This is a genomic window from Phycicoccus sp., assembly GCF_035325325.1.
GTDB lineage: Bacteria > Actinomycetota > Actinomycetes > Actinomycetales > Dermatophilaceae > Phycicoccus.
This window is the reverse complement of record NZ_DAOLAC010000001.1, coordinates 56,681-169,730: the sequence shown is the minus strand read 5'-3', so window position 1 is coordinate 169,730 and position 113,050 is coordinate 56,681. Positions and strand designations below refer to the sequence as shown.

105 protein-coding genes and 1 tRNA gene (2 of these 106 cut by a window edge) are annotated in these 113,050 nt (G+C 74.3%); 34 read left to right on the top strand and 72 right to left on the bottom strand.

Translation table 11 applies throughout. The annotated features are described in order from the left end of the window. Positions 1-688, top strand: partial view of a PIG-L family deacetylase gene (locus PKA89_RS00790; protein WP_324415608.1) — the 3' portion only. The gene continues 158 nt to the left of window position 1, outside the view; the window shows 688 of its 846 coding nt (coding positions 159-846); its start codon lies off the left edge, out of view; it ends in the stop codon at positions 686-688. Continuing rightward, positions 685-1,854, top strand: a complete 1,170-nt coding sequence (locus PKA89_RS00785; protein ID WP_324415606.1) for a lysylphosphatidylglycerol synthase transmembrane domain-containing protein — start codon at positions 685-687, stop codon at positions 1,852-1,854. The genes PKA89_RS00790 and PKA89_RS00785 overlap by 4 nt, the downstream gene beginning before the upstream one ends. Before the next feature lie 21 nt (positions 1,855-1,875). Here PKA89_RS00785 and PKA89_RS00780 read toward each other — a convergent pair whose 3' ends face one another. From PKA89_RS00780 to PKA89_RS00765, 4 genes are all read right to left on the bottom strand, one after another. Continuing rightward, on the bottom strand, positions 1,876-3,153 hold the full coding sequence (locus PKA89_RS00780) for a M18 family aminopeptidase (RefSeq protein ID WP_324415604.1): 1,278 nt from the start codon (positions 3,151-3,153) through the stop codon (positions 1,876-1,878). A gap of 115 nt (positions 3,154-3,268) precedes the next feature. After that, positions 3,269-4,033 (bottom strand): cobalamin biosynthesis protein CobB, encoded by a 765-nt coding sequence (locus tag PKA89_RS00775; RefSeq protein WP_324415602.1) that lies wholly within the window; start codon positions 4,031-4,033, stop codon positions 3,269-3,271. Beyond that, on the bottom strand, positions 4,030-5,328 hold the full coding sequence (locus PKA89_RS00770) for a MurT ligase domain-containing protein (protein WP_324415600.1): 1,299 nt from the start codon (positions 5,326-5,328) through the stop codon (positions 4,030-4,032). The genes PKA89_RS00775 and PKA89_RS00770 overlap by 4 nt, the downstream gene beginning before the upstream one ends. A gap of 190 nt (positions 5,329-5,518) precedes the next feature. Then, a complete protein-coding gene (locus PKA89_RS00765; protein ID WP_324415598.1) occupies positions 5,519-6,445 on the bottom strand; it encodes an alpha/beta hydrolase in 927 nt (308 codons plus the stop codon). 86 nt (positions 6,446-6,531) lie between these two features. On the opposite strand from PKA89_RS00765, the gene PKA89_RS00760 reads away from it, so the two are divergent. Next, positions 6,532-6,939 carry a hypothetical protein gene (locus PKA89_RS00760; RefSeq protein WP_324415596.1) on the top strand — a complete coding sequence of 136 codons (408 nt, stop codon included), beginning with the start codon at positions 6,532-6,534 and terminating at the stop codon, positions 6,937-6,939. Between the two features lie 24 nt (positions 6,940-6,963). Here the strand turns inward: PKA89_RS00760 and guaA are convergent, their stop codons facing one another. The 3 genes from guaA to PKA89_RS00745 all read right to left on the bottom strand — a co-directional run bounded on the left by guaA (position 6,964) and on the right by PKA89_RS00745 (position 9,764). Beyond that, complete coding sequence (gene guaA / locus PKA89_RS00755; RefSeq protein ID WP_324415937.1) at positions 6,964-8,538, bottom strand: glutamine-hydrolyzing GMP synthase; 1,575 nt, start codon at positions 8,536-8,538, stop codon at positions 6,964-6,966. Positions 8,539-8,626: 88 nt separating this feature from the next. Then, positions 8,627-8,986, bottom strand: a complete 360-nt coding sequence (locus tag PKA89_RS00750) for a DUF3817 domain-containing protein (RefSeq protein ID WP_324415935.1) — start codon at positions 8,984-8,986, stop codon at positions 8,627-8,629. A 19-nt stretch (positions 8,987-9,005) separates the two neighbouring features. Continuing rightward, positions 9,006-9,764, bottom strand: coding sequence for an SURF1 family protein (locus tag PKA89_RS00745; RefSeq protein WP_324415594.1), 759 nt, complete (start codon positions 9,762-9,764; stop codon positions 9,006-9,008). A 184-nt stretch (positions 9,765-9,948) separates the two neighbouring features. Here PKA89_RS00745 and PKA89_RS00740 point away from each other — a divergent pair, with 184 nt between their 5' ends. Both PKA89_RS00740 and PKA89_RS00735 read left to right on the top strand, forming a co-directional pair. Next, the gene (locus tag PKA89_RS00740) at positions 9,949-10,491 is read left to right on the top strand and encodes an MOSC domain-containing protein (RefSeq protein ID WP_324415592.1); all 543 of its coding nucleotides are present in this window, start codon (positions 9,949-9,951) and stop codon (positions 10,489-10,491) included. Between the two features lie 298 nt (positions 10,492-10,789). Beyond that, positions 10,790-12,097 (top strand): DUF222 domain-containing protein, encoded by a 1,308-nt coding sequence (locus PKA89_RS00735; protein ID WP_324415590.1) that lies wholly within the window; start codon positions 10,790-10,792, stop codon positions 12,095-12,097. Positions 12,098-12,102: 5 nt separating this feature from the next. Here the strand turns inward: PKA89_RS00735 and PKA89_RS00730 are convergent, their stop codons facing one another. Then, complete coding sequence (locus tag PKA89_RS00730) at positions 12,103-12,630, bottom strand: hypothetical protein (protein WP_324415588.1); 528 nt, start codon at positions 12,628-12,630, stop codon at positions 12,103-12,105. 156 nt (positions 12,631-12,786) lie between these two features. On the opposite strand from PKA89_RS00730, the gene PKA89_RS00725 reads away from it, so the two are divergent. Together PKA89_RS00725 and PKA89_RS00720 are read left to right on the top strand one after the other, a co-directional pair. After that, positions 12,787-14,502 (top strand): ABC transporter ATP-binding protein, encoded by a 1,716-nt coding sequence (locus PKA89_RS00725; RefSeq protein WP_324415586.1) that lies wholly within the window; start codon positions 12,787-12,789, stop codon positions 14,500-14,502. Further along, positions 14,502-16,277 carry an ABC transporter ATP-binding protein gene (locus tag PKA89_RS00720; RefSeq protein ID WP_324415584.1) on the top strand — a complete coding sequence of 592 codons (1,776 nt, stop codon included), beginning with the start codon at positions 14,502-14,504 and terminating at the stop codon, positions 16,275-16,277. Before PKA89_RS00725 ends, PKA89_RS00720 begins: the two co-directional genes overlap by 1 nt. 24 nt (positions 16,278-16,301) lie before the next feature. On the opposite strand, the gene PKA89_RS00715 is transcribed toward PKA89_RS00720, so the two are convergent. Then, on the bottom strand, positions 16,302-16,943 hold the full coding sequence (locus PKA89_RS00715; protein ID WP_324415582.1) for a DedA family protein: 642 nt from the start codon (positions 16,941-16,943) through the stop codon (positions 16,302-16,304). A gap of 68 nt (positions 16,944-17,011) precedes the next feature. Here PKA89_RS00715 and PKA89_RS00710 point away from each other — a divergent pair, with 68 nt between their 5' ends. Beyond that, positions 17,012-17,431, top strand: a complete 420-nt coding sequence (locus PKA89_RS00710; RefSeq protein ID WP_324415581.1) for a glutaredoxin domain-containing protein — start codon at positions 17,012-17,014, stop codon at positions 17,429-17,431. Here PKA89_RS00710 and PKA89_RS00705 read toward each other — a convergent pair. The 5 genes from PKA89_RS00705 to PKA89_RS00685 form a co-directional block, all read right to left on the bottom strand. Continuing rightward, complete coding sequence (locus PKA89_RS00705; RefSeq protein ID WP_324415579.1) at positions 17,421-17,732, bottom strand: DUF1905 domain-containing protein; 312 nt, start codon at positions 17,730-17,732, stop codon at positions 17,421-17,423. The genes PKA89_RS00710 and PKA89_RS00705 overlap by 11 nt on opposite strands. A 123-nt stretch (positions 17,733-17,855) precedes the next feature. Continuing rightward, complete coding sequence (locus PKA89_RS00700; protein ID WP_324415577.1) at positions 17,856-21,260, bottom strand: S8 family serine peptidase; 3,405 nt, start codon at positions 21,258-21,260, stop codon at positions 17,856-17,858. A 108-nt stretch (positions 21,261-21,368) separates the two neighbouring features. Further along, on the bottom strand, positions 21,369-23,096 hold the full coding sequence (locus PKA89_RS00695) for a GMC family oxidoreductase (protein ID WP_324415575.1): 1,728 nt from the start codon (positions 23,094-23,096) through the stop codon (positions 21,369-21,371). Then, positions 23,093-24,673 (bottom strand): succinic semialdehyde dehydrogenase, encoded by a 1,581-nt coding sequence (locus PKA89_RS00690; protein ID WP_324415574.1) that lies wholly within the window; start codon positions 24,671-24,673, stop codon positions 23,093-23,095. The genes PKA89_RS00695 and PKA89_RS00690 overlap by 4 nt, the downstream gene beginning before the upstream one ends. A gap of 196 nt (positions 24,674-24,869) precedes the next feature. After that, positions 24,870-25,991, bottom strand: coding sequence for a GuaB3 family IMP dehydrogenase-related protein (locus PKA89_RS00685; RefSeq protein WP_324415573.1), 1,122 nt, complete (start codon positions 25,989-25,991; stop codon positions 24,870-24,872). Positions 25,992-26,196: 205 nt separating this feature from the next. Here PKA89_RS00685 and PKA89_RS00680 point away from each other — a divergent pair, with 205 nt between their 5' ends. After that, positions 26,197-27,849: a DHA2 family efflux MFS transporter permease subunit gene (locus PKA89_RS00680; protein WP_324415571.1), complete on the top strand. Its 1,653-nt coding sequence runs from the start codon at positions 26,197-26,199 to the stop codon at positions 27,847-27,849. Positions 27,850-27,940: 91 nt separating this feature from the next. Beyond that, positions 27,941-28,975: a P1 family peptidase gene (locus PKA89_RS00675; protein WP_324415569.1), complete on the top strand. Its 1,035-nt coding sequence runs from the start codon at positions 27,941-27,943 to the stop codon at positions 28,973-28,975. A gap of 64 nt (positions 28,976-29,039) precedes the next feature. On the opposite strand, the gene PKA89_RS00670 is transcribed toward PKA89_RS00675, so the two are convergent. Next, positions 29,040-29,951, bottom strand: coding sequence for a serine hydrolase (locus PKA89_RS00670; protein WP_324415568.1), 912 nt, complete (start codon positions 29,949-29,951; stop codon positions 29,040-29,042). Between the two features lie 46 nt (positions 29,952-29,997). Beyond that, a complete protein-coding gene (gene guaB, locus PKA89_RS00665; RefSeq protein ID WP_324415566.1) occupies positions 29,998-31,608 on the bottom strand; it encodes an IMP dehydrogenase in 1,611 nt (536 codons plus the stop codon). A 248-nt stretch (positions 31,609-31,856) separates the two neighbouring features. On the opposite strand from guaB, the gene PKA89_RS00660 reads away from it, so the two are divergent. Both PKA89_RS00660 and PKA89_RS00655 read left to right on the top strand, forming a co-directional pair. Further along, on the top strand, positions 31,857-32,147 hold the full coding sequence (locus PKA89_RS00660) for a WhiB family transcriptional regulator (RefSeq protein WP_324415564.1): 291 nt from the start codon (positions 31,857-31,859) through the stop codon (positions 32,145-32,147). Positions 32,148-32,352: 205 nt separating this feature from the next. Continuing rightward, complete coding sequence (locus PKA89_RS00655) at positions 32,353-32,580, top strand: RNA-binding S4 domain-containing protein (protein WP_324415562.1); 228 nt, start codon at positions 32,353-32,355, stop codon at positions 32,578-32,580. Positions 32,581-32,670: 90 nt separating this feature from the next. Here PKA89_RS00655 and PKA89_RS00650 read toward each other — a convergent pair whose 3' ends face one another. The 3 genes from PKA89_RS00650 to groES form a co-directional block, all read right to left on the bottom strand. Beyond that, complete coding sequence (locus PKA89_RS00650; RefSeq protein WP_324415560.1) at positions 32,671-33,372, bottom strand: aspartate/glutamate racemase family protein; 702 nt, start codon at positions 33,370-33,372, stop codon at positions 32,671-32,673. Positions 33,373-33,550: 178 nt separating this feature from the next. Then, positions 33,551-35,170: a chaperonin GroEL gene (gene groL, locus PKA89_RS00645; protein WP_324415558.1), complete on the bottom strand. Its 1,620-nt coding sequence runs from the start codon at positions 35,168-35,170 to the stop codon at positions 33,551-33,553. Positions 35,171-35,299: 129 nt separating this feature from the next. Then, positions 35,300-35,593, bottom strand: a complete 294-nt coding sequence (gene groES, locus PKA89_RS00640) for a co-chaperone GroES (RefSeq protein ID WP_030528819.1) — start codon at positions 35,591-35,593, stop codon at positions 35,300-35,302. A 257-nt stretch (positions 35,594-35,850) separates the two neighbouring features. On the opposite strand from groES, the gene PKA89_RS00635 reads away from it, so the two are divergent. Beyond that, a complete protein-coding gene (locus tag PKA89_RS00635; protein ID WP_324415554.1) occupies positions 35,851-37,116 on the top strand; it encodes a class I SAM-dependent methyltransferase in 1,266 nt (421 codons plus the stop codon). A 135-nt stretch (positions 37,117-37,251) separates the two neighbouring features. On the opposite strand, the gene PKA89_RS00630 is transcribed toward PKA89_RS00635, so the two are convergent. The 3 genes from PKA89_RS00630 to PKA89_RS00620 are packed head-to-tail and all read right to left on the bottom strand — an operon-like array spanning position 37,252 to position 41,111. Continuing rightward, entirely contained in the window at positions 37,252-39,237 is a 1,986-nt protein-coding gene (locus PKA89_RS00630; RefSeq protein ID WP_324415552.1) for an acyl-CoA dehydrogenase, read from the bottom strand. Between the two features lie 57 nt (positions 39,238-39,294). Beyond that, positions 39,295-40,131, bottom strand: coding sequence for a PfkB family carbohydrate kinase (locus tag PKA89_RS00625; RefSeq protein WP_324415550.1), 837 nt, complete (start codon positions 40,129-40,131; stop codon positions 39,295-39,297). Further along, positions 40,125-41,111 carry a nucleoside hydrolase gene (locus PKA89_RS00620; RefSeq protein WP_324415548.1) on the bottom strand — a complete coding sequence of 329 codons (987 nt, stop codon included), beginning with the start codon at positions 41,109-41,111 and terminating at the stop codon, positions 40,125-40,127. Before PKA89_RS00620 ends, PKA89_RS00625 begins: the two co-directional genes overlap by 7 nt. A 94-nt stretch (positions 41,112-41,205) precedes the next feature. Here PKA89_RS00620 and PKA89_RS00615 point away from each other — a divergent pair, with 94 nt between their 5' ends. After that, positions 41,206-42,453 carry a glycoside hydrolase family 3 N-terminal domain-containing protein gene (locus tag PKA89_RS00615; RefSeq protein WP_324415546.1) on the top strand — a complete coding sequence of 416 codons (1,248 nt, stop codon included), beginning with the start codon at positions 41,206-41,208 and terminating at the stop codon, positions 42,451-42,453. 23 nt (positions 42,454-42,476) lie between these two features. After that, positions 42,477-44,186: an FAD-dependent oxidoreductase gene (locus PKA89_RS00610; protein ID WP_324415544.1), complete on the top strand. Its 1,710-nt coding sequence runs from the start codon at positions 42,477-42,479 to the stop codon at positions 44,184-44,186. Positions 44,187-44,207: 21 nt separating this feature from the next. Here the strand turns inward: PKA89_RS00610 and tsaD are convergent, their stop codons facing one another. The 9 genes from tsaD to glmS all read right to left on the bottom strand — a co-directional run bounded on the left by tsaD (position 44,208) and on the right by glmS (position 53,139). Beyond that, positions 44,208-45,251, bottom strand: a complete 1,044-nt coding sequence (gene tsaD / locus PKA89_RS00605; RefSeq protein WP_324415542.1) for a tRNA (adenosine(37)-N6)-threonylcarbamoyltransferase complex transferase subunit TsaD — start codon at positions 45,249-45,251, stop codon at positions 44,208-44,210. Further along, positions 45,244-45,711 carry a ribosomal protein S18-alanine N-acetyltransferase gene (gene rimI / locus PKA89_RS00600; protein ID WP_324415540.1) on the bottom strand — a complete coding sequence of 156 codons (468 nt, stop codon included), beginning with the start codon at positions 45,709-45,711 and terminating at the stop codon, positions 45,244-45,246. The genes tsaD and rimI overlap by 8 nt, the downstream gene beginning before the upstream one ends. Positions 45,712-45,731: 20 nt before the next feature. Then, positions 45,732-46,397 (bottom strand): tRNA (adenosine(37)-N6)-threonylcarbamoyltransferase complex dimerization subunit type 1 TsaB, encoded by a 666-nt coding sequence (gene tsaB, locus PKA89_RS00595; RefSeq protein WP_324415537.1) that lies wholly within the window; start codon positions 46,395-46,397, stop codon positions 45,732-45,734. Continuing rightward, positions 46,391-46,891, bottom strand: a complete 501-nt coding sequence (gene tsaE, locus PKA89_RS00590; protein WP_324415535.1) for a tRNA (adenosine(37)-N6)-threonylcarbamoyltransferase complex ATPase subunit type 1 TsaE — start codon at positions 46,889-46,891, stop codon at positions 46,391-46,393. Before tsaE ends, tsaB begins: the two co-directional genes overlap by 7 nt. Next, positions 46,888-48,039, bottom strand: a complete 1,152-nt coding sequence (locus tag PKA89_RS00585) for an alpha/beta hydrolase (RefSeq protein ID WP_324415533.1) — start codon at positions 48,037-48,039, stop codon at positions 46,888-46,890. The genes tsaE and PKA89_RS00585 overlap by 4 nt, the downstream gene beginning before the upstream one ends. After that, the gene (gene alr / locus PKA89_RS00580) at positions 48,039-49,208 is read right to left on the bottom strand and encodes an alanine racemase (RefSeq protein ID WP_324415530.1); all 1,170 of its coding nucleotides are present in this window, start codon (positions 49,206-49,208) and stop codon (positions 48,039-48,041) included. Before alr ends, PKA89_RS00585 begins: the two co-directional genes overlap by 1 nt. Before the next feature lie 229 nt (positions 49,209-49,437). Beyond that, the gene (locus tag PKA89_RS00575) at positions 49,438-50,895 is read right to left on the bottom strand and encodes an NAD(P)H-hydrate dehydratase (protein WP_324415528.1); all 1,458 of its coding nucleotides are present in this window, start codon (positions 50,893-50,895) and stop codon (positions 49,438-49,440) included. Then, positions 50,892-51,257 (bottom strand): holo-ACP synthase, encoded by a 366-nt coding sequence (locus PKA89_RS00570; RefSeq protein WP_324415526.1) that lies wholly within the window; start codon positions 51,255-51,257, stop codon positions 50,892-50,894. The genes PKA89_RS00575 and PKA89_RS00570 overlap by 4 nt, the downstream gene beginning before the upstream one ends. Positions 51,258-51,279: 22 nt before the next feature. Continuing rightward, positions 51,280-53,139, bottom strand: a complete 1,860-nt coding sequence (gene glmS, locus PKA89_RS00565) for a glutamine--fructose-6-phosphate transaminase (isomerizing) (RefSeq protein WP_324415524.1) — start codon at positions 53,137-53,139, stop codon at positions 51,280-51,282. A 54-nt stretch (positions 53,140-53,193) separates the two neighbouring features. Between glmS and coaA the strand changes: the two genes are divergently transcribed. Next, positions 53,194-54,177: a type I pantothenate kinase gene (coaA, locus tag PKA89_RS00560; RefSeq protein ID WP_324415522.1), complete on the top strand. Its 984-nt coding sequence runs from the start codon at positions 53,194-53,196 to the stop codon at positions 54,175-54,177. Positions 54,178-54,235: 58 nt separating this feature from the next. Here the strand turns inward: coaA and PKA89_RS00555 are convergent, their stop codons facing one another. The 3 genes from PKA89_RS00555 to PKA89_RS00545 all read right to left on the bottom strand — a co-directional run bounded on the left by PKA89_RS00555 (position 54,236) and on the right by PKA89_RS00545 (position 57,451). Then, positions 54,236-54,961 carry a hypothetical protein gene (locus PKA89_RS00555; RefSeq protein ID WP_324415520.1) on the bottom strand — a complete coding sequence of 242 codons (726 nt, stop codon included), beginning with the start codon at positions 54,959-54,961 and terminating at the stop codon, positions 54,236-54,238. A 158-nt stretch (positions 54,962-55,119) separates the two neighbouring features. Then, a complete protein-coding gene (locus PKA89_RS00550) occupies positions 55,120-56,457 on the bottom strand; it encodes a PhoH family protein (protein WP_324415518.1) in 1,338 nt (445 codons plus the stop codon). 229 nt (positions 56,458-56,686) lie between these two features. Then, positions 56,687-57,451, bottom strand: coding sequence for an isoprenyl transferase (locus PKA89_RS00545; protein WP_324415516.1), 765 nt, complete (start codon positions 57,449-57,451; stop codon positions 56,687-56,689). Positions 57,452-57,613: 162 nt separating this feature from the next. Between PKA89_RS00545 and PKA89_RS00540 the strand changes: the two genes are divergently transcribed. Continuing rightward, complete coding sequence (locus PKA89_RS00540; RefSeq protein ID WP_324415514.1) at positions 57,614-58,330, top strand: hemolysin III family protein; 717 nt, start codon at positions 57,614-57,616, stop codon at positions 58,328-58,330. Between the two features lie 22 nt (positions 58,331-58,352). On the opposite strand, the gene PKA89_RS00535 is transcribed toward PKA89_RS00540, so the two are convergent. Together PKA89_RS00535 and mca are read right to left on the bottom strand one after the other, a co-directional pair. Continuing rightward, positions 58,353-58,682: a hypothetical protein gene (locus tag PKA89_RS00535; RefSeq protein WP_324415512.1), complete on the bottom strand. Its 330-nt coding sequence runs from the start codon at positions 58,680-58,682 to the stop codon at positions 58,353-58,355. After that, positions 58,679-59,617, bottom strand: coding sequence for a mycothiol conjugate amidase Mca (gene mca / locus PKA89_RS00530; RefSeq protein ID WP_324415510.1), 939 nt, complete (start codon positions 59,615-59,617; stop codon positions 58,679-58,681). Before mca ends, PKA89_RS00535 begins: the two co-directional genes overlap by 4 nt. A 90-nt stretch (positions 59,618-59,707) precedes the next feature. Between mca and PKA89_RS00525 the strand changes: the two genes are divergently transcribed. Both PKA89_RS00525 and greA read left to right on the top strand, forming a co-directional pair. Continuing rightward, positions 59,708-60,082 (top strand): DUF4307 domain-containing protein, encoded by a 375-nt coding sequence (locus PKA89_RS00525; protein WP_324415508.1) that lies wholly within the window; start codon positions 59,708-59,710, stop codon positions 60,080-60,082. Positions 60,083-60,257: 175 nt separating this feature from the next. Next, positions 60,258-60,743 carry a transcription elongation factor GreA gene (gene greA, locus PKA89_RS00520; protein WP_324415506.1) on the top strand — a complete coding sequence of 162 codons (486 nt, stop codon included), beginning with the start codon at positions 60,258-60,260 and terminating at the stop codon, positions 60,741-60,743. Positions 60,744-61,155: 412 nt separating this feature from the next. Here greA and PKA89_RS00515 read toward each other — a convergent pair whose 3' ends face one another. From PKA89_RS00515 to PKA89_RS00490, 6 genes are read right to left on the bottom strand one after another with little or no spacing between them, the layout of a single operon-like run. Next, positions 61,156-61,998: a PhzF family phenazine biosynthesis protein gene (locus PKA89_RS00515; protein ID WP_324415504.1), complete on the bottom strand. Its 843-nt coding sequence runs from the start codon at positions 61,996-61,998 to the stop codon at positions 61,156-61,158. 4 nt (positions 61,999-62,002) lie between these two features. Beyond that, positions 62,003-62,848: an ABC transporter permease gene (locus tag PKA89_RS00510; protein WP_324415502.1), complete on the bottom strand. Its 846-nt coding sequence runs from the start codon at positions 62,846-62,848 to the stop codon at positions 62,003-62,005. Then, positions 62,845-63,840, bottom strand: a complete 996-nt coding sequence (locus PKA89_RS00505) for an ATP-binding cassette domain-containing protein (protein WP_324415500.1) — start codon at positions 63,838-63,840, stop codon at positions 62,845-62,847. The genes PKA89_RS00510 and PKA89_RS00505 overlap by 4 nt, the downstream gene beginning before the upstream one ends. 32 nt (positions 63,841-63,872) lie before the next feature. Beyond that, positions 63,873-65,189, bottom strand: a complete 1,317-nt coding sequence (locus PKA89_RS00500) for a glutamate mutase L (RefSeq protein WP_324415498.1) — start codon at positions 65,187-65,189, stop codon at positions 63,873-63,875. A gap of 35 nt (positions 65,190-65,224) precedes the next feature. Beyond that, positions 65,225-66,403 (bottom strand): cystathionine gamma-synthase, encoded by a 1,179-nt coding sequence (locus PKA89_RS00495; protein ID WP_324415496.1) that lies wholly within the window; start codon positions 66,401-66,403, stop codon positions 65,225-65,227. A 54-nt stretch (positions 66,404-66,457) separates the two neighbouring features. Next, a complete protein-coding gene (locus tag PKA89_RS00490) occupies positions 66,458-67,465 on the bottom strand; it encodes a GNAT family N-acetyltransferase (RefSeq protein ID WP_324415494.1) in 1,008 nt (335 codons plus the stop codon). A 37-nt stretch (positions 67,466-67,502) separates the two neighbouring features. Between PKA89_RS00490 and msrA the strand changes: the two genes are divergently transcribed. Together msrA and arr are read left to right on the top strand one after the other, a co-directional pair. Next, positions 67,503-68,198, top strand: coding sequence for a peptide-methionine (S)-S-oxide reductase MsrA (gene msrA / locus PKA89_RS00485; RefSeq protein WP_324415492.1), 696 nt, complete (start codon positions 67,503-67,505; stop codon positions 68,196-68,198). Between the two features lie 60 nt (positions 68,199-68,258). After that, positions 68,259-68,669, top strand: a complete 411-nt coding sequence (gene arr, locus PKA89_RS00480) for an NAD(+)--rifampin ADP-ribosyltransferase (protein ID WP_324415490.1) — start codon at positions 68,259-68,261, stop codon at positions 68,667-68,669. A gap of 82 nt (positions 68,670-68,751) precedes the next feature. Here arr and PKA89_RS00475 read toward each other — a convergent pair whose 3' ends face one another. Together PKA89_RS00475 and PKA89_RS00470 are read right to left on the bottom strand one after the other, a co-directional pair. Continuing rightward, complete coding sequence (locus tag PKA89_RS00475; RefSeq protein ID WP_324415487.1) at positions 68,752-70,431, bottom strand: MDR family MFS transporter; 1,680 nt, start codon at positions 70,429-70,431, stop codon at positions 68,752-68,754. After that, the gene (locus PKA89_RS00470; protein WP_324415485.1) at positions 70,428-70,937 is read right to left on the bottom strand and encodes a MarR family winged helix-turn-helix transcriptional regulator; all 510 of its coding nucleotides are present in this window, start codon (positions 70,935-70,937) and stop codon (positions 70,428-70,430) included. Before PKA89_RS00470 ends, PKA89_RS00475 begins: the two co-directional genes overlap by 4 nt. Before the next feature lie 61 nt (positions 70,938-70,998). Between PKA89_RS00470 and PKA89_RS00465 the strand changes: the two genes are divergently transcribed. Beyond that, complete coding sequence (locus tag PKA89_RS00465) at positions 70,999-71,634, top strand: TetR family transcriptional regulator (protein WP_324415483.1); 636 nt, start codon at positions 70,999-71,001, stop codon at positions 71,632-71,634. Between the two features lie 34 nt (positions 71,635-71,668). Here PKA89_RS00465 and PKA89_RS00460 read toward each other — a convergent pair whose 3' ends face one another. The 5 genes from PKA89_RS00460 to PKA89_RS00440 form a co-directional block, all read right to left on the bottom strand. After that, the gene (locus tag PKA89_RS00460; protein WP_324415481.1) at positions 71,669-73,696 is read right to left on the bottom strand and encodes an NADPH-dependent 2,4-dienoyl-CoA reductase; all 2,028 of its coding nucleotides are present in this window, start codon (positions 73,694-73,696) and stop codon (positions 71,669-71,671) included. Positions 73,697-73,740: 44 nt separating this feature from the next. Beyond that, a complete protein-coding gene (locus PKA89_RS00455; protein WP_324415479.1) occupies positions 73,741-74,220 on the bottom strand; it encodes a DUF1992 domain-containing protein in 480 nt (159 codons plus the stop codon). Between the two features lie 43 nt (positions 74,221-74,263). After that, a complete protein-coding gene (locus PKA89_RS00450; RefSeq protein WP_324415477.1) occupies positions 74,264-74,998 on the bottom strand; it encodes a CAP domain-containing protein in 735 nt (244 codons plus the stop codon). Positions 74,999-75,008: 10 nt separating this feature from the next. After that, positions 75,009-76,385, bottom strand: coding sequence for a cystathionine beta-synthase (locus PKA89_RS00445; RefSeq protein ID WP_324415475.1), 1,377 nt, complete (start codon positions 76,383-76,385; stop codon positions 75,009-75,011). Positions 76,386-76,451: 66 nt separating this feature from the next. Continuing rightward, a complete protein-coding gene (locus PKA89_RS00440) occupies positions 76,452-76,835 on the bottom strand; it encodes a hotdog domain-containing protein (protein WP_324415473.1) in 384 nt (127 codons plus the stop codon). Positions 76,836-76,929: 94 nt separating this feature from the next. Here PKA89_RS00440 and PKA89_RS00435 point away from each other — a divergent pair, with 94 nt between their 5' ends. Further along, entirely contained in the window at positions 76,930-77,985 is a 1,056-nt protein-coding gene (locus PKA89_RS00435; RefSeq protein ID WP_324415471.1) for an SGNH/GDSL hydrolase family protein, read from the top strand. 31 nt (positions 77,986-78,016) lie between these two features. On the opposite strand, the gene PKA89_RS00430 is transcribed toward PKA89_RS00435, so the two are convergent. Beyond that, positions 78,017-78,409: a RidA family protein gene (locus PKA89_RS00430; RefSeq protein WP_324415468.1), complete on the bottom strand. Its 393-nt coding sequence runs from the start codon at positions 78,407-78,409 to the stop codon at positions 78,017-78,019. Positions 78,410-78,604: 195 nt separating this feature from the next. Between PKA89_RS00430 and PKA89_RS00425 the strand changes: the two genes are divergently transcribed. Further along, positions 78,605-79,828 (top strand): acetyl-CoA C-acetyltransferase, encoded by a 1,224-nt coding sequence (locus PKA89_RS00425; protein ID WP_324415466.1) that lies wholly within the window; start codon positions 78,605-78,607, stop codon positions 79,826-79,828. A 15-nt stretch (positions 79,829-79,843) separates the two neighbouring features. Here PKA89_RS00425 and PKA89_RS00420 read toward each other — a convergent pair whose 3' ends face one another. The 5 genes from PKA89_RS00420 to PKA89_RS00400 all read right to left on the bottom strand — a co-directional run bounded on the left by PKA89_RS00420 (position 79,844) and on the right by PKA89_RS00400 (position 82,785). Beyond that, complete coding sequence (locus PKA89_RS00420; protein ID WP_324415464.1) at positions 79,844-80,149, bottom strand: hypothetical protein; 306 nt, start codon at positions 80,147-80,149, stop codon at positions 79,844-79,846. 26 nt (positions 80,150-80,175) lie between these two features. Beyond that, positions 80,176-81,030 carry a Bax inhibitor-1/YccA family protein gene (locus tag PKA89_RS00415; protein ID WP_324415462.1) on the bottom strand — a complete coding sequence of 285 codons (855 nt, stop codon included), beginning with the start codon at positions 81,028-81,030 and terminating at the stop codon, positions 80,176-80,178. A 303-nt stretch (positions 81,031-81,333) separates the two neighbouring features. Next, positions 81,334-81,408 (bottom strand) — tRNA-Leu (locus PKA89_RS00410). 34 nt (positions 81,409-81,442) lie between these two features. After that, entirely contained in the window at positions 81,443-82,456 is a 1,014-nt protein-coding gene (locus PKA89_RS00405) for a hypothetical protein (protein WP_324415460.1), read from the bottom strand. Then, positions 82,453-82,785 carry a PadR family transcriptional regulator gene (locus PKA89_RS00400; protein WP_324415458.1) on the bottom strand — a complete coding sequence of 111 codons (333 nt, stop codon included), beginning with the start codon at positions 82,783-82,785 and terminating at the stop codon, positions 82,453-82,455. Before PKA89_RS00400 ends, PKA89_RS00405 begins: the two co-directional genes overlap by 4 nt. A 100-nt stretch (positions 82,786-82,885) precedes the next feature. Here PKA89_RS00400 and PKA89_RS00395 point away from each other — a divergent pair, with 100 nt between their 5' ends. Then, positions 82,886-83,278: a VOC family protein gene (locus tag PKA89_RS00395; protein WP_324415456.1), complete on the top strand. Its 393-nt coding sequence runs from the start codon at positions 82,886-82,888 to the stop codon at positions 83,276-83,278. A gap of 4 nt (positions 83,279-83,282) precedes the next feature. On the opposite strand, the gene PKA89_RS00390 is transcribed toward PKA89_RS00395, so the two are convergent. The 4 genes from PKA89_RS00390 to PKA89_RS00375 are packed head-to-tail and all read right to left on the bottom strand — an operon-like array spanning position 83,283 to position 86,021. Next, positions 83,283-84,155: a class I SAM-dependent methyltransferase gene (locus PKA89_RS00390; RefSeq protein WP_324415454.1), complete on the bottom strand. Its 873-nt coding sequence runs from the start codon at positions 84,153-84,155 to the stop codon at positions 83,283-83,285. After that, positions 84,152-85,105: a Ppx/GppA phosphatase family protein gene (locus PKA89_RS00385; RefSeq protein ID WP_324415453.1), complete on the bottom strand. Its 954-nt coding sequence runs from the start codon at positions 85,103-85,105 to the stop codon at positions 84,152-84,154. The genes PKA89_RS00390 and PKA89_RS00385 overlap by 4 nt, the downstream gene beginning before the upstream one ends. Beyond that, the gene (locus PKA89_RS00380; RefSeq protein WP_324415451.1) at positions 85,102-85,638 is read right to left on the bottom strand and encodes a DUF501 domain-containing protein; all 537 of its coding nucleotides are present in this window, start codon (positions 85,636-85,638) and stop codon (positions 85,102-85,104) included. Before PKA89_RS00380 ends, PKA89_RS00385 begins: the two co-directional genes overlap by 4 nt. Continuing rightward, positions 85,635-86,021, bottom strand: a complete 387-nt coding sequence (locus PKA89_RS00375) for a septum formation initiator family protein (RefSeq protein WP_324415449.1) — start codon at positions 86,019-86,021, stop codon at positions 85,635-85,637. Before PKA89_RS00375 ends, PKA89_RS00380 begins: the two co-directional genes overlap by 4 nt. On the opposite strand from PKA89_RS00375, the gene PKA89_RS00370 reads away from it, so the two are divergent. Beyond that, positions 85,990-86,334: a hypothetical protein gene (locus PKA89_RS00370; protein ID WP_324415447.1), complete on the top strand. Its 345-nt coding sequence runs from the start codon at positions 85,990-85,992 to the stop codon at positions 86,332-86,334. The genes PKA89_RS00375 and PKA89_RS00370 overlap by 32 nt on opposite strands. Here the strand turns inward: PKA89_RS00370 and eno are convergent. Together eno and PKA89_RS00360 are read right to left on the bottom strand one after the other, a co-directional pair. Continuing rightward, entirely contained in the window at positions 86,315-87,604 is a 1,290-nt protein-coding gene (eno, locus tag PKA89_RS00365) for a phosphopyruvate hydratase (RefSeq protein WP_324415445.1), read from the bottom strand. The two genes, PKA89_RS00370 and eno, sit on opposite strands and share 20 nt — an antisense overlap. A 106-nt stretch (positions 87,605-87,710) precedes the next feature. Continuing rightward, positions 87,711-88,655 (bottom strand): NmrA family NAD(P)-binding protein, encoded by a 945-nt coding sequence (locus PKA89_RS00360; protein WP_324415443.1) that lies wholly within the window; start codon positions 88,653-88,655, stop codon positions 87,711-87,713. Positions 88,656-88,805: 150 nt separating this feature from the next. Between PKA89_RS00360 and PKA89_RS00355 the strand changes: the two genes are divergently transcribed. Beyond that, positions 88,806-89,537: a hemerythrin domain-containing protein gene (locus tag PKA89_RS00355; RefSeq protein WP_324415441.1), complete on the top strand. Its 732-nt coding sequence runs from the start codon at positions 88,806-88,808 to the stop codon at positions 89,535-89,537. Positions 89,538-89,552: 15 nt separating this feature from the next. Here the strand turns inward: PKA89_RS00355 and PKA89_RS00350 are convergent, their stop codons facing one another. From PKA89_RS00350 to mfd, 6 genes are all read right to left on the bottom strand, one after another. Continuing rightward, a complete protein-coding gene (locus PKA89_RS00350) occupies positions 89,553-92,939 on the bottom strand; it encodes a BTAD domain-containing putative transcriptional regulator (RefSeq protein WP_324415439.1) in 3,387 nt (1,128 codons plus the stop codon). A 78-nt stretch (positions 92,940-93,017) separates the two neighbouring features. After that, positions 93,018-93,953: a pseudouridine-5'-phosphate glycosidase gene (locus tag PKA89_RS00345; protein ID WP_324415437.1), complete on the bottom strand. Its 936-nt coding sequence runs from the start codon at positions 93,951-93,953 to the stop codon at positions 93,018-93,020. After that, positions 93,950-95,119 (bottom strand): PfkB family carbohydrate kinase, encoded by a 1,170-nt coding sequence (locus PKA89_RS00340; protein WP_324415435.1) that lies wholly within the window; start codon positions 95,117-95,119, stop codon positions 93,950-93,952. Before PKA89_RS00340 ends, PKA89_RS00345 begins: the two co-directional genes overlap by 4 nt. Positions 95,120-95,547: 428 nt before the next feature. Next, the gene (locus tag PKA89_RS00335) at positions 95,548-96,504 is read right to left on the bottom strand and encodes a MazG family protein (RefSeq protein ID WP_324415433.1); all 957 of its coding nucleotides are present in this window, start codon (positions 96,502-96,504) and stop codon (positions 95,548-95,550) included. Beyond that, positions 96,501-97,016: a hypothetical protein gene (locus PKA89_RS00330; protein ID WP_324415431.1), complete on the bottom strand. Its 516-nt coding sequence runs from the start codon at positions 97,014-97,016 to the stop codon at positions 96,501-96,503. The genes PKA89_RS00335 and PKA89_RS00330 overlap by 4 nt, the downstream gene beginning before the upstream one ends. 19 nt (positions 97,017-97,035) lie before the next feature. Continuing rightward, positions 97,036-100,614, bottom strand: a complete 3,579-nt coding sequence (gene mfd / locus PKA89_RS00325) for a transcription-repair coupling factor (RefSeq protein ID WP_324415429.1) — start codon at positions 100,612-100,614, stop codon at positions 97,036-97,038. Positions 100,615-100,764: 150 nt separating this feature from the next. Here mfd and PKA89_RS00320 point away from each other — a divergent pair, with 150 nt between their 5' ends. Beyond that, positions 100,765-101,811 (top strand): endonuclease/exonuclease/phosphatase family protein, encoded by a 1,047-nt coding sequence (locus PKA89_RS00320; protein ID WP_324415426.1) that lies wholly within the window; start codon positions 100,765-100,767, stop codon positions 101,809-101,811. Between the two features lie 10 nt (positions 101,812-101,821). Here the strand turns inward: PKA89_RS00320 and PKA89_RS00315 are convergent, their stop codons facing one another. From PKA89_RS00315 to PKA89_RS00305, 3 genes are read right to left on the bottom strand one after another with little or no spacing between them, the layout of a single operon-like run. Further along, positions 101,822-102,988 carry a glycosyltransferase gene (locus PKA89_RS00315; protein WP_324415423.1) on the bottom strand — a complete coding sequence of 389 codons (1,167 nt, stop codon included), beginning with the start codon at positions 102,986-102,988 and terminating at the stop codon, positions 101,822-101,824. Next, positions 102,985-104,559, bottom strand: coding sequence for an O-antigen ligase family protein (locus PKA89_RS00310; RefSeq protein WP_324415421.1), 1,575 nt, complete (start codon positions 104,557-104,559; stop codon positions 102,985-102,987). Before PKA89_RS00310 ends, PKA89_RS00315 begins: the two co-directional genes overlap by 4 nt. Next, positions 104,531-105,391 carry a hypothetical protein gene (locus tag PKA89_RS00305; protein WP_324415418.1) on the bottom strand — a complete coding sequence of 287 codons (861 nt, stop codon included), beginning with the start codon at positions 105,389-105,391 and terminating at the stop codon, positions 104,531-104,533. The genes PKA89_RS00310 and PKA89_RS00305 overlap by 29 nt, the downstream gene beginning before the upstream one ends. Before the next feature lie 393 nt (positions 105,392-105,784). Here PKA89_RS00305 and PKA89_RS00300 point away from each other — a divergent pair, with 393 nt between their 5' ends. From PKA89_RS00300 to PKA89_RS00275, 6 genes are read left to right on the top strand one after another with little or no spacing between them, the layout of a single operon-like run. Next, positions 105,785-106,657 (top strand): hypothetical protein, encoded by an 873-nt coding sequence (locus tag PKA89_RS00300; protein WP_324415416.1) that lies wholly within the window; start codon positions 105,785-105,787, stop codon positions 106,655-106,657. Further along, positions 106,657-107,694, top strand: coding sequence for an SDR family oxidoreductase (locus PKA89_RS00295; protein WP_324415414.1), 1,038 nt, complete (start codon positions 106,657-106,659; stop codon positions 107,692-107,694). The genes PKA89_RS00300 and PKA89_RS00295 overlap by 1 nt, the downstream gene beginning before the upstream one ends. Next, positions 107,694-108,923, top strand: coding sequence for a class I SAM-dependent methyltransferase (locus PKA89_RS00290; protein ID WP_324415412.1), 1,230 nt, complete (start codon positions 107,694-107,696; stop codon positions 108,921-108,923). The genes PKA89_RS00295 and PKA89_RS00290 overlap by 1 nt, the downstream gene beginning before the upstream one ends. Continuing rightward, positions 108,923-109,744, top strand: a complete 822-nt coding sequence (locus tag PKA89_RS00285) for a glucose-1-phosphate cytidylyltransferase (RefSeq protein ID WP_324415410.1) — start codon at positions 108,923-108,925, stop codon at positions 109,742-109,744. Before PKA89_RS00290 ends, PKA89_RS00285 begins: the two co-directional genes overlap by 1 nt. Next, complete coding sequence (locus PKA89_RS00280) at positions 109,741-110,385, top strand: PIG-L family deacetylase (RefSeq protein ID WP_324415408.1); 645 nt, start codon at positions 109,741-109,743, stop codon at positions 110,383-110,385. Before PKA89_RS00285 ends, PKA89_RS00280 begins: the two co-directional genes overlap by 4 nt. A 4-nt stretch (positions 110,386-110,389) precedes the next feature. Continuing rightward, positions 110,390-111,580 carry a class I SAM-dependent methyltransferase gene (locus tag PKA89_RS00275; protein WP_324415406.1) on the top strand — a complete coding sequence of 397 codons (1,191 nt, stop codon included), beginning with the start codon at positions 110,390-110,392 and terminating at the stop codon, positions 111,578-111,580. On the opposite strand, the gene PKA89_RS00270 is transcribed toward PKA89_RS00275, so the two are convergent. After that, positions 111,543-112,481 (bottom strand): glycosyltransferase family 2 protein, encoded by a 939-nt coding sequence (locus PKA89_RS00270; protein WP_324415404.1) that lies wholly within the window; start codon positions 112,479-112,481, stop codon positions 111,543-111,545. The genes PKA89_RS00275 and PKA89_RS00270 overlap by 38 nt on opposite strands. A 13-nt stretch (positions 112,482-112,494) precedes the next feature. Beyond that, positions 112,495-113,050, bottom strand: partial view of a glycosyltransferase gene (locus tag PKA89_RS00265; protein ID WP_324415402.1) — the 3' portion only. 335 nt of this gene lie beyond the right edge of the window; the window shows 556 of its 891 coding nt (coding positions 336-891); its start codon lies beyond the right edge, outside the window; the stop codon is at positions 112,495-112,497.

Here is a 113,050-nt window from a genome sequence, read left to right as displayed (position 1 = left end):
CGGGCTCGGCCGGCTCCGGCTCGCCGAGGCGTCCGCGTCGGCGGCGGCGCTCGGGGTGGCCCGGGTCGAGTGGCTCGGCTACGCCGACAGCGGGAGCGGCCCCGAGCCGGAGCCGGACGCACCGGGGGTCACCCGCTTCTGCCGGGCCCCGCTCGAGGAGGCGGCCGAGCGGCTGGCCGCCGTGCTGCGCACCGAGCGCGCCGACGTCCTCCTGTCCTACGACCCCAACGGCGGGTACGGCCACCGCGACCACAAGCGGGTGCACGAGGTCGCCGCCCGCGCCGCGCAGATCGCCGGCACCCCCCGCGTCCTCGAGGCCACCGTGCCGCGCGACACCATCGTCCGGGCGATCCGCGCGGTCGGGCGGGTCTACCGGTTCCCCGCCGAGTTCGACCCGACGAGCTTCGAGCGTGCCTTCACCGCGCGCGCCGACATCACCCACCGGGTCGACGTGCGACGCCACGTGAAGGCCAAGCGCGCGTCGATGCGCGCCCACGCCTCGCAGGCCACCGGCGGCGGGGCCGAGGAGGCCGGGACCGGCGGGCAGACCGGCGACCGCACCCTGCAGGCCTTCCTCCGCATCCCCCGCCCCCTCTACGATCTGGTCTTCGGGCGGGAATGGTTCCGCGACCCGACGAGACCAGCTGGGGGACCGGTGTCGACCGACGTGTTCGAGGGCCTGCCGTGAGGGCGCCCGGGGTCGAGGTCCCCACGAACCGCCGTCAGCTGCTCCAGTTCGGGCTCGGGCTGGGGCTCGCCGTCGTCCTCCTCGTCTGGGGCCTGCCGCACTTCGGCAAGACCTCGTGGGGCGACATCTGGCACGTCATCCGGTCGGTGCCGTGGTACCACGCGGTCGGCTTCCAGCTGGTCATGCTCGCCGGTCTCTACTGCTACACCTTCACCTTCACCGGGTCGCTGCGGGGCCTCTCCCACGGCAAGGCCCTCGTCATCAACCTGTGCGGGTCGTCGGTGTCGAACCTCCTCCCCGGGGGCGGTGCGGTGGGGCTGGCCGCGACGTACGCGATGTGCCGCTCGTGGGGCTTCTCGCGGCGGGCCACCTCCACGTCCGCCATCGTCACCGGGGTCTGGAACGTCCTGGCCCGGATCGCCCTGCCGGTCATCGCCATCCTCGTGCTGCTCGCCGGAGGCGTCGACCTGCCCAAGGCGCTCATCGACCTCGCCGTCGCCGGGTCGCTGACCGGGCTCGCCGTCATCGGGGTCCTCGTCGGCGTCATGGTCAGCGAGTCCCTGGCCCAGCGCTTCGGCCGGGCCGTCGACCGCGTCTTCGGGCCGCTGATCCGGCGCCGGCGGCCCGACACGACGATGCGCGTCGACGAGCTGGTCACCGACCTGCGCGCGCGGATCATCGACGTCGTCCGCTGGCGCTGGTGGTCGATGACCCTCGGGATGGTCGGCTTCTTCGGCGCGTACTACGTACTCTTCGTCCTCGTGATGCGCGAGACCGGCGTGGCGCTGCCGCTCAACCTGCTCTTCGCCGCGTACGCGATCGGCCGGCTGCTCACCGCGGTCGGCATCACACCCGGCGGCGTCGGGGTCACTGAGGCCGCGACGACGGCGGTCCTCGTCGGCTGGGGTGCGGACTCCGCCGCCGCGACGGCCGCCGTCGTCCTCTTCTCGATCTTCACCCACCTCATGGAGGTGCCCCTCGGCGGGCTCGGCTGGATGCTGTGGTCGCTCAGCGTCAAGGTCGAGCCGCCCTCCGAGGGCCACGAGCCGGTGTTCGGCGCCGCCGGGGCGTCCCGGGCGCTCGCCGAGGACGCGACGGCCCCCGGTCCCGCCGGGGCGCCAGGTCCTGCGCGGGGCGAGCCGGGCGAGCGCCGCGACCCGGGCTGACCGCCCGCCGTCGAGGACCCGTCAGCCGGCGAGGAAGGCCGCGACCGCGCCGTGCAGCGCGGCGAGGTCGTCGACGTGGACGAGCTCGCGGGTCGAGTGCATCGAGAGCAGCCCGACGCCGATGTCGAGGGTCGGGATGCCGAGCCGGGTGGCCGCGAGCGGCCCGATCGTCGAGCCGCCGGGGATCGTGTTCGGGTTGACGTAGTACTGGTACGCCACCCCGGCCTGCTCGCAGGCGGCGGCCCAGACCGCCTCCCCGCGGGCCTCGGTCGTGTACCGCTGGTTCGCGTTGACCTTGAGCAGCGGGCCGCCGCCGGGCCGCGGCCGGTTCGTCGGGTCGTGCTTCTCCGGGTACCCGGGGTGCACGAGGTGCCCGGCGTCGCTGGAGAGCAGCCACGAGGCCCGCAGGGCGCGGGCGGCCTCGGACCGGCTCGCGCCGAGCCCCTCCCGGACCCGGGTGAGGACGTCCTCGAGGAACGGCCCGGAGGCTCCGCTGGTCGAGGCCGAGCCGACCTCCTCGTGATCGAACGCGGCGAGGACGGGGACGTGCGGCAGGTCGGCGGGGGCGTCGAGCAGGCCGCGCAGGCCGGCGTGGACGCTCGTGAGGTTGTCCATCCGCCACGAGGCGAACAGCTCGTCGCGGGCGCCGATCCGGGCCGGCTCCTGGGTGTCGACGAGGAAGAGGTCCCACGCGACGGCGTCGCCGAGCTCGGCCCGCAGCCAGTGCGCGGCGTCCGCCGGGTCGGTGCCGTCGTCCGCACCGACGACCGGCAGCAGGTGGCGCTGGCGGTCGGGGGCGAACCCCTCGTTGACCGCACGGTCGAGGTGGATGGCGAGGTGCGGGATGCGGGCGACGGCGCCGGTCCGGACGAGCCGGGTGCTGCCGTCCGGGAGCACCGCGCGGCCGGCCACGGCGAGGTCGCGGTCGAACCAGGTCGGCAGCACCGGACCGCCGTACACCTCGACGTTGAGCTGCTCCCAGCCGTGGGCACGGACGACGGGGTTCGGCTTGAGCCGGAAACCCGGCGAGTCGGTGTGCGCGCCGAGGACGCGGAAGGGCGTCGTCGGGCCGGCGCCCTCCGGCACCCGCCAGGCGATGACCGCGCCGTCGCGGACGACGACGTAGCCGCCGGCGTCGGTCGGCCAGGAGGCCTGCTCGTCGAGCTCGGTGAACCCGGCCGCGACGAGGTGGTCGCGGGCCACCGCGGCGGCGTGGAACGCGGTCGGGGACGCGGTGACGTACTCGGCGAACGCGGTGGCGACAGAGTCGGGGCTGGGGCTGCTGGCGGCGCTGCTCACGCCCGCCATCCTGTCAGCCGGCACGCCGGGGCCCGCCCCTGGGTGCCGGGCTACGGCGCGGTAACCGTCGGGATGACGACGATTACTGCGCCGTAGCCCGGCACGAGAGGATGGCTCAGCGGGTGCCGACGAGCCGGCGCACCTGGCGCTCGCGGGCCTCGGTGGCCAGCGGGTCCTCGAGCGGCTCGGGCTCGAACGACCGCCCGGTGGCGCGCTCGGCGGCGACGGCGATGAGGGCGTCGGAGACCATCGGGTTCGCGGGCAGCAGCGGGCCGTGGAGGTAGGACCCGATGACGTGGCCGGAGCGCGCGCCCTCGGTGCCGTCCTCCCCGTTGTTGCCGTGCCCGGCGAGGACCCGCCCGAACGGCTGCTGACCGGGCCCGAGCACGGTCGAGCCGGAGTGGTTCTCGTAGCCGACGACCCGGCCGAACTCGGTCTCGAGGCAGACCGGCCCGATCATCCGCTTGTCGTTCCCGTGGGTGGTGACGTCGAGGATGCCGAGCCCCGGCAGCACCTGCCCGGTCACCGTGTGGAAGCTGTTGCCGAAGAGCTGGTACATCCCGCAGATCATCAGCATCGGCACGCCGTCGGCGGCCATCGCCACGAGCTCGGGGCCGATGGCCTCGAGGTCCGCCTCGACCCGGGCCTGGCCGGAGTCCTGGCCGCCGCCACCCATCAGCAGGTGCGCGTCGCGCCGGAAGGAGGCGCCCGGGTCGTGGAGGACGACCTCGGCGGTGTAGCCGTGCCGGCGGATGCGTCCGGCGAGGGCGTGCGTGTTGCCGCGGTCGCCGTAGATGCTCATCTCGCGCGGGTAGAGGTGGACGAGCGTGATCGTGCCCTTGCTCGGGCCGGCCGGCTCGTAGCGCTCGGTGCCGCTCATGCCGGCGCCTCCTCCCCGAAGCGGTCGAGACCGTGCCGCGCCGCGAGGGTGCGGCGCAGGGCCATCATCGCGGTGTACGTGCAGAAGATGCGCTTCGGCTCGTCGGGGTGCGCCGCGACGAAGGCGTCGAGGGCCTCGTCGAGGTCGGGGACGACCCGGTCGGTGTGCACGTCGTCGTAGTGCAGCCGCAGCGCCATGTCGTAGGCGCGCACCCCGCTGGTCAGGGCGACGCCGCGTTCGCGGAGGGAGGCGAAGGAGACGTCGTAGAGCCACGAGACGTCGCGGCCGTCGGCGTCGTTGTCGTTGATCGCCACCATCGTCGCGACCGGGGTGGAGCCGTAGGTGCTCAGCGCGACGCCGAAGCCGGCGGGGTTCTTCACGAGCACGAGCTCGAGCGGCTGGCCGTCGACCATGACGACCTCGCCGCGGCCGAACGGCGGGCGCACGGCGGCCAGGGCGGTGGCGGCCGTCGCGGCGTCGAACGCGTCGCCGAGGAGCATCCGGGCCGTCGTCGTGGCGGCGGTCGCGTTGATCATCGCCGCGAGGCCGCGCTGCTGGAGGGTGAGCGGGCCGACGGTGACGTCGTCGAACACGACCTCGAAGGCCCGCTCGTCGACCGGCCGCAGCCGGGCGTCGCCGGCCGTGAACTCGTGGGCCAGCGGGGTGTCGTCGAAGCGGGCGTCGAGCTCGGTCAGCTCGGGGAGCCGGTCGGCGATCGAGGCGTCGAGCCCGAACCAGCGGACCGGGACGTGCACGGCGCGGGCCGCCCGGGCGATGAACGGGTCGTCGGCGTTGGCGACGACGCCCTCGGTGCTCGCGGCGCCGAGCCGCGCCAGGAGGTCGGCGGTGTGGTCGATCTCGGCGAACCGGTCGAGCTGGTCGCGGGCCACGTTGAGCAGGAGCGAGTGGGTCGGCGGCACCTCGGCGATGAACCGCATCGCGTGCGCCTCGTCGAGCTCGACGACGACCATGTCGCTGCGCAGCCGGCCGCTGACCGGCAGCTGCGGGAGCATCTCGGAGAGGACGCCGCGGGTGAAGTTCGAACCGGTCGGGTTGGTGAAGACGCTGCGCCCGTGGGCCCGCAGGACGGCGACGAGCATCTTCGTCGTCGTCGTCTTCCCGTTCGTGCCGCTGACGACGACGATGCCGCCGCGCACGTCGGCGAGGGCGCGGCGCAGGATGCGGGGGTCGATGCGCTCGGCGACGAGGCCCGGGAAGGCCGAGCCTCCGCCCCGAACGCGGGCGAGGGCTCGAGCGGTCTTGCCCGCGACGACGGCGGCGGCCGTTCTCAGCACGGACCAACCCTAGCCAGCGCCGGCCGGCGGACCCGAATCCGCCCCGTGGGCTGCCGGTGGCCCCGGTCCCGCCGCCTCTCGTCGAACGACGAGGACATGCCGCGGGGCAGTCCGTCCGGACGGCATGTTCTCGTCGCTCGACCGGTGGGTCCGACCGTCGGGTCACGCGGACGGGGTCACGCGGACCGGGTCAGGTGGCGAGGTGGGCGTCGAGCCACCGGACGACGTCGGCGGTGACCTCGTCGCGGTTGGTCTCGTTGAACAGCTCGTGCCGGGCGTCCGGGTAGAGGGTGCACGTGACGTCGCGGACCCCGGCGTCGCGCAGCTGCTGCGCGACCGCCCGCGGGCCCTTGCCGCCGTCGCCGACGGGGTCCTTGTCGCCGCTGACCAGCAGCACCGGGAGGTCCTTGCGCACTCGGGCGACCTGCTTCGGGTCGTTGATGCGGGCCAGCCCGCCGAGCAGGTCGACGAAGAACCCGGAGGTGAAGGTGTTGCCGCACAGCGGGTCCGCGACGTACGCGTCGACCTCGGCGTCGTCACGCGAGAGCCAGTCGAAGTCGGTCCGGTTGGGCTTGAAGGCCGCGTTGTACTGGCCGAAGGTCAGCTTGTCCATCAGCGTGCTCGTGTGCCGGCGGCCGCGCAGCCGGGCCTCCGCGGCAGCGAGGCCGGCCCCGACCTTCCCGAGCAGCCCCGGGTCCCCGGCGGTCCCCGAGAGGACGACGCCGGCCAGCGCGGAGGAGTCCTCGATGACGAACGAGCGGCTGAGGAAGGAGCCCATCGAGTGGCCCAGGAGGAAGACCGGCAGGCCCGGGTGCTCGGCGTGCGCACCGGCGACCACGGCGCGCAGGTCCGCGACGACGGTGTCCCAGCCGCCGGCGTCGGCGAGGTAGCCGTGGTCCTCGCGGGAGGCGGTGCGGCCGTGCCCGCGGTGGTCGGGGGCGTGGACGGCGTAACCCGCGGCGGTCAGCGCCTCGGCCAGCCGCGCGTACCGGGCCGAGTGCTCGGCCATCCCGTGCGCGACGACCACGACCGCCTTCGGCGGGCCGTCCGGCAGCCAGCGGTGGATGAAGACGGCGGTGCCGTCGCTGGCCGTGACGCTCGACGTCGAGCTCTCCATGGGGTCCGTCCTGGGGTGGGGCTACCGGCGGGTACTCGGGGGCCAGCCTGCCACGGCACACCCCCCTGACGGCTAGGGTCGGGCGCATGTCACAGGTCACGGGGGGACCCGCCGGCTCGCACCCCACCGGCACGGTCCGGTTGACCCTGCACGGCAGCGGCCCGATGGCCGGCCTGACGCCCACCGTGCACGTCGGCGGCCACCTCGTCCGGGTCCGGTGGGGCACCCAGGACGTGCCGGTCTGGGCCGGCCGGGTGCGGGTCGAGGCGTACTCGCAGTGGCTGCGCCGCTACGGGCAGGCCGAGATCGACGTCGACGTGGCGCCGGGCGAGGTCGTGCCGGTGCACTACGCGCCGCCGTGGCACCAGTTCGCGCGGGGCGCCATCGGCACGACGCCGCAGCGCCGGCCCGGTGCGTGGTTCAACGTCGCGGTGTTCGGCCTCCTCGTCGGGGTGCCCCTGCTCATCTGGGCCCTGGCGGTGTTCGCCTGGTGACCCGCCCGCGCTCGCGCCCGGGCGTCACTCCCACTCGATGGTGCCCGGCGGCTTGCTCGTGACGTCGAGGACGACCCGGTTGACCTCGCGCACCTCGTTCGTGATGCGGGTCGAGATCTTCGCGAGCACCTCGTAGGGGATCCGGGTCCAGTCGGCGGTCATCGCGTCCTCGGAGGACACCGGCCGCAGGACGACCGGGTGGCCGTAGGTGCGGCCGTCGCCCTGGACCCCGACCGAACGGACGTCGGCGAGCAGGACCACCGGGCACTGCCAGATCTCGCGGTCGAGCCCCGCCTCGGACAGCTCCTCGCGGGCGACCCGGTCGGCGGCGCGCAGGACCTCGAGGCGCTCGTGGGTCACCTCGCCGACGATGCGGATGCCGAGGCCCGGGCCGGGGAACGGCTGGCGCCACACGATGCCCTCGGGCACGCCGAGCTCGAGGCCGACCTGGCGCACCTCGTCCTTGAAGAGCAGCCGCAGCGGCTCGACGAGGGTGAACTGGAGGTCGTCGGGCAGCCCGCCGACGTTGTGGTGGCTCTTGATGTTCGCGGTGCCGCTGCCGCCGCCGGACTCGACGACGTCCGGGTAGAGGGTCCCCTGGACGAGGAACTCGACCGGGTGGTCGTCCGCGCCCTCGTGCGAGCCCACGACGTCGCGGGCGGCCTGCTCGAAGACCCGGATGAACTCGCGCCCGATGATCTTGCGCTTCTCCTCGGGGTCGCTCACCCCGGCGAGCGCCGTGAGGAAACGCTCGGAGGCGTCGACGGTGACGAGGTCGACCCCCGTCGCGGCGACGAAGTCCTGCTGCACCTGCTCGGCCTCGCCGGCCCGCAGCAGTCCGTGGTCGACGAAGACGCAGGTCAGCTGGTCGCCCACGGCGCGCTGGACGAGCGCGGCAGCCACCGACGAGTCGACCCCACCGGAGAGCCCGCAGATCGCCCGCTTGTCGCCGATCTGCTCGCGCACCGCGGTGACGAGCTGGTCGACGACGTTGGCGGCGGTCCACTCGCCGGTGAGGCCGGCGCCCTTGCTGAGGAAGTTCTCCAGGACGCGCTGGCCGAAGGTGGAGTGCATCACCTCGGGGTGCCACTGCACGCCGTAGAGCCGGCGCTCGTCGTCCTCGAACCCGGCCACGGGGGCGCCGGCGGTCGTCGCGGTGACGCGCATGCCCTCCGGCGCCGCCTCGACGGAGTCGCCGTGGCTCATCCACACCGACTGCTCGGCGGGCTGGCCGTTGAAGAGGGTGGAGCCGGTGTCGGTGATGATGGCCGGGGTGGCGCCGAACTCGGACAGCCCGGTGCGGGCGACCGTCCCACCGAGGGCGAGCGCCATCGCCTGGAAGCCGTAGCACATGCCGAAGACGGGGACCCCCGCCTGCAGCACCGCCGGGTCGAGGCGCGGGGCGCCCTCCTCGTAGACCGAGCTCGGGCCACCGCTGAGGATGATCGCGGACGGCTCCTTGGCCATCATCTCGGCGGCCGTCATCGAGTGGGGCACGACCTCGCTGAAGCAGTTCGCCTCGCGCACGCGCCGGGCGATGAGCTGGGCGTACTGGGCACCGAAGTCGACGACGAGCACCGGGCGGTCGGCGAGGTGGATGGGGTCGCCCCCCTCGACGACGGCGTGCGAGGGGTCGACGGGCGAGGGGTCGGCGGGCAGCTCGGGGGCGTCGCTCACGAGCGCAAGGCTAGCCGCGGGCGGCGGCGAGCCCGGCCTCGACCTCCCGGGCCACGCGGCGCTCGACCCAGAAGGAGAGGAAGGGCACGCAGCCGGCGAGCATCACGAGGACCATCCTCGTCAGGGACCAGCCGACCTTGAACCCGAGCACGGCCGTGGCGACGAGGTAGAGCATGTAGATGAACCCGTGCGGCTGGGGCCACCACGCGAGGGGGTTGGTCGGGTTGCCGTCCTTGCCGTTCATCCCGAAGACGTAGGTGAGGACGACCTCGACGACGAGCAGGAGCAGGCCGACGCCGACGACGAAGGCCATCACCTTGAAGAAGGCGAGGCGGGGGCGGACGGCGTCGACGTCCTCGGGGGCGATCACGGTGCCGGCCGGGCCGGCCTCAGGGGTGCTCACGCGCTCCATTGTCACCGGTGCCGGCGAGCGCCGGCGCAGCGGCCCGCTCGTGCGCCTCGCGGACCATCCGCCACCACAGCCACAGGCCGAAGGCGGCGAAGACCCACCACTGGACGGCGTAGGCGGCGTTGCGCCAGTTGAGGCCGGTGTCACCGACGGGGGTCGGCACCTTGGTCAGCTGCGGGCCGGTTCCCGGCGACTCGGTCGCGAGGAAGAGGAAGGCGTTGTAGAGGTCGCCCGACCAGGTGTTGACGAGCACCGAGGTGTCGACCGAGGCGATCTCGCCGGGGCCGACGGGAGTGGTGCCGGGCGACTCCGACGGGGCGATCCCGCCCTCGAGGGTGAGGGTGCCCGTGGGCGGGTCCCCGGCCCGCGTGGGGTCGGTGACGAACCCGCGGAGCACCGGCAGGGTCGCCCCGGTGGCGTCGACGACGAACGGGGTGAGCACCCACGAGCCGGTGCGATCGCCGAGCCGGCGGTCCGGGACGAGCAGCTGCCCCTCGGCGTAGTGACCGGTGACCGTCACCGGGTGCGCCGAGATCTCCCCGGGGAACCTCTCGTGCGGGCGGATGAGGTCGGTCAGCGGCTCGGGGGCGGCGGCGCGCGCGGCCGCCACCGCGTCCTCGCGCGCCTTCCCCTCCGCGACGCCCAGCTGCCAGCGGCCGAGCTGGACGAAGACGACGCCGATGACGAGGGCCAGCCCGAGCAGCCCGAGCAGCCTCGGGGTCAGGGCCGTCCGCAGCACGGCGTCGAGCGTACGGGAGCGGTCTGGGGGCCGGGCGTGGGGACCGGGACCCCCGAGGGGAGGCAACACGCCGGGCAGGGCACCGGTCGGCCTGCGTGTTGCCTCCCCTCGGGGCCCGGGCGGTGGCGGTCGGGGGTGGGTCCGGGGCGGTCGGGGGTGGTGCGCGGTGGCTGATGATGGACGAGTGCCTCAGTCCGTCGTCCCCGAACCCACCGGTCGCGTCGTCGTCGGGCTGCACGTGGCGCCGGGTCGTCGGCTGCCGGTGCGGTCGGTCGACGAGGTCGTGGTGGAGGCGGGCGCCGGGATCGTCGGGGACCGGTACCACGGCTCGCGGCACCGGCACGTGACGGTGCAGTCGGCCGACCAGCTCGCCGAGGCGGCCGAGCGGCTCGGGTCGCCGGTGCCACCGTCGGGGACGCGGCGCAACGTCACGGTGTCCGGGGGGCGGGTCGTCTCGGTGCCCGGCGCGCAGGCCAAGCTCGGTGCGGTGCTGCTTGAGGTGGTCCGGGTGGCGGCGCCGTGCCGCATCCTCGACGACGAGGTCGGGCCGGGCGCGGCCGCCGCGATGCACGACCGGGCCGGCACCGTCTTCCGGGTGCTGGAGGGCGGCGTGGTCCGACTCGGCGACGCGTACGAGGAGCTGCCGTTCGACGCGTCCGAGGCCGCCGAGCGAGCGGCGGAGTCGAGGGCCGCGGCGGCCGCTCCGGCCCGAGGTCCGCTGCCCTGACGCCCTCGTCAGGTCGTGGACGGAAGCGGTCGCCGGGGCAGCCGCATCCAGACCTGACACGGTAGCGAGGATTCCGGAAGTCGTTCTGCTGAAAGCGAACTCGGCAGGAATCGACCCCCGATCGCTTGACTGTCGAACGTGTGTTCGGTACACTGGGGCATGGCCAGGGGGACCCTCGAACTCGCGGAGCGACGCTCCACGATCGAGGACGCACGGGCGGCGCTCGAGGGCCTCGGCGAGCACCTGGTGCGCGCCTCCGGGGCCCCAGCTCGCCGAGCTCGTCGGCCTTCTCGACGACGTGGCATCACTGGCCTCGGCGGCCCGCACGCAGGTGGCGGCCGAGGCGTCCGGCCGGGGTGAGGTCGCGGGGTCCGAGGTGCACGGCTGGCTGCGCCAGCGCGCGCCCTCGCTGCGGCAGGGCGGTGCCGCGTCGGTCGCCCGGCTCGCCGTCGACCTCGCCGCGGCGGGGTCCGGGCCGGCCGCGCCGGTCCCGGACGAGCGGTCACCGCTCGGGCTGGTCTGGGAGGCGGTGCGCACCGGCCGGATCGAGGCCGCCACCGGGTGCGCGGTCCTGCGCGAGGCCACCCGGCTGGCTCCGCTGCTGCAGGACGCCGCCGTCCCCACCGTCACGAGCGCCCTGGTCGACCTCGCGGCCGACTGGGGCCCGTCGATGATGCGCCGGCTGCGGCCCCGGCTGCTCGCCGAGCACGGTCGGGCGGGCGTGTTCGACGACCTCCACGAGCGCCTCGGCTCGGCCGCCCGGCTGTCGATGCCGCACGTGGAGTCCGGCGACCTCACGGAGTACCAGCTGTGGATGACGCCCGAGCAGGCCGCCACCCTCGAGGCGGCCATCGGCCCGCTGTCCCCCCCGGCACCGAACCCGGAGACCCGCGAGGCCGACCTCCGGCCGGCCGGGCAGCGGTTCGGCGAGGCCCTGACCGAGGTCTGCCGCCGCGCCTCCGCCGGCCCCGCCGACGGGCCGGAGGCGGTCGCCGGCTCGAGCGCCGTCCTCCACGTCACGATCCCGCTGGCCGACCTCGTGGCCACGCGCGGTGCCGGGGAGGCGATCGGCACGGTCGCCGACGGCACGCCCCTCACCGCCCTCGCCGTCCGCCGCCTCGGCTGCGACGCCACCCTCGTCCCCCAGCTCCTGGGCCTGCGGGGCGAGCCCCTCGTGCTCGGCCGTGCCGCCCGGCTGTTCACCCGCGGGCAGCGCCGCCACCTCTGGCTGCGCGACCGGGGCTGCACCTTCCCCGGATGCACCGCGCCGGCGAGCTGGTGCGAGGCGCACCACGTCCGCCACTGGGCCGAGGGCGGCGCGACCGACGCCTCCAACGCCGCCCTGCTCTGCCCACGACACCACACCACGGTCCACCGCCGCCGGCTGTTTGCCGAGGTCCGGCAGCACCCGGACGACCGCGGCCGGCACGTCGTCTGGGACCTCACCACCGGTTCCTACGACCGCATCGTCGGCCCCGCCCCGCCGGGCCGGGCGCCGGCCGTCCCGGCGGCCCTCCTCACCGCCGACCCCGGGGGCGAGGACGACGATGCGCTCCCCTGGTTCGACCCACCCCTGCCCGACGTCCCCGAGTGCACCGCGGCCTGAGCCGGTCAGGCGGGGCGGGCGTGGCGACCGGTCGGCGGGCGTCGACGCAGCCAGACCGCCTCGACGACCGGCAGGCTGGCGAGGCCGACGACGGCAGCGCCGCCACCGGTCATCAGGCCGGCCTCGAGCGTGCCGCCCCACCCCGAGCCGTACACCTGGGTGGGGTCGCCCTCGTAGAACGCGGCCACGGTGTCCCCGACGTCCCCGCCGGCGCCGACCAGGCCCACGTCGAGGAGCACGACGTCCCCGTCCTCACCGAGGAAGTCACCGCTGCGTGAGCACGGTCCCTTGCCGGTGCAGTCGACCGCGGTGATCCGCAACGTCCCGGGGACACCGTCGGCGTGGGCGGCCCGCCACGCAGGTGGCGCCTGGAGGAGACCGAGGACGACCAGAGCGCAGCCGGCGACGCCCCCGACGACGTGCCGCACGACCTCGACCGTCGAACCGGCGCGCCGCAGCACCTGCCGGACGCGGCGCAGCGCACGCCGGGCTGCGCCGACGTGCAGGAGGGAGCGGAACTCGAGGGGACGCACGATGTTCCGACTGCGGTGGCCCCCCGCCGGTTCCACCCTCGAGGTCGAGTGCGGACGTGGTCACCACGGCAGCCACCTCCGCACTCGACGCCGGGGAGGGCGGATCCGAAAACGGTTCGCCCGGCGCCGGGCCCGGGTCATACCGTGGACGTCACCATGCCGAGCCGCCGACCACCCTGGGACTACGGCGTGCGACCCGACGACGCCGCGCCCGCCGATGCCGACCGCCTCCTCGTCTGGCTCGCACGCCGCCAGTGGCGTGGGCTCGTGGCGGGCGCGTGCTTCGGCATCCCGTGGATGCTCTCCGTCGCGCTCGTGCCGGCGGCCATCGGGCACGCGGTCGACGACGGCATCGTGGCCCGCGACGGCCGGGCGCTCCTCCTGTGGTCGGGCGCCGTGCTCGGGCTCGGGCTGCTCGCGGCAGCCGCCGGCAACGGGCGGCACTGGTTCGCCGTGCGCAACTGGCTCACCGCGGCCTTCCGCTCCGGCGTGGTCGCCGACCGCGCGGTGCGCCGCACCGGGCCGGCGCTGACTCGCTCGATGCCGGCCGGCGAGGTGCTGGCCAGCTTCACGAGCGACTTCGGCCGGATGGGCCACAGCTTCGACGTCTTCGCCCGGTTCATGGGCGCCGTCGTCTCGTTCGTCGTCGTCGCCGTCATCCTGCTGCGCGGCTCGCTCCTGCTCGGGCTCATCATGCTGCTCGGCGGACCGCTGCTCGTCGCGTCCCTCGCCTTCGTCATGAAGCCCCTCCAACGGCGGCAGAGCGCCCAGCGCGAGGAGGCCGGCAGGCTCACCGCGCTCGGCGCCGACACCGTGGCGGGCCTTCGTGTCCTGCGCGGCATCGGTGGCGAGGAGTCCTTCCTCGAGCGCTACCGCACGCAGTCGCAGCAGGTGCGCCGGGCCGGGGTCCGGGTCGCCGGCACCCAGGCGACCCTCGACTCGGCGCAGGTGCTGCTGCCCGGGCTCTTCGTCCTCGTCGTCACCGGCGTCGGCGCGCACCTCGCGGTGGCCGGCGAGATCACGCCGGGCCAGCTCGTCGCCTTCTACGGGTACACGGCCTTCCTCACCATCCCGCTGCAGACGGCCGTCGAGATGGCCGACAAGCTGATCACGACCCGCGTCGCCGCCCGGCGGATCGCGCGCATCCTCGCGACAGAGCCCGACCACCCCGACCTGCCGTCGCGGGGACCGCTTGCGCTCGACGGTGTCCTCACCGACCTGGCCTCGGGCGTCACCGTCGAGCCCGGGGTCCTCACCGCGCTGGTCAGCGCGCGCCCGGAGGAGACTGCCGCCGTCGCCGCACGTCTGGGTCGAACCGTCGGCGGGAACCACGGGGTGACCTGGGGCACAACGGATCTCGATGACCTACCGATCGCCGACGTTCGCTCGCACATCCTCGTGTCGCAGGCCGACCCGCGGCTGTTCAGCGGACCGCTGCGCCGCGAGCTCGGGGGCCCCGACGACGACACGCGCCTCGCGACGGTCGAGGTCGCCGACGCCGCGGACGCCCTCGCCGCGGTGGACGGCGGTCTCGACGGCGAGCTCGAGGAGCGCGGCCGCTCGCTCTCCGGTGGCCAGCGCCAGCGGCTCGCCCTGGCCCGCGCCCTGCTGCGCGACCCCGAGGTCCTCGTCCTCGTCGAGCCGACGAGTGCCGTCGACGCGCACACCGAGGCCCGCATCGCCGGCCGGCTCGCCGCCCACCGCAAGGGACGGACGACGGTCGTCGTCACCGCGAGCCCGCTGCTGCTCGACCACGCCGACGTCGTCCACCTCGTCGAGGACGGGCGGGTCGTCGCCACCGGCTCGCACCGCGAGCTCTCCCGGAGCCACCCGGCCTACCGGTCCGTCGTCGTCCGCGGGGAGGAGGACTGATGTCACCGCTGCGCGACCGCACCGACCACGCCCGCCGCACGCTCCCGATCGCTCCCGGGCGGGTGGTCCGCGAGCACGTCGGCGTCCTCCTGCGCGACCACCGGCGGGCCCTCGTGTGGGTGCTCGTCTGGCACCTCGTCGCCGCCGTCGTCGGGCTCGCCGGGCCGTGGGTCATCGGTCAGGTCGTCGGCACCGTGACGACCGGGCGGGCCGCGATCACGAGCATCGACGTCCTCGTCGGGCTGCTCGCCGCCGCGCTCCTCGCCGAGACCGGGGCGACGTGGATCGCCCGACGCAGCTCGTTCGTCCTCTCCGAGCAGGTCTTCGCCCGGCTGCGCGAGGACTTCGTCGCGTCCGCCGTCCGGCTGCCGCTCTCCACCGTCGAGCGCGCCGGCACGGGCGACCTGCTCGCCCGGACGACGAACGACATCGACGCGATCAGCTACGTCATCCGCTTCGGCATCCCGAGCGTCGTCGTCTCGTGCACGACCGTCCTCGTCACCGGCGTCGCGACCGTCCTCGCGTCGCCGCTCGCCGCGCTGCCCCTCCTCCTCACCCCGCTCGTCTGGTTCCTGCCCACCCGCCGCTACCTGCGCCTCGCCGGCCCCGGCTACCTCTGGGAGCACGCGACGTACGCCCGGCTCAACGGCGTCGCCGCCGAGACCGTCGAGGGCGCCGCCACCGTCGACGCCCTCGGGCTCCAGGCCGAGCGCGGCGACCGGTTCACCGAGGCCCTGGGCGAGAGCCACGACGCCGAGCGGTACACCGTCGGCCTCCGGCTGCGCTGGTTCCCGTGGCTCGAGCTCGGCTTCTTCGCGCCGATCGCCGGCGCGCTGCTCTGGGGCGGCTGGCTGGCCTGGGACGGCGTCGTCCCGGTCGCCACGGCCACCGCCGTCGTCCTCTACGTCCAGCGGCTCCTCGACCCGCTCGGCGAGCTCGTCGGGATGCTCGACGAGATCCAGTTCGCGGCGACCTCGATGTCGCGGATCCTCGGGGTCGCCGAGGTGCCCGCCGACCGCGTCGCGACCGGCGCCGAGCCCGCCGACGACCGGATCGCCGTCGACCACGTCCGGTACGCCTACCGGGAGGGGCAGGACGTGCTGCACGGCGTCTCCCTCGACCTGCGCCCCGGCGAGCGGCTGGCCGTCGTCGGGCCGTCCGGCGCCGGCAAGTCCACGCTGGGCCGGCTGATGGCCGGTGTCGACGGGCCCCGCACCGGTCGGATCGCGGTCGGCGGCGTGCCGCTGGTCGACCTCGAGCTCGACACCCTGCGTGGCCAGGTCGCGCTGGTGACCCAGGAACACCACGTCTTCGTCGGGACCCTTGCCGAGAACCTCCGGCTCCCCCGGCCCACGGCGAGCGACGAGGACCTGCGCACCGCGCTGGACGCCGTCGACGCCCTGGAGTGGGCCGAGCGGCTGCCCGAGGGGCTCGCCACCCGCGTCGGGTCGGGCGGCCACGAGCTGACCGAGGCGCAGGCCCAGCAGGTGGCCCTCGCCCGGCTCGTGCTCGCCGACCCGCACACCCTCGTCCTCGACGAGGCGACCTCGCTGCTCGACCCCCGGGCCGCGCGGCACCTCGAGCGCTCGCTCGCGGCCGTGCTGACCGGCCGCACCGTCGTCGCGATCGCGCACCGCCTGCACACGGCGCACGACGCCGACCGGGTGGCCGTCGTCGACGGCGGGCGGATCCGCGAGCTCGGCTCGCACGACGAGCTGATCGCCGCCGACGGCGACTACGCGGCCCTCTGGCGGTCCTGGCGCGACGAGGGCTGACCGTGCGCCGCGGACCGGCGACACTCAGTCGAGCCCGGGCCGCTCCGGGACGGCGTCCTCCCGGCCCTGCCTGACCCGCCGCACGACGAGCCACGCGAGGGCGAGCACGAGCAGCACGACGACGCCGCGGCTCACCGGGCCGACGTACTGCTCGACGACCTCGTAGTCCTCGCGCAGCCGGTACCCGAGCGCGATGAACGCGGCGTTCCAGATGCCGCTGCCGACCGCCGTGAGCAGGAGGAAGCGCGGCAGGGGCATCAGGTCCATCCCCGCCGGCACGGACACCACGGAGCGGACGAACGGGACGAACCGGCCGAGGAGGACGACGACCGAGCCGTGCCGGTCGAAGAACCGGAAGCCGCGCTCGAGGTCCTTCTGCCCGAAGAGGAGGAACCACCGGCGTCCGGCGAGCTCGTGCAGCCGCTCGTAGCTGAGCGCCCGGCCGACCTGGTAGAGGACCGCGGCGCCGAGGAGCGACCCGGCCGTCGCGCAGGCCCAGGCGAGACCGAGGTGCAGCCGGCCCTCCGCGGCGGCGAACCCGGCGAACGGGAGGATCACCTCGGACGGGACGGGCGGCAGGACCGTCTCGAGGGCGATGAGGCCGCCGACGCCCACCTCGCCGACGGAGTCGATGACCTCGACGACCGGACCGGTGAGCCTCTCCACCGGGCCAACGCTACGTGAGCGCGTCGCCTGGGGCGGGGTCCGTAGGGTGGGGTGTGAGGAGGTGCGGGATGGAACGACGCGGCTGGATGGTCGTCGGCGCGGCGGGGCTGGCGATCGGGGTGTTCGACGCGGCCACGGGGAGCTGGTGGGCCGCGGTGCTCACCGTCCTGGGGCTCGGGACCGTCGCGTGGTGGATGTCCCCGTGGCGCGGCAGCCCGGCCCCGGCCACGCACGCGCACGTCGTCGCGGCCGCGGCCCCGGTCGTCGTGTACTGGCGACCCGGCTGCGCCTTCTGCGAGCGGCTCCGGCGCTCCCTGGGGCCGGCCGGCCGGGAGGCCGCGTGGGTCGACATCTGGCGCGACCCCGATGCGGCCGCGTTCGTCCGGGGCGTCAACGACGGCAACGAGACCGTCCCGACGGTCGTGCTCGACGGCGTCCCCCACACCAACCCGGACCCCGACCTCGTGCGGGCCGCCCTCACCCGGTGACCAGCCGGATGCTCAGGTCGGCCGCACCGCCCTCGGCGAGCCCCTCGGCCACCCGCACGGCCCTCTTGATCGGCAGCACGTAGGCAGCCTCCTCGGTGGACGGGAACAGGCTGGTGCGCCAGGTGGACGCGCCGACCGTCACCTCCACGCGGACCGACCCGAAGCCGCCGGTGGCGTCGCCGACCGTGGCGTCGACCTCGTCGCTGACATCCTGCGGGACGGTGACGAAGTGCCACGAGCCCCCGCGCCAGCGCCACAGCGGTGCGGTGAAGCGCCACTCACCCGCCGCCGAGCCGTCCATCCGCGCAGCCTCCCACCGGGCACCGACACCGGGCACGCGTCCCTCGGAGCACGCACCCCCCCCGGGGCACGCGCCGACCGGGGCCGGCTCCACCGTGGAGCCGGCCCCGGTGGTCGAGGGTCGCTATCTCGCGATCGTCAGGACGGTCTTGACCGTCGTGCTGCCCTTGACCACGTCGGCGTTCGCCGTCGCGACGAGCGGGTAGCTCCCGACCTTCTTGCCGGAGACCTGGTACCGGAAGGTCACCTCGCCACCCGGCGTCGGTCGGCCCATCGTCACCGCGAGCTCGGAGTTCGCGGCCGCGGTGGCGTTGATCCCGCTGGTCCCGTCGCGGTTCTCGACACCCGTGACGAGCGGCTGGCCGTTGGCGCCGCCGAGGTCGCCGTAGGACATCCACTGGCCCTCGGTGGCCCCGAGCTGGATCCACACCTCGAACGAGTTCTCAACCGTGGAGCCGTACGCGACGACCTTGTTCCAGTCGGCGACGAGCCAGTCCGTCGTGCCGTCGGTCACCACAGCGACGGTGACCGTTCCACCGGCGCCCGGGTTGAGGTCGGTCCAGAACGGCGCGATGACGTTGTTCGGCCGGCTCGGGTTCGGGAAGGACGAGATGGTGCAGCACTCGTTGTCGGCCGAGGTGCCGCCACCGACGACGACGTACCCGTTGGAGTCGACGCCGACGGAGGTGTACGTCTCGCCCCCGAAGGAGAACGCCGGCACCGAGAAGTTGGACATCGTCTCGTCATCGAATCCGGGCGTCGGGGGGATGCCGATGGCACCAAGCGGCAGGTACCCACCCGCCGGACCCTGTCCCGGGTCCACCGAGGTGACCGTCGGCGGCAGGGCCGGCGTCAGGGTGCCTGACCACGTCACGCCGTTGCGCGTGCGGTGGGCCGGAGCGGTCACGACGCCGAGGTCGAGGTGCTTCGGGATGCTGACGTCGACCCGTGCCCCGGTCGCGACGTTGGCGAGGTTCTGCACGCTGACCGTGCAGGTCGAGACCTCGCGCGGGACGACCGGGTTGCCCGAGCACGACTGGCTGAGGGCGATCTTGGCCGGGGTGCGGTGGACGGCCACCGGCAGGACGGACGTGCCGCCGCCCTTCCCCTTGGCCTGGAGCGTCACCTGGGCGAAGGCGCGGGCCCCGTCGGCGAGGTCGGTGCCGTCGAGGGTGACGGTGATCTTCCGGGTCGCGTTCGGCCGCAGCGAGAACTCCCTCGGCGACACGGTGACCGCGAGTCCGGCGTCGGCCGTCGCGCTGGCCCGGAACTCCTGCGTGCGCCCGGAGACGTTCTTCACCGTCCGGGTCGTCGTCAGGGCACCAGGCAGCGGGTCGGCGTCGATGCTCGGCACGTTGAGGTCGACCCGGTCGAGCGGGTCGCCCGCACCGGCGTAGTAGTCCGCCGCGCTGACGTCGAGCGTCACCGGCGTGGCCACCGCGCGGTCGGCCCGGACCGAGCCGGCGCCGCGGTCGAACGGACCGGCCGCCGAGCCGTCGGCGTTGACGACGTCCTGGACGGACGAGGTCATCAGGGCCGACTTGATCTGCCCCGGCGTCCAGCTCGGGTGGGCCGCCTTGACGAGCATCGAGATGCCGGCGCTGTGCGGGCTGGCCATCGAGGTGCCCGCGATGGCCTGGTACAGCTCACCGTTCGGCCCGGAGGCGATGTCGATGTGCTGCGGCGAGGCACCGGCGAGAACCTGCACGCCGGGGGCGGTGATGTCGGGCTTGAGGAAGTCGGTGCCGACCGGTCCGCGCGAGCTGAACCCGGCCATGACGTCGCCCTGGGCCGCGACGACCTCTCCGCGGGCCCACGTCGCCGTGACGCCCGGGTGCGCGGCGAGGAAGGCGAGCATCTCGGTGTTCGGCCCCTCGAGGTGGATGGCCGGCAGGAAGTGGTTGTCGGTCTCGGTGTCGGAGGTCGTCGGGTTGTAGAGGACCATCCCGGCGGCACCGCCGAGCGAGGCGTTGTAGCCCTTCTCGACCCGGCCGTTCGTCCCGCGCTCGCAGATGACGACCTTCCCGGCGACCGACCCCGCCGCGAACGGCTGGAGGCAGAGCGCGCCGCCGGTGTAGCCGGGCACGTCGGCCGCGAGCACGACCGGCACGTCCGTGACCCCACCGGTGATCGTCGCGCCGGCCTTGCTGAAGGTGGTGCCGTCGGAGGAGGTCAGGGTGAGCGTCGACTGGAACGCGCGGTCGGCGGTGGAGGCACCGACTGTCGTGACCCAGGGGCCGCCGTGGTCCGCGGTCGCCGCGCCCGGTCCGTCGTTCCCGGCCGAGGCCGAGACGCTGACCCCGGCCGCGTAGGCGTCGAGGAAGGCGAGCTCGACCGGGTCGGAGTACGCGTTGGCGCCGCCGCCGATCGAGAAGTTCATCGCGTTGACGCCGTCGGCGATCGCCTGGTTGACCGCCCGCACCGAGTCCGAGCTGTAGCAGCCGTTGGTGAGGCAGACGCGGTACATGATGACCGAGGCTCCGGGGGCGATGCCGCTGATCGGGCCGCGGTCGACACCGAGCAGCGGGGTGCTCGGGACCGGGTTGCCGGCCGCCGTCGTCGACGTGTGCGTGCCGTGCCCGTCGGCGTCGCGGGCCGAGCAGGTGCCGTACGGGTGCGCGGCGGAGGTGAGCGCGGTGTCGCAGAACTCACCGGGCACGGTGCCGTTGACGGCGAGGTTCGTGTCGGTGAACGCGTAGGCGCCGATCAGCTTGTTGTTGCACGAGAAGGGCGCTCCGAGAGCGGGATCCGACCCGTCGCCGAACTGGCAGCCCCACGTCTTGCCGGCCGGGCCGGGCTTCGGCAGGTACCCGCCGTCGGCCAGCATCGGGTGCTCCGGCCAGATGCCGGTGTCGAGGACGCCGAGCACGACGCCCTTTCCGGCGAGCTTCTGGCCACCGAGGCTGGGCCACACCTTGGTGGCCCCGACGAACTTCGCGGTGTCGCCGGGGATGGTGGCGCCGGTCGCGGAGACGTACGAGCCGGCGGCCGTCGGGTGGTTGAGGGTGTCCGACTGGACGGCGGCGACGCCGGGGAGCGAGAGCAGCGTCTTGGCCTGGTTCGCGGGCAGCGAGACCGAGAGTCCGCCGTAGACCGTCGTGTAGGTGCCGGTGACCTTCGCCTTCGGCAGCCTGGCGCGGATCTGCGCGGCCGCCGCGGAGGACTCACGCGCCGCGTGGGCCAGGTACTTCGAGACGTTCGGGTCGCTCGAGCGCAGCGGCCGGCCGGTGACCTCCGGGCTGGTCGCCGCGAGGCCGGGGACACCGCCGCGGTACGAGGCCGCGGCGTCGTAGTCGAGCTTGACCATCACGGGGACGACCGTGGAGTCCGTGCGCTTGAGGAGCGCCGGGTCGCTCTGGGCCAGGGACCCGCTCGGGGACTTGTCCCCGCTCGTGGTCGAGGTCGGGGTCAGCGCCGTGGCGGTGAAGCGCCCCGGGTCAGCCGGACTCGCGGAGGCGGTCCCGGCGAGGGCACCCACGAGGGTGACGCTGCCGAGCAGGGCGAACAGGGTGCGACGGGTACGGAACATGCGCTCTCCTTCGGTCCGGCCGCGCCCCCGGCACGTGGCCCGAGCGAAATCTAGACCCGCAGCCCACTGCTTGAACAGACCGAACTTCGCCGGCCGCCCGCCCCGCCGTCAGGCCCGTGCGGAGACCGGCCGCTGCGCGCGCTCGGGCAGGCCCGTCGCCGGGTCGCCGGACAGCAGGTCCACCTGGGTCGGCCGGGGGTCGGGCTCACCGGCCACGGGCCAGTGAGCCATCGCCCGCTCCGCCTGGGCCGTGATGGTGAGCGAGGGGTTGACGCCGAGGTTGGCCGAGACCGCCGAGCCGTCGAGCACCGAGATGCCGGGGTGGCCCCACACCCGCTGGTAGCGGTCGAGTACGCCGGTCTCCGGCGAGCCGCCGATCGGGGCCCCGCCGAGGAAGTGGGCGGTCATCGGCACGTCGAGCACCTCGGGCCACGAACCACCGGCGACCGTGTACTCCCCTGTCGCGGAGGCGATCCGGTCGGCGAGCGCGGCCATCGCAGCCTGGGCCTGCGGGATGAACGTGGGGTTCGGCTCGCCGTGGCCCTGGGTCGAGGTGAGGCCCGGGCGGCCGAACCGCCGCCGCCCGGAGACCCGCAGCGAGTTGTCGCGGCTCTGCATGACGAGCCCGACGACGATGCGCTCGCTCCAGCGCCGGGTCGTCGGGAGCATCCGCAGCAACGGCCGGGGGTCGCGGGCGACCATCCGGAGGAACTCCGCCCACCGCGGGCGTCCGGTGCCCCCGGGCACGGCGAGCGTCGCGAGCAGACCCATCGCGTTCGACCCGACGCCGTAGCGGCAGTTCTCGACGTGCGTGTCGGCGTCGACGTGGAAGGAGGTGGTGATGGCGACGCCGCGGGTGAGGTCGACGTCGCGCGGCGCGTGCTCGGTCATCGCCCCGACGAGGGACTCCGAGTTGGTCCGGGTGAGGTGACCGAGGCGGGCTGAGAGAGAGGGCAGCTCGCCCTCGTCACGCATGGCGTGCAGGAGCGTCTGCGTGCCCCACGCGCCGGCGGCCACGACGACGTGCCGGGCCGTCACGACCTGGCGGTCGCGTCCACCGACCGGGCCGGTGCGTTCGTGCAGCACGCGGTAGGTGGGCTCGGCACCGGCGTCCTGCCGGTCGATGCCCGGCACCTCGCCGAGGCGCACGACGGTGCGCATCGGTCGGATGTCGACTCCGAGACCCTCGGCGAGCGCGAGGTAGTTCTTGACCAGCGTGTTCTTGGCCCCGACCCGGCAGCCGACCATGCAGTTGCCGCACTCGGTGCACCCCGTGCGGCGCGGGCCGGCGCCGCCGAAGTACGGGTCGTCGACCGTCTCCCCCGGCCTCCCGAAGAACACGCCGACCGGGGTGTGCCGGAAGGTGTCCGCGACCCCGAGGTCCTCGGCCGCACCGCGCATCGCCCGTTCGACCGGTCCGTCGCAGCGGTTGGTCACCACCCCGAGCATCCGGCTCGCCGTGTCGTAGTGCGGGGCGAGCTCGCTCTCCCAGTCGGCGAGGTCGCGCCACTGCGGGTCGTCGTAGAAGGCGCGCGGCGGGCGGTAGAGGGTGTTGGCGTAGTTGAGGGAGCCGCCGCCGACGCCGGCCCCGGCGAGCACGACGACGTCCGGGAGCCGGTGGATGCGCTGGACCCCGTAGCACCCGAGGCGGGGGGCCCAGAGGAAGCGGCGCAGGTCCCAGGACGTCCGGGCGAAGTCCTCGTCGGCGAACCGCCGGCCGGCCTCGAGGACGAGGACGCGGTACCCCTTCTCCGCGGCCCGCAGCGCGGCGACCGACCCGCCGAACCCCGACCCGATGACGACGAGGTCGACGTCGGGCCGCTCCGCCGGGGTCACGGGAGCCTCGCCGCGCGCATGGCCCGCAGCGCGCCGGTGAGGGCCCGCGCGTACGAGGCGCCACGCAGCCCGGGGAGGTCGGCGATGTTGACCAGGCCCTGCACGGACACGTTCTGGGCCTCGGTGTACTTGAGGATGCCCTCGCGGCCGTGCCGGCGCCCGAGCCCGGAGGCCTTCATCCCACCCATCGGCGAGCCGATGCTCCCCCACGCCGCCGCGTAGCCCTCGTTGACGTTGACCGTCCCGGCCTCGATGCGGGCGGCGAGCGCGCGTCCGCGGCGGGTGTCGCGGGTCCAGACCGACGCGTTGAGGCCGTACTCGGTGTCGTTGGCCAGCGCGACGGCGGCGTCGTCGTCGGCCACCCGGTGCACGGCGACGACGGGTCCGAAGGTCTCCTCGTCGCGGCAGGCCATCGCCGAGGTCACGCCGGCGAGGACCGTGGGCTCCACGACGTACGGCCCGACGTCGGGGCGGGCGCGGCCGCCGGCGAGGACCGTGGCGCCCTTCGCGACGGCGTCGTCGACGTGCGCGAGCACCCGCTCGAGCTGGGCGGGGCCGACGAGGCTGCCCATGTCGGCGTCCCAGTGCAGGCCGGTCGAGAGCCGGACCGCCGAGACCGCCTCGAGGAAGCGGCCGAGGAACTCGTGGGCGACCCGCTCGTGGAGGAGGAGGCGCTCGGCGCTGACGCAGAGCTGTCCGGCGGAGGCGAAGCAGGCCCGCAGCACCCCCGGGACGGCCCGTCGCAGGTCGGCGTCGTCGGCGACGTAGACGCTGTTCTTCCCGCCGAGCTCGAGGCTGGCGCCGACGAGCCGGCGGCCGGCGGCGGCGGCCACCGCGCGTCCGGTCGCGGTCGAGCCGGTGAAGCACACGTAGTCGGTGCGCTCGACGACCGCGGCCCCGGTGTCCGCACCGCCGAGGACGACCTGCACGAGGTCGGCGGGGAAGCCCGCCTCGACGGGCAGGTCGACGGCGGCGAGGGCGGGCAGCGAGCCCCGCGGGTCCGGGCGCAGGACGACCGCGTTGCCCGCGACGAGCGCCGGCAGGGCGTCGGTCACCGCGAGGCTCAGGGGGTAGTTCCACGGCGAGACGATGCCGACGACGCCCTTGGGCCGGTGGTGCTCGGTGGAACGCGTGAGGACCGGGAAGACCCCGAGGTGCGGCTCGTCGGCGAGGTGAGCGGGTCCCCGGCGCGCGTAGTACCGGGCGACGATCGCGACGTCGGCGACCTCCTCGAACGCGTGGCTGCGGGCCTTCCCGGACTCGAGCTGGACGAGGTCGAGCAGCTCGGACTGACGGGTGAGGACGAGGTCGTGGAGGGCGAGGAGGCGGCGGGTGCGCTCCGCGACCGGTACCGCCGCCCACCGGCGCTGGGCGGCCCGGGCCCGGTCGACAGCGACCGCGACGTCGGCGGCCGTGGCGGTCGGGAGGGTCGCGAGCGGCGCGCCGGTCATCGGGGTGTGCGTCGTCAGCGGCTCGCCCGAGGCGACGACCCGGGCGGTCAGGGCGCGCACCCGCGCCGGGTCGACGGCGTACGTGGCGCGGGGGTCGGTCTCCGGGTCGGCGATGACGTCGGGCATTACCCGAGGGTAACCACCGCCGGCCGCCGCGTCACGCGCTCCCACGGGTATCGGGTGACCCGATGACACTGCGCCTCACCCGAGAACCGTTCCCGGGGGAAGCGTGGCGATATCGGGTCACCCGATACGCGCGCGCTCGGGGTGGGGACGCCGGCGGCAGCGACGGCCGGGGGCGGGTGGATCCGACGGACGGGCGTCAGCTGCGCTGGTACGGCGCGACGACGACCTCGACGCGCTGGAACTCCTTGAGGTCGAGGTAGCCCGAGGTGGCCATCGCGCGGCGCAGCGCCCCGACGAGGTTCGTCGTGCCGTCGGCCACCTTGCTCGGCCCGAACAGCACCTCCTCGAGCGGCGCGACCGCGCCGACCTCGACCCGGTGCCCGCGCGGCAGCTCGGGGTGGTGCGCCTCCTGGCCCCAGTGGTAGCCGCGGCCCGGGGCGTCGGTGGCCCGGGCGAGGGCCGCGCCGAGCATCACGGCGTCGGCGCCACAGGCGATCGCCTTGACGACGTCGCCGCTCGTGCCGACGCCGCCGTCGGCGATGACGTGGACGTAGCGGCCACCGGACTCGTCGAGGTAGTCGCGCCGGGCGGCGGCGACGTCGGCGATCGCGGAGGCCATCGGGGCGTGGATGCCGAGGGTCACCCGCGTCGTGTGCGCGGCCCCGCCGCCGAACCCGACGAGGACCCCGGCGGCGCCGGTGCGCATCAGGTGCAGCGCAGCGGAGTACGACGCCGCACCGCCGACGATGACCGGCACGTCGAGCTCGTAGATGAACCGCTTGAGGTTGAGGGGCTCGGCCCGGCCGGAGACGTGCTCGGCCGAGACCGTCGTGCCGCGGATGACGAAGAGGTCGACGCCGGCGTCGACGACGGTCTTCCACAGCTGCTGGGTGCGCTGCGGGGTCAGGGCGCCGGCGACCGTGACGCCGGCCGCCCGGATCTCGCGCAGACGCTCGGTGACGAGCTCGGGCTGGATCTCGGCGCGGTAGATCTCCTGCATCCGTTGCGTCGCGAGCGCGGGGTCGAGCGTGGCGATCTCGGCGAGCAGCGGGGCGGGGTCGTCGTAGCGGGTCCACAGGCCCTCGAGGTCGAGGACCGGCAGCCCCCCGTGCTGCCCGAAGGCGATGGCGGACTCCGGCGACATCACGGAGTCCATCGGGGCCGCGATGACCGGCAAGTCGAAGTGGTAGGCGTCGATCTGCCAGCCGGTCGACACCTCCTGCGGGTCGCGCGTGCGCCGCGAGGGCACGATGGCGATGTCGTCGAAGGAGTAGGCGCGGCGACCGCGCTTTCCACGGCCGATCTCGATCTCGGTCACCCGCGCAGCCTACCGACGCCCGGGTCGTCCGTTCGGCCGACCTCCGCGCGCCCTGGAAGAGGCGGGAACCGAAAAACGTTTCCGGGCTGTCGGACCCCTCCGGCAGACTTCTCCCGGCACCGTCGCCACCCCGCTCGCCCGGGCCCGCGACGTGCCGGACCCACCGGCGCGGACCCCCGCCCAGACCACCCGACATGGAGCCCACGTGTCAGCAGCAGCACCCGCCCCCGCGGCACCCCCGGAGTACCCCGAGAAGATCGACGCCGCCGTCCTCAAGATCGCCGGCGTCGTCGTCCTCGGGGCGATCATGTCCATCCTCGACATCACCGTCGTCAACGTCGCCCTGCGCACCCTCCAGGTCGACTTCGCCAAGGACGGCGTCCCGCTCGACTACTCGACCGTCGCGTGGACCGTCACCGGCTACACGCTCGCGCTGGCCACGGTCATCCCGCTCACCGGGTGGGCCGCCGACCGGTTCGGCACCAAGCGCCTGTACATGCTCGCCGTCGGCCTCTTCACCGCCGGCTCGGTCCTCTGCGCCACGTCCACGAGCATCGAGATGCTCGTCGGCTTCCGGGTCCTCCAGGGCCTCGGCGGCGGCATGCTCATGCCGCTCGGCATGACGATCATGACCCGCGCGGCGGGCCCGAAGCGGATGGGCCGGCTCATGGCCGTCCTCGGCATCCCGATGCTGCTCGGCCCGATCTTCGGCCCGATCCTCGGCGGCTGGCTCATCGACCACTACAGCTGGCACTGGATCTTCCTCATCAACCTGCCGATCGGCATCGTCGCCCTCGGCTACGCCTGGTTCGCGCTCGCCGCCGACCGCCCGCACCCGTCCGAGACCCTGGACTGGCGGGGCGTGCTCATGATGAGCCCCGGCCTCGCGCTCTTCCTCTACGGCGTGTCGTCCATCCCGGGCGAGGGCGGCATCGGGCACACCAAGGTGCTCCTGCCCGGCCTCGTCGGCCTCGCGCTCATCGTCGCGTTCGTCGCGTACAGCTTCCGGCCGGCGCACCCGCTGCTCGACTTCCGGCTGTTCCGCAACCGCAACCTCACGGTCGCCATCATCACGATGTTCATCTTCGCCGCGTCGTTCTTCGGCGGCCTGCTGCTCATCCCGCAGTTCCTCCAGCAGGTGCAGGGCGAGACCCCGCTGTCGGCCGGCTGGCTGATGGCCCCCCAGGGTCTCGGCGCGATGCTGACGATGCCGGTCGCCGGCGCCCTCGTCGACCGCTTCCCGGTCGGCCGGATCGTGCCGTTCGGGCTGCTCCTCATCACCGGCGGGATGTTCGCGCTGACCCAGATCGAGGCCGACTCCTCGCACTGGGGCTACCTCATCCCGATCCTCTTCGTCATGGGTCTCGGCATGGGCGGCACGATGATGCCGATCATGACCTCGGCGCTCAAGACGCTGACCCACCACGAGGTCGCCCGCGGCACGACGCTGCTCAACATCACCCAGCAGATCGCCAGCTCGGTCGGTGTCGCGACCTTCTCGGTCATCCTCACCAACGCGTTCAAGGACCGTCCGCTCGTCGGGCAGGCCGGGCAGTACTTCGAGGCGGTCCAGACCAAGGGCCCGGAGGCGGCCCAGGGTCTCGTCGCGCAGCTGCCGCTCGTCGGCCAGTTCCTGTCGCAGGCCGGGTCCGACCCGCAGGCCGCCGTCGCGGCCCTCGGGGCGAAGGTCGCCGACCTCGCGGCCGGGGCCTACGCGCACACCTTCTGGTTCGCGGCCGGCTTCGTCACCCTGACGCTCGTCTCGGCGGCCTTCCTGCCGCGCAAGCACGAGGAGTCGCACCTCCTCGACGACGGCGCCGACCTCGACGAGGTGGCCCCGCCGGCGATGCTGCACTGAGGCACCCCACCTCGACCGCACCCGATGCCGGTCCCGCGGCCCACGCACCAGCGTGGCCCCCGCGGGGCCGGCATCGGCCATGCTGGGGGGCGTGCGACCCGGGACCCACAACGCGATCACCGACGTCGACGGCGTGCTCGTCGGCCAGACCACCCGTGACGAGCCGGGCTGGCTGACCGGGGTCACCGTCGTCGTGCCGCCACCGGGAACGGTCGGCGGCGTGGACGTGCGCGGCGGCGGGCCGGGCACCCGCGAGACCGACCTGCTCGACCCGGCGAACGCCGTCGACGCGGTCGACGCCGTCGTCCTCTCGGGCGGCAGTGCCTTCGGGCTGGGGACCGCCGACGGGGTCGCGGACGCCGCGTGGGCCGCCGGAGCGGGCTGGCCGGTCGGACCGGGCGCCGACGAACGGGTCCCGATCGTGCCCGCCGCGATCCTGTTCGACCTCGGACGCGCTGGGACGTGGCGCCACCATCCCGGCCCCGCCGACGGCGCGTCGGCGTACGCGGTGGCGGCCGGCGGCCCGGTCGTCGTCGGCGCGGTCGGCGCCGGGACCGGGGCCAGCGCCGGCGGGCTGCGCGGCGGGGTCGGCACCGCGTCGGCGGTCCTCGGCTCGGGGACGGTCGTCGGGGCCCTCGTCGTCGTCAACGCCGTCGGGTCACCGGTGGCCGCCGACGGCTCGCTGCTCGGCGCCGCCTGGGGCCTGCCCGGTGAGTTCGACGAACTGCCCCACCCCGCCCCCGGTGCCGCGGACCACTGGCGGGCCGCTCGGCTCGCCGAGGCCGAGGCCCTGCGCGCCGGCCGGGCCACGACCCTCGCCGTCGTCGCCACCGACGCGAGCCTCACCAAGGCCGGCTGCCGGCGGCTCGCGACCGTGGCCCACGACGGCATGGCGCGGGCGCTCAGCCCGGTGCACACCGCCTTCGACGGCGACGTGGTCTTCTCCCTGGCCACCGGCGCCGGCCCGTCCCCCGGACCGTTCGACCTCCTCGAGCTGCACGACGCGGCCGCCGGGTGCGTCACCAGGGCGATCGTCCACGCACTCGTCGCGGCGGAGTCGGTCGACCGCTCGGCCGAGGGCGGGATGCTCGCCACCTCGTGGCGCGACGCCCTCACCGCCGGCTGACCTCGTCCGCCCGCCGACCCCGTACGCCCGCCGATCCCGGAGCACCCGAGGCGGCTCGTCCCGGTCAGCCGAGCCGGGTGGCGAGGAGCGCGGCGAGCCGGTTCATCTGCTGCACGTGGGCCGAGTCGCCGTCGGTCTGCACGACGGCCGGGCCCTCCCCCACGGTGATGATGGCGACCGCGTAGCCGCCGACGATCCCCATCTGCCGGGTCTCGGAGTCCGGTGTCAGCCAGCCGCCCTTGAACGAGCTCGCGCCGATCGTCCCCAGCCCCCACCGGTGCTGCGGGATCGGGTGCATCTGCCCGAGCAGCCACGCGCTGGCGGCGGGGCTGACGACCTTCCCGGCGGCCAGCGCGGCCATGAACCGCACCTGCTCGCGCGGACTCCAGGACATCGCGCCCTGCGACCGGTCCGGCGCGCTCGTCGTGGTGTCGCCGATCGAGCGGAGCACCGCGGTGATGGCCGCACCGGGGCTGCCGGGGATCCGGTCGCGGATCGCGACGACCGCGTCACCGTCGCTGCGGGTCAGGGCGGCGGCGATGAGGCTGCGGTCGCCGCTCGGGATCCTCGCGGGGTCGCCGCCGACGACCGTGTCGAGGTACGCCGCGACGACGAGCACCTTCGAGGTGGACCACGCCTTGAACCGGGACACCGACCCCTCCGAGCGCACCGCCGACGGGTTCGAGAGGGGGGCCCAGACGATCTGGTTCCGCGTGCTGCCGGCGATGCTCGTCAGCCCGCCGGTGCCGGTCCCGGGCGCCGGGGCGCCACCCGCGGCGGGCGGCGGCTCGGCCACCGGGCTCACGAGGTCACCCGCCGTGGGCGTCGGCCGCGGGGACGGGGTCGGGGCGCGGTCCGGGAGCACCGGGCCGGTGGCCACTGCCGAGCGCGTCGGTCCCGCCTCGACGGCACCGGACCCGCAACCGCCGAGCAGGGCGGCCGCGAGCAGCGGCAGGAGGAGGACGACGCGACGCACGCGGCAGACCCTACGTGCGCCTCGGCCGCGGGTCGACCCGGCGAGGTCAGCCCTTGGACGAGTAGTTCGGCGCCTCGACGATGCCGGTGATGTCGTGCGGGTGCGACTCGCGCAGGCCCGCCGTGGTGATCCGGATGAACCGTCCGCGCGCCTTGAGCTCGGGGACGGTACGCGAGCCGACGTAGAACATCGACTGGTGCAGGCCGCCGACGAGCTGGTGCACGACGGCACCGACCGGTCCGCGGTACGCGACCTGACCCTCGATGCCCTCGGGGACGATCTTGTCGTCGGAGGTGACGTCGGCCTGGAAGTAGCGGTCCTTGGAGTAGGACTTCTTCCCGCGCGAGCTCATCGCCCCGAGCGAGCCCATGCCGCGGTAGGCCTTGAACTGCTTGCCGTTGATGAAGACGAGCTCGCCCGGGCTCTCCTCGCAGCCGGCGAGCAGCGAGCCGACCATCACGGTGTCGGCGCCGGCGACGAGCGCCTTGGCGATGTCGCCGGAGTACTGGAGGCCGCCGTCGCCGATGAGCGGGACGCCGGCGGGGCCGCAGGCCAGCGAGGCCTGGTGGATGGCGGTGACCTGCGGGACGCCGACGCCCGCGACCACGCGGGTCGTGCAGATCGAGCCCGGCCCGACCCCCACCTTGACGGCGTCGACCCCGGCGTCGACGAGCGCCTGAGCCCCGGCGCGCGTCGCCACGTTGCCGCCGATGACCTGCACGTGCCGCAGGGCGGGGTCCTTCTTGACCCGCTCGACCATCTCGAGGAGCAGCCGGGCGTGGCCGTGCGCGGTGTCGACGACGAGCACGTCGACCCCGGCCTCCACGAGGGTCGTCGCGCGCTCCCACGCCTCACCGAAGTAGCCGACGGCGGCGCCGACGAGCAGCCGGCCCGCGGAATCCTTGCTCGCGTGCGGGAACTGCTCGGACTTCACGAAGTCCTTGACGGTGATGAGCCCGCGCAGGCGGCCCTCGTCGTCGACGATCGGCAGCCGCTCGCGCTTGTGCTGGCGCAGCAGGCGGGTCGCCTCGGCGTGGCCGATGCCCACGTGCCCGGTGATGAGCGGCATCGGGGTCATCACGTCACGCACGAGCGTGTGCCCCCACTCGGCGACCGGGGTGAAGCGCAGGTCGCGGTTGGTGACGATGCCGAGGAGGTGGTCGCCCGGGTCGACGACCGGCAGGCCGGAGACGCGGTAGCGGCCGCAGATCTCGTCGAGCTCCTCGAGGGTGGCGTCCGGGCCGATGGTCACCGGGTTGGGGATCATCCCGGTCTGGGTCCGCTTGACGAGGTCGACCTGGTAGGCCTGGTCCTCGATCGAGAGGTTGCGGTGCAGGATGCCGAGGCCGCCGTGCCGGGCCATCGCGATGGCCATCCGGGCCTCGGTGACGGTGTCCATCGCCGCCGAGACCAGGGGGACCCGCAGCGAGATCTCCCGGGTCAGCCGCGAGGTGGTGTCGACCTCGCTCGGGATGACGTCGGTCTCGCCCGGCTGCAGCAGCACGTCGTCGTAGGTGAGGCCGAGCTCGGCGAACGGGCCGGACTGCACCGGCTCGGCCGAGGCCGCCGGCACCAGGGGTGCGTCGGCGGAGGGTCGCGGGTCCTCGCGACCGGGGAGGTCGGTGGTGGCGCTGGTCTCGTCGAGTCCGAGGCTCATCGCCCGATTCTACGGCCCCGGCCCGGAGTCACCGAATGCGGCCCGCAGGCTGCCCCGACGCCGTGGGTGGCGCCGTGTCGGCCCCTCGGACGAGGGCGCATCCACCGATCGGACGAGCTCGAGGGTCCTTCTCCCCCAACCCTTGACCAAAGCCTTACCCGACGCTTGCCCCACCTGTGGAAAACCGCCCATAGCGTTGCACCTGCCGTCGCCGAGGAGCGTCGGCGCGGTGTTGCGTGGAGGTGGACATGGCCGAGATCACCCGGCTTCCCGGCCCTGTGGCCGACCTGTGGGACTGGCAGCTGGACGGCGCGTGCCGTCGGGTCGGCCCAGAGGTGTTCTTCCACCCCGAGGGTGAGCGGGGCAGCAAGCGCCACCGCCGCGCCACCGCCGCGAAGGAGATCTGCCTGGGCTGCCCGGTCATCGAGCAGTGCCGGGAGCACGCCCTCGCCGTCCGGGAGCCCTACGGGGTCTGGGGCGGGCTCACCGAGGACGAACGAGAGAGTGTCTACGCGCGCCAGCGCCACCTGGCGTCCTGAGGGACGCCGCACGAACAGGTTCCCGCCCACGCGGGAACCCGCCGGCCCTCCGGGGGGCCGGTGAGGGCGGCGGCGGACCGTGGGGGCGAGAGCCCACGGTCCGCCGCCCCCGCCGACCGCGGGTCGCGTCGTGGGGGCGAGAGCCCACGACGCGCCCGCGGTTTCTCGTCGCCGGGGCCGGCACCCGCCGCGTAGCCTGAGCCGCGTGAGCGACGACCTGGAGGTGCCGATCCGCGACGAGTCGATCCGGCTCGGCCAGCTGCTCAAGTTGAGCGGGCTGGTCGACGACGGCGCGACCGCCCGCGAGGTCATCGAGCGGGGCCTGGTGTCGGTCAACGGCGAGGTCGACACCCGTCGCGGCCGGCAGGTGCGCGTCGGCGACGTCGTCGCCCTCGACGGCGGCGGGAGCCTGCGCGTCACCCCGGGCTCCTGAACGCCCGAGCGCTCCCCTCCTCCTCGACTCATTGCCCGGAACCCACCTCGAGGCGCCCGTGTCGGGCCGCTCGAGGTGGGTCAGGCGCAATCAGTCGGGATGCTCGGCGCAGAGCCAGTCGACGCCGGCGGCCACGTGCAGCGCCGTGGTGTCGAGCAGTGGCACCGCGGCGTCCCCGTCGTGCAGGAGCAGGCCGATCTCGGTGCATCCGAGGACGACCGCGTCCGCGCCGTCGGCGACCAGCCGTCCGACGACCTCGAAGTAGGACTCGCGCGACTCCGGCCGGACGACGTCGTGGACGAGCTCGTCGTAGATGACGCGATGGACGAGAACGCGGTCCGCGGCGTCCGGGACGAGCACCTCGAGGCCTCGTGCCTCCAGCCGCTCGCGGTAGAACTCCTGCTCCATCGTGAACCGCGTGGCGAGCAGCCCCACCCGGCGGTGCCCGCCGGCCAGCAGGGCGTCGGCCGTGGGGTCGGCGATGTGCATCAGCGGGATGCCGGCCGCTGCCTCCACCTCGCCGGCGACCGTGTGCATCGTGTTCGTCGCGAGGAGCAGCGCCTCCGCTCCCCCGGCCGCCAGACCGCGGGCGGCCGCACCGAGGATACGGGCCGTGTCGTCCCAGTCGCCGGCGTGCTGCGCCTCGGCCACCGGGGCGAAGTCGACCGAGTGCAGCAGCAGGCGGGCCGAGTGCAGCCCCCCGAGCCGCGTCGCCACGCCGACGTTGAGGCCCCGGTAGTACGCCTCGGTCGAGGTCCAGCTCATCCCGCCGAGGACACCGAGCAGCCGCATCCCCCGACCCTACGACCCGACCCACCCGACTTCTTGCGAATCTCCCACCGTCGAGCGCGTCCTGAGCCGTCCCAGAGGTGGGTTTTCCGCAAGAAGTCGCCGTGAGGTGGGACGGACGACGCCGCCCGGCCCCCTGACGGGGACCGGGCGGCGTGCGGGTCGTGCGAGGAGAGCAGGCTCAGTGGCCGTGCCCGTGGCCGTGGCCACCACCGGCGGCGGCCGGCTCCTCCTCCTTCTTCTCGACGACGAGGGTGTCGGTGGTCAGGACCATCGAGGCGATCGAGGCCGCGTTGCGCAGCGCCGAACGGGTCACCTTGACCGGGTCGATGACGCCGGCCTTGACGAGGTCCTCGTACTCGCCGGTCGCGGCGTTGAGGCCCTGGCCCGCGGCGAGCTCGGAGACCTTCGCGACGGCGACGTAGCCCTGCAGGCCGGCGTTCTCGGCGATCCAGCGCAGCGGCTCGGCCGCGGCCTTGCGCACGATGTTCGCGCCGACGAGCTCGTCGCCCTCGAGGGACAGCCCGTCGAGCGCGGCCACGGCCTGGATGAGCGCGGAGCCACCGCCGGAGACGATGCCCTCCTCGATCGCGGCACGGGTCGCGGAGATGGCGTCCTCGATGCGGTGCTTCTTCTCCTTGAGCTCGACCTCGGTGTGCGCGCCGACCTTGATGACGCAGACGCCGCCGGCCAGCTTGGCGAGACGCTCCTGGAGCTTCTCACGGTCCCAGTCGGAGTCGGTGCGCTCGATCTCCTGCTTGATCTGCGCGACGCGGCCCTCGACGTCGGCGGACTCACCGGCGCCGTCGATGATGACCGTCGAGTCCTTGGTGACGACGACGCGGCGGGCCTGGCCCAGCGTCTCGAGCCCGACCTGGTCGAGCTTGAGGCCGACCTCCTCGGCGACGACCTGGCCGCCGGTGAGGACCGCCATGTCCTGGAGCATCGCCTTGCGGCGGTCGCCGAAGCCCGGCGCCTTGACCGCGACGACGTTGAAGGTGCCGCGCATCTTGTTGACCACGAGCGTCGAGAGGGCCTCGCCGTCGACGTCCTCGGCGATGATGACGAGCGGCTTGCCCGACTGGACGACCTTCTCGAGGACCGGCAGGACGTCGGCGATGGCCGAGATCTTGCCCTGGTTGATGAGGACGTAGGCGTCCTCGACGACGGCCTCCATCCGCTCCGGGTCGGAGACGAAGTACGGGGAGATGTAGCCCTTGTCGAACTGCATGCCCTCGGTGAACTCGAGCTCGGTGGAGGCGGTCGAGGACTCCTCGACGGTGATGACGCCGTCCTTGCCGACCTTGTCGAACGCGTCGGCGATGATCGAGCCGATCTCCTGGTCCTGGGCGGAGAGCGAGGCGACCTGGGCGATCTCGTCCTTGGACTCGATCTCGCGGGCGGTCTCGAGCAGGCGGGCGGAGACGGCCTCGACGGCCTGGTCCATCCCGCGCTTGAGCCCCGAGGGGGCGGCGCCGGCCGCGACGTTGCGCAGGCCCTCCTTGACCATCGCCTGGGCGAGGACCGTCGCGGTCGTCGTCCCGTCACCGGCGATGTCGTTGGTCTTGGTCGCGACCTCCTTGGCGAGCTGCGCGCCGAGGTTCTCGTAGGCGTCCTCGAGCTCGACCTCACGGGCGATGGTCACGCCGTCGTTCGTGATGGTCGGGGCGCCCCACTTCTTGTCGATGACGACGTTGCGGCCCTTGGGGCCGAGCGTCACCTTGACGGCGTTGGCGAGGGCGTCGACGCCCCGCTCGAGCGCCTTGCGGGCGGAGTCGTTGAACTCCAGTTCCTTGGCCATGGGTGTCCTTTGCTGGGGTGACGGGCGGCGCGGTGGCGCCCGGCCCGTCGCGTGGGTCTTACGGGGATGCCGGACGCGCCCCGGCGGCACGAGGCCGCCGGGACGCGCTCACGGGGTCAGCGGTGGTGCTCAGCCGACGACGGCGAGCACGTCACGGGCGGAGAGGATGAGGTACTCCTCACCGCCGTGCTTGATCTCGGTGCCGCCGTACTTGCTGAAGATGACGCGGTCGCCGACCTGGACGTCGAGCGGGACGCGGTTGCCCTTGTCGTCGATGCGACCCGGGCCGACGGCGAGGACCTCGCCCTCCTGGGGCTTCTCCTTCGCGGTGTCCGGGATGACCAGACCCGAAGCAGTGGTCTGCTCGGCCTCGAGGCTCTTGATGACGATGCGGTCCTCGAGCGGCTTGATGGAAACCGACACGGTGTGCTCCTCCCCTGTGGGATGAGTCGAAGTGGACGGGGACTGCGCGGTCCGGGCCGGGCTCGCCGTCGCGGGGGTCGAGATCGAACCGGGTGCGCTGGCACTCACCGTCGGTGAGTGCCAATGAGGCAAATCTAGGCCGCGCTTTAGCACTCGGTCAACTCGAGTGCCAGCCGCGCCGCCGGCGGCGGTCCGTGCCCGGGTCGGGTCGGGGCTCACAGGGTCGCGGTCACCATCGGATGGCAGGATGTGCGGCCGTGGACGTCGGCATCGTGCGAGCGCTGGGATCGCCCGACGGCAAGGAGCTCCTGCGCTCCCTCCCGCCGTACGACCCGGCCGCCGTCTTCGCCCTCCAGGAGCGGCTGCGCCGCGAGGGCCACTCCCCGGACTTCGTCGCCGCCCTGCTCACCCAGCAGCGCCTCCAGTCGCGCGCCGTCGCGAAGTTCGGCGAGTTCGCCCGCGACATGCTCTACACCCCGGACGGCCTCGAGCAGGCCTCCCGCCTCGAGGTCGCCGCGACCCACGCCGGCCGCTACTACAACGCGAGCCTCGCGACGGTCCACGACCTCGGGTGCGGCATCGGCAGCGACGCCGTCGCGATGTCCGCCCTCGGCGTCACCGTGCACGGGGTCGACATCGACCCGGTGACGGCGGCGGTCGCCGACACCAACCTGCGGCCGTGGCCGGACTCCCGCGCCCGGGAGGGGTACGCCGAGGAGTTCGAGGCGCCGCGCGACCCGCTGCGCTCCCGCGTCGGGGTGTGGCTCGACCCGGCCCGCCGGGTGCCGGGCCGGACCGGACGACACGGGCGGATCAAGCGGGTCTTCCGGCTCGACGAGATCCGCCCGAGCTGGCAGTTCGTCCTCCAGGTGGCGACCGCCGTGCCGGCCACCGGGGCCAAGCTCTCCCCGTCGATGCCGCACGACGCCATCCCGCTCGGCACCGAGGCGCAGTGGACGAGCTACGGCGGGGACGTGCTCGAGTGCGCGGTCTGGTGGGGACCGCTCGCCCACCGGCCCGGCCGCAGCGCCCGCATCCTCATGCCCGGGCGCTCCCCGGTCGAGGTCGACGAGACGATGGCCGAGCCCGACCCGCCGGTCGCCGAGGGTCCGGGGTCGATCGGGGCCTGGCTCTACGAGCCGGACCGCGCCGTCACCCAGGCGGGCCTGCTCGGTGCGGTGACCGGCGCGACGCTCGGGGTCGAGGTCGACCGCGGCCTCGGGTACGTCCTGTCCGAGGCGGAGGTCGACCTCCCGTTCGCCCGCCGCTACGCGGTGCGCGAGTCGATGCCGTTCACCGTCAAGACGCTGCGGGCCTGGCTGGCCCAGCACGGCATCACCGGGCTCACCGTCAAGAAGCGCGGCGTCCGGCTCGACGACGACGAGCTGCGCCGCCAGCTGAAGATCGGCCGTCGGGCCGGCGACGGCGCGCAGGCGACGGTCGTCCTCACCCGGGTGGCCGGCCAGCAGACGGCCATCGTCGTCGACCCGGTGCCCGTCGCCGAGGCCCCCGCCACCACCTGACCGCCCCGACCGCCGGCGCTACCGACCCCGCCCACACCCGACTTCTTGCGAATCGCCCACCGTCCGGGCCTCCCGGAGCCCCCGAGGAGGTGGGTTCTTCGCAAGAAGTCGGGTCACCCGGGTGGCGCCGTGGCGTCAGGGGCCGACGAGGTCGCGGGCGCCGAGGACCTCGGCCGGGATGCCGAACGCCTCGACGAGCTCGAGCGCCACCGGCCGCAGCCGGCGCAGCAGGGCGGACACCTCACGGGTGATCGCCTTCGAGCGCGGCGCCGAGAGCCGGCCGTGCTCGAGGAACCAGCCACGGTCGGCCTCGATCGTCGTCAGGGCGTGGAGGTCGCACAGCGCGGTCAGCACGTCGCGGTCCGGCCCCGCCGGCAACGCCCGGACCCGCGCGACGAACGCCTCGAGGACGAGCCGCTCGACGTGCGAGCGCGCGGCCGAGATGACGTGGTCCTGCACCTCGCCGAACACCTCGCCGGCCGGGCGGCCGGCATCCACCCCGGCCTTGAGCCGCCGGGCGACCCCGGAGATCTGGTGCTCCTCGCGGAAGCGCAGCATCGCCAGCTGGTAGTCGGGGTCGAGCAGCCCGGCCTCCTGGTCCCAGCCGTCGCGGCCGCCGGGCAGGACGTCGCGGATCCGCTCGAACAGCTGGTGCGCGGCGGTGCGCTCGACGAGCGTCTCCACCGCGAGCGACGCGACGAAGCGGACCATCCCGCGCTGGTCGAGGTCCTCGAACTCCGAGGAGTAGTCGGTGAGCAGGCCCTTGGCCACCAGCTGGAGGAGGACGTGGTTGTCGCCCTCGAAGGTCGTGAAGACGTCCGTGTCGGCCTTGAGCGCGGCGAACCGGTTGGCCGCGAGGTAGCCGGCCCCGCCGCACGCCTCACGGCACTCCTGGATGGCCTCGCTCGCGTGCCAGGTCGCGAGCGCCTTCGTGCCGGCGGCCCGTGACTCCAGCGCGCGGCGGGACCGCTCGTCGGCCTCGGGGGTGTCCGGGGAGAACACCGCGTGCAGCTGCCGGGCCACCTCCTCCTGCGCCGCGCTCAGGGCGTAGGCCCGGGCGACGAGCGGCAGGAGGCGGCGCTGGTGCATCCCGTAGTCGAGGAGGAGGGTCTCCTGCTCGCCGCCGGGCGCCTCGAACTGGCGCCGGCGCAGGGCGTACCGGACGGCGATCTCGAGGGCGACCTTGGAGGCCCCGACCGCCCCGCCGCCGACGCTGACCCGGCCCTGGACGAGGGTGCCGAGCATCGTGAAGAAGCGTCGGTCGGGGTTCTCGATGCTCGAGCGGTAGGTGCCGTCCGGGTCGATCGTGGCGAACCGGTCGAGGAGGTTCTCGCGCGGGACGCGGACATCGTCGAACCACAGCCGTCCGTTGTCGACGCCCTCGAGCCCGAGCTTGGCCCCGCAGTCCTCGACGCGGACGCCGGGCAGCACCTCGCCGTCGCGGCGCAGCGGGACGAGGACCGCGTGCACCCCGTGCCGCTCGCCACCGACCTCGAGCTGGGCGAAGACGACGGCGAGCTCGCCGTCCTGCGCAGCGCCCCCGATGTAGTCCTTGCGCGCGGCGTCGTCCGGCGTGCGGACGACGATCTCGTCCGTCGCCGGGTCGTAGGTGGCCGTCGTGCCGAGGGCCTGGACGTTGCTCCCGTGGCCGGTCTCGGTCATCGCGAAGCAGCCGAGCAGGCGCCCGGAGAGGACGTCCGGGAGGTAGCGCTCGTGGTGGGCCCGGGTGCCGAGCTGGAGCAGGGCACCGCCGAAGAGACCGAACTGCACGCCCGACTTCACGAGGACCGAGAGGTCCCCGTACGCGAGCGTCTCGAACGAGGCGATCGAGGCCCCGATGTCCCCGCCACCGCCGAACTCACGCGGGAAGCCGTGGGCGGCCTGACCCCGCGCCCCGATCTCGACGACGAGGTCGCGCACCCGCCGGCGCAGCTCGTCGCGCGGGAGGTCGACCCGCTCGTCGAGGAGACCGGCGTGCTCGGTCAGGGCGGCACGGACCTCGTCGCGCACCGCGGCGTACGGCCCGTCGAGGAAGGCCCGCAGGCCGGCGACGTCGGCGACGAGGGGCGGCGGGGTCCCGGGGGTGGAGTCGGCGGTCCGGACGGCGTCGGTGGCAGCCATCAGGTCACGATGGCACGGTCCGGGGCTGCGTGGGCGGCTGCGCCGCGGAGAGGTTACTCACAGGTAGGGATCTGGCTGCGCTCCCTCCCGGCGCACCGCGTCGGCGCCCGCGGCCAGGGCGGCGGCGAGCGCGGCGTCGCGCTCGTCACCCCGGGCCAGCGCCGCGGCGAGGGCACCGCAGAACGCGTCGCCGGCGCCGGTCGTGTCGACCACCTCGTCGGCCGGGACGGCATGGGCCGGCGCCGTCACGCCGTCCCACGAGGCGCCGTTCGCGCCGAAGGTGACGAGGAGGGAGGCCGGCTGGGCGCCGGCCTCGGCGAGCGCCTGCATCTCGTGCTCGTTGGCGACGACGGGGTCGGCGAGGGCGACGACGTCCGGGGGCAGCGAGGCCCACGGGGCGACGTTGAGGACCACCCGGGCGCCGCGGCCGGCCGCGCGACGGGCCGCCGTGCAGACGACGGCGAACGGCACCTCGAGCTGGAGGACGAGGACGTCGCCGGGGCCGAGGGCGTCGACCGCCGCGACCTCGCGCTCGTCGAGGGCGTGGTTGGCGCCGGGGACGACGACGATCGAGTTCTCCGCGTCCGCCGACACCTGGATGAGCGCGTGCCCCGTCTCGACCCCCTCGACGACGCGCACCGCCGAGACGTCGACGCCCCGAGCGGCCAGCCGCTCGCGGTAGGCCGCACCCCCGTCGTCGTCTCCCACGCACCCGGCCATCGCGACGTCCGCCCCGGCCGCGGCGGCGGCCACCGCCTGGTTGGCCCCCTTGCCGCCCGCGAGGCGTCGCAGCCCCTCGCCGAGCACGGTCTCCCCGGGCCGCGGGTGGCGCTCCACCCGGGTCACCAGGTCGACGTTGAGCGAGCCGAGGACGAGGACGCGTCCGCTCACCACTGCTCACCTCCGACGGTCCGCAGCCACACGTCGGCGACCCAGGGTCCGTTGATGTCGAGGGCCACGTCGACGCTCGCCGGCGCCGGCCCGTGGGGGTCGTGGTCCATGTCGCCGCTCCAGTCGCGGGTGTCGACGATCGTGCGGCCGCGGGTCCAGGTGCCCGAGAGCTCGACCCGCACCGGCAGCCGCTCGGTGCGCACCGCGTCCGGGGCGAGGAGCATCGCGACGGCTCCGGCGTCCCCGATCGTCGCACCGTCGCTCGCGAAGCGCCGGTGGTGGAAGGAGATGAGCGCCGCCGCGAGCTGGGCGGCCGCGGTGTCGATGCCGCGCAGCCGCTCGACCTGGGCGTCGGTCACCTTCGGCTCGTAGAAGACGTCGAGCCCGTACATCGTCACCGGCACCTCGTGGACGGCGCAGGCGTCGAGGACGACGGCCGCCGCCTCGGGGTCGTGGAAGACGTTGAACTCGGCCGCGGCGGTGGCGTTCGAGACCGTGGCGCCCCCGCCCATGAAGACGACGCGCTCCAGCCGGGCGAACGCGGCCGGGTGGAGCCGGGCGAAGAGGGCGATGTTGGTCATCGGCGCGAGCGGGACGAGGGTGACCGGGCGGCCGCTGTGGGCGGCCTCCTCGACGGTGTCGCGGAGCAGGTCGACGGCGATGCGGGGGTCCGGCGCCGTCCGCGGCGGAGGCAGGCCGAGGTCGGCCATCCCGTCGGACCCGTGGACGTGCCGCGCGTCGACCGGGTCCTCGAGGAGCGGCCGGGAGGCGCCGACGCCGACCGGCACGTCGGTGCGCTCGACCATCTCGAGGACGGTCAGGGTGTTGCGGACGACGTCGACGAGGGGCGCGTTGCCGCCGACGCAGGTGACTGCACGCAGCTCGAGCCCGGGGTGCAGGGCGGCCAGGAGCAGCGCGCAGGCGTCGTCGACCCCGGTGTCGACGTCGAGCACCACGGGAAGGCCCTGCACGAGGACGATCATGGCGGATCGGAGCGTGGTCCGGCGACGGTGTCCCGGCGTGCCGCCCGACCAGCGCGATTCCGTGGATCCCCGGGCGGTCCCGTAGCGTCGTCGGGTGACCATCCCCACCCCTCCGTCACGGACGACCCCCCTCGTCGCCCTCACCGGGGCGCTGGCGATCACCCTCGCCGGTTGTTCCACCGGGAGCCCCGAGGCGGCCCCGACGAGCCCGCCCGCGTCGACCTCCGCGACCCCGTCGGCCACGCCCACTCCGACCCCCACGCCCACCCCCACCTGCGCCGAGGCGACCTTCGACGCGATGAGCGAGGAGCAGCGCATCGGCCAGCTGCTCATGGTCGGGTTCGACACGGTCGCCTCCCTCACCGCGCTGGACGGGCGGATCGGCGCGGACCACGTCGGCAACGTCATCTACCTCGGCGGCTGGGACGGGGCCGACAAGGTGACCCGCACCTCCGAGCACCTCCAGGGGCTCGTCACGCAGAAGTCCACCGCCGGTGTCGGCCTCCTCGTGGCGGCCGACCAGGAGGGCGGCGAGGTGCACCAGCTGCGCGGTGAGGGGTTCACCCGGCCGCCCACGGCCAGCGAGCAGGCCGAGATGTCGGCGGCCGCCCTGACCAGGGCCGCGACCGGGTGGGCCCAGCAGCTCAAGGCCGCTGGGGTCAACGTCAACCTCGCTCCGGTCACCGACACCGTGCCCGCGTCGATCGGCACGGCCAACGGGCCGATCGGCCGGTACCACCGCGAGTACGGCTCCGACCCGGCCACGGTCGAGAAGGCGAGCGCGGCCTTCATCAAGGGGATGCTCGACGGCGGGGTCGAGGCGACGGTCAAGCACTTCCCCGGGCTCGGGCGCATCCGCAACAACACCGACTTCAACAGCACCGGCATCACCGACGACACGACGACCGCGGACGACCCCTACCTCCAGCCGTTCGCGGCGGGGGTCGAGGCCGGCGCCGGGCTCGTCATGGTCGGCTCGGCGCGGTACTCGAAGCTCGACCCCGGGGTGCCCGCCATGTTCTCCGCGCCGATCGTCACCGACCTGCTGCGCACGAAGCTCGGCTTCGACGGCGTCGTCATCACCGATGACGTCAACGCCGAGGCCGTGGCCTCGGTGGCGCCCGCGCAGCGCGCGGTCCGCTTCCTCGCCGCGGGCGGCGACATCGTCCTCACCGGCGACGCCTCGGTGGCACCGGTGATGCTCGACGCGCTCGCCGCGAAGGCGGCGGCCGACGACGGGTTCGCGGCGAAGGTCGACGACTCGGTGCACCGCGTGCTGGCCCTCAAGGACCGGATGGGGCTGCTGCCCTGCTCCGGCGACGCAGGCCCTCCCCAGGACTGAGGTCCTCGCCTAGGCTCGACGGGGTGAGCGACACCCGACCCGCTGCGCAGGCCCCCGACGCCCCGGCCCTCGTCCTCGTCTCCGGCGACCACGCCGAGGCGCTGCGGGAGGAGTTCTGGCGCTACTCGCGCGAGTACGACCTGCGGACGGCCACCTCCTGCGCCGAGGCCTGCCGCGTCATCGAGGGTGTCGTCGGCGAGGGCCGGCCGGTCGCGATGGTCGTCTCGGACTCGCGGCTGCCCGACGAGGACAACGTCCTCGCCGCGTTCGCCCAGTGGCGCCAGCTGGTCCCGAACGCGCGCCGGCTCGTCGTGGCTCCCTTCGACCGGTTCCTCGCCGACGCCCCGGGGCTGCGCGCCGGGATGGCCAAGGGCAAGTACGACGCCTACCTCCTCATGCCGCGCGGGGTGCGCGACGAGGAGTTCCACCACGCGGTCACCGAGCTGCTCAGCGACTGGAACTGGACCTCGACGGACCCGGACGTCGTCGTCGCGAAGATCGTGGCGCCCGAGGGCGACGTCGTGGCCCAGCAGATCCGCGACTTCTTCGACCGGATGGGGCTGCCCAGCCGGGTCGCGCTGCCGGACAGCGAGATCGGGCGGCACGTCGCCGAGCACTTCCCGGCCGACGCCGGCTACCCGAGGGTGTGGGCCGCGAACCGCGACCCGGTCGTCGCGACGTCGGTCAGCCAGGTCGCCCGCTCGTTCTTCGACACCCGGGCCGAGCGCGACCTCGACGCCGAGACCCGCCGCGACGTCGTCGACGTCGCGGTCGTCGGCGGCGGCCCGGCCGGCCTCGCCACCGCCGTGTACGCCGCCTCCGAGGGCCTGAGCACCGTCGTCCTCGACTCCAGCGCCATCGGCGGGCAGGCCGGCACGAGCTCGATGATCCGCAACTACCTCGGGTTCCCCCGCGGGGTCTCGGGGATGCGCCTGGCCCAGCGGGCCCGCAACCAGGCCCTGCGCTTCGGCACGCGCTTCCACACCGGCTGGGAGGTCGAGCAGCTCGTCGCCGGGTGTGACGGTGCGCCGCACCGGTTGCTGGGCACCGACTTCGAGCTGGCCGCCCGCTCGGTCGTCGTCGCCAGCGGGGTCCGCTACCGCTCGCTCGGCGTGCCCGCGGTCGAGCAGCTCGTCGGCCGCGGCGTCAACTACGGCGCGGCGATGTCGCTGTCCCGCGAGATGGAGGACCAGGACGTCGTCGTCGTCGGCGGCGGCAACTCGGCCGGGCAGGCCGCCGTGCACCTCGCCCGCTTCGCCCGCTCGGTGACCGTCGTCGTGCGCCGGCCGGCCCTCGCCGAGACGATGTCCGCCTACCTCGTCGGCGAGATCGAGTTCAACCCGCGGATCTCGGTCGAGACGTGCACCCGGGTCGTCGACGCCGGCGGCGAGGGGCGCCTCGACTGGGTGGTCCTCGAGAGCACCGAGACCGGCGAGCGGCGCCGACGCCCCGCGTACGGGCTCTTCCTCCTCCTCGGCGCCGAGCCGCACTGCGGCTGGCTGCCCCCTGAGGTCGCCCGCGACGAGCGCGGCTTCGTCCTCACCGGGCGCGACGTCCCGAAGTCGCTCTGGGCGGACGGCCTGCCCCCGGAGAACCTCGCGACCAGCGCCCCCGGCATCTTCGCCGCCGGTGACGTGCGGGCCGGGTCGATGAAGCGGGTCGCCGCGGCCACCGGCGAGGGCGCGTCGGTCGTGCCCCTCGTCCACGCGTGGCTCGCCCCGGGCGACGCCTGACGGACCGCCGCGCCGCTCCGGTCAGGCGGAGACCTCGGTGACCGGCATCGAGGAGTCCGCCGGGATGCCGAGGTCCGACGGCGGGCGGCCCTTGAGCACCATCTGGGCCCCGAGCGCGGCGACCATCGCGCCGTTGTCGGTGCAGAGCTTGGGCCGCGGCACGCGCAGCTCGATGCCGGCGACGTCGCACCGCTCCTGCGCCATCGCCCGCAGCCGGGAGTTGGCCGCGACCCCGCCACCGATCTGCAGGTGGCCGACGCCGTGCTCGCGGCAGGCGAGGACCGCCTTGCGGGTCAGCACGTCGGTGACCGCCTCCTGGAAGCTGGCGGCGACGTCGGCCACCGGAACCGCCTCTCCGGCAGCCTCCTTGGCGGCAACCCATCGAGCGACGGCGGTCTTGAGTCCGGAGAACGAGAAGTCGAAGCGGTGCCTCTCCATGTCGCGGCCGGTCGTCAGGCCCCGCGGGAAGTCGATGACGACCTCACCCTCCGTCGCGGCGCGGTCGATGTGCGGCCCGCCCGGGAACGGCAGCCCGAGGACGCGGGCCACCTTGTCGAAGGCCTCCCCCGCGGCGTCGTCGATCGTCGACCCGAGGCTGCGCACGTCGTGCGTCACGTCGGGCACGAGGAGGAGCGAGGAGTGCCCGCCGGAGACGAGCATCGCGAGGGTGGGCTCGGGGAGCGGACCGTGCTCGACGATGTCGACCGCGACGTGGCTGGCCAGGTGGTTGACGCCGTGCAGCGGCACGCCGAGGGCGAGGGCGAGGGCCTTGGCCGACGCGACGCCGACCATGAGGGCGCCGGCGAGGCCGGGCCCGGAGGTGACGGCGACGGCGTCGACGTCGCGGAGGGTGACGCCGGCCTCGCGACAGGCGCGCTCGATGGTCGGCACCATCGCCTCGAGGTGCGCACGGCTGGCGACCTCGGGCACGACCCCGCCGAAGCGCGCGTGCTCGTCGACGCTGCTCGCGATGGCGTCGAAGAGGAGGGTCTCGCCACGGACGAGCCCGACGCCGGTCTCGTCGCACGAGGTCTCGATGCCCAGGACGAGAGGCTCGTCAGCCATCAGTGGCTCCCTTCTGCTGCAAGGTCTTCCGCATCACGAGGGCGTCGACACCGCCCGGGTAGTAGCCGCGCCGGGTGGCGATGACGGTGTACCCGGCGCGGCTGTAGAGGGCGGTGGCGGGGGCGTTGTCGGCCCGCACCTCGAGGATGACGTGCGCGGCCCCGCGGGCGGCCGCCCGCCGCTCGAGCTCGTCGACGAGGGCGCGACCGAGGCCGCGGCCGCGGGCGGCGGGGGCCACGGCGACCGTCATCACGTCCGACACCTCGCCGCCGTGGTCCAGGCCGGCATACCCGACCAACGCGCCGTCGGCCTCGGCGACGACGTAGTCGCGGCGCGGACGTGCGGCGAGCTCGGCCCACCACGACGGGGGCGACCAGGCGTCGTCCGGGAACAGGGTCGTCTCGAGCGCGGCCAGCCCGCCGAGGTCGGGCCAGCGCGCGTCGCGGAGCGCGGGGGCCACGCGGAGCGTGGGGGCCGACCTCATCGGGCCGCGCGTTCCGCGGTGGTCAGCGCGTCGGGGCGACGCAGGTAGAGCGGCTCGACCGGCATCGGGGTGCCGGCGGCGAGCCGGCGGCCGGCGATCCTGGCGAGGACGGAGGGGTCGACGTCGAGGACCTCGGGCAGCGGCGCCGGGAACAGATCGGGATAGAGCAGCGGCCCGCGACCCGCCACCGGGAGCATCCGGGTGCGCTCCGGGAGGTGGGCCGGAGCGTCGACGGCCGGGGCGTCGAGGGCACGGGCAGCGCCGTCCGCGTCGCGGGCGTAGCGCGCCCAGTAGACCTCCCGGCGGCGGGCGTCGGTGGCGACGAGCAGCTCGTCGGCGTCGGAGGCGGTGAGGGCCTGCTCGGCGAGGACGTCGAGCGAGCAGACACCGTGCACCGGCACCCCGAGGGCGTACCCCATCGTCACCGCGGTGACCATCCCCACCCGGAGCCCCGTGAACGGGCCGGGCCCGGTGCCGACTGCGATGTCGGTGACGTCTCCGACGCCGACGCCGGCCTCGGCCAGGGCCTGCTCGACCAGCGGGGCGAGCAGCTCGGTGTGCTTGCGCGGGTCGATCGCGACGGCGGTGACGGCGGGGGCTCCGGGCCGGGCCACCGCGACGCCGATCGCCGAGGTCGAGGTGTCGATGGCGAGGGTCAGCACGGCTCTCCTCCGAGGGACTCGAGGGGGTCGGGCCCGCCGTCGTCGGAGCCGGCCCACCGTCCCCCGACGCCGGTGACCGTGGCCGTCCGCACCTCCGTGGCGGGGTCGACGTCGAGGACGAGCTCGAGGCGGTCCTCGGCCAGGCCCTCGGCGAGGCCGTGGCCCCACTCGACGACGGTCACCGACTCCGCGACGCTCGCGTCGAGGTCGAGGTCGTCGAGCTCGAGGCTGCCGCCGAGCCGGTAGGCGTCGACGTGGACGAGCGGCGGGCCGCCGACCGTCGACGGGTGGACGCGGGCGATGACGAAGGTCGGTGAGGTGACGGCTCCACGCACGCCCAGCGCCGCGCCCAGGCCCTGGGTCAGTGTCGTCTTGCCCGCGCCGAGGGTGCCGGTGAGCACGACGAGGTCGCCGGCCCGCAGCAGACCACCGAGGGCGGTGCCGAGCTCGCGGGTGTCGTCGACCTCGGGGAGGACGAACCGTCGGGCGCTCACGAGGCGGCCTCCCGGCGGGCCCGGGCGGCGCGCCGCTTCTTCGACATGTCCTGGACGGTGCGGCGGACCCGCGGCTTGCTGCTCACCGGGACGCCCTCGGCGACCGCTCGGCGAGCCCGCTGGACGAGCGCGACGAGCTGTTCGGTGACGATCGCGGGGTGCTCGAGCATGAGGAGGTGGCCGCCGTCGCGGACGACCACGTGCTCCGCCCCCGGCACGTGCCGGACGATCTCCTCCGAGTGCGACGGCGGCGTGATGAGGTCGCCGGCGCCGTTCATGACGAGCAGCTCGACGCCGGCGAGCGCTCCGAGCGACGGCACGAGGTCGAGGCCGTCGATGTCCGGGAGGAAGGCCGCCATGACGTCGAAGGGCGTCGCGAAGATCATCTCGGCGACGAGGTCGACGAGGGCCGGGCTGACCGGGGAGTCGAAGGCCCAGCGCGCGACGGCGAGGTCCTGGACACCCTTGCCCATCCGGCGCAGCATGCCGATCGGGCCGGCGTGCCGCGAGAGGCGGGTCAGCACGCCCGGCCCCAGCGAGCCGACGACCCGGCCGGCGAGCGGGCCGAGGCCGAACTCGGTCACCTCGTGACCCCCGGGCGAGGTCGAGACGAGACCGACCGCGAGCACCCGGTCGCGCACGACGTCGGGGTGCTGGCCGGCGAAGGACATGACGCTCATCCCGCCCATCGAGTGGCCGATGAGGACGAGCGGCCCACTGGGACAGGTCGCCTCGACCACCCGAGCGAGGTCGAGGCCGAGCCGCTCGACGGTGCAGGAGGCGAGGTCGGGCAGCGAGGACCGGCCGTGCCCGCGCTGGTCGTAGGTGACGACGCGCAGGCCCTGCTCGAGCAGTTCGCGTCGCTGGAGCACCCACGACTGCATGGTCAGCGCGAAGCCGTGGACGAGGACCACGGTGGGGGCGCGGCCTGCGAGGTGTCGCTGGCCGCGGCTGGCGGTGCGGGGCGCGTCGATCTCGACGTGGAGGTCGACACCGTCGTCGGTGGTGACGACGAGGGCCTCGGTCGGTGTGTGCTCCCACCCCTGGGCCGGGTCGCCGAGCTCGGGACGGACGCTGCGGCCCCGGCGCACGCGGTCGCCGACGGCGCCGACGAGGGCGAGCGGACCGCCTGCCGGGAGGGCGGGCATCAGGCCTCGCCCCCGACGACCACCCGGGGCAGCCGCGGCGCCATCCGGGTGACGACCTCGTAGTTGATGGTGCCGGCGGCCTCCGCCCAGTCCTGTGCCGTCGGCTCGCCGTCGGCGCCGCGGCCGAGGACGGTGACCTCGTCGCCGGGGGCGCCACCGAAGTCCGGGCCGAGGTCGAGGACGAACTGGTCCATGCAGACCCGGCCGGCGATCGTGTACCGGCGGCCGCCGACCTGCACCGGGCCCCTGTTGCCCGCGTGCCGCGGGATGCCGTCGGCGTACCCCATCGGGACGAGGCCGAGGACGGTGTCGCGGTCGGTCGTGTACTCGTGCCCGTAGCTGACGCCCTGGCCGGCGCGGGCCCGCTTGACCTGGGTGAGCCGCGCGGTGACGCGCATCGCCTCGCGGAGGCCGAAGTCGGCGGGGCGGCCGAGGTCGGGGACCGGGGAGAGCCCGTAGACGGCGAGGCCGGGCCGCACCAGGTCGAAGTGGGCGCTCGGGTTGGTCAGCGTGGCGGCCGAGTTGGCGAGGTGGCGCAGGCCCGGGTCGACCCCGGCGCGCTCGAGCTCGGCGACGGCCTCGACGAAACGCTCCTGCTGGGCCCGGACGGTGGGGTGCTGCGGCGCGTCGGCCCACGCGAAGTGCGACCAGGTGCCGGTGACCTCGACGGCGCCCTCGGCGACGGCCCGGGCCAGGGCGGCGGTGACCTCGGTCCAGTCGGTGAGCACGCCGCCGCGGCCGAGACCGGTGTCGACCTTGACCTGGACGCGGGCGGTGAAGCCACGCTCGCGGGCGGCCGCGAGCACCGCCTCGAGGTTCCAGGCGCTGCCGACGGTGAGCTCGACGCCGGCGTCGAGGGCGGCGCCGAGGTCGGCCTGGGGCGGGTAGATCCAGGTGAGGAGGGGGGCCTGCACCCCGGCGGCGCGCAGGGCCAGCGCCTCCTCGAGCTGGGCGACGCCGAGCCACGTGGCGCCCCCGGCGAGGGCGGCGCGCGCCGCGGTGACGAGCCCGTGGCCGTAGGCGTCGCCCTTGACGACGGCCATCACCCCCGCGGGGGCGGCCCGGCGGACGAGCTCGGCGACGTTGTCGCGGATGGCGGCCGCGTCGACGATGACCCACGCGGAAGCACCCGCGGAGGCGGGTGCGGACGGGGCGGGAGCATCGGTCATGAGCCGCACCAGTCTAGGGCTGCGGTGGGGTCACCGTCCGGGCAGGTGGCGCCCTGTCCGTTCGGACGGCTGGCCCCGGTGACCATCCGGGCCGGCGGCCCCCGTGGTCGTCCGGCCCGGCAAGCCCGCCGCGCCCGGCCTCCATCGCCGCCTCCATCGCGGGCTCCATCGCGGGCTACGCCGCAGTAACTGTCGTGATGACAGCGCTTACTGCGGCGTAGCCGGGTGCTCAGCGGCGGCGGAGCAGGGCCGCCACGGTCCCCGGCACCGCCTGCGCCACGGCGAGCGCCCGCACCGGCCCGCCGGGGTTGGCCCGCTCGGCCGCCACACCGTGGACGAGCGCCCCGAGCGCCCCGGCCTCGTCGGCGCGCAGCCCGGCGGCGAGCAGCACGCCGAGCAGCCCGGCCAGCACGTCCCCTGCCCCGGCCGTCGCCAGCCAGGCGGGAGCGTCCGACTGCGACCAGACCGGCGCCCCCTCCTCCGGCGGGACGACCAGCGTCGTGGCCCCCTTGAGCAGCACCGTCGCGCCGGTGACCGACGCCAGGCGCCGGGCCGACTCCAGCGGCGCCCCCTCGACGTCCGCGCGCTCCACCTCCTCGCCGGTGAGCCGCGTGAGCAGGCGTGCGCACTCCCCCGCGTGCGGTGTCAGCAGGGTCACCCGCCCGCGCCGCCCACGCAGCACGTCGTCGTCGAGCAGGTCGAGGCCGCCCGCGTCGACGACGACCGGCTCCTGCCCCGCCAGCGCCGCGCGGGCCGCGTCGAGCTGGGCCTTCGACCCGGCCGCCCGCGAGGTGGTGTCGAGCCCGGGACCGACGACCCAGGCCTGCACCCGGCCGACCCCGTGCGTCACCTCCGGCACGTGGGCGCGCACCAGGCCGGACGGGGTCGGCGTGCCGACGTAGCGCACCATCCCCGCCCCTGCCTCGACGGCCGCGGTCGTGCACAGCAGGGCGGCGCCGGTGTACGACTCGCCGCCCGCGACCACCCCGACCACACCGCGCGAGTACTTGTCGTCGCTCGGCACCGGCACCGGCCACCGCCGGGCCACGTCGTCGTGGTCGAGCCGACGCACCACCGGGTCGGTCGCCACCTCGAGCCCGATGTCCACGACGGTGAGCACCCCGCACGCCTGCTCGGTCGGTGGCAGCAGGTGCACCGGCTTGGCGACCGAGAAGGTCACGGTCTCGTCGGCGATCACGCCCGCGGGGTCGAAGACCACTCCGGCGGGGTCCTGGCCGGACGGCAGGTCGACGGCGACGACGTGCGCGGCGTCCGGCACGGCGGCCACCCACGCCCGCGCCCAGTCCGGCAGCCCCGGCCGGGCGCCGATGCCGAGGACCCCGTCGAGCACGACGTCGGCCTCGGCCAGCGCCCGCGGGTCGGTCGTCACGACGACCCCCGCCGCGCGGGCCCCGGCCGCCGCACCCGGGTGCACGGTCTCGTGATGGAGGGCGACGGCGTTCCACCCGGCCTCGGCGAGCCGGGCCGCCGCGAAGAGGGCGTCGGCTCCGTTGTTCCCGGGCCCGACGAGCGCCGCGACCGTCCGCCCGCCCCGCTCCTCGAGCCGCGCCGCCGCCACCGCGGCCAGGCCCTCGACGGCCCGCGCCATCAGCTCACCGTCGTCGAGGGTCGCCATCAGCGCCTCCTCGGCGGCGTAGACGTCCTCGGTCGACCAGCCCGCGATCATCGCAGCCCCTCCTCGCGCTCGGCGACGACGACGGCCGAGGCGATGCCGGCGTCGTGCGAGAGCGACACGTGGATGGCGGTGATGCCGAGGTCGGCGACCGCCGCCTCGACCGTGCCCCGCAACCGGAACGCCGGCCGGCGGTCCTCGCCCCGGACCACCTCGGCGTCGTGCCAGTGCAGCCCGACGGGGGCGCCCAGCGCCTTGGCCAGCGCCTCCTTGGCCGCGAACCGGGCGGCCCGCGAGTTGAGCGGCAGCACACGCTCGGACACGGTGAACAGCCGGTCCCCGAGCCGCGGCGTCCGCGAGAGCGTCGCCCCGAAGCGCTCGACGTCGACGACGTCGATGCCGACGCCGACGATCACCGCGTCACCGGGGCCGGCCGGGTCACTCGACCGTGACCGACTTGGCGAGGTTGCGGGGCTGGTCGACGTCGAGGCCCTTGGCCGACGCGAGGTGCAGCGCGAACACCTGGAGCGGCACGACCGCGAGCAGCGGCGCGAGCATCGGGGAGCACTGCGGGATGCGGACGACCTCGCTCGCGAACGGCTCGACGTCCTCGTCGCCGTCGTGGGCGATGACGAGCGTGCGGGCGCCGCGGGCCCGGATCTCCTGGATGTTCGAGACGACCTTCTTGTGCAGCTCGTGCGGCGTGTCCGGGCCCGGGACGACGACGAACACCGGCTGGCCGGGCTCGATGAGGGCGATCGGGCCGTGCTTCAGCTCACCGGCCGCGAAGCCCTCCGCGTGGATGTACGCGAGCTCCTTGAGCTTGAGGGCGCCCTCCATCGCCACCGGGTAGCCGACGTTGCGCCCGAGGAAGAGGACCGCCCGGCTGTCGGCCATGAACGTGGCCATCTCCCGGACGCGGTCCATCCGGCCGAGGAGGTCCTCGATCTTCTCCGGCATCGTCTGCAGCTCGGCGAGGACGGCCTTGGCGTCGTCGGCGTAGGTCTCGCCGCGCAGCTGGGCGAGGTAGAGACCGAGGACGTAGCAGGCGGTGATCTGGGCGAGGAAGGCCTTGGTCGAGGCGACGGCGATCTCCGGGCCGGCGTGCGTGTAGAGGACCGCGTCGGACTCGCGCGGGATGGTCGAGCCGTGCGTGTTGCAGATGGAGAGCGTCATCGCCCCCAGCTCGGTCGCGTGCTTGACCGCCATGAGGGTGTCCATCGTCTCGCCGGACTGGCTGATCGAGACGACCAGCGTGTTGTCGTCGACGATCGGGTCGCAGTACCGGAACTCGTGCGCCAGTGAGACCTCGACGGGGATGCGGGTCCAGTGCTCGACGGCGTACTTGGCGACCATGCCGGCGTACGCCGCGGTGCCGCAGGCGACGATGGTGATGCGGTCGACGGCGCGCAGCCGCTCCTCGGGGATGCGGACCTCGTCGAGCACGAGGGCGCCGGCCTCGTCGGTGCGCCCGAGGAGGGTGTCGGCGACGGCGTGCGGCTGCTCGTGGATCTCCTTCTCCATGAAGGTCGGGTAGCCGCCCTTCTCGGCCGCCGCGGCGTCCCAGGTGACCTCGTAGGCCTTGCCCTCGGCCGGGGTGCCGTCGAAGCCGATGACGGTGTGCCCCTCCGGGGTGATCGTCACGATCTGGTCCTGGCCGAGCTCGACCGCGTGTCGGGTGTGCCCGATGAAGGCCGAGACGTCGCTGCCGAGGAAGTTCTCGCCGTCGCCGAGGCCCACGACCAGCGGGCTGTTGCGCCGGGCGCCGACGACCACCCCGGGGCTGTCGGCGTGCACGGCGAGGAGGGTGAAGGCCCCCTCGAGCCGGCCGACGACCAGCCGCATCGCCTCGGTGAGGTCGCCGACGTGGTCGTACTCGCGCCCGACGAGCTTGGCCGCGACCTCGGTGTCGGTCTCGGACCGGAACTCGACGCCGTCGGCGAGGAGCTCCTTCTTCAGCGCGTGGAAGTTCTCGATGATGCCGTTGTGGATGAGCGCGAGCCGGTCGCCGTCGCCGCCGCGGTGGGGGTGCGCGTTGCCGTCGGTCGGGCCCCCGTGCGTGGCCCAGCGGGTGTGGCCGATGCCGGTGCGGGACGGGGCCAGCGGGTGCGCCTCGAGCGCGGAGCGGAGGTTCTCGAGCTTGCCCGCCCGCTTCTCGGTCGCGACGCCGTCCTCGGTGACGAGCGCGACGCCGGCCGAGTCGTAGCCCCGGTACTCGAGGCGGGTCAGGCCCTCCATGACGACGTCGAGCGCCGTGCCGTCCATGGTCCGGCCCACGTAGCCGACGATTCCACACATGGCGGCCAGCGTAGCCGCTGACGGGGCCCGGGCCCGATGCGGGATGATGGCCCGGTGACCGCAGCGGAGCAGGCCCTCGCGCGCCTCGGGGTGGACGCGGGCGCCGCCCTCCCGACGCCGTACGTCGAGCTCGACCGTGGCACCTGGTCGCGCCTGCGCGAGGAGCACCCGATGAGCCTCACCCAGGACGACATCGCGCGGCTGCGGGGGCTCGGCGACCGGCTCGACCTGCGCGAGGTCGAGGACGTCTACCTCCCGCTCTCCCGGCTGCTGCACTTCTACGTCGAGGCGGTCCACGGCCTGCGCCTCGCGACCTCCGAGTTCCTCGGCGAGCGGCCGAGCCGCGTCCCGTTCGTCGTCGGCGTCGCCGGATCGGTCGCCGTCGGCAAGTCGACGACGGCCCGCATCCTGCGCGAGCTCATGTCCCGCTGGCCGCACACGCCCCGCGTCGAGCTCGTGACCACCGACGGCTTCCTCTACCCCAACGAGGAGCTCGAGCGCCGAGGGCTGCTGCAGCGCAAGGGTTTCCCCGAATCGTACGACCGACGCGCGCTCCTCCGGTTCGTCGCCGACGTCAAGTCGGGGATGCCGGTCGTCGAGGCACCGCAGTACTCGCACCTCACCTACGACGTGCTGCCCGAGCCGGCGGAGGTGCGCAAGCCCGACGTCCTCATCATCGAGGGCCTCAACGTGCTCCAGCCGCCCGGGGTGCGCGCCGACGGCGACGGCACGAGCACGGTCTCGGACTACTTCGACTTCTCGGTCTACGTCGATGCTCCCGTCGAGGACGTCCGCCGCTGGTACGTCGAGCGCTTCCTCCGGCTGCGCGAGACGGCGTTCGCCGACCCGCAGTCGTACTTCCACCGCTACGCCGAGCTGAGCGACGCGGAGGCCCGCGAGACCGCCGCGAGCATCTGGGCGGCCATCAACGAGCCCAACCTCGTCGAGAACATCCAGCCCACCCGCGAGCGCGCGACATTGGTGCTCAGCAAGGGCGCCGACCACGCGGTGACCCACATCAGGCTGCGCAAGATCTGACCCGCGGACGACGAACGCCCCCGGCACGGGCCGGGGGCGTGGAGGTCGTCGGGCGGGCTCAGTACCAGTGCGGCGAACGCGCCTGCCACTGCGAGAGGGCGTTGCACGGGCTGCCGTACGAGCGCTTGATGTAGTCGAGGCCCCACTTGATCTGGGTCACCGGGTTGGTCCGCCAGTCGGAGGAGACGGTGGCCATCTTGTTGCCCGGGAGCGACTGCGGGATGCCGTAGGCGCCGGACGAGGAGTTCGAGGCCCACCAGCGCCAGTCGCTCTCGCCGGTCCACAGCTGCTCGAGGCAGCCCCACTGGCCGTCACCGAAGCCGTACTCGGGCAGCAGCAGGCGGGCCACGGCCTTGGGGTCCTCCTGGGCGTTCTCGAGGACCTTCTGCCGCTCGGCGGCCCGGGCGGCGCGGACGGCGGCCTCCCGACGCTTCTTCGCGAGGGCGGCCGCCTGGGCCCGCTCGGCCTCGGCGACCCGGGCGGCGACGACCGAGCGCTGCGCGTTGGTCGCGGAGCGGTCGGCGGCGACCCTGGCGGCGTCCTGGAGGGCGACCTGGCTCTCCTCCGTGGAGGCGGCGGTCGTCGTGCCGTCGACCGCGAGCGACAGCGGGTCGGCGTTGGCGGTGTCCTCGAAGGCCCCGCTCACCGCGACACCGCTGGTGACGACGGCGGCGACGAGGCTGGTCGAGACGAGCGGACGGCCCACGACCGACACGGCGGTGCGCCCCAGCGACCGCTTGGCGGCGGCGTGGCGCGGGGCGTGACGCGGGGTGTAGCGGGCCATACGGGACGAACGGACCTTCCAGGGGTGGGCGCCCGTGGGCGTGGTCGGTCCACGACAGGGCGTTACGGAATCGAGACCTTAGCCTAGGGAAGGACCGCCCGGAGTCGAAATCGACCCCTGAGCATCCCCTCAGACGAGCAGGTCACCGGCCGTTCGGCCTACACCTCGAGACCCTCCAGCAGGTCGGTCACGAGCGCGGCGATGGGGCTGCGCTCGGAGCGGGTGAGCGTCACGTGGGCGAACAGCGGGTGCCCCTTGAGCGCCTCGACGACGGCGACGACACCGTCGTGCCGCCCGACCCGCAGGTTGTCGCGCTGCGCCACGTCGTGGGTGAGGACGACCTTGGAGTTCTGCCCGATCCGGGAGAGCACGGTGAGCAGGACGTTGCGCTCGAGGCTCTGCGCCTCGTCGACGATGACGAAGGCGTCGTGGAGGCTGCGGCCGCGGATGTGGGTCAGCGGCAGCACCTCGAGCATCCCGCGGTCGAGGACCTCCTCGACGACCTCGCGCGAGACGAGGGCCGAGAGGGTGTCGAAGACCGCCTGGCCCCACGGGTTCATCTTCTCGGCCTCAGAGCCCGGCAGGTAGCCGAGCTCCTGCCCGCCGACGGCGTAGAGCGGCCGGAACACGACGACCTTGCGCTGCTGGCGTCGCTCCATGACCGCCTCGAGCCCGGCGCACAGCGCGAGGGCCGACTTCCCGGTGCCGGCGCGACCGCCGAGGCTGACGATGCCGACGTCCGGGTCGAGGAGGAGGTCGAGGGCGATCCGCTGCTCGGCGCTGCGTCCGTGCAGCCCGAAGGCGTCGCGGTCGCCGCGCACCAGGCGCACCTGCTTGTCCGGACCGACCCGGCCCAGGCCCGAGCCCCGCGGCGAGATGAGCTTGAGGCCGGTGTGGCAGGGCAGCTCGCCGGCGGCGACGCTCTCGAGCCGTCCGTACTCGTAGAGGTGGTCCATCTCCTCGGTGCTGACGTCGAGCTCGGCCATGCCGGTCCAGCCGGACTCGACGGCGAGCTCGGCGCGGTACTCCTCGGCGTCGAGGCCGCACGCGGACGCCTTGACCCGCATCGGCAGGTCCTTGCTGACGACGGTGACGAGGTGGCCCTCGTTCGCGAGGTTGCGGGCGACCGCGAGGATGCGGGTGTCGTTGTCGCCGAGGCGGAAGCCGGCCGGCAGCGACATCGGGTCGGTGTGGTTCAGCTCGACGCGCAGCGTGCCGCCGACCTCGCCGACCTCGACCGGGGCGTCGAGGCGCCCAGCCTTGATCCGCAGGTCGTCGAGCATCCGCAGCGCGGTGCGGGCGAAGTAGCCGAGCTCGGGGTGGTGGCGCTTGGCCTCGAGCTCGGTGACGACGACGACCGGCAGGACCACCTCGTGCTCGGCGAAGCGGAGGATGGCCCTCGGGTCGCTCAGGAGCACCGAGGTGTCGAGCACGAAGGTCCGGCGCGGCTCCTTCCCCCGTCGCGTGGTGCCTGCGGTCCGCGTGCTCGTGGCCATGTGCCGCTCCTGGGTGGTCGAGGCTGAGGTGCGTGTCATCGACGCTACGACTCCCCCGAGCGTGGGGGTCGGGAGGTGGAGACCGGCGTGTCGTCGGTCTCGTGACTGGTGTGACCAGTGATGCGCCTGGGACGAAAAGTCACCCGTTCGTCACGGTCGTCCATCGGCCGTTCACCCGACCCGGGACCCGACCCAGGAGCGGCCGGGACCGGCTGCGGACCGGCTGCGGTCAGGCGCCGTAGCGGCGGTGCCGTTCGCCGTACGCGCGCAGCGCCCGGAGGAAGTCGACCTTGCGGAAGTCGGGCCAGAACGCCTCGCAGAAGTAGAACTCGCTGTGCGCGCTCTGCCAGAGCAGGAAGCCGGAGAGGCGCTGCTCTCCCGAGGTGCGGATCACGAGGTCCGGGTCGGGCTGGCCCTTGGTGTAGAGGTGTTCGGCGATGTGCTCGACGTCGATGACCTCGGCGAGCTCCTCGATGCTCGTGCCCCGGGTGGCGTGCTCGTGGAGCAGGCTGCGCACGGCATCCGCGATCTCGCGCCGGCCGCCGTACCCGACGGCCACGTTGACGAGCATCCCGTCGACGTCACGGGTGCGCTCGGCCGCGGCCTTGAGCCGCTCGGCGGTGGCGGCGGGCAGCAGGTCGAGGGCGCCGACCGGGTTGACCCGGTACCGCAGCGTGGCGGCGATGGAGTCGACGGAGTCCTCGATGATGCCGAGCAGCGGGCTCAGCTCGCGCTCGGGACGGTTGAGGTTGTCGGTCGAGAGCAGCCACAGCGTGACGAGCTCGACACCCACCTCCTCGCACCAGGCGAGCAGGTTGAGGATGTTGTCCGCGCCGGCGCGGTGCCCCTCCTCGGTGCCGGCGCCGCGCAGCTTGGCCCAGCGGCGGTTGCCGTCGACGAGCACCCCGACGTGACGCGGGATGGGGGCGGAGCCGAGCTGGCGGGTCAGCCGCTTGGCGTACGCGGCGTACAGCACGTCGCTGAGCCGGCGCATCCTCCACGTCCTCCCACGTCCCGAGAGGGCCGCCGGGTGCTGCGCGGCCGTCGGGGCCACGCTACTCCCGGAGGGTGGACGACTCGTGCCGAGCGTGTGCCGGTCCGGTGCGGACATCCCGACGACGTCGTAACCTACGCTTGCGTAGGTTACGCTCGCGTCATGACGTCGACCCAGCCCGACCCGAGCCCCGAACCAAGGCGCCTCGAGGCCCTCGAGCAGCGCGTGGACGCCGCGCTCGCCCACGTCAAGCCCACGCTGCGCGGCTGGCTGCACGCCGGGATGACGCCCGTCGCCCTCGTCGCGGGCGTCCTGCTCGTCGTCCTCGCGACGACGACCGAGGGCAAGGTCTCCGCGGCCGTGTTCGCCGGCACCGCCGTCCTGCTCTTCGGCACCTCGGCGGTCTACCACCGCGGCACGTGGTCACCCCGGGTCGGTGGCGTCCTGCGCCGCCTCGACCACTCGAACATCTTCCTCATCATCGCCGGCAGCTACACGCCGTTCGCGCTGCTCCTGCCGACCGACCAGGCCCGCACGCTCCTGCTCATCGTCTGGAGCGGAGCGGTCCTCGGGGTCTGCTTCCGGGTCTTCTGGGCCGGCGCCCCGCGGTGGCTCTACGTCCCCGTCTACGTGATGCTCGGCTGGGTCGCCGTCTTCTACTTCGGCCCGCTCGTCGAGCACGTCGGTGGCGGCGTCATGGCGTGGGTCGTCACCGGCGGCGTGCTCTACAGCCTCGGGGCGCTCGTCTACGGCCTCAAGCGCCCCAACATCTCCCCGCGCTGGTTCGGCTTCCACGAGGTGTTCCACGCGCTGACCGTGCTCGCGTTCGCCTCGCACTTCGTCGCGGCGTCGCTGGCGCTGACCGCCCCGACGGCCTGAGACCGTCGGCCCGGCGGACACGTCAGCCGGCCGGGCGCTCCGGGTCCTCGGGGCGCTCCGGGGCCACGGGACGCTCCGGGTCCTCGGGACGCTCCGGGGCCACGGCTCCGTCCGCGTCGGTCGAGGACACCGGCGGCGCGTCCTGCTCGTCGCGCCGAGGGGCCTGGGCGGCGACCTCGTCGGGGCCGGCCTGGGGCTCGTCCTTGCCGCGGTGGGCGGCCTGCTGCCGGTAGGACATCCGGCGCATCCGGGCGTTCATGTTCCGCATGAGGAACCACAGCGCGAGGGCGAGGACGACGAACGCGACGAAGGCGAGGAAGCCGGTCGAGACGTCGGGCGGGGAGTCGTTCATGCGGCACGCTCCGTGCGGGTGTCGAGGGCCAGGGTGAGGTCGCCGCGGGTCGCGAGCGCATCGGCCTCGGCGACGTCGGTGGGCAGGCCGGCGAAGAGGTCGTCCTCGCCCTCCAGGACCGGGACGTAGGACGCGGCCGCCTCGAACTCCTCGACCGGCCACACCTGCGCCTGCACGTCCCGGGGGACGTGGAACCACGAGCCGTCGGGGTCGACCTGCGTCGCGTGCGCGAGGAGGGCGGCGTCCCGGCGGTCGTACCACTGCGAGCACTCGACCCGGGTCGTCACGGTCCGTTCGGTGCGGTTCCAGTTCTCGAGCCACTCGGCGTACGGGCTCTCCTGCCCGAGGTCGAGGAGCGCCCCGTGGAAGGCCTCGATGCGGGCGCGGCTGAAGGTCTGGTTGTAGTAGAGCTTGAGCGGCTGCCACGGGGCGCCGGCGTCGGGGAAGCGGTCGGGGTCGCCGGCCGCCGCGAAGGCCGCGACCGAGACGTCGTGGCACATGACGTGGTCGGGGTGCGGGTAGCCGCCGTTCTCGTCGTACGTCGTCATGACGTGCGGGCGGAACCGGCGGATCTCGCGGACCAGCGCCTCGGTCGTCACCTCGAGCGGCTCGAGCGCGAAGCAGCCGTCGGGCAGGGGCGGCAGCGGGTCGCCCTCCGGGAGGCCGGAGTCGACGAACCCGAGCCAGGTGTGCTGGACACCGAGGATCTCCCGGGCACGCGCCATCTCGTCGCGGCGGACCTGCGCGAGGTCGCGGAGGATGTGGACGTCGTCCTTGAGCCGCGGGTTGAGGATGTCGCCACGCTCGCCCCCCGTGCAGGAGACGACGAGCACCTCGTGGCCGGCGTCGACGTACTTGGCCATCGTCGCCGCGCCCTTGCTCGACTCGTCGTCCGGGTGCGCGTGGACGCACATGAGCCGGAGCCGTTCGGACATGGGTGACCCTTCGCAGTGGTGGACCCGGGCGTACCCGAGAATGGACCGGAGCACATCCTCTCACTGCCCACCGACCCCTCGAGGAGCACCGTGCGCCTGCCCGACCCGAGCACGCCGGGCGGCCGTCGTGTCCTCCTCGGCTGGGCGGCCGTCGCGCTCGCCGTCGTCGCCGTCGCCTGGTACGGGTGGAGCGCCACCTCGGGCCAGGTGCGCCCCACGGTCACCGGCTACGAGGTGCGCTCGGACTCGCTGACCGTCGTCGGCTACGACCTCGTCCGTCCCGAGGGGGTCGCCGTCACCTGCCGCGTCGGTGCGCTCGACTCCTCGAAGGGCCGGGTCGGGGCGGTCGAGGACGACATCCCGGCCAGTGGGCCGGCGATCGTCCACCGGGTCGTCGAGGTGCGCACCAGCGCCCGAGCGGTGACCGGCGTCGTCGAGGCCTGTACGCGGGTCGGGGCGGGCTGACCTCCTCGAACGGATGTGACCGCAGCGCCCGGCGTTGCTAGACTGACGGCTTCCAGTTCGGGTCCGGTCCGACGAGCACGCCGAGAAGAGGCGGTCGGTCCGGGCCCGTTGCCGTAGCACCCTCGGCGCCACCCGCGAGGGTCCGGCCACCAACGCACGCAGGAGTTGATCACCCGTGACCGAGACGACGAACCAGAGCTACCTGACCCAGGCAGCGCACGACCGTCTCCAGGCCGAGCTCGAGGAGCTCTCGGGCCCTGGTCGCACCGAGATCGCCAAGCGCATCGAGGCCGCCCGCGAGGAGGGCGACCTCCGGGAGAACGGCGGCTACCACGCGGCCAAGGAGGAGCAGGGCAAGATGGAGGCCCGCATCCGCCAGCTGACCCAGCTGCTCGAGAACGCCATCATCGGCGAGACGCCGGCCGACGACGGGGTCGTCGAGCCCGGCATGATCGTCACCGTCGACATGTTCGGCGACGAGGAGCAGTTCCTCCTCGGCTCCCGCGAGATCACCGACTCCTCGATGCAGGTGTTCTCGGAGAAGTCGCCCATCGGCGCGGCCGTCAACGGCCACCAGGTCGGCGACACGGTCTCCTACGAGGCGCCGAACGGCAAGGCGATCGAGGTCAAGATCCTCAAGGCGACGCCCTACACCGGCTGAGCCCGGCCGCTCCGGCGGCGTGGTCTCGCCGTGCCGGCCTCACCCCGCCCTGCCGGCCTGACCCCGCCCTGCCGGCCTGAGCCCGCCGTGCCGGCCTGAGCCCGCCCTGCCGACCTGAGCCCGCCGCGCCGGGCCGCCAGGGCACCCCGGCAGGACGAGACCGCACCGGCCCCGCGCAGTCGACCCCACCTCACCCTGCCGCCCTCACCCCGCCGTGCCGGGCCGCCAGAGCACCCCGGCAGGACGAGACCGCACCGGCCGGGCGGGACCGCACCGGCCCGCGCAGTCGACCCCACCCCGCCCTGCCGCCCTCACCTCGCCATGCCGGCCTGACCCCGCCGTGCCGGGCCGCCAGGGCACCCCGGCAGGACGAGACCGCACCGGCCGGGCGGGACCGCGCGTGGGCCGGCGGTCAGCCGGGGCGCTGGCCGGTGAAGAGCGTGCGCGTGGCGCCGCCGACCCGGACGACGCCACCCTCGACGTCGACGTGCACCCGCCCCTCGCGGCCGAGCACGGTGCCCTGCGCCGCGACGTAGTGCTCCGGGGCATCACCGGCCGGGACGAGCCACTGCGCCAGGCCCGCGTTGAGGCTGCCGGTGACGGGGTCCTCGGCGAAGTCCCGCTCGTCGGAGTAGAAGGCCCGCACCTCGAACCCGACGCCGTCCTCGCGAACCCCGTCGGGATAGGCGGCGACGAGGCCGGCCTTCATCCCCGAGGCCCGGACCCGGTCGGGCACGGCGCCGAGCACGGCCTCCGGGGAGCGCAGGAGGATGCCGAGCCAGCCCGGTCCGTTGTCGACCCACGCGGCGTCGACGACGTCCGCCGCGGCGACGCCGAGGGCGCCGGCCACCCGGGACAGCTCCGCGGGCTCGACCGGTCCGGAGCGCACGAGCGGCGGCGCGGCGAACGCCAGCCGGTCCCCCGACCGGTGCACCTCGACGAGACCCGCGCCGCACTCCTGCACCACGACGTCGGGTCGGTCCGGCAGACCCCCGGCCTCGAGCCACGCGTGCGCGCTGCCGAGGGTCGGGTGTCCGGCGAACGGCAGCTCGCCGCCGGTCGTCCAGATGCGCACGGCGTAGTCGGCGCCCGGGGCGGTCGGCGCCGTGAGGAAGGTGGTCTCCGACAGGTTGGTCCAGCGGGCGACGGCGAGCATCTCGTCGTCGGTCATCGCGTCCGCGTCGTGGAACACCGCGAGGGCGTTGCCGCGGAACGGCGTCTCGGAGAAGACGTCGACGAAACGGACGGCCGGCACCGCGTCAGTCCCTCGTGCGGTTGACGAAGGAACGGACGGCCAGCGGAGCCAGGACCGCCGAGAGCGCGACCGACCAGATGACCGTCGTGAGGACCGGGTGCTGGAGGGGCAGCGCGGCGTCGACCGGGGCGGGCATCCCGCCGTCGTTGCCCCAGAGCTCGCGCAGCGACTGGACGAGCGCGCTGATCGGGTTCCACTCGGCGAGGAAACGCAACCAGTCGGGCATCGGCTCGGTGCGAGCGAAGGCGTTCGACAGGAATGTGATCGGGAAGACGGTCGTGAACATGACGCCCTGCACGGCCTCGACCGAGCGCAGGGCCGAGCCGCAGAGGATGCCGACCCAGATCATCGCGAAGCCGAAGAGCAGGAGCAGCCCGTAGCCGGCCAGCCCGCGCAGCACCCCGTCGTTGATGCCCCAGCCCACGAACAGGCCGGTCACCGACATGACGACGATGCCGATCATCGAGTGGATGAGGCTGGAGACGCTGCGGGCGACGACGACCGAGGACCGCCCGATCGGCAGCGCCCGGAAGCGGTCGACGATGCCCTTGCCGAGGTCGGTGTTGAGGCCGATGGCGACGATGAACGCGCTGAAGGTCATCGTCTGCGCCATGATCCCCGGCAGCAGCCACTCCTTGTAGTCGACGCCCGGCACCGAGATGGAGCCGCCGAACACGAACGCGAAGAGCAGCACGAACATCACCGGCTGGATCGTGACGTCGGTGAGCATCTCGGGCTGGCGCTTGATGTGGGTGAGGTTGCGGCGGACGAGGGCGCTCACCTGGCGCACCGGGCCGGTGCCCTGCGCGCTCGGGTGCACGGCGTGGAAGTGCTCCTGGGCGGTGGTCATCGGAGGGCCTCCTCGGCGCTCGGGTCGGCCGGTTCCGCCGGGGAGTCGGACTCGGCCCGGTGCCCGGTGAGGTGGAGGAAGACGTCGTCGAGGCTGGGCCGCTGGAGCCCGATGTCGTCGAGCTCGATGCCGGCGTCGTCGAGGCGTGCGGCGATGCGGGTGAGCGCGCCGACGCCCTCCGCGGGGGCCGCGATGCGGCGCGCGTCGCGGTCGAGGTGGATCTCGCCGACCTCGGCCCGGACGATCTCGGCCGCCTGCTCGACGGCATCGGGACGGCTGACCGCGACGACGAGGCTGGCCTTGCCGGAGCGGTCCTTGAGCTCGAGGGGCGTGCCGTCGGCGATGACGCGGCCGTGGTCGACGACGACGATGCGGTCGGCGAGCTGGTCGGCCTCGTCGAGGTACTGGGTGGTGAGGAAGAGGGTCGTGCCGTCGCGGACGAGGTCGCGCAGGACGCCCCAGAGCTCGACCCGGCTGCGGGGGTCGAGGCCGGTCGTCGGCTCGTCGAGGAAGAGGACGGGCGGTGTGGCGACGAGGCTGGCGGCGAGGTCGAGCCGGCGCCGCATCCCGCCCGAGTAGTCCTTGACCACCTTGGTGGCGGCCTCGGTGAGGGAGAACCGCTCGAGGAGCTCGTCGGCCACGCGGCGCACGGTGGCGCGGTCGAGCCCGTAGAGGTCGCCGACGAGGCGGAGGTTCTCGCGGCCGGTGAGCAGCTCGTCGACGGTGGCCGACTGGGCGGTGAGCCCCATCCGGCGGCGCACCGCGTCGGCGTCGCGGACGACGTCGAGGCCGGCGACCCGGGCCGTGCCGCTCGTCGGGCGGGAGAGCGTGGTCATCATCCGGACCGTGGTCGTCTTGCCGGCGCCGTTCGGGCCGAGCATCGAGAAGACGGAGCCCTCGGGCACCGTGAAGCTCACGCCGTCGACGGCGGTGAAGTCGCCGAAGGTCTTGACGAGGTCGACGGCCTCGATGGCCGCGCCGGTGGTGGTCATGCACAGACCGTAGGGAAGGACGCCGACAGACGTCACCCCGGTTTCGGCGCCAGCCCCGTGACCAGCGCCGACGCACGGTCGGGGTCGGTCGGCGCGAGGAGCCCGGCGGCGAAGAGGACGTAGTCGTGGTCGACGGCGACCGCCGCCCGGTCGGGGACGCGCCAGCCCCCACCGTGGTCGGCGAGGGCGGCGGCGAGCACCCGTTCGGCGACACCGTCCGGCGCGTGCCGCAGCACCCCACCGGAGCCGACGAGCAGGCCGACGTCGGCGAGCGGGCGGGGCCGTTCCCCCGGAGCCGGCCGACCGTGGCGGCGCAGCGCCACGGTGACGGCGGTCCTCGCCAGCGCCTCCTCCGCGGCCCACTCGCCGGCGTCTCGCGCGACGGTGCCGGGCTCGGCGGACACCCGGGCGGCGTGCCGCACGACCTCGGCGGCGAGGGGCAGCCGCTCCCGCTCGGCGGCCTCGACCACGCCCTCGGCGTTCCAGCGCATCCCCAGGTCGGCCTCGACGGTGCGCGCGTGCCACACCGTGCCGACGACCTCGCGGTGGATGGCGGCGTCCTCGCCCTGTGGCGTGAGGACGGAGTAGACGTCGGTGGTCGCGCCCCCCACGTCCACGACGAGCACGTCCTCACCCCGCGCGGCGGCCAGCACCTCGACCCCGCCGAGCACCGCGTCCGGGGTGGCGGCGCGGACCAGCTCGGCGAAGCCACGGCCGCGGGAGAGGCCCTTGCCGCCGATGACGTGGCGGAGGAAGACCTCGCGGATGGCGGCGCGCGCGGCATCCGGCGCGACCTCCCCGATGCGGGGCAGGACGTTGGCGGTCACCGCGAAGCGGCGGCCGGTGGCCTCGAGCTCGGCGGCCGCGGCGTCGGCGGCGTCCGCGTTGCCCGCGACGACGACGGGCGCCGCGACGCGGCCGCGGGCCAGGCGGCGGGCGTTGTGGAGGAGGACGTCGGCGTTGCCGCCGTCGGTGCCGCCGACGAGGAGGACCAGGTCCGGGCGCGCGGCGCGCAGGGCCGTGACGTCCGCGCCGGTCATCGGGCCGGAGGCCACGTGGACCACCCGGGCGCCGGCCGAGAGGCCGACCCGGAAGGCGGCCTCCGCCGTCACCTCGCGCTCGTAGCCGACGACGGCGAGCCGCAGGCCGCCCCCGGCGCTGGAGCACAGGACCGTCTGCTCCGGGTCACGGGGCACGCCGAGCTCGGCACGCACGGCGTCGACGCCGTCCATGACGTCGGTCGCGACCGTCGTCGGGTGAGACGCCCGGCCGAGCACCTCGCCGTCGTCGCCGACGAGCAGCGCCTTGGTGAAGGTCGAGCCGACGTCGACGCACAGGACCGCACCCACGGAGCCCGACCCTAGTGGCCGGTGCACCAGGTCGGTCAGGTGAGGCGGTCGAGCGCCTGACGGAGGTCGGCGACGAGGTCCTCGACGTCCTCGATGCCGACCGACAGGCGGACGAGGTCGGCGGGCACCTCGAGCTCGGTGCCGGCGACGGAGGCATGGGTCATCCGGCCGGGGTGCTCGATGAGCGACTCGACCCCGCCCAGCGACTCCCCGAGGGTCCAGAGCTGCGTCTCGCCGCAGACCTTGGCCGCGACGTCCTCGCCGCCGCGCACCCGGAACGCGACCATGCCGCCGAAGCGCCTCATCTGGCGCGCGGCGACGTCGTGGTTCGGGTGGTCCGGCAGGCCCGGGTAGTGCACGGAGGTGACGCCCGGGTGCGCCTGGAGGAAGTCCACGACGGCCTCGGCGTTGTCGCAGTGGCGCTCCATCCGGACCGCGAGCGTCTTGAGCCCGCGCAGCACCAGCCACGCGTCGAACGGGCCGGCGACGGCACCCATCGAGTTCTGGTGGAAGGCAACGCGTTCCGCGACGGACTCGCCGTCCCGTGTCTGCGCGCCGGCTGCGACGACGACCGCGCCCCCGACGACGTCGCTGTGCCCCCCCGCGTACTTGGTCGTCGAGTGGACGACGACGTCGGCGCCGAGCGCGATCGGGTTCTGCAGGTACGGGGAGGCGAAGGTGTTGTCGACTACGAGGAGCGCGCCGGCCGCGTGGGCGACCTCGGCGATCGCCGCGACGTCGGCGATGCCGAGCAGGGGGTTGGTCGGCGTCTCGACCCACACCATCCGGGTCTCCGGACGCATCGCCGCCCGCACCGACTCGACGTCGGCGACCCTCGCGATGGAGTGCTCGACGCCCCACGCCCGGACGACGCGGTTGAACAGCCGGTAGGTGCCGCCGTACGCGTCGGACGGGACGACGACGTGGTCACCGGGCGAGAGGAGGGCCCGCAGCACGGTGTCCTCACCGGCGAGGCCGCTGGCGAACGCGAAACCGCGCTCACCGCCCTCCAGCGCGGCGATGCACTCCTCGAGCGCGGTGCGCGTCGGGTTGGCCGAGCGGGAGTACTCGTAGCCGCCGCGGAGCCCGCCGACGCCGTCCTGCTTGTAGGTGCTCACCTGGTGGATCGGCGGGACCACGGCACCGGTCGTCGGGTCGGGCTCCTGCCCGGCGTGGATGGCGCGGGAGGAGAAGCCGAGGTGCTCGAGAGTCATGCCCACGAGCGTAGGGGCCGCCGGGGTCGGGCCGGGACCGCGGGGGGCGGACCGTCATCCGCCGAGGTGCCGCTGCCAGGTGCGCAGCCGCCCGCTGGGACGGAACCCCATCGCGGTGTTGACGGCGAGCATGTGGGCGTTCTCCACGGCGTTCCAGGTGCGGACGGTGCGCACCTCCGGCAGACGCTCGGCGAGCACCCTCAGGTTGGCGAGCTTGAGGGCGAGGCCGAGCCCGTGGCCTCGGTGCTCCCGGATCACGAGGGTGTCGTGCTGGAAGGCCAGCGCCGGTGCGTGCCCGGGCACCTGGATGCTCGTGTAGCCGACGAGCCGGCCGCTGCCGAGGTCGCGGGCGAAGGACGACACGATCCGGCGCCCCATCGCCCGGGTGCGCTCGTCCTCGCCCCGGACGCGGTCCTCGTCCCACGCCTCCTCGCCGAGCTCGAGCTCGCCGAGCGGGACGTCGGTCGACATCCGGCGGGCCAACAGGGCACGGTCGGCGAGGTCGGCCTCGGGCATCTCGTCGACGTGGGTCTCGAGACGGTACCCGGTCGCGACGGCCGGCTCGGGCAGCATCGTGCCGTCGACGGCGAGGTCGGAGCGCAGCACGGTCTGGGCCGGCTCGAAACCGTGCCGACGCACCCACGGCTCGTGGGGGTCCTCGTCGGAGTCGGGGCCCCACTGGGTCTCGGCGTGGAGCACCGTGCGTCCCAGTCCACGGGCGGCCTCCACCGCCCACGCCGCCAGCGCGTCACCGGTGCCCCGGCGGCGCGCCCCGGGCAGCACGGAGACGTACAGCAGCGCGACCTCGGGGTTGTCGCGGAGCGAGGCGATGACGCCCGCCGCCCCCACCGGCTCACCGGCGTCGAGCGCCAGCACCTGGACGCGCCTCTTCGAGGCCGAGCCCTCGAGCTCGCGCAGCTCGGCGGCGCTCCACGCATCGTGGTCCTCGCCCTGGTCGTGCCGGGCGGCGGCCTCCAGCACCCCGGCCCACGCGTCGAAGCGCGCGACCGCCTCCGGGTCGGTGTCGAGGCCGGAGACGGGGACGAGGTCGGGGATGGTCACGAGGAACACCGTGCCATCCCCTGCCGTTGGACCCGACATGCTTTTCGGCTCCCGCGCGAAGACCACCCTCCCGACCCGCGAGGAGGCCCTGCCGGGCCGCGACCACCGGGTCTTCACCGTGCCCGCGACCCACGAGGTGCTCGGCACGCCGCTCGAGGGCCCGTGGCCCGACGGCACCGAGGTCCTCTACGTCGCGATGGGCTGCTTCTGGGGCGTCGAGCGCATCTTCTGGAAGCTCCCCGGCGTCGTGACGACGGCCGCCGGCTACATGGGCGGCTTCACCCCGAACCCGACCTACGAGGAGACGTGCACCGGTCTCACGGGTCACGCCGAGGCGGTGCTCGTCGCCTACGACCCGGCCGTCACCTCCCCCGAGCTGCTGCTCAAGGCGTTCTGGGAGAACCACGACCCGACCCAGGGCAACCGGCAGTACAACGACGTCGGCACCGCCTACCGATCGGCGATCTTCACGACGACGCCCGGCCAGGCCGCGGCCGCCGAGGCGACCCGCGAGGCCTTCCAGCGCGTCCTCACCCAGGCCGGGCGCGGCACCATCACCACGACGATCGCGAGCGCCGAGCAGGCGGGGCCGTTCTGGTACGCCGAGGACTACCACCAGCAGTACCTCCACAAGAACCCCGGCGGCTACTGCAACCACGGCCCCAACGGGCTGATGTGCCCGGTCGGGGTGGCCAACCTCCCCGCGCAGACCGACGTCGTCCCGCCGTCCTGACCGCCGGCGCCACGCGACCCCTCCCGAGCGGAGGGGGTCTCGCCGTCCTACGCTGACCGGATGACCGGGGTGCTGGACGAGGGGCCGTTCTTCCACGGGACGAAGGCCGACGTGGGGGTCGGCGACCTGCTGACGGCCGGCTTCCGGTCGAACTACCGGCCCGAGGTGGTCATGAACCACGTCTACTTCACGGCCCTGGTCGCGGGGGCCGGGCTCGCCGCCGAGCTGGCCGCCGGGGAGGCGGAACCGCGCGTGTACGAGGTCGAGCCGGTCGGCGAGTTCGAGAACGACCCGAACGTCACCGACAAGAAGTTCCCCGGCAACCCGACGCGCTCCTACCGCAGCACCGAGCCGGTCCGGGTCGTCCGCGAGGTCGTCGACTGGCCCCGGCTCTCCCCTGAGGAGCTGCAGGGATGGCGGGACCGGCTCGCGACCATCCTCGCGGACGAGCGCGGAGAGATCATCAACTGACCGGCTGCTCCACCGGTCGAACGACGAGGACATGCCGTTGGACGTCGGTCCGAGACGGCATGTCCTCGTCGTTCGACCCGGTTCAGCGCACGGCGGGCTCCGGCTCCCTGCCGACCGGAGCGACCGCGGGGCGGTCCGGCACGTCGTCCGGCTCCGCGCTGCTCGAGCCCATCGCGTCGAGGAGCTCGTGCCCGGCCTCCTCGGCCACCTCGGCCGCCGAGGGCGCCTCGTGCGTCGAGTCGCGCAGCGGGATGGCCTTGATGGCCAGGGTCGCCAGCAGGACGAGGACGACGATGGGCAGGCCGATGAGGAAGACCTCGTGCAGCTGGTCGGCCAGGCCCTGGCGCACCGCGGTCGCGACGGCCGGCGGCAGCTGGGACAGCGCGGCCGGGTCGAGCACGGAGCCGGCGCTCGCCGCCCCCGCCGGCATCGAGGCCGCGGCCCCCGCCGGGAGGTGGGCGGCGATGGCCCCGCCGAGACCGCTGGTCAGCACGGTGCCGAAGACCGCGATGCCCACCGTCGACCCGACGTTGCGGAAGAACTGGCTCGAGGCCGTCGCCACCCCGAGGTCGCGCTTGGCGGCGGCGTTCTGGACGACGAGCGTGTACTGCTGCATCGCCATCCCGATCCCGACGCCGAGCACGACCATCGCGAGCGTGAGCTGGGTCTGGCTCGAGTCGAAGGTCAGCCTCGTCAGGAGCCAGATGCCGGCGCCCATGACGACGACGCCGAGGGCCATGAACGGCTTGTAGACCCCGGTGCGCGTGATGAGCAGCCCGGTGAGGATGCCCATGACGATGAGGCCGACCATGAGCGGCGCCAGGATGAGGCCGGAGTTCGTCGCGTCGACCCCGAGCACGCCCTGGGCGAAGACCGGGATGTAGATGATCGAGCCGAACATCACCATCGCGAGGCCGAAGCTCGCGAGGTTGGCGGCGGTGAAGATCCGGGAACGGAAGAGGCGCAGGGGGATCACCGGTTCCTCGGCACGGTTCTCGGCGAACACGAACGCGACCAGGCCCACGACGCCGACCACGTAGAGGCCGATGATGACGGCCGAGCCCCACGCGTAGGACGTGCCGCCCCACGAGGTGGCGAGCAGGATCGCGGTGAGCCCGACGGCCAGCGTGGCGATGCCGTAGCCGTCGACCTTCGCCTCGCGCCGCTCGTGCGGGAGGTGGAGGAACTTGATGATGAAGCCGGTCGCGACGACGCCGACCGGGATGCCGGCGAAGAAGAGCCAGCGCCAACCCCAGTGGTCGGTGATGAAGCCGCCGGCCAGGGGCCCGGCGACCGAGGTCACGCCGAAGACCGCGCCCATGAGGCCCTGGTACTTGCCGCGCTGACGCGGCGGGATGATGTCGCCGATGATGGTCTGCGACAGCGGCATCACCGTGCCCATGCCGAGTCCCTGGATGGCCCGGGCGGCGACGAGCACCCAGAACGACTGCGCCAGACCGGCGGTCAGCGAGCCGAGCATGAAGACGACGAGCCCGGCGAGGTAGAAGCCGCGGCGGCCGTAGAGGTCGGAGAACTTGCCGACGATGGGCACCGTGATGGCCGACACGAGGAGCGCTGCGGTGGCGACCCAGCTGTAGTGGTCCATCCCGCCGAGCTCGGAGACGATGCGCGGCATCGCCGGGCCGACGATGGTCTGGCTGATGGAGGCGACGAGCATCCCGAGCATCAGCCCGAGGAAGACGCGGGACGCCTCCGGGCTGAGCTTGTACGGCTGGCGGGCCGTGGTGGTCGCGGTGGTCATGCAGTGGTCCTCTCGGGGGTCGGGGTGCCGGTGGCGGCGGTGGCGTGGCCCGCGACGCTGCGGACGGGGTGGTCGTGGTCGGTCGCAACGCGCGCGAGCGAGGTCTGGAGCCGGCCGAGGAGGTCGGCGAGGGTGCGACGGTCGTCCTCGGGCCAGCCCTCGAGGGCGATGCCGACGAGCTCCTCGCGTCGGCGACGTTCCCCCGCGAGCACCTCGCGACCGGTCGGGGTGAGGCTGACGAGCTGGGCGCGTCGGTCCTCGGGGTCCGGGGTGCGCTCGAGGTAGCCGCGCTCGACGAGCGTGTGCACGCGGCGGCTCGTCGTCGACTGGTCGAGCCCGACGGCGTCCGCGAGCGCGCACGCGCGGCCGGGGCCCAGCTTCGCGGCGAGGGCGAGCAGTGTGTACTCGGGCCGGCTGACCGGACCCTCGACGACGTGCGCCCGGCTGAGCAGGCCGAACATCGCCGAGAGGTGCTCGGTGACGATGGGGTCGGCGGTTGCTTGCATGACACAAGCATATGCTTGTTTTGCAGTGACTGCAAGTTTGCTCCCGCTGCATACTGGTGCCATGACGACGGGCACCGCCGCCGACCCGGGCCCCGCCCCGGCCTCGGCGCCTCCCTCGCTCCGCGACCTCAAGAAGGAGCAGACCCGGGTTCGACTGCACACCGCGGCGGTCCGGCTCGCCCTCGACAAGGGCGTCCACGAGGTGACCGTCGAGGAGGTCGCGGCGGCCGCCGGCGTCTCCCCCCGGACCTTCTTCAACTACTACGCGACCAAGGAGGACGCGCTCGTCGGCGCCGACCCGTCGCGCACCGAGCTCCTGCGCGACGCCGTCCTCGCCCGGCCCGCCGACGAGCCGCCCGCCGTGGCCCTGCGGGCGACCCTCACCGAGCACGTCCTCGGCCTCGAGAAGGACCCCGAGCTGTGGCGGATGCGCCGTGAGCTGGCCCTGCGCTCCCCCGAGCTCGCCGCCCGGATCGCCGGCGCCGGGGACCGCCTGGAGTCCGCGCTCGTCGAGGCCGTCTACACGCGCACGGGCACCGACCCCGCCACCGACCTCGCGACCGGGCTCACCGCCCGGACGGCCATGGCGGCGCTGCGGGCGGCGTTCCACCAGCACCGGGTCGCAGGGTTCTCCGGCTCGCTCCTCGATCGCCTCGACGCCGCGTTCGACGCCGCTGGCCTCGGCTCGACCCCCTGAGCCCGACGCGGCGTCCTCGCGCCTGCCCGCCGGGTCAGAGGCGCGCGGCGACCTCCGTGCCCTGTCGGATGGCGCGCTTCGCGTCCAGCTCGGCGGCGACGTCCGCGCCGCCGACGACGTGCACCCGCAGCCCGCGGTCGGCGAGGTCGTCGGCGACGGTGCGCACCGAGTCCTGGCCGGCGCAGACGACGACGGTGTCACAGGCGATGGTCCGGCGCTCGGTGCCGCCGTCCCCGAACCGGACGTGCAGCCCGTCGTCGTCGATGCGCTCGTACTCGGCGACGCCGGTGACCTGCTCGACTCCCTTGGCGCGCAACGACGCCCGGTGCACCCATCCCGTCGTCTTGCCGAGCCCCCGCCCGATCGGGGTCGACTTGCGCTGGAGCAGGACGACCTCGCGCGGGCTCGCCTCCGGCGCCGGAGGCTCGACGCCGCCGCGCGTGCGGGCCGGGTCGCCGACGCCCCACTCGTGCCGCCACGCGTCGGCGTCGAGGGCCGGCGAGTGCCCGGTCGTGAGGAACTCGCAGACGTCGACCCCCACCCCGCCGGCGCCGATGACGGCCACCCGCCGGCCGGCCTCGCGCTCGCCGCGGACCAGCTGGTCGTAGGTGACGACCATCGGGTGGTCGATCCCCGGGATGTCGGGCAGCCGCGGCGCGACCCCGGTGGCGACGACGACGTCGTCGACCCCCGCGGCGACCAGCGCGTCGGCGTCCGCCCACGTCGAGAGCCGCACCCGCACCCCGAGCACCTCGAGGCGCCGCGTGAAGTAGCGGATGGTCTCCGAGAACTCCTCCTTGCCGGGGATCCGCATGGCGATGTCGAACTGCCCGCCGAGGTGGTCGCGGGCCTCGAGCAGCTCGACGTCGTGCCCGCGCTCGGCGGCGGTGACCGCGGCGGCCATCCCGGCCGGACCTCCGCCGACGACGGCCACCCTGCGCCGCACCGGGGCCGGCCCGATGACGAGCTCGGTCTCGTGCGCCGCTCGCGGGTTGACCATGCAGGTCGCCCGCTGCTTGACGAAGGTGTGGTCGAGGCACGCCTGGTTGCAGGCGATGCACGTGTTGATCTCGTCGGCCCGCCCCGCGGCGGCCTTGGCGACGAACTCGGGGTCGGCGAGGAAGGGCCGGGCGAGCGACACGAGGTCGGCACCCCCGGCGAGCACCGACTCGGCGACCTCCGGGGTGTTGATCCGGTTCGTCGCGACGACCGGGATGCCGACGTGCTCGCGCAGCCGGCCGGCGTACTCGGCGAACGCGGCTCGGGGCACGGACGTGACGATGGTGGGGACGCGGGCCTCGTGCCAGCCGATCCCGAGGTTGAGGATGCTCGCGCCCGCGGCCTCCACCTCGCGGGCCAGCGCGGTCACCTCCTCCCAGGTCTGGCCGTCCTCGACGAGGTCGAGGACCGAGATGCGGTAGACGAGGAGGAAGTCGGGGCCGGCCGCCTCGCGCACCGCCCGGACCACCTCGACCGCGAAGCGGCGCCGGTTCTCGGGGCTGCCGCCCCAGCGGTCGGTGCGGTGGTTCGTGCGGGGCGCGAGGAACTGGTTGACGAGGTACCCCTCGGACCCCATCACCTCGACGCCGTCGTAGCCGGCCTCGCGGGCCAGCCGGGCGGCGCGCGCGAAGCCGCGGACCTGGCGCCGGACGCCCCGGTCCGACAGCGCCCGCGGCCGGAACCGGCTGATCGGGCTCTTGAGCGCCGACGGCGCGACGCACCACGGGGTGAACGCGTACCGGCCGGCGTGGAGCAGCTGGAGGGCCACCCGGCCGCCCGCCTCGTGGACGGCAGCCGTGAGGAGCCGGTGGCGGGCCACCTCGCGCCGGCTCGTCAGCTTCGAGGCGCCCGGGTAGAGGACGCCCTCGAGGGTGGGGGCGAAACCGCCCGTGACGATGAGTGACGCGCCGCCGCGGGCCCGCTCGGCGAGGAAGGCGGCGAGCTTCGGGAAGTCGCGGGCGCGGTCCTCGAGCCCGGTGTGCATCGACCCCATGACGACCCGGTTCGGCAGCGTCACGTGGCCGAGGTCGAGCGGGGCGAGCAGGTGGGGGTAGTCGCTCATCGTGCCTTCCTCGTCGGGCCCGGCACGCTCGCGGCTGGTGGCGCTCAGTGCCGGCGGCGCCACCAGCGGCGCCTCGGCCGAGCCTCCCCCGTGGTTACCGGCGGGTCAACCTCGGGCGGCTGTGAGGCTGCTCGCAGCACCCGCCACCGCTCGACCATCTCGTCGACGTCGACGGTCGGGGCGACCAGCTGGGGCATCCGGGGCTCGGCCGGACGCAGGCGGTCGCGGCGGACCCGGAGGTTGAAGTCCTCGAGCACGGTGCGCACCGACTCCTCGGTGCGCAGCTCGAGGAGCGACTCCGGGAAGGTCGCGGCCTCCTTGCGCAGCGCCACCGCCGGCGGCAGCGCGCCGGTGAAGTCGATCCGCTCCCGCTCGGCGAGCTGCCGCACCCACCACATCGGGTCGTCGGTACCGGTCAGCCGCAACGGTTTGCCGGCCCCCGGCAGGTTGTCGAACTCCCCGCGTTCCTGGGCCTCGCGGATCGCCCGTTCGACGGGTGACTCGTAGCGGGGCCGCTCCACCATGCCCCCAGTCTCACAAACGGACCCGGTCGACGGGGCCCGGACCTCACCGCGGTGTGCCGAAGTCCTGCGTCCAGTAGGGGCGGTGACCGGTGGCGGCGCTCCGGGCGACCCCCACGCCCAGCTGGGTCAGCCGGCAGTCGAGGATGTTCGCGCGGTGGCCGGCGGAGGACATCCAGGAGGCGACCACGGCGGCCGGCGTGGGCTGGCCGGTGGCGATGTTCTCCGCGACCCGCGACCACGCGTACCCGGCCGCGGTGATCCGCGCGGAGAAGGTCCGGCCGTCCCGGCTCGTGTGCGAGAAGTAGTCGTGCGTGGCCAGGTCGGTGCTGTGCGCGACCGCGGCGCTCGCGAGCTTCGCGCTCCAGGCGAGCGGGGCGCAGCCGGCGTCCGCGCGCTCGGCGTTGGTCAGCCGGAGGACCTGCTGGGCCTCGCTCGTCGACGTCGTCGCCGCCGGCGGGGTGGTGGGCGCGGGGCGGCTGGTCCGGGTCGGGGCGGGCTCGACGGGGGGTTTCGCGGCGACGGTCGTCCGGGTGGGAGTGGCCGTGCGGGTCGGGGTCGGCGTCCGGGACGCGGTGGGCGACTCGCTCGGGCTCGCTGTCGGCGTCGGGCTCGGCGACGCCGTCCCGCTCACCGACCCGGTGGGCGTCGCGGAGGCCGGCGCGGGCGCGGCCACCGTCGAGCGGTCGAGCACGCGCGGCCACACGACCGGGACGGCGACGAGGACCGCGAGGACGAGCAGCCCGCCGAGGGCCGCACGACGACTGACCGGCAGGCGCATGGGCTCCGGGTCAGTCGGCGAGGAAGGAGAGCAGGTCGGCGCGGGTCAGCACCCCGACCGGCTTGCCGTCCTCGACGACGAGCACGGCGTCGGAGCCCTCGAGCTCGTGGCGCGCGGTGGCGACCGGCTCACCCGCGCCCACGAGCGGCAGACCCGGACCCATGTGGCGCTCGACGGGGTCGGCGAGGTGCGCCGCGCCGGTGAACAGCGCCTCGAGCAGCTCGCGCTCGGAGACCGACCCGGCGACCTCGCCGGAGACGACCGGCGGCTCGGCCTTGACGACCGGCATCTGCGAGACGCCGTACTCGCGGAGGATCTCGATGGCGTCGCGGAGGGTCTCGTTGGGGTGGGTGTGGACGAGCGCGGGGAGGTCGCCGGCCTTGGCGTGCAGCACGTCGCCGACGGTGCGCTCGTTCTCGGCCTTCATGAACCCGTACGACGCCATCCACTCGTCGTTGAAGATCTTCGAGAGGTAGCCGCGGCCGGAGTCCGGGAGGAGGACGACGACCACCGCGTCGTCCGGCAGCTCACGGGCCACTCGCAGGGCGGCGACGACGGCCATGCCGCACGAGCCGCCGACGAGCAGGCCCTCCTCGCGGGCCAGCCGCCGGGTCATCTCGAAGGAGTCGGCGTCCGAGACCGCCTCGACGCGGTCGACCTGCTCAGGGTCGTAGGCGCCGGGCCAGAAGTCCTCACCGACGCCCTCGACGAGGTACGGGCGGCCGCTGCCACCGCTGTAGACCGAGCCTTCGGGGTCGGCGGCGACGACCTGCACGCGGCCGCCCTCTCGGTCGGCCGAGACCTCCCGCAGGTACCGACCGGCGCCGCTGATCGTGCCGCCGGTGCCGGCGCCCGTCACGAAGTGCGTGACCCGGCCGTCGGTGTCGCGCCAGATCTCCGGACCGGTCGACTCGTAGTGCGAGAGAGGGCCGTTGGGGTTGGAGTACTGGTCGGGTTTCCACGCCTTCGGGGTGTCGCGGACCAGCCGGTCGGAGACCGAGTAGTAGGAGTCCGGGTGGTCGGGGGCGACCGCGGTCGGGCAGACCACGACCTCGGCGCCGTACGCGCGCAGCACGTTGCGCTTGTCCTCGGAGACCTTGTCCGGGCACACGAAGATGCACGAGTAGCCCTTGCGCTGGGCCACGAGGGCCAGCCCGACGCCCGTGTTGCCCGACGTCGGCTCGACGATGACCCCGCCCGGCTGCAGCTCGCCGGACGCCTCCGCGGCCTCCACCATCTTCAGGGCGATGCGGTCCTTGACCGACCCGCCGGGGTTCATGTACTCCACCTTGGCCAGGACGGTGGCCCCGATGCCCTCGGTGACGGAGGTCAGCTTGACGAGGGGGGTGTCCCCGACGAGGTCGGCGATGTGCTCGGCGTACTTCACGCGCGCCATCCTGTCACGGGCCCGGACCCCGGCTCGACCGCGCCGGGCGCGGCGGCGACGGACGGGTCAGCCGCGCAGGCGGGCGGTGAACCGGGCGGCGTCGACGACGACGCGCTCCACCGTGCCCTCGCCGAGGAGGGCGCCGGCCGGCCCCGTGGCGGCCACCGCGAAGGTGAGCCGCCGGCCGTCCACCGAGGTCAGCCGGGCTGTCACCGTCACCGCGTCGCCGATGCCGCTCGGGGCGGTGTGGGTGAGGCCGACGCGTGTCCCGACGCTCGTCGCGCCCGGGTCGAGGGCGCCCTCGAGAGCGGCGACGGTGGCCGCCTCGGCCCAGGCGAGGAGGCGCGGGGTGCCGAGGACGAGCAGGTCGCCGGACCCCAGCTCGGCGGCGGTGTCGGCCGCGGTCACCGTGCGGGACACCTCGGCCGTTCGTCCCGGGAGCCAGTCCATCCGGCCAGCGTAGGTGCCACCCTGCGTCGATCCCGTCCCGCGTCGTCGGTGGACGGCGTTACCGTGGACGTCCGACCCGGGAGGAGGGCACCCGATGGGACGCGCACGCAGGGCTCGCCGCATCGCCGCGACCGCCGCGTACGGCGGTGGCGGCATCGCGGCTGCCGGTGCTGCCCTCGGAGCCCTCGGCTACGGCGTCATCAAGGCCGAGGCGGCCCTGGCCCGGCGGGTCATCGGCACGCCCTTCGACGACTCCCCCGACGACAACGGCACCTACGGCGCCGGCCGCGGCACGCCGTGGGAGGTCGTCGTGCTCGGCGACTCCTCGGCCGCCGGGATGGGCTGCGACCACCCGCACGAGACGGTCGGGGCGATCATCGCCAACGGGGTCGCCGCACTCACCGGCCGTTCCGTGCACCTCACCAACCGCGCCGTCGTCGGGGCCGAGTCCAGCGACCTCGAGCGCCAGCTGGCCAACGCCCTCGAGGACGTCATGCGCCCCGACGTCGTCCTCGTCATGGTCGGCGCCAACGACGTGACACACCGCATCGAGCGCACCGCGTCGGTCCGCCACCTCGAGCAGACCGTCCGACGCATCAGGGCGCTCGGCAGCGAGGTCGTCGTCGGCACCTGCCCCGACCTCGGCACCATCGAACCCATCCGGCAGCCGCTGCGCTCGCTCATGAAGCGCTGGTCCCGCGACCTCGCGGCCGCCCAGACCGTCGCGGTGGTCGAGGCCGGCGGTCGCACCGTCTCGCTCGGCGACCTGCTCGGCCCCGAGTTCGCCGCCTCGCCCCAGGTGATGTTCAGCCGCGACCAGTTCCACCCGTCGGCCGCCGGGTACGCGCGCGCCGCTGCGGCGCTGCTGCCCAGCGTCTGCGCGGCGCTGCGGGTCTGGGGCGAGGACACCGGCGACCGCGCACCCGAGCCCCGCCGCGGGGAGGGCGTCGGTCCGGTCGCCGTCGCGGCCGGGCAGGCCGTGCGCGAGGCCGGCACCGAGGTCGCGCCCATCGAGATCGCCGGGCAGGCCCGCGGCCCGCGCGGCCGGTGGGCCGTCCGGCTGCGCCGCCGCCCGGACGACGTGCCCCCGGCCGGCGTCCCTGCCGTCGAGGCCGACGGCACCGAACAGGCGGCCCCCACCGCCGGCTGACACCGGGCGAGGGGCGGCGCCGGGACCGGGCTCAGCCCTCGGGGAGGATGGCGTCGAGCTCGACCTCGACCAGCCAGCGCTCGTCGAGCAGGCCCGCGACGCGCACCATCGTGCTCGCCGGCCGGATCTCGCCGAAGATCTCGCCGTGCACCGCCGAGACCGCGTCGACGACGTCGAGGTCGGTGATGTAGTGCCGGGTCCGGATGACGTGCTCGGGCTCGCCGCCGAGCTCGGCGAGTGCGCCGAGCGCGATCTCCCAACAGCGCCGGGTCTGCTGCCCGGGGTCGAGGCTGACCTGTCCCCCCGTCCCGATCGGTGCCGTCCCCGAGACGGCGACGTGCTGACCGACGCGGACCGCCCGGGCGAACCCGACCCGTCCCTCGTACGGCGACCCTGACGATGCCTGGCTGCGACTGGTGCCCATGGGCTCATCATGTCCCTCCGGCCGGCCGCGCACGAGCCCTGCGGGACGTCGGCGACGAGACGGACCCCACAGGGTCCGCGAGGTTCCGTCCCGGCGGCCCAGCGCCTACGCTGGACGGACGCCCGGTAAGCGCTCGCTTACCGCCGGCCGGTGCCAGACGGCACCGCTGCCCGTGACCACCGCCAGGAGGACCCCGTGACCGAGGCCGTCATCGTCGCCACCGCCCGCACCCCCATCGGCCGCGCCTTCAAGGGCTCGCTGCGCGAGGTGCGACCGGACGACCTGTCGGTGCAGGTCGTGCGCGGCCTGCTCGACCAGCTGCCCGGGCTCGACCCGACCACCCTCGACGACCTCTACTGGGGCTGCGCGGACCCGAGCGGCAAGGCGGGCAACAACATGGCGCGGGTCGTCTCCGTGCTCGCCGGCCTCGACGGCCTGCCCGGTGCGACGGTCAACCGGTTCTGTGCGAGCTCGACCCAGACGATGCGGATGGCCTTCCACGCGATCAAGGCCGGCGAGGGCGACGCCTTCGTCGTCGGCGGCGTCGAGTCGGTCTCGACCAACCCCGCCTTCCGTGGCGCCGGGGAGTCCGACCCGGAGAACCTCAACCCGGTCTTCGCGGCGGCGATGGAACGCTCGGCCGCGATGGCGGCCGCGAACACCACCTGGTCCGACCCGCGCGCGGACGGTGGCCTGCCCGACGTCTACCTCGCGATGGGGCAGACCGCCGAGAACGTCGCGACGCTGCGCGGCGTCTCCCGCGAGCGCCAGGACGAGTGGGGGGTCACCAGCCAGAACCGTGCCGAGAAAGCCATCGCCGACGGCTTCTTCGAGCGCGAGATCCTCCCCGTGACGCTCGCAGACGGCACCGTCGTCTCCCGCGACGACGGCCCCCGCCCCGGCGTGACGCTCGAGGCGGTGCAGGCGTTGCAGCCGGTCTTCCGCGAGGGCGGCACCGTGACCGCCGGGAACTGCTGCCCGCTCAACGACGGCGCCTCCGGCGTGGTGGTCATGAGCGACACCCGGGCCCGCGAGCTCGGGCTGACGCCGCTCGCCCGCATCGTCTCCACCGGCGTCTCCGCCCTCTCCCCCGAGATCATGGGGCTCGGGCCGGTCGAGGCCTCCCGCCAGGCGCTCGCGCGGGCCGGCATGACCATCGACGACATCGACCTCTACGAGATCAACGAGGCGTTCGCCGCGCAGGTGCTGCCGAGCGCCGACGACCTCGGGATGGACCTCGAGAAGCTCAACGTGCACGGCGGCGCCATCGCCCTCGGGCACCCGTTCGGGTCCACGGGCACGCGCATCATGACGACGCTGCTCAACGGCCTCGAGGCGCGGGACGGCACGTTCGGCCTCGAGACGATGTGCGTCGGCGGCGGCCAGGGCATGGCCATCGTCGTCGAGCGCCTCTCCTGACGCCGTCCCACCCGGTCAGGGGAGGGTGCGGCGGAGGGTGGCGAGCGCCTCGGGGAGGTCGTCGGCGCGGCCGGCGGCGCAGGCGTCCCACGCGACGACGGCCAGCTGGTCGGGCAGCACCGCCGACCCGAGGTCGGGGACGGGGGTGCCCGGCGCCGTGCGCGCGGCCAGGTCCTCGACGAGGGCCCGGACGGCCGGTGCCGCCTCCTCCGCACGGGCGAGCGGCAGCTGCGACCATCGACGCCGCAGGCGCTCGAGCTCGGCGCGCGCGGTGGCCGGCAGCAGGTCCGGGGACGGCGACGCCGGGGCGGCGTGGGCCACCCCGGCGTCGTCGTCGCTGGTCCCGGTCAGTTGCGCATCCGACCGAGCAGGCGGAGGAACTCGAGGTAGAGCCACACCAGGGTGACGACGAGCCCGTGCGCCAGCAGCCACGAGTACTTCTGCGGGGCACCGGTGCGGATGGCGTAGTCGATCTGGTCGAAGTCGAGCGCCAGCATCGTCGCGGCGAGGCCGACCGCGAACAGGGAGATGCCGATGCCCAGCGCACCGCTGCCGCCGATGCCGAAGGCGCTGTTCGTGAAGATCGCGTAACCGAAGTTCACGAGGGCGAAGATCACGTAGCCGAACACCATCATCGTCACGATGCGCCGGAACTTCGCGGTGACCTTGATCAGGCCGGTCTTGTAGGCGATGAACATGCCCGCGAACGTCGCGAGGGTGGCCAGGACGGCCTGCGCGACGATGCCCTGGAAGGCGGGCGTCCCCTGCGGGTCGAAGGCGCCGGAGTAGGTCTGGCTGATCGCCCCGACGAAGAGGCCCTCGAACACCGCGTAGGTGAGGATGAGCGGCACGCTGAGGGTCTTCTTGACGGCGATCGCGATGCCGAGACCGAGGATGCCCACGATGCCTGCGCCCCACGCCACGAGACCGAGGACCTGGCTCGTCGCCGAGAGGTACCAGCCGACGGCGCCGGTGACCAGAACGATGGCGAACAGCCCGAGCGTCTTCATGACGACGTCGTCCATGGTCACCGGGCGCTCGGTGCCCGGGCGGACGGCCGAGGGGGCGCTGTACATGTCCTGGAGCTGCTGGGCGCTCAGCTCGGTCGGGACGGCCGGCGAGCTCGCGGGGCCGGTGCGGAAGCCGGCGTAGCCGCTGCGGGCGTCCTTCTCGAGTCGGTTGAAGGCCGGGTTGTTGGCCATCGATCCTCCGTGCGGGTCGTGGCGGCGATGGTCGCCGTCGTGCGTACAGCGTAGACGTTTCAGCACGAACCTGAGTTCCCGCTGAGAGCCCCCGCCCTCCCGTTGACCGCGAACGTGTGTGATATCCGTCGGCATGTCGACAGTCTTCACACCCGTTCGGGGAGAGTCCTGTCGGGAGCCGTCGCCCTCACGTCGTTCGAGCGTCTCCCTGACTCCCGTCGGGAGGCGCTGGCGCGCCCCCGACGGGGCACCGTCGCACTCACTCCGTTCGGGCTCATCCCGACTCCCTCCGGGAGCGCTGCGCGCCCCCGACGGGAGTCGAACCCGCACCTGTGGCGCTTTTAAGGCGCCTGCCTCTGCCGGTTGGGCCACGGGGGCGCGCCCACGGTAGCGCGCCCGTGGCCGGAGGACCTCAGCCGCCGGACACCGTCGGCGTCGGCGTCGCGGGCGGGCTCGGCACCGCGCCGGAGGGTGTGGCCGTCGAGCTGGACGACACCGGCGGCGTCGGGTTCGCCGCGTCCGACGTGGTCGGCGACGGCGACGGGAGCACCGGCACCGGCGCGAGGGTCAGCGGCGGCGTCCATGCGTCGGTGGCGCCCCACGGGTCCGCCCCGCCGACGACGAGAGGGAACGCGTTCGTCGGGACGTCCGGGTAGCCGTCCGGACGCATCGGCACGTCCTCGCCGGCCGTCACCGACGACGGGTCGACGTACACGGGGTTGCCGTTCTGGTCGAAGAGCCGGGCGCCGTCGACCCGGTTGCCCCGGCCGTCGTAGACGTAGAGGTTCGAGACGGTCGAGCCGTCGAGGCTGACGCCCGGCGGCACCCAGGCGTCCGCACCGCCGGACTGCGGCGGGTCGAGCGTCGAGGCCGCGGCCGGCAGGAGGAGCACCACACCCAGGAGGTTCGCCGCGAGGACGACCGTCGCCACCCCGCGCGGCACGACGACGGCCGCGGTGCGCCGGCCCAGCCAGAACGACACCGCGGCACACAGCACCGGCACGAGGAGGAAGTGGCCCGTGCCGAGGACGGCGGCCAGCCCCCAGCCGAGGGCCCAGCCCCGGGCCACCCACCACACCGGGCGGAGGTCGCGCAGCCAGGGCCACCGCTCGAGGGCGGCGGTCCCGACCTCGGTCCCGGAGGCGACGAGCGTGGTGACCCACCCGGACGACGACGCCCCCTCCACCGTCGCCGCCCGGGGCGGCAGCCCTGCAGCAGAACGCAGCTCGGCCGCGTACTCCTCGGGCTCGCCGAGCAGCTGGCCGAGGAGCACGTCCCCCTCGGCCGCTCGCTCGGTGAGGTCGGCCTCCATCCCGAGGGTCAGCTCGTCGACGTCCTCCGGGGGGAGGTCGGCGAGCCAGGCGCGCACCGCCGCGATGTACGCGCGGACGTCCTCGGTGCGAGCCTCGACCGTCACCGCGTTCACGACGCCACCCCCGCCCCGGCGACGAGGCCGTCCATCGTCGCGGCGAACCCGCTCCACGTCTTCGCCTGCGTCTCCAGCATGTGCCGTCCCTCCGCGTTGATGCCGTAGTACTTCCGGTGCGGCCCCTCCTCCGAGGGCACCACGTACGAGGTGAGCGCCCCGGCCGCGTAGAGCCGCCGCAGCGTGCCGTACACCGACGCGTCACCGACCTCCTCGAGCCCGGCGTCGCGCAGCCGGCGCACGACGTCGTAGCCGTAGCCGTCCTCCCGCGCGACGACCGCGAGCACCGCGAGGTCGAGGACCCCCTTGACGAGCTGGGTGCCGTCCACGAGCCACCTCCTGAACCATTCGTGTGGATCGCACGGTACTACGCACACCGCAGTACCGTGCAGACGACGGGACCGGCGTGTCGTCCCCTACCGTGGCCGGATGCACCGCAGCCGCATCGGAGTCCTGCTCATCGACCACCCGGCCGGGTCGTACGACGCCGCGGCCGCGTTCTGGGCCGGCGTCACCGGCACGCGCCGGTCGGCCGACACCACCATCTCCGACGACGACCCCTACGAGCCGCTCACGCCGTTGCCCGGCACGGTCAAGCTCGAGCTGCAGCGCACCGGGGCAGGCACACCTCCTCGCCTGCACCTCGACATCGAGACCGACGACGTGCCGGCCGAGGTGGCGCGGGTCGAGGCGCTGGGGGCGCGGGTCGCCACCCGGCACGAGGGGTGGGCGGTGATGGAGGACCCGGGCGGAATGCCGTTCTGCGTCGTCCCGGTGCAGACCGGCGCCGACTTCGAGGTCCACGCCACGACCTGGCCCTGACGGCTCAGGCCCTCTCGGCCACCGCGACGCGACCGTTGCCGAGGGAGCCGTCGCGCCGGCCGGGCAGGTCCATCCCGTCGGCCAGCTCGAGGAGGGAGTGGTCGGACGAGATCGAGAACCCGCAGGGTCGCAGGACCAGGCCCAGCTCGTCGGGCGTCAGGAGGGTGTGCCACGGCTCGCGGGCCAGCGGGTCCGGCCGCCGCGCCACCCGGAGGGCGAGGCGCATCGCCGCGCGCAGCGTCGTGGCGACGACCGAGCGCTGCTGGTACTGGACGACGAGCCGGCTGCCCGGCGCCGACAGCACCGCCAGCTGCACCAGGGTCGAGGCCACCGCGTCGCGGGTGAGGTAGGGGACGACGCCTTCCCACACCCATGTCGTGGGAGCCGACTCGTCGAGCCCCGCGGCGGTCAAGGCGGTGGCGAGCGGGTCGTTCGCGAGGTCGACGGCGACCGGGACGACACGGCCCGCCACGGGCTCGAGACCGGCCACGCGCCGCTGCTTGTCGGCCTGCGACGCCGGGTGGTCCACCTCGAAGACCGTCGCCGTCTCGAGCTCCGGCATCCGCCAGGCGCGCGCGTCGAGGCCGGCGCCGAGGACGACGACCTGGCCGGAGCGGTGCTCGCGGACCGCGTCGTCGATGGCGACGGTCCGCGGCACCATCGTGGCGGCAGTGTGCAGGACCATCTCCTCGGCCATGCCCCAGGGCGCTCCGGGGGTACGGCCGGCCCGCACCCGCTCGACGACCTCGCGCTCGGCGGGGTCGAGCAGCCGCACGGCGACCGGGTCGGCGAACCGGCCGACACCGAGACGGCCGTCGGCGACCGCCCGCCCCTGGCACACGAGGACGGCGGTGGTGCTGGCGCCCTGTGGCGTCACGACGAGCCGGCCACCGAGAGGGCGATGCCGTCGAGGATGTCGTGCTCGCTCGTGACCACCCGGACGCCCGGCGACCGGGCCGCCACCCGGGCGAGCACCTCGTCCCAGACCAGTGCCCCGGCGCCGATGACGTCGATCCGACCGGGGTGCATGTACGGGAGGGCCGCGCGCTCGGTACGGGACATCGCGAGCAGTACGGCACACGAGGTGCGGTGTGCCGCAAGGGGAACCTGCGCCAGGTGGATGGCGTCGCGGTCGTAGCGGCCGAGCCCGAGGGCGTGGGCGGTGACGGTGGTGATCGACCCCGCGAGACCGACGACGGCGCCGAGCCCGGTGAGGTCGACGACCTCCTCGGCGGCGTCGAGGGCCGCGCGCACGTCGGCCCTGGCCGCCTCGGTCTCGGCGCCGGTCGGCGGGTCACCGGAGAGGTGGCGCTCGGTCATCCGCACGCAGCCGACGTCGACCGAGCGACCGGCCTCGACGTCGTCGGTGCCGCGCACCAGCTCGGTGGAGCCACCGCCGAGGTCGACGACGAGGTACGGGCCGGCGAGACCGAGCCGACGCAGGTCGCCGGTGGCACCGGTGAAGGAGAGGCGGGCCTCGACGTCGCCGGCCACGACCTCCGGGGCGACGTCGAGGTCGCCGAAGGCGTCGCGCACCCCGGCGACGAACTCGTCGGCGTTGCGGGCGTCGCGGGAGGCCGACGTGGCCACGAACCGGACCGCCTCGGCGCCGTGCTCGCGACACTGCCCGGCGTACTCGCGGGCGGCGGCGAGGGTGCGCTCCATCGCCTCGGGCGCGATGACACCGGTGCGGTCGATGCCCTGGCCGAGGCGCACGACCTCCATCCGGCGCACGACGTCGGTGAGCAGGCCGTCGGTCCCGACGTCGGCGACGAGCAGGCGGATCGAGTTCGTGCCGCAGTCCACCGCGGCCACCCGGCGGGTCATCCGGCCTCCCCCGGGTCCTCCGCGGCCGCCGCGGAACACGGATGACGCTCCCACCACGGGGCGAGGAGCGCGAGGGCCTCGTCGCCGAGCGGGTTGACCCCGGGACCGGCCGCGAGGGAGTGGCCGACGAGGACGTGGAGGCACTTGACGCGGGTGGGCATCCCGCCGGCGGAGACCCCGGCGATCTCCGGCACGTCCCCCAGCTCGGCACGCCGGGCGAGGTAGTCGGCGTGGGCCGTCTCGTAGCGGGCCCGCAGGTCGTCGTCGACGACGAGGCGGTCGGTCATCTCCTTCATCACGCCCTGGCTCTCGAGCGTGGACACCGCGCCGGTGAGCCGGGGACACGTCGCGTAGAACGACGTGGGGAACGGGGTGCCGTCCGGCAGCCGCGGCTCGGTGCGCACGACGTCCGGCTCGCCGCACGGGCACCGGTGGGCCACCTCGACGACGCCACGAGCGCCGCGCCCGAGCTGCCGCGAGACGGCGTCGAGATCGGCCTGCGCGACGGGCGGGCGGTCGGTCCCGGAGGTCACCGGTGCGCCCCGGGGGCGTCGGCCGTGCGCACCGACTCCCACACGGTCGCGTACCAGGGAAGAGTCGACTTCGGTCCTGCCGCGCCGGGACCCGCGACGGTCGGGGTGTCGGGGGTCTTCGGGTCGGGGTCGAGGACGGTGTAGGCCATCTCCCCCGGCCGCACGAACTTCAGTCTCTGTCGGGCCTGTTGCTCGACGTAGGCGGGATCGTTCCAGCGCTGGCGCTCGTCGCGCAGCGCGGCGACGTCGGCCTCCTGGGAGGCCACCTTGTCGCGGAGCGCGGCGATCTGGCCCTGCTGGTGCACCCACGCCGCGACCGAGGAGGTGAGCAGGACCACGAGGAACACACCGATGCCGGCGAGGACCGCGCCCCGACGGAGCATCCGGTTCGAGGCGGCGCCACCGACCCGCCCGCGCCAGCCGGACGGCGTGCGCCGGACGACCTTCGACGGCCTCGTCGTCGGGACGGAGGCCCGCGACGCCGAGGATGTCGACGCCCTCGCCGCTGGCGCCTTCGCCGCCGCGGGGCGCGCGGTGGAGCGCCCCGCCGCCGGACGACCGGCGCCCCCACGGCCGGCTGCCGGTGTGCGCGCGCCGGACCCGCGTCGCGGTGGGCGCGACGCGGGTCCGGTGCTGCGGCTCGAGGCCATCGGCTGCTCCCCCGGGTCCCTGCCGGTCAGCCGCGTCCGGCGGTGAACCGCGGGAAGGCGCTCGCGCCGGCGTAGACGGCGGCGTCGTCGAGCTCCTCCTCGATGCGGAGCAGCTGGTTGTACTTGGCGACCCGCTCGGACCGCGCGGGGGCGCCGGTCTTGATCTGGCCGCAGTTCGTCGCGACCGCGAGGTCGGCGATCGTGACGTCCTCGGTCTCGCCGGAGCGGTGGCTCATCATGCAGCGGTAGCCGTTGCGGTGGGCGAGGTCGACGGCGTCGAGGGTCTCGGTGAGCGAGCCGATCTGGTTGACCTTCACCAGGAGTGCGTTCGCCGTGCCGGAGCCGATGCCGCGGGCGAGTCGCTCGGGGTTGGTGACGAACAGGTCGTCGCCGACGATCTGGACGCGGTCGCCGAGGCGGTCGGTCATCGCCTTCCAGCCGTCCCAGTCCTCCTCGTTGAGCGGGTCCTCGATGGACACCAGCGGGTAGGAGTCGACGAGGTCGGCGTAGTAGTCGACCATCTCGGCGGCCGTCTTCGACCCGCCCTCGAACGCGTAGGAGCCGTCCTCGAAGAACTCCGACGCCGCGACGTCGAGGGCCAGCGCGATCTGCTCACCGGGGGTGTAGCCGGCCTTGCCGATCGCCTCGAGGATGAGGTCGAGCGCGGCGCGGTTGGACTCGAGGTTCGGGGCGAAGCCGCCCTCGTCGCCGAGGCCGGTGGCCAGCCCCTTCTCCTTGAGGACGCCCTTGAGCGCGTGGTAGACCTCCGCGCCCCAGCGCAGCGCCTCCCGGAAGGACTCGGCGCCGATCGGCGCGATCATGAACTCCTGGATGTCGACGTTGGAGTCGGCATGGCTGCCTCCGTTGAGGATGTTCATCATCGGCACCGGCAGGACGTGGGCGTTGGGGCCACCGACGTAGCGGAACAGCGGCAGGTCGGCGGAGTCGGCGGCCGCGCGGGCCACGGCCAGCGAGACGCCGAGGATGGCGTTGGCGCCGATCTTCTCCTTGTTCGCGCTGCCGTCGATGGCGAGCATCTCGGCGTCGACGAGCCGCTGCTCGCTCGCCTCGAAGCCGAGGAGCTTGGGACCGAGCTCGTCGATGACGGCGTCGACGGCCTTCTCGACGCCCTTGCCGCCGTAGCGGCCCTTGTCGCCGTCACGGCGCTCGACCGCCTCGAACGCGCCGGTCGACGCGCCGCTGGGGACCGCCGCGCGGGCGACGGTGCCGTCGTCGAGGGCGACCTCGACCTCGACCGTGGGGTTACCGCGCGAGTCGAGGATCTCGCGCGCGCCTACTGCCTCGATGCTGGCCACTCGGGCCTCCTCCTGCGTGGGGACACGTTTCCTCCCGAGCGTAGCCGTGGTGGCGGGGGTCGCCCGTGACCGACCCGCACGCCGGACGCCCCCACCGACGTGGAGGTCAGCGGGCGAGCGCGCCGTGCTCGGCCACGACGCGGGCCACGAAGTCGACGTGGTCGGTCGGCGGCCGCCCGAGCAGCCGGGTCGTCGTCGCGAGGTCCTCGACACCGGTCGCGACCTCGAGCCGGCGCAGCGCACGCATCGACGCGAGCCAGTCCCCGCGACGATGGCCGGAGAGGTGACGGGCCAGGGCCGCCTCGAGCGCCGCGTCGTCGTCCCCGGTGTAGCGCACCGGGCGACCGAGGGCGCGCTCCCACGTGACCGCGCACTCCTGGCCGGTCAGCGAGCGCGGTCCGACGACCGGGTAGCCGCCGGACGGGAAGGCCGGGTCGAGCAGGACGTTCGCGGCGACCTCGCCCAGGTCGCGCACGTCGACGCGGTTGAGCCCTCGCCGGTGCGCCGGCTGCACGAAGGACCCCTCGAGGATGGTGCCGAGCAGCACCTCGTCGGTCTGCATGAAGTTGCTCGGGACGAGGACGACGGGGTCGGTCGCCGAGCGCTCGACCATCCGGGCGAGCGTCAGCTTCCCGCGGTAGCGCGGCAGCAGCACGCCGTACACGCGGCGCATCAGCCAGCCGTGCAGCGCGTTGCGGGCGAGCGCGTGGACGCCGGCGAAGACGAGCCGGGTGCCGGCCTCCTCGCAGGCCCGGACGACCGTGCGGGTCAGCTCGACCTCGTCGGCCTCGTGCGGTGAGACGTGGAGGACGACGTCGACCCCGGCGACCGCGAGGCGCACCGATGCGGGGTCGCGCAGGTCGCCGACGACGACGTGCACGCCCTCGGTCGAGGACAGCCGCGACGGGTCGCGGACGAGGACGCTCGGGACGGCGCCTCGCTCGCGGAGGGCGCGGACGACCTCGCGGCCCACGAGGCCGGTGCTGCCGATGACGAGCACGCTCCGGCGTGGGCGGGGGTCGGGCGGGGAAGGCTGTGCGGTGGGGGACATGGCGGCTCCTCGGGTGGGGGGTGCGGATGTCGACCACGGTGCAGGCCCTCCCTTGGAGGTGGCTTGGGCGCGGACCCAAGCCGCGCCCAAGCGCACCGGAGCACGGTGGTGCCGACGCGGGAACGACCCCGCCCACCACGAGGAGAACCGATGACCACCAGCACCACCCCCCGCCGACAGCTCGACCTGCCCGGTCAGACCCACGTCGCCGAGGGCCCCAACGACCACACCGGCATGTACGTGATGCACCACGCGCTGCGGCGCGACCTGGCCGCCTTCGCCGCCGCGACCGAGGCCACACCGCTGGACGACGCCCGGACGTGGGAGGCCCTCGCCGCCCGGTGGGGACGCTTCGCCACCACGCTGCACCACCACCACACCGCCGAGGACAGCCTGTACTGGCCGGTGCTGGAGCAGGCCGTGGGCGAGCGAGGCACACCCGCCGACCGGCTGGAGGTCGCGGCGATGAGCGAGGAGCACGAGGGCATCGACCCGCTGGTCACCGCCTGCACCGACGCGTTCGGGGCCGTCGCCGGCCACCCCTGCGACAGCCACCGCGCCGCCCTGGCCATCCGGCTGGCCGGCCTGCGCGAGGTCCTCGACCAGCACCTGGAGCACGAGGAGGGTGTCGTGCTGCCGCTCGTCCAGCGGGTGATGACCGCCGAGGAGTTCCTGGGCGTCGAGCGGGCCATCGGCCGCTCCTACGGCACGCGCGAGATCCCCTTCGTCATCGCCTGGGCGATGCACGGTCTGCCGCGCGAGGCCCGCGAGGCGATGTTCGCCGTCGCCGGCACGCCGTACCGGGTGCTCCACGCGCTGTTCCGCCGACGCTTCGAGCGGGCCGAGGCCGTGGCCTTCCGGTACGTCCGACCCGCGGGGTGAGCGGCCGGCGCGCGCTCAGAACCCGAGCGCGCGCCGGTGCTCCTCGAGCAGGCGCAGGTAGGCGGTCATCCCCCACCGCCGGGCGAGCGCCTCGGCGCGCCCGGCGAGGACCCGCGCCTCGTCGTGCTCGCCGAGCACCGCGAGGCCGATGGCGAGGTAGCCGTCGACCGGGCCGTTGACGAGCGAGATGCCGGTGACGGCCATCGTGCCGGTGGAGGGTCGCAGCGCCTCGACCGCACCGCGCGCCAGGGCCCGGTCACCCACCCGGGCGGCGACGAGCACGTGGGCCGCTGCCTCGGCCGTGTGCCACCACCGGTCGCGCAGGGGGGTGAACGGCGTCCGCGCGAGCTGCTCGCGCAGGTCGTCGTCCCGGCCGGCCACGGCGAGGACGTGGAGCATCGCGTACCGGCCCATCTCGAAGGGCTCGGCCCGGTAGAAGTCGAGCATCTGCTGGGCGACCGATGCCGCGAACCCGGGGCGCCAGGTCGCCGTCGAGTAGAGGATGCCGAACTCGTTGAGCTCCAGCGCCGGCGTGGCCAGCCCCTCGCGCATCGAGCGCATCGTCGCCGCGTGGCCGTCCGCGGCGTCGTGGTCGTCGGCGAGCAGGCCGAGGGCGAGGCGCACGAAGGCGAGGACGTACTCGATGTACGCGAACCGACGCCGCCGGGCCAGGGCCTCGGCGGCGGCCGAGTGGGTCAGCCAGCCCTCGAGGTCGCCGCGCTCGACCGCCGTCCCGGCCCGGATGATGTGCGCGAGGGCCACGGCGGCGTCGTCGCCCTGCGCGATGGCGGCCGCGAGCTGCTCGTCGGCGAGCGCCGTGCGCTCCGCCAGCGCGGTCGGCCGCCAGAGCGCGATCCACCCGGCGTGCGCGGCCCACGCCCTGAGGGCGGGGTCCCCCGTCCGGCGGGCGATGGCCGTGCCCTCGGCGACGAGCGCGTCGACCTCCGGCTCGGTGCCGTACGCGTAGTAGAGCTGGACGGCGAGCGCGAGCATGAGGACGCACCGCACGGGCGGGTCGTGGGGTCCGAGGTCGCGCAGGGTGGTCCGCAGGTCCTCGACCAGGTCCTCGTCGACCTCGCCGAACTCCTGGGGCGTCCAGACCGAGTGCCGAGTCAGCTCGGCCGCGGCCCGCGCCACGCGTTCGGGGTCGGCCTCCGTCCGGGCCAGCGACACCGCCTCGACGACCGCCGCGACCCCCCACCGCCACCGACCGGAGAAGGCGGCGGCGCCGGCGAACGCGAGGAGGAGGTCGTAGCGCTCGTCGCGGGTGCCGGCAGGGTCGAGCGCGTGGGCGTCGAGGGCCGACCGGTAGAGCTCGGTGGCCTCGACGTTCGCGAAGACCTGGCGCGCCTCGGCCGCGGCCGCGTGGGCCGATCGCCAGGCGCGGGGGGCGTGCAGCGGCCCGGCGGCGAGCCAGTGGTGGGCGAGGTCGAAGGAGCGTTCGGTCTCCGTGAGCGCGCCCCGGGGTACCTGCTCGAGGGCGTGCGCGATCCGGGCGTGGGTGCGCGACACCGCGGCCGGAGTCGCCGCGGCGAGCACCGCGTCCCGGGTCAGCGCGTGCTCGAAGGCCAGCCGGCCGTCGCTGCGGTGGTGGACGACACCCACCTCCTCCGCGGCCTCGAGCCGCTCGGCGACCTCCTCCGCGTCCCATCCACCGACCCGCGCCAGCAGGAGCGGGGAGTGCTCGCGGCCCAGCGCGGCCGCCACGAGGAGCACCTCGCGGGTCGCCTCCGGCAGGTCCCCGAGCCGTTGCCCGACGACGGCCTGGACCGACTCCGGCACCTCCCCGCGCCACCCGCCCGGCCCCGCGGCGAGCCGCGCCAGCTCGACGAGGAAGAACGGGTTGCCCCCCGTGCGCCGGCACCAGCGTTCGACGAGCGCGGCGTCAGGACCCGTGGGGCCCGGGGACACCGCGTCGACGAGCACCCGGGCGTCGTCGGGGCGCAGCCCGCCGAGCTCGAGGGTCGGCGCGCCGTACCGTGTCAGGGCGACGCCGAGGTCGGCGAGCGCGCCGGTCGGCGCCGGGCGGGCACGGCGGGTGACGACGAGCAGCACCCGGTCGCCCGGAGCCAGGTTCTCGACCAGATGGGTCAGGGCGCGCAGGGTCCGGGTGTCCGCCCAGTGCAGGTCCTCGACGACGAGCAGCACGGGCTGCTCGGCGGCCCGCGCCCGGACTCCCCGCACCAGGGCGTCCTGCACCGCGAAGGCCCGTTCCGCGACCGCCTCGGCCCTCGCACCGGCCGACGGCGCCTCCCGCGGACCCTCGAGCCCCAGGTCGTCGAGGATGGCGAACCACGGCCAGAGCGGGGGCGCCCCGTCGTCGCGCGAGCAGCGACCGACCGCCGTGAGCGTCCCGAGCCCGGCCGCGGCGGCGAGGGCGTCCTCGACGAGCCGCGTCTTGCCGGTGCCGGGGTCGCCGACGACCAGCACCGCTCCGGGCCTCCCGGACGCGGAGGTGGAGAGCAGACCGGCGACCACCTCGCGCTCGGCGTCCCGGCCGACGGTCATCCATCCCGACGCGGGGGCGACGCCGACCGACCCGCCCACCGGGGGCGGCGCTCCGGGCGGCACCGGCCGCTCCCGCAACCACTCCCCGAGCCCCGGTTCCTGACGCAGCACCGCCTCCTCCAGCGCCCTCGCCTCGGGGCCGGGGTCCAGACCCAGCTCGTCGGCGAGCAGCGCCCGGTGGGTCCGCAGCACTTCGAGAGCCTCGACCTGCCGGCCGGTGCGCACGAGCCCCAGGGCCCGGAGGCAGCGGCTGCGCTCCCGCAGCGGGTGCCGGGTCGCGGCCTGCTCCGTCGCGGCGAGGACGGCCGCGTGCTCCCCGAGCGCCAGGAGCCCGAGGGCCAGGTCCTCCTCGGCGGCGGCCCGCAGCTCGTCGAGCGCGGCCCGGTCGGCGAGGACGTCGGGGTGGTCGCCGAGGTCGACGTAGGCCGGGCCGGTCCACGTGCGCAGCGCCTCCTCGAGCGCCTCGACGTGGGCGGCCACCTCCTCGCGCGACGGCCACCCCGGCTGCGGGCCGGTGCTCAGCTGGGACCACAGCGGGGCGAGGGCCGAGTGCCGCGCCCGGACCTCGCGGGCGAAGGCCACGGCGTCGACGTCGTCCGGGGCGACCTCCAGCCGGTACCCCGCGTCCGTGGTCACGAGGACGGTGGGACGGGCGCGCGGCGCCAGGTCGGGCTCCAGGGCCCGCCGGAGGCCGGAGATGTAGGCGTGCAGCGTGCCGTGGGCGCCGGCGGGGGCGTCGTCGCCCCACACGAGGTCGACGAGCCGGTCCGCGCTCATCGTGGTGCCCGGCGCCAGGGCGAGCGCGGCGAGGATGCTGCGCGGTTTGCGCGCCGGCAGGGGTACCGGCCCGTCGGCACCCTCGACGACCGTGCTCCCCAGCACCCGGACCCTCACGAGCGCACACGATAGCCAGCACAGGCGCAGGTCAGACAGGGTCCGCCGGCGACGACTGCGTGGGGGCGCCCCCGGCCGTCAGCCGGCGGCGTACGCGACGGCGATGGCCGTACCGACCCGCGCGTTGTGCCGGACCAGCGCGAGGTTGGTCTCGAGCGAGCGGCCGTCGGAGAGCTCGACGAGCCGGCCGAGGAGGAAGGGGGTGATGTCCTTCCCGGTGACGCCCTGCGCGGCGCACTCGGCGAGGGCCCGCGCGATGACCTCGTCGATGTCGGCCCGGGGCATCTCGTGCTCGGCCGGGACCGGGTTGGCGATCGAGATGCCGCTGCCGAGGCCGAGCCCGAACGAGGCACGCATCAGCGCCGCCGCCTCCTCGGGGGTGTCGACGCGCATGGGGACGGACAGCCCGCTGGAGCGCGAGAAGAACGACGGGAACTCGTCGGTGCCGTAGCCGACGACCGGCACGCCGAGGGTCTCGAGCACCTCGAGCGTGCGCCCGATGTCGAGGATCGACTTGACGCCGGCCGAGATGACGGCCACCTCCGTCCGGGAGAGTTCGGTGAGGTCGGCGGAGACGTCCATCGAGTGCTCCGCACCCTGGTGCACGCCGCCGAGCCCCCCGGTGACGAACACCCGGATTCCCGCGAGCGCCGCGATCCGCATCGTGCTGGCGACGGTCGTCGCGCCGTGGACGCCGGTCGCGACGACGTGGGGCAGGTCGCGGACGCTGACCTTGCGGATGCCGCCGTCGGCACCGAACATCTCGAGCTCGTCGTCGGAGAGCCCGACGGTGGGGCGGCCGTCGAGGATGGCGACGGTCGCCGGGACGGCACCACCGTCGCGGACGATCTGCTCGACCTCGCGCGCCATCCCGACGTTGGCCGGATAGGGCATCCCGTGGCTGATGATCGTCGACTCCAGCGCGACGACCGGGCGGCCCTCGGCGAGCGCCTCGCGCACCTCGGGGGCGACGGAGAGCATCGGGTGGGGTGTGGCCGGGGCGGCGGTGGTCATGCGGAGAGCTCCTGGGTCGGTGGCTGGTCGGGGGTGAGGTGGGCGGCGACGAGGGCGGGAGTGAGGTCGGCGCGGACGGTGTCCGGCGAGGCGACGGTCAGGGCGGCGAGGACCTGGCCGTACCGGGCGGCCTCGACGACGCCGTGACCGGCGAGCAGGGAGTGGACGTAGCCCGCGGTCATCGCGTCGCCGGCGCCGGTGACGTCCTCGACCGTGGTCGGCGGGGCGCTCACGAGGTGGACGCGGCGCGTCGGCCGGGGGTCGTCGGCGGTGGGCCGGGGCACCACGGACAGGAGGCTGCCCCGGGTGCCGCGCCGCACCCAGACGTGCTCGACGCCGCGGTCGTGGAGGAGGCCGGCGGCCTCGACGACGCCGTCGACCTCGGGGTCGACCGGGTGGCCGACGAGGGCGGACAGCTCGTCGACGTTCGGGGTGACGGTGTGCACCGGGACGGTGCCGTCGAGGACGCGCGCGGCCTCGGTGGCCTTGGCCACGGACACAGGCTCGAAGACCCCGGGCACGCCCGCGTCGGCCGCGGCGGCGAGGACCCACCGGATGACCGTGGGGCTGACGTTCGCGTCGACGACGACGGCATCGGCGCCCTCGAGCAGCGACGGGACGACCCCCAGCTCGCCGACGGTCAGCTCGTCGGTGGCCCGCATGTCGGCGACCGCCACGAGCAGGTCCCCCTCGTCGTCGAGGACGGCGGCGTAGGTGCCGGTCGGGTAGGCGGACGTCACGAGGTGGCGGCAGTCGACGCCCGCGGCCTCGGTGCGCGCGGCGACCGTGCGCCCGGCGAGGTCGTCCCCGACGGCGGCCACGAGGACCGTGGGGCTGCCGAGCCGCGCCAGGTTCTCGGCGATGTTGCGCCCCACCCCGCCGACCGCGGAGGTCGAGACCCCGGGGTTGCTCGAGCCGATGACCGGCCGCACCGAGATCCGCATCTTGGCGTCGAGCACCGCACCGCCGACGACGAGCACCGACTGGGCCTCGGGACGCACGAGGTAGCCCCGGCCGAGGAGGACACCCTTGCGGGTGAGGTTGCTCAGGTGCACCGAGACCGCGGCCCGGGTGGAGCCGAGGCGCTCGGCGAGGGCCGCGGCGTCGAGCAGGGGGTCGGCGCGCAGCAGCGCGACGATCTCGCGCTCACGCTCGGTCAGCCTCACCTTGCAAAGGTTAAGGGGCTTTGTACTTTCGAAGCAAGCCGTCACGGCTGGGCGACGCCGGGGTGGTCCCGCCGTGCCGACCCGCGGTCGCCCTGCCGGGGCGCCGCCGCCGTGCCGACCCGACATGGCACCCCGGCACAGCGAGGACGAGGCGGCCGGGCGAGCGCGACCCGACCCCGCGCTGCCGGGACGCCGCCGCCGTGCCGATCCACCGTCGCGCTGCCGGGGCACTCCCGCCGTGCCGGCCCACCGTCGCGCTGCCGGGGCGCTTTCGCCATGCCGGCCCACCGTCGCGCTGCCGGGGCACCGCCGCCGTGCCGACCCGACATGACACCCCGGCACAGCGAGGACGACGCGGCCGGGCGAGCGCAGCCCGACCCCGCACTGCCGGGGCACCGCCGCGCGGCGGCAGCCGGCGGGGCGAGGAGTCAGCCGGGGGTGGGGCGCGCCGAGTCGGCGACCGCCCGCAGGGCGTCCCGCGCGCGCTCCTCCGCCGTGGCGAGGGCCGCCCGGGCGGCCTCGAGCTCGGCCAGCGCGGCGTCGTCGGCTCCGAGGCCGCGCCGCCGCAGCCGGGCCAGCACCTTGTCCGCGGCGAGCCCGGGGGGCAGCGAGGCGGGCACGCCGTGCAGCAGGTCGTCCGCGTAGTCGCCGCCGGCGCCCGCCTTCTCGACGGCCTTGATCCGCTCCCACTCCTCCTCGACCTGCTCGGGCGTGCTCGCGCCGCCGTCGGCGAACACGTGCGGGTGCCGCCGGACGAGCTTCTCGACGAGCAGGCCGGCCACGGTGTCGACGTCGAAGCCGTCCTCCCCCGCGTCCTCGGCCACCCGGGCGTGGAAGACGACCTGGAGGAGCACGTCGCCGAGCTCCTCGGCGAGGGCCCGCGGGTCCCCCGCGTCGATGGCCTCGAGCACCTCGTGGGCCTCCTCGACGAGGTACGGCGCCAACGAGGCATGGGTCTGCTCGGCGTCCCAGGGGCAGCCGCCCGGGGAGCGGAGCCGGTCCATCGCGGCGACGACGTCGAGCAGCCGGCCGCCCTGGACGTCCCACGACCCGACGACGACCTCGACCTCCGGCGGGACCTCGAGCCGGGAGACCTCCGCGGCCAGCGCGTCGGACAGGCCCGGGTCGCCGTCGGCGGAGCCGAGCCACGCGACGTCGGCCCCGGCCGCGAGGTCGACGAGCCGTCGGGCGAGCGCCGGCGCCGGCAGGTCGCCCACGACCTCGACGACCAGGCCCGCGTCGACGAGTGCCTCGGCGAGCGGTTCGTCGGCGGTGCGGGCGAGCCGGTGCCCGGCGTCGCGCACCGCCACCCAGGCCGGGTGGGAGAGCAGGCCGGGAGCGACCCGCGGTGAGGTGAGGACGAGGCCGAGCCAGCCGGCGCTCACTGCTTCGCGGCGGCGGGCTTGATCCAGTCCGGCGTCTGCTCGGTGACCAAGGCGCTCGCCGGGTCGAACCGGCCGTAGCGCGGGTTGACGACGACCTTGAGCTTCTGGAACTCCGAGACCGGCACCTGGGTCTGGCTCTGCTGGAACTGCTGGAGCGCGAGCTCGGCCCGCAGCACCTCGAGCGTCGGGGCCTCGGGCTTCTCGCCGTTGTAGTCGGGCTGGGTCGTGTAGGTCGTCTGCGCGATCGACTCCGACACCGGCGTGCCCTGCCGCTCGGCGATGGAGAGGATGACCGGCGCCGCGATGAGCCGCCCGAGCACCTGGCTCGTCGTGAGGTTGGCCGCCGGGAAGGTCGTGTTGATCTGCGTCCGCGCGGTCTGGACGTCGGTCTCCGTGATGACCTTGCCGTCGACGGTCGCGGCCCGGCCCGCCTCGGTCGTGCCGCAGCCGGCCGTGACGAGCGCGGCGCCGAGGATGAGCGCCGCGGCGACGCGGCGAACCGGAGTGGTCACGAGCAGTCCTTTCATCGGGTCACCCCCGGGCGGGAGTGGTCGCGGCCCGAGCGGCCTGACCGACATTGTCCATGACGACCGCCTGCACGACCTGGGCGGCCCAGTCGAGGATGTCACGGTCGCGCAGCGGCCGGCCACCGACCGGCGCGGTCCTCGGGGCCGGGACGAGCAGGGAGCCGGTCGCGGCCTTCAGGATCGACTTCGGGTACAGCCGGTTCAGCCGCAGCTGCTGGCTCTCGCGCAGCTCGACGGGGCCGAAGCGGACGTGCTGGCCCTGCACCGAGATGTCGGCGATGCCGGCCGCGCGGGCCACCGTGCGCAGCCGGGCCACTTCGAGGAGGTTGCGCACCGGCTCGGGCACCGGGCCGTAGCGGTCGACGAGCTCGCCCTCGATCTCGGCCAGCTGCTGCTCGTCGACGACCGCCGCTAGCTTCTTGTACATCTCGAGCCGCAGCCGCTCGTGGGGGACGTAGTCGTGCGGCAGGTGGGCGTCGACGGGCAGCTCGATCTTGATCTCGGCCGGGGCCTCCTCGCCCTCGCCACGGAACGAGGCGACGGCCTCCCCGACGAGCCGGACGTAGAGGTCGAACCCGACCCCGGCGATGTGCCCGGACTGTTCGCCGCCGAGCAGGTTGCCGGCCCCGCGGATCTCGAGGTCCTTCATCGCCACCTGCATGCCCGAGCCGAGGTCGGTGTTGCTCGCGATGGTCTGGAGCCGGTCGAGGGCGGTCTCGGTGAGCGGCGTCTCCGGCGGGTAGAGGAAGTACGAGTACGCCCGCTCACGTCCCCGTCCGACGCGACCGCGCAGCTGGTGCAGCTGGGAGAGCCCGAGCCGGTCGGCGCGCTCGACGATGAGGGTGTTGGCGTTGGAGATGTCGAGGCCGGTCTCGACAATGGTCGTGCAGACGAGGACGTCGAAACGCTTCTCCCAGAAGTCGACAACCACCTGTTCGAGCTTGTGCTCGCCCATCTTCCCGTGGGCGGTCGCGACCCGGGCCTCCGGCACGAGCTCGCGGATGCGGGCCGCGGCCTTCTCGATGGTCGACACCTTGTTGTGGACGAGGAAGACCTGGCCCTCGCGCAGCAGCTCGCGGCGGATCGCGGCCGTGACGGTCTTCTCGTCGTACGCGCCGACGTAGGTGAGGACGGGGTGGCGCTCCTCGGGGGGCGTGGCGAGGGTGGACATCTCGCGGATGCCGGTGACCGCCATCTCGAGGGTGCGCGGGATCGGGGTGGCCGACATGGCGAGGACGTCGACCGAGGTGCGCAGGGCCTTGAGCTGCTCCTTGTGCTCGACGCCGAAGCGCTGCTCCTCGTCGACGACGACGAGCCCGAGGTCCTTGAACCGCACCTCCTTCGACAGGAGGCGGTGGGTGCCGATGACGAGGTCGACCGAGCCGTCGGCGAGGCCGGCGAGCACCGCCCTGGCCTCGGCGTCGGTCTGGAACCGGGAGAGGCCCTTGACGACGACGGGGAAGCCGGCGTACCGCTCCGAGAAGGTGTTGAGGTGCTGCTGCACGAGCAGCGTCGTCGGGCAGAGCACGGCCACCTGCTTGCCGTCCTGGACCGCCTTGAACGCCGCGCGCACCGCGATCTCGGTCTTGCCGTAGCCGACGTCGCCGCAAACGAGGCGGTCCATCGGCACCTCGCGCTCCATGTCGGCCTTGACCTCGTCGATGGTGCTCAGCTGGTCGGGGGTCTCGACGTGCGCGAAGGCGTCCTCGAGCTCGCGCTGCCACGGCGTGTCCGGGCCGAAGGCGTGCCCGCGCGTGGCCATCCGGGCCGAGTAGAGGCGGATGAGCTCGGCCGCGATCTGCTTGACGTAGCGGCGGGCCCGGCCCTTGGTCTGCTGCCAGTCCGAGCCGCCCATCTTGTTGAGCGTCGGCTGCTCGCCGCCGACGTAGCGGGTCACCTGGTCGAGCTGGTCGGTGGGGACGTAGAGGCGGTCGCCGGGCTGGCCGCGCTTGGACGGGGCGTACTCGAGGACGAGGTACTCGCGGGTCGCGCCCTGCACGGTGCGCTGCATCATCTCGACGAACCGGCCGACGCCGTGCTGCTCGTGGACGACGAAGTCGCCGGGGCGCAGCTGGAGGGGGTCGACCTGGTTGCGCCGGCGCGACGGCATCCGGCGCATGTCCTTGGTCGAGGTGCCGGAGCCGGCGGCCGAGCCGGTGAGGTCGGCCTCGGTGACGACGGCGAGCCGGGCGGCCGGCACGAGGAAGCCGGCGCCGACCCCCCCGGTCGTCACCGTGACGAGGCCCGGCTCGGGGGTGGCCTCGGCGAGGAGACGGCTCGGCACCTCGTGCTCGGCGAGGACCTCGGCGACCCGCTTGGCGAGGCCGGGCCCCTCGGTGGTGACGAGCACCGACCACTCCTCGGCGGCCAGCCGGCGCAGCTCGGCGACGGCGTCCTCGGTGCTGCCCCGGAAGGTGGGCGAGACGGCGAGCCCGAGGTCGAGGGTGTCGTCGTCGGGGTCGCCGGTGAAGGGGGTGAGGTCGAGCCAGCGCACCCCGAGCGAGCGGGCCTGCTCGCGCAGCTCGGCCATCGTGCGGAAGGACGCGGTGCCGAGGACGGCCTCGAGGTCGATGGGCACCGCGCTGCCGCCGGCGGCGCTCGCCCAGCCGGCCTGGAGGAACTCCTGGCTCGTCGAGACGAGGTCGTGCGCGCGGGTCCGCACGCGCTCGGGGTCGCAGGCGACGAGCACCGCGTCGGCGGGCAGCACCTCGAGGAGGGTCTCCATGCCGTCGACGAGCGCCGGCGCCAGCGACTCCATCCCCTCGACGGCGATGCCGTGCGAGAGCTTGTCGAGGATGTCGGCGACGCCGGGGAGCTGGTCGGCGAGCGCAGCCGCCCGCTCGCGCACGGCCGGCGTGAGCAGCAGCTCGCGGCACGGCGGCGCCCACAGTCCGTGCTCGGCGACCTCGAGCGAGCGCTGGTCGGCGACCTTGAACCAGCGGATCTCCTCGACCGTGTCACCCCAGAACTCCACCCGCAGCGGGTGCTCCTCGGTGGGCGGGAAGACGTCGAGGATGCCTCCGCGGACGGCGAACTCGCCGCGGCGCTCGACGAGGTCGACGCGCGCGTAGGCCGCGGCCACGAGGTCCTCGACGACGTGCTCGAGGGGGGCCTCCTCGCCGGCGGAGAGCGAGACCGGACGCAGCTCCCCGAGGCCCTTCGCGATGGGCTGGAGCACCGCGCGCACCGGGGCGACGACGACCGCCGGCCGGCCGTGGGTGGTGTCGGCGGCGTCCGGGTGGGCGAGCCGCCGCAGCACCGACAGGCGCTGGCCGACCGTGTCGCTGCGCGGGCTCAGGCGTTCGTGCGGGAGCGTCTCCCAGGACGGGAACAGTGCCACGGCGTCCCGGCCGAGGGTGGCCGCGAGCGCGGACTCGAGGTCCTCGGCCTCGCGACCGGTGGCGGTGACGGCGAGGACCGGGGCACCGGAGGGTCGCGGGGCCAGTGCGGCGACGACGGCCGGGCGGGCGCCGGGGGGTGCCGAGGCCTCGACCTCGGCGCCGGGCGCGGCGAGGTCGTCGGAGAGGCGGACGAGGGTGTCGAGGGCCGCGAGTCGGGAGCGCAGCGGGGCGAGAGCGGGCATGTCGCCGTCCAGCGTAGTCCGCCCCACCGACACCGGGTTCCGGGGCGGGCACAGCGTCGCCGGTTACTCTCGGGCTGGCGCCCACGCCGGAACCGGTGACCGCCGGCGCCCCTGCCACCCATGTGACCGCACACGCCGAGGGGAAGCACGATGGACTCCGGAGCCGTCGCCCGCCGCCGACGGTGGCGACCGGTCGCCGTGACCCTCGGCCTCACGGGCCTGGTCGGCACGTTGGTGCTCACCGGGGCGCGGGTCCTGGAGCCTCGCTCCTACCCCATGGCCCTGCTCGCGACAGTGAGCCCGGCCGCGGTGGTCTCCGGACTCTTCACCGCGGCCCTGCTGGCCATGGCCTCGCTCGTCCGGGGACGCGGCCGGCTCCCGGCGGCGGCGAGCGCGCTGCTCGCCCTCGCCCTGGTTGCCGTCCACGTCGGCTGGCTGGCCCCGTCCTTCGTCGGCGCCACCCCGCCGGCAGGTCCCGGACGAGGGCTCACCGTCCTCAGCCAGAACTTCGAGTACGGCGACGTGGCGGACCTCGTGGCCACGACCCGGGCCGTGCGCGCGGACATCGTGGTCCTCGTCGACGTCCAGCCCGACCAGTTCGACCGCCTGCTGGCCTCAGGGTTCCTGTCCGCCTACCCGTACCGCAGCGGGGTCGACTCGACGAGCCCGTCAAACACGATCGTCCTCAGCCGGTTCCGCTACACGGAGCAGCGCACCATCGCCGCCGGTCACGACTCCCGGCTGTACCGGCTGGAGGGCACGCCCGTCGGCACCCTCGCCTTCGCCGCGGTGCACCCGCCACCTCCGTACGTCGACGGCAGCCAGCCATGGCGCGACCAGCTGCGCACCATCGGGGACGCGCTCGGTGCCCAGCTGCGGTCAGAGCCGTCGGTGCCGGTCCTCGCGGCAGGTGACTTCAACGCCGACGTCGAGCACCAGCCCTTCCGCCGTCTCCTCGGGGTCGGTGCGTTGCGGGATGCGGCCGAGCTGGCGAACACGGGGTGGGCCCCGACCTTCCCGGCGAACGACCACTGGACCTCGCACGGCGTCGCTCCCCCGGCGTTCACCGCGATCGACCACGTGCTTCTCGGGCCGACCTTGACCGTCACCGGCGTGCGCCGCACCGACATCAGCGGCTCGGACCACCTCGGCCTCGTGGTCCACGTGGCCCTGCGGGCCGGCGCGCCGACCGGCTGAGGCCGCGACCTCAGCCGGGGGGCAGTCCCAGGGCGCGTGCCCGCCACGCGGCGTAGCGAGCCGTCCAGTCGTGGGCGGCGCGGAAGGCGGCGACCTCCTCGCCGTCCGCCCGACCGAGGGCCGCTGCGTCGAGCACGCGAGGCCCCAGGGCCGCACCCGCGGGGACGAGGAGGCAGCGCCGGCTGATTCCCCGCATGGGCTCCAAGTCGGTGGCCACCACCGGTGCGCCCGACGCGAGGTACTCGTAGAGCTTGAGGGGGCTCATCGCCTCGGTCATCGGCGTGACGCGGTGCGGGATGAGCCCGACGTCGGCGCTCGCCATCATCCGCAGCACCCGGGGCCGGGGCTCCGGGGGCCGGACCACGACGTTCGGGGCGGCGCGCAGCTCGTCGAACAGCCGCGGGTCGGCCTCGTGGCCGACGAGCACGACGGTCCAGTCCGGCAGGTCGGCGGCCAGCTCGCGCAGGGCCTCACGGTCCACCCGCACCTCGAGGGAGCCCGCGTAGAGCGCGACGGGGCCCTCGATCGCGGTGAACCATCCCGGCGCCTCCGGCAGGTCCTCGAAGTGCGACGCGTGGATGCCGTTCGGCACGACGGCCGACCGCGGCGCGCCGATCCGGTCGACGATCCGGCGGGTCACGCCGATGACCACCACGTCGCGCTCGGCCATCCGCCGGTAGGCCTCGAGCAGCATCTCGCGCCGCGGAGCGAACGGCGGGTACTCGGCCCAGTCGTCCCACCCGTAGTAGACGACGTCCGCCCAGCCCTCGCGGTCGGCGACCGCGGCGTGCACCGGGTGACAGGTCACGAGGACCGGCCGGTCGGCGGTGCGCCGTCCCGCCTCGCTCAGGAGTCGCCGGTCCAGGCGCGCGTACTCGGCTGCCGTGGAACGGAACCGAGCTGGGTCGGCCCGTCGGACACGGCGCGGCTGGAGCAGCTCCTGCGTGCCGGTGTACCCCGGCCGCGAGGTCCAGGTCGTGGCCCCACCCCGCAGCAGCCCCGCGTGCGACCGCAGACCGTTGACGACGACGAGGGGGTCGACGCCGGGGTCGCGCGCCAGCTGGTCGACCATGACGTCGGCCGACCAGGACAGCTGGCGCTCCTCGGCGTCCGCCCAGGTCTGGTACGCGAGCGCGAAGACCACCGGGACCGGTCCGGTCCGGGGTGCGGTCGTCATCGCCGGGCGCCGGCGGGGACAGCCTCACCGGCCGGCGCCGTCGCCGGGACCGACCGCTCGGGCTCCAAGGTCCGACTGTGCCCGCGCCGGGTGAGCTTGGGCCGGTCGGCGGACTGCGACCACAGGGCACCCGCGGCACCGAGGAGAAGGAAGAGGGTGAAACCGGTCTGCTTGAAGCTCAGCTCGTCGAATGTGCCGGCAGCCGCTGCGAGGCCCGCGATGCTCCCGGCGAGCGCCTGCCCGAGGCTGCGCAGCGAGGGGTCGGTCGAGCGATGGCGCACCCCGCGGGCGATGCCCACACCCACGACGAAGACGGCGACAAGGCCGGCAAGGCCCACGAGGCCCCCCTCGAGCAGGCTTCCGAGGTACTGGTTGTCGAGGTAGAAGTACGCGAGCGGGTCGAACGTGCCGAGGCCGCGCCCGAACACGAGGTGGTCCTGAAGAAGCCCGGGCACCTTGGCGTAGTCCTCGGTGCGCCCCTGGATGCTGGGGTCGGTGTTGCCGATGAACACGAGGCTGCGCAGGGTCCCGAGCAGGCCGGGCACCGCCGACCGGAAGAGGACCAGGCCGATCGCCCCGAGGACCATGAGGTTGACGCGCTGCCGTCCCGACAGGTGGGCGGCATACACGCCCAGCCCGACCGCGAGGGTGAGCAGCCCGGAGCGCGAGACGGTCATCGGGTTGACGAGGAGGATGGCGGTGAGGGACGCGGCGGCCAGGAGTCGCCGGCCGCGGCGGTCGTCGTAGAGCGCGAAGTGCAGGGCCAGGGGGGCGAGGCAGGCCAGCGCGACGGCGTACTCGATCGGGTGGGCGGCGGCGCCGTCAATGCGTGAGAAGCCGGAGCGGGTGTCGTTGATGATCTGCGTCGTGGTCGTCAGCCCGGGCAGGTGCATGAGGTCGCGGTAGCTGAAGGTCGTCGACGAGAACTCGAGGATGCCGACGAGGGACGCGACGAGCGCGACGGACACCAGCCGGCGGAGCAGCAGCTCGACACGGTGGCGGCTCTCGAGGCCGTCCACGGCGAACATGGCGATGCCGATGACGGCCAGCACGGGGAAGACCGCCCGGATCGCCCCGGAGGCCTCCATGTCGTTGAGGATGCGCGTCGTCCCGGCCGCGAAGGCGGTGAGGGAGACGAGGGCGTAGCCGAGGACCACCCACCGCACCGGGTGTCCCGCCCGGCACTGCACGAGCCCCAGCACCCGGCCGGCGGCCCACAGCGCCAGGGCGAGAAGACCGGCCAGGAGGGCCGGGTTGCCGGTCGAGCGCAAGGGTCCGACGAGGACGTAGTTCTCCGGGAGGAGGTAGACGAGGATGACGACGAGGGTGAGGACGGTCAGCGCGTCGCGTCGCGACACGGACACGAGGCCACCGACGAAGGCGACGCCCAGGAGTCCTGCGGACACGACGAAGCTGAACGGGAGGACGAGGATCGAGACGAGGTAGCCGAGGACGACGACCGCGTAGACGACGGTCGCCGGACGACTGCGCAGCGCCCTGCGCAGCTGGGCGGGCCGGAACCAGCGCCGGCCGGTCAGCCGCTCAGCCGGAGAACTGGCGGGCCCGGTCACCGCTGTACGTCCTCTTTCGCCTCCGGGGCGACCCCGAGGCCACCGCGTCCTCCGATTCGCCCGTGGCCCGGTCGGCTCCGGACACGTGGGTGCCACCGTCGCGGGCGGGCACCGCAGACGTGGCGACCGGTGCTGCGTGCTCGCCGTCGCCGTGACCGATCCCCTCGGCGTGGCGGGACTCGCCGGCCGGGCCGTCGTCGGACGGACCGTCGCCGCGCTCGTCGCCACCGGCCGCCCTCCGGGCCCGGCGGGTCATCACGCGGTCGACGATGATGGAGAGCGCCGCGCCGGTCAGCAGACCGATGCCCCCGAGGGCGACGATCAGCTTGAGCTTCGACTGCGGCGGGAGCTCGTTGACCTGCGTCGCCGCCGTGGTGAAGGTCGAGTACTGCGAGACGGGCGGCGCACCGGCACGGTCCTGGATCGCCTCGATCCGCGGGTTTGTCTGCGCAAGCACTCTGTCGACGACAGTGCGCACGTCGGCGGCCGACCCGCCCCATGTCTGGATGAGGTAGCTCTGGGTGTTCTGCGGCTGGAACACGGTGTACCGCGTGCCGTCATCGGTCTGGCCCGGCGCCACCCCGCTCGTCCCCGGAAGCCCAAGCGTCTGCTGCGAGGCATTGGCGAGCAGGTCGGACTGCAGCGCCTCGGAAAGGAGAGTCGCGTCGCCCCCGAAGAGCGGGTTGTCGCTGCGCGGGTCGCGGGCACCGGGGTTCACCTGGCCGCCGTGCGTGTAGACGATCCCGTAGGCGGCGAAGGCGGTGTACTCCGGCTTCTGCCGCTCGGCCAGGCCGTAGCCGATGGCGGCTGCGATGAGGAGCACGGGCAGCATGACATACCAGCGTCGAAGGCTCACTCCGACGACGTCGAGCGCGTCCACAATCCCCTACTTCCGTCACCGGTCAGGACACATCGGTTCTCACGAGCGTAACCGCTGACCCTGAACGCCCGGATCGAGTTGCGGACATTCGGACGGCGGCTCGCCGGGCCGGGCCACTGCGGACCGCCGGAAAACCGCACGGGGCGCCGGGGGTCCGAGGTACGTTGGTGCGGCAGGAGCAGTGTTGCGATGTCGGGAAGCAGAGGGAACGACATGCAAGGAGCACCATCAGCCGCGCGTTCTGACGCACCGGTATTCACCCGCGGTGACCGCGTCAGGGTCAAGAGCCCGGCGGCCGTCCTCGAGACGCTGGACGACCGGGGTGACCTCGAGAACCTCCCGTTCATGCCCGAGATGGTCCCGCTGTGTGGCCAGACCCTCGAGGTGCACGCCCGCGCCGACAAGACGTGCGACACAGTGAACATCACCGGGTGCAGCCGCGAGATGGACCGCACGGTGCACCTCGTCGGCGTCCGTTGCGACGGCTCCGCGCACGGTGGCTGCCAGGCCGGCTGCCTCTTCTTCTTCAAGGAGGACTGGCTCGAGCCGGCCGATGACCCGGCGCGGCCCGCCGACCCCGTCGAGCCCGCCGACGTCGAAGCGCTCCGGGCCCGGCTCGAGCCGACGACGACCACGGCGCCCGGGGTCTACCGGTGCCAGGCCACCGCCCTGCCCGAGGCCACCCGGCCGATGGCCGGCCTGCGCCACTACGTCCGCGACGTCACCACCCACAACGTCCCGCCCCGGCTCTTCCTGCGGGCCATGCAGGTCGCCTTCATCGACCGCTACCAGCGTTTCTCCCGCAACCGGCTCCCCGAGCGCCTGCGCTACAAGGAGGGCCACGAGCTCCCCGACGTCCGCGGGCCCCTGACGAGGACGCCGGTCGAGAACCTCGACCTGCAGCCGGGCGAGCTGGTCGAGGTCAAGAGCCTCCCGGAGATCCGAGCCACGCTCAACGGCAACCAGCGCAACCGCAACCTCTGGTTCGACCGTGAGATGGTCCGCTACTGCGGCCGCCGGATGCGCGTCCTGCGCCGCGTCGAGCGGCTGATCGACGAGGCGACGGGCGAGATGATCGTCCCGAAGACCCCGAGCATCATCCTCGACGGCGCGATCTGCGTCGGCGATTACCACAAGCTGTGCCCCCGCCAGGACTACGCCTTCTTCCGCGAGGTCTGGCTGCGGCGCGTCGACAACGAACAGGGTGGAACCTCCTGATGCGACTGCTCGTCACCGGGGACCGCGGCTACATCGGCGCCGTCATGGTGCCCGTGCTCCTCGACGCCGGACACGAGGTCGTCGGCCTCGATGCCGGGTGGTACGACGGGTGTGACTTCGGCACCCCGCCCACGGGGTACGACCAGCGGACCGGCGACGTCCGCGACGCCCGGCCCGAGGACATCGCCGGCTTCGACGCGGTGATCCATTTGGCGGCGATCTCGAATGACCCGATCGGGCACCTCAACCCCGACGCGACGTACTCGGTGAACGCCGAGGGGGCCATCCACATGGCCCGGGTCGCCAAGGCCGCCGGGGTCGGACGCTTCCTCTTCGCCTCCTCGTGCTCGCTCTACGGAGCGGCCGGCCGGGACGACGTCGACGAGACCGCACCGTTCAACCCGGTGACCCCCTACGGGGAGAGCAAGGTGATGGCCGAGCGCGGTATCTCCGAGCTCGCCGACGACACCTTCAGCCCGAGCTACCTGCGCAACGCGACGGCCTACGGGTCCTCGCCCCGGCTGCGGGCCGACATCGTGGTCAACAACCTCACCGGTACGGCGTTCACCCAGGGCAAGGTCGAGATGCAGAGCGACGGCACGCCATGGCGTCCGCTCGTGCACATCCGCGACATCACCGCCGCGTTCATGGCCGTCCTCGACGCGCCGCGCGAGGTCGTCCACGACCAGGCCTTCAACGTGGGACGCGACGAGGACGTCGTCCAGGTGCGTGACATCGCGCTCTCGGTCGCGGAGACGATGGGGGCGCCGGTCACCTTCGCCCCGGGGGCCGGACCCGACAAGCGCGACTACCGGGTGGGCTTCGGCAAGATCACCGAGCTACTGCCCGCGTTCCGGCCGGGGTGGACGGTGCAGCGTGGCATCGACGAGCTGGCTGCCGACATGCGACGCATCGGTCTGAGCACCGAGGACTTCACCGGGCCCCGGTTCGTGCGTCTCCAGCGGATCAAGCAGCTCATGGAGCGCGGCGAGATGACCGCCGACCTGCGCCTCACCCGCCAGCCTCAGGGGGTCTGATGAACCTGCCGCCCTGCCGCCTGTGCGGCGCCGACCTCACCCACACCTTCGTCGACCTCGGGATGTCACCGCCGTGCGAGAGCTTCCTCACGGCCGACGAGCTGGACCAGGGCGAGACGTTCTACCCACTCAACGTGCGCCTGTGCACCGAGTGCCTCCTCGTCCAGCTGCCGAACTACATCCCGCCGGACGCGATCTTCAGCCACTACGCGTACTTCTCGTCCTTCAGCGACTCATGGGTGCGGCACGCCGGCCGCTACGTCGACACCGCCGTCGCGCGGCTCGGACTCGACGAGTCCTCGTTCGTCGTCGAGGTCGCGAGCAACGACGGCTACCTGCTGCAGCACGTGCGTGACCGCGGCATCCGCTGCCTCGGCATCGAGCCGGCCGCGAACGTGGCGGAGGCGGCCCGCGAGAAGGGCATCGAGACGGTCGTCGAGTTCGTCGGCGAGGAGACGGGCACCCGGATCTCCGGCGAGCACGGCAAGGCCGACCTCGTCGCCGCGAACAACGTCTTCGCCCACGTCCCGGACATCGTCGACTTCGCCAAGGGCCTGCGGGCCCTGCTCGCCGAGGACGGCACGCTGACCATCGAGATCCCGCACTTGTTGCGTCTCATCGAGGACCGGCTCTACGACACGATCTACCACGAGCACTACTCGTACCTGTCGCTGCTCACCACGCAGCGGGTGCTCGCGACCGCGGGTCTCACCGTCGTCGACGTCGAGGAGCTCGCCAGCCACGGCGGTTCGCTGCGCACCTGGTCGATGCCCACCGAGTCGGCCGGGCCGCCGAGCGAGCGGGTCGCCAAGGTGCTCGCCGACGAGCGGGCGGCGGGGCTCGACACCGTCGAGGGCCACGCCGGGTTCGCCCCCGTCGTCAGCGCCGTCCGCAACGACCTCGTCGAGTTCCTCGTCGACCGCTCCCGCGAGGGCGCGCTCGTCGCCGGCTACGGCGCGCCGGGCAAGGGCAACACGTTGCTCAACCACGCCGGGGTGCGCGCCGACCTGCTCGCGTTCACGGTCGACCGCAACACCTTCAAGCACGGCCGGTTCCTGCCCGGGACGCACATCCCGATCCACCCGCCGGAGGTGCTCGCCGAGCGCCGGCCGGACTACATCCTCATCCTCCCCTGGAACCTGCGGGCCGAGATCACCGATCAGCTGGCCTACACCCGCGAGTGGGGAGCACGGCTCGTGGTCCCGCTCCCGACGCTCGAGGTCTTCTGATGAAGGTCGTGCTCTTCTGCGGTGGCTATGGCCTGCGGATGCGGGTCGGCGAGGACCCGCGCCCCAAGCCGATGATGCCGATCGGGTCCCGGCCGGTCCTCTGGCACATCATGCGGTACTACGCGCACTTCGGGCACAAGGACTTCGTCCTCGCCCTCGGGTACGGCGCCCAGGTGGTCAAGGACTACTTCCTCGAGTACCGCGAGACGGCCTCGAACGACTTCGTCCTCACCGACGGCGGCCGCTCGGTCGAGCTCGTGACCCACGACATCAGCGACTGGCGGATCACCTTCGCCGACACCGGGCTGAACACCCAGATCGGCGAGCGCCTACGCCGTGTGCGCCGGTACCTCGGCGACGACGAGATGTTCCTCGCCCACTACGGCGACGTGCTCACCGACGCCCCGATGAACGACATCATCGAGCACGTGCGCGGCACCGACGCCCTCGGCAGCCTGCTCGCCATCAAGCCCCCCGGCTCCTTCCATGTCGTGCACGTCGGGGACGACGACCGGGTCACCGGGTTCCAGGCCGCCACCGAGCTGCCGCTGCGGATCAACGGAGGCTTCTTCGTGCTGCGCCAGGGGATCTTCGACCACCTCGGGGAGGGGGAGGACCTCGTCGGCGACGCGTTCGAGCGGGCCGCGAAGCTGGGTCGCCTGCTGGCCATCCCCTACGACGGCTTCTGGAAGCCGATGGACACCCTCAAGGAGCGGGCGGAGCTCGAGGACCTCAACCGCACCGGGGAGGCACCCTGGGCGCTCTGGCAGGAACGCGTCGAGCCCACGTCCACGACGGCGACCGCCTACGTGGCCCAGTGATCGACCTCCGGCTGCCGGCGGGACGGCTCGAGGTCCTGTGCCTCGGAGCGCACTGCGACGACATCGAGATCGGCTGCGGCGGAACGTTGCTGCAGCTGGCGTCGTCGGGGCGGGCGACCGTGCGGTCGGTCGTGCTCTCGGGCACACCGGAACGGCGGGCGGAGAGCCGGGCCGCCGCCGCCGCGTTCGGCAACACCGAGCCGCCACGGTTCCTCGACGTCCCCGACGGCCGCTTCCCGGCGCACTGGGGTGCGGTCAAGCAGCACCTCGAGGACGCCGCCCGTGACCTGCCGACCCCCGACCTCGTCCTCGCCCCCCGTCCGGACGACCGGCACCAGGACCACCGGCTGCTCGCCGAGCTGACGACGACGACCTGGCGCGACTCGCTCGTCCTGCACTACGAGATCCCCAAGTGGGACGGCGACCTCGGGCCGGTCACCCACTACGTGCCCCTCGACGAGGCCACGGCGCGGCGCAAGTTCGCCCTGCTCGACGAGAACTACCCCTCCCAGCGCCACCGCGACTGGTGGGACGAGCAGATGTTCCTCGGCCTGCTCCGGCTGCGGGGCATGGAGTGCCGGGCCCCCTACGCCGAGGGCCTCGTCGTCGCCAAGGCCCGCCTCGACGTCACGGAGGGTTGACCGGATGACGACCGCCGTCGACGACGCCTGCCCGCTGTGCGGTGGCACCGGGTCCCGGCCGTCGCTCTACCGGATCGCCTCGATCCCGGCACACTCGTGCCTCCTCATGGACACCCGGGAGGAGGCCCTCGCCGTCCACGAGGGGGCCATGGAGCTCGTCCGCTGCCCACGCTGCGGGTACCTCGCCAACCGCATGTTCGACGAGGCGCTCACCGCCTACAGCAGCCGCTACGAGGACTCCCAGGCGTTCTCGCGCACCTTCGTCGAGTACGCGCGCGGGCTGGCCCGGAGGTGGGTCGAGGACTGGGACCTCTCCGGCCGGACCGTCGCCGAGGTCGGGGCCGGGCGCGGAGACTTCAGCCGGCTGCTCGTGGAGGCGGGTGCCGCCCGGGTCCTCGCCGTCGACCCCACGATCGACCGCGCGCGGCTCGGGGAGGCACCGGGGGTCGAGCCCGTCGTGCGGCGGGTCGAGCACCCCGAGGACCTGCCGGCGTGCGACGCCGTCGTCATGCGCCACGTCCTCGAGCACGTCGACGCGCCGCGCGCCCTGCTCGGCGCGCTGCGAGAGGCCCTCGACGGACGTCCCGACGCGCCCGTGCTCGTCGAGGTCCCCGACGCCCGCCGCATCCTCGCCGAGGGCGCGTTCTGGGACGTCTACCACGAGCACTGCGCCTACCCGACCGCCGAGACCGTGCGCGAGCTGTTCGAGAGCTGCGGCTTCGAGGTGCGCTCGGTGTCCTCGGTGTACGACGCCCAGTACCTCCTCGTCGAGGCGACGGCCACCGGCGTGCCTCGGGCGGCCACCCTCGACCCGGACGTCCTGGGCCGCCTGGCCGCCGAGGCCGACGGCTTCGCCCGGCGGGTGGGGACCCGGGTCGAGCGGTGGCGCGACCTCCTCGGCGCGGCCGCCGACGACGGCGCGGAGGTCGTCGTGTGGGGGGGCGGGTCCAAGGGCACGGCCTTCCTCGCGGCCCTCGGCGGGCTGCGGTCGGCCGTGCGCAACGTCGTCGACGTCAACCCCCACGTGCACGGCCGGTTCGTCGCGGGCACCGGTCACGAGATCCGCGGGCCCGAGGACCTGCGCGCCCACCCGGCCGACCTCGTCGTCGTGATGAACCCCGTCTACTTCGACGAGATCACGGCCGAGGTGGCCCGGCTCAGCCCGGGAGCGCGGATCGTCGCCCTCGGGCGCTGAGCAGACGCTGCCTGGCCTGCCGGCCCCGGATGCGCAGCTCACCCGCGATGATCCGGGCCCGGCGGTGGCTGGTCAGCCATCCCGCGACGACCCCCAGGCAGCGCAGCCGGTCGCCCGGGGACAGGGGCGTCGTGAGGACCGCCCGCAGGTAGCCGACGAGCAGCCGCGACTGCGGCATCGGGAACGTGGCCCGGGCCGACGGGTCGAACCAGGAGGCGATCTGCTCGGGGGACTTGTCGACCGCCGAGGACGCCGCGTGCCGCCGGTTGTAGAAGAGCCGCTCGGGCACCTGGCGCCAACGGCCCCGCAGCGCGAGCTCGACGAGGAGGGTGGTGTCGGCGGCGGGGTTGGACCCGAGCAGGTGCGTGGCGAGGAAGACCTCGCGCCGCACCACCCCGTACACCGGGTAGCACATGTGCAGCAGCGTGTCCTCCGTCGGGCCGTCGAGGAGGCTCCGCAGCCGGGTCACCGGCGAGCGGTTGTCGAACGGGAGGTCGTCGCGGTACTCCGATACCTCGGCGCCGTCGGCGTCGATGACGGTCGTGAGCGGCCAGGCCAGGACGACGTCGGGCTCGGCGTCGAGGACCGCGGCGCACGCCTCGACACACCGCGGGTCGAGGCGGTCGTCGTACGCGTACCAACGGAAGTAGGGGGCCGTCGCCGCGGTGGCGACGTAGTTGTGGTTGAACGCGGCCCCTTGGTTCACCGGCTGCCGGACGTACCGGACCCTGGGGTCCTGCGCGGCGAAGCGCTCGCAGATCTCCTGCGTCCGGTCGGTCGAGGCGTTGTCGCTGATGACGACCTCGAGGTCGGCGTGAGTCTGGGCGAGGATGGAGGTGAGCGCCTCCTCGAGGTAGGGCTCCCCGTTGTACACGGGCAGGCCGACGGCGACACGGGTCACGGGAGGTCCTCTCTCACGGGTACCAGACCTTGTGCCGGAGCATCCCCTCGATCCGGCCGACGAGGGCGCCCGCCTGGGCCACCCAGATCATCCGGCGACGCCGGTCGAGCAACGGGTAGGGCCCGCGGCTGAGCAGCCACCAGCAGCGTTCGAGGGCCGCCCCCGGCGTGGGCCGGGTGGCGCCGTCGCCCCGGAACCGGCGGTAGAGCAGCACCTCGGCGCTCTTGTAGCGACGGATCTGCCGGAAGAGCGCCCGGACGCTGTCGCGGTACCGGTAGCCCATGACCGCCCCCGGCGCGAAGGCGAGCGCGAAGCCGTGCAGCTGGGCCCGCCAGCAGATGTCGACGTCCTCGCAGTAGGGCAGCGACTCGTCCCAGCCGCCCACCGCGTCGAGCACCCGGCGGCTCATGAGCACGTTGCACGAGGGGGCGTAGGGCAGGAAGCCGCACGGCCCCTCGGGCAGCGAGCGCCCGTACTCCGGGCCACCGCGGGCCGAGACGACCGTCGGGTCGTTGAGCGAGGTCACGTCGCAGGCCCCGGCGACGAGGTCGGCCTCGGTCCGCGCCGCG

What these genes read in the sequence shown, in the direction of transcription:
- PKA89_RS00775 (WP_324415602.1), bottom strand. Translation starts at nt 4,033, where the DNA reads ATGAGCGGCACCGAGCGCTACGAGCCGGCCGGCCCGAGCAAGGGCACG.
- PKA89_RS00765 (WP_324415598.1), bottom strand. Translation starts at nt 6,445, where the DNA reads ATGGAGAGCTCGACGTCGAGCGTCACGGCCAGCGACGGCACCGCCGTC.
- PKA89_RS00760 (WP_324415596.1), top strand. Translation starts at nt 6,532, where the DNA reads ATGTCACAGGTCACGGGGGGACCCGCCGGCTCGCACCCCACCGGCACG.
- PKA89_RS00725 (WP_324415586.1), top strand. Translation starts at nt 12,787, where the DNA reads ATGCCGAGCCGCCGACCACCCTGGGACTACGGCGTGCGACCCGACGAC.
- PKA89_RS00720 (WP_324415584.1), top strand. Translation starts at nt 14,502, where the DNA reads ATGTCACCGCTGCGCGACCGCACCGACCACGCCCGCCGCACGCTCCCG.
- PKA89_RS00710 (WP_324415581.1), top strand. Translation starts at nt 17,012, where the DNA reads ATGGAACGACGCGGCTGGATGGTCGTCGGCGCGGCGGGGCTGGCGATC.
- PKA89_RS00705 (WP_324415579.1), bottom strand. Translation starts at nt 17,732, where the DNA reads ATGGACGGCTCGGCGGCGGGTGAGTGGCGCTTCACCGCACCGCTGTGG.
- PKA89_RS00700 (WP_324415577.1), bottom strand. Translation starts at nt 21,260, where the DNA reads ATGTTCCGTACCCGTCGCACCCTGTTCGCCCTGCTCGGCAGCGTCACC.
- PKA89_RS00690 (WP_324415574.1), bottom strand. Translation starts at nt 24,673, where the DNA reads ATGCCCGACGTCATCGCCGACCCGGAGACCGACCCCCGCGCCACGTAC.
- guaB (WP_324415566.1), bottom strand. Translation starts at nt 31,608, where the DNA reads ATGAGCCTCGGACTCGACGAGACCAGCGCCACCACCGACCTCCCCGGT.
- PKA89_RS00660 (WP_324415564.1), top strand. Translation starts at nt 31,857, where the DNA reads ATGGCCGAGATCACCCGGCTTCCCGGCCCTGTGGCCGACCTGTGGGAC.
- PKA89_RS00650 (WP_324415560.1), bottom strand. Translation starts at nt 33,372, where the DNA reads ATGCGGCTGCTCGGTGTCCTCGGCGGGATGAGCTGGACCTCGACCGAG.
- groL (WP_324415558.1), bottom strand. Translation starts at nt 35,170, where the DNA reads ATGGCCAAGGAACTGGAGTTCAACGACTCCGCCCGCAAGGCGCTCGAG.
- PKA89_RS00630 (WP_324415552.1), bottom strand. Translation starts at nt 39,237, where the DNA reads ATGGCTGCCACCGACGCCGTCCGGACCGCCGACTCCACCCCCGGGACC.
- PKA89_RS00620 (WP_324415548.1), bottom strand. Translation starts at nt 41,111, where the DNA reads ATGATCGTCCTCGTGCAGGGCCTTCCCGTGGTGCTCGACGTCGACACC.
- tsaD (WP_324415542.1), bottom strand. Translation starts at nt 45,251, where the DNA reads ATGGCTGACGAGCCTCTCGTCCTGGGCATCGAGACCTCGTGCGACGAG.
- PKA89_RS00585 (WP_324415533.1), bottom strand. Translation starts at nt 48,039, where the DNA reads ATGCCCGCCCTCCCGGCAGGCGGTCCGCTCGCCCTCGTCGGCGCCGTC.
- alr (WP_324415530.1), bottom strand. Translation starts at nt 49,208, where the DNA reads ATGACCGATGCTCCCGCCCCGTCCGCACCCGCCTCCGCGGGTGCTTCC.
- PKA89_RS00575 (WP_324415528.1), bottom strand. Translation starts at nt 50,895, where the DNA reads ATGATCGCGGGCTGGTCGACCGAGGACGTCTACGCCGCCGAGGAGGCG.
- glmS (WP_324415524.1), bottom strand. Translation starts at nt 53,139, where the DNA reads ATGTGTGGAATCGTCGGCTACGTGGGCCGGACCATGGACGGCACGGCG.
- PKA89_RS00555 (WP_324415520.1), bottom strand. Translation starts at nt 54,961, where the DNA reads ATGGCCCGCTACACCCCGCGTCACGCCCCGCGCCACGCCGCCGCCAAG.
- PKA89_RS00550 (WP_324415518.1), bottom strand. Translation starts at nt 56,457, where the DNA reads ATGGCCACGAGCACGCGGACCGCAGGCACCACGCGACGGGGGAAGGAG.
- PKA89_RS00545 (WP_324415516.1), bottom strand. Translation starts at nt 57,451, where the DNA reads ATGCGCCGGCTCAGCGACGTGCTGTACGCCGCGTACGCCAAGCGGCTG.
- PKA89_RS00540 (WP_324415514.1), top strand. Translation starts at nt 57,614, where the DNA reads ATGACGTCGACCCAGCCCGACCCGAGCCCCGAACCAAGGCGCCTCGAG.
- PKA89_RS00535 (WP_324415512.1), bottom strand. Translation starts at nt 58,682, where the DNA reads ATGAACGACTCCCCGCCCGACGTCTCGACCGGCTTCCTCGCCTTCGTC.
- mca (WP_324415510.1), bottom strand. Translation starts at nt 59,617, where the DNA reads ATGTCCGAACGGCTCCGGCTCATGTGCGTCCACGCGCACCCGGACGAC.
- PKA89_RS00510 (WP_324415502.1), bottom strand. Translation starts at nt 62,848, where the DNA reads ATGACCACCGCCCAGGAGCACTTCCACGCCGTGCACCCGAGCGCGCAG.
- PKA89_RS00505 (WP_324415500.1), bottom strand. Translation starts at nt 63,840, where the DNA reads ATGACCACCACCGGCGCGGCCATCGAGGCCGTCGACCTCGTCAAGACC.
- PKA89_RS00495 (WP_324415496.1), bottom strand. Translation starts at nt 66,403, where the DNA reads ATGACTCTCGAGCACCTCGGCTTCTCCTCCCGCGCCATCCACGCCGGG.
- msrA (WP_324415492.1), top strand. Translation starts at nt 67,503, where the DNA reads ATGCTTTTCGGCTCCCGCGCGAAGACCACCCTCCCGACCCGCGAGGAG.
- arr (WP_324415490.1), top strand. Translation starts at nt 68,259, where the DNA reads ATGACCGGGGTGCTGGACGAGGGGCCGTTCTTCCACGGGACGAAGGCC.
- PKA89_RS00475 (WP_324415487.1), bottom strand. Translation starts at nt 70,431, where the DNA reads ATGACCACCGCGACCACCACGGCCCGCCAGCCGTACAAGCTCAGCCCG.
- PKA89_RS00470 (WP_324415485.1), bottom strand. Translation starts at nt 70,937, where the DNA reads ATGCAAGCAACCGCCGACCCCATCGTCACCGAGCACCTCTCGGCGATG.
- PKA89_RS00465 (WP_324415483.1), top strand. Translation starts at nt 70,999, where the DNA reads ATGACGACGGGCACCGCCGCCGACCCGGGCCCCGCCCCGGCCTCGGCG.
- PKA89_RS00460 (WP_324415481.1), bottom strand. Translation starts at nt 73,696, where the DNA reads ATGAGCGACTACCCCCACCTGCTCGCCCCGCTCGACCTCGGCCACGTG.
- PKA89_RS00455 (WP_324415479.1), bottom strand. Translation starts at nt 74,220, where the DNA reads ATGGTGGAGCGGCCCCGCTACGAGTCACCCGTCGAACGGGCGATCCGC.
- PKA89_RS00450 (WP_324415477.1), bottom strand. Translation starts at nt 74,998, where the DNA reads ATGCGCCTGCCGGTCAGTCGTCGTGCGGCCCTCGGCGGGCTGCTCGTC.
- PKA89_RS00440 (WP_324415473.1), bottom strand. Translation starts at nt 76,835, where the DNA reads ATGGACTGGCTCCCGGGACGAACGGCCGAGGTGTCCCGCACGGTGACC.
- PKA89_RS00435 (WP_324415471.1), top strand. Translation starts at nt 76,930, where the DNA reads ATGGGACGCGCACGCAGGGCTCGCCGCATCGCCGCGACCGCCGCGTAC.
- PKA89_RS00430 (WP_324415468.1), bottom strand. Translation starts at nt 78,409, where the DNA reads ATGGGCACCAGTCGCAGCCAGGCATCGTCAGGGTCGCCGTACGAGGGA.
- PKA89_RS00415 (WP_324415462.1), bottom strand. Translation starts at nt 81,030, where the DNA reads ATGGCCAACAACCCGGCCTTCAACCGACTCGAGAAGGACGCCCGCAGC.
- PKA89_RS00395 (WP_324415456.1), top strand. Translation starts at nt 82,886, where the DNA reads ATGCACCGCAGCCGCATCGGAGTCCTGCTCATCGACCACCCGGCCGGG.
- PKA89_RS00385 (WP_324415453.1), bottom strand. Translation starts at nt 85,105, where the DNA reads ATGACCCGCCGGGTGGCCGCGGTGGACTGCGGCACGAACTCGATCCGC.
- PKA89_RS00370 (WP_324415447.1), top strand. Translation starts at nt 85,990, where the DNA reads ATGCCGGCGAGGACCGCGCCCCGACGGAGCATCCGGTTCGAGGCGGCG.
- PKA89_RS00375 (WP_324415449.1), bottom strand. Translation starts at nt 86,021, where the DNA reads ATGCTCCGTCGGGGCGCGGTCCTCGCCGGCATCGGTGTGTTCCTCGTG.
- PKA89_RS00360 (WP_324415443.1), bottom strand. Translation starts at nt 88,655, where the DNA reads ATGTCCCCCACCGCACAGCCTTCCCCGCCCGACCCCCGCCCACGCCGG.
- PKA89_RS00355 (WP_324415441.1), top strand. Translation starts at nt 88,806, where the DNA reads ATGACCACCAGCACCACCCCCCGCCGACAGCTCGACCTGCCCGGTCAG.
- PKA89_RS00345 (WP_324415437.1), bottom strand. Translation starts at nt 93,953, where the DNA reads ATGACCACCGCCGCCCCGGCCACACCCCACCCGATGCTCTCCGTCGCC.
- mfd (WP_324415429.1), bottom strand. Translation starts at nt 100,614, where the DNA reads ATGCCCGCTCTCGCCCCGCTGCGCTCCCGACTCGCGGCCCTCGACACC.
- PKA89_RS00320 (WP_324415426.1), top strand. Translation starts at nt 100,765, where the DNA reads ATGGACTCCGGAGCCGTCGCCCGCCGCCGACGGTGGCGACCGGTCGCC.
- PKA89_RS00315 (WP_324415423.1), bottom strand. Translation starts at nt 102,988, where the DNA reads ATGACGACCGCACCCCGGACCGGACCGGTCCCGGTGGTCTTCGCGCTC.
- PKA89_RS00305 (WP_324415418.1), bottom strand. Translation starts at nt 105,391, where the DNA reads ATGCTGCCCGTGCTCCTCATCGCAGCCGCCATCGGCTACGGCCTGGCC.
- PKA89_RS00300 (WP_324415416.1), top strand. Translation starts at nt 105,785, where the DNA reads ATGCCCGAGATGGTCCCGCTGTGTGGCCAGACCCTCGAGGTGCACGCC.
- PKA89_RS00295 (WP_324415414.1), top strand. Translation starts at nt 106,657, where the DNA reads ATGCGACTGCTCGTCACCGGGGACCGCGGCTACATCGGCGCCGTCATG.
- PKA89_RS00290 (WP_324415412.1), top strand. Translation starts at nt 107,694, where the DNA reads ATGAACCTGCCGCCCTGCCGCCTGTGCGGCGCCGACCTCACCCACACC.
- PKA89_RS00285 (WP_324415410.1), top strand. Translation starts at nt 108,923, where the DNA reads ATGAAGGTCGTGCTCTTCTGCGGTGGCTATGGCCTGCGGATGCGGGTC.
- PKA89_RS00275 (WP_324415406.1), top strand. Translation starts at nt 110,390, where the DNA reads ATGACGACCGCCGTCGACGACGCCTGCCCGCTGTGCGGTGGCACCGGG.